93 protein-coding genes and 1 tRNA gene (1 of these 94 only partly in view) are annotated in these 115,343 nt (G+C 42.0%); 83 read left to right on the top strand and 11 right to left on the bottom strand.

All coding sequences use genetic code 11. The annotated features are described in order from the left end of the window. The 14 genes from lepA to thiI all read left to right on the top strand — a co-directional run. Positions 1 to 74 carry the end of a translation elongation factor 4 gene (lepA, locus tag BUB77_RS03135; RefSeq protein ID WP_073272781.1) on the top strand. It extends 1,735 nt beyond the left edge of the window, so 74 of the gene's 1,809 nt are visible here — the last part of the coding sequence; its start codon lies beyond the left edge, outside the window; the stop codon is at positions 72 to 74. A 313-nt stretch (positions 75 to 387) separates the two neighbouring features. Next, positions 388 to 1,095 carry a response regulator transcription factor gene (locus BUB77_RS03130; protein WP_139241089.1) on the top strand — a complete coding sequence of 236 codons (708 nt, stop codon included), beginning with the start codon at positions 388 to 390 and terminating at the stop codon, positions 1,093 to 1,095. A 125-nt stretch (positions 1,096 to 1,220) separates the two neighbouring features. After that, a complete protein-coding gene (locus BUB77_RS03125; protein ID WP_073272777.1) occupies positions 1,221 to 2,159 on the top strand; it encodes an ABC transporter ATP-binding protein in 939 nt (312 codons plus the stop codon). Continuing rightward, positions 2,134 to 2,913, top strand: coding sequence for an ABC transporter permease (locus BUB77_RS03120; protein ID WP_084123878.1), 780 nt, complete (start codon positions 2,134 to 2,136; stop codon positions 2,911 to 2,913). The genes BUB77_RS03125 and BUB77_RS03120 overlap by 26 nt, the downstream gene beginning before the upstream one ends. 18 nt (positions 2,914 to 2,931) lie before the next feature. Beyond that, positions 2,932 to 3,873 (top strand): sensor histidine kinase, encoded by a 942-nt coding sequence (locus BUB77_RS03115; RefSeq protein ID WP_073272773.1) that lies wholly within the window; start codon positions 2,932 to 2,934, stop codon positions 3,871 to 3,873. Positions 3,874 to 4,355: 482 nt separating this feature from the next. Further along, entirely contained in the window at positions 4,356 to 5,507 is a 1,152-nt protein-coding gene (gene hemW / locus BUB77_RS03105; protein WP_073272769.1) for a radical SAM family heme chaperone HemW, read from the top strand. 176 nt (positions 5,508 to 5,683) lie between these two features. Further along, on the top strand, positions 5,684 to 6,715 hold the full coding sequence (hrcA, locus tag BUB77_RS29335; RefSeq protein ID WP_139241088.1) for a heat-inducible transcriptional repressor HrcA: 1,032 nt from the start codon (positions 5,684 to 5,686) through the stop codon (positions 6,713 to 6,715). Positions 6,716 to 6,739: 24 nt separating this feature from the next. Then, on the top strand, positions 6,740 to 7,423 hold the full coding sequence (gene grpE / locus BUB77_RS29330) for a nucleotide exchange factor GrpE (RefSeq protein WP_139241087.1): 684 nt from the start codon (positions 6,740 to 6,742) through the stop codon (positions 7,421 to 7,423). Positions 7,424 to 7,528: 105 nt separating this feature from the next. Then, positions 7,529 to 9,394, top strand: coding sequence for a molecular chaperone DnaK (dnaK, locus tag BUB77_RS03095; RefSeq protein ID WP_073272767.1), 1,866 nt, complete (start codon positions 7,529 to 7,531; stop codon positions 9,392 to 9,394). A 180-nt stretch (positions 9,395 to 9,574) separates the two neighbouring features. Continuing rightward, on the top strand, positions 9,575 to 10,726 hold the full coding sequence (dnaJ, locus tag BUB77_RS03090; protein ID WP_073272765.1) for a molecular chaperone DnaJ: 1,152 nt from the start codon (positions 9,575 to 9,577) through the stop codon (positions 10,724 to 10,726). Positions 10,727 to 10,768: 42 nt separating this feature from the next. Further along, a complete protein-coding gene (gene prmA / locus BUB77_RS03085; protein WP_073272764.1) occupies positions 10,769 to 11,722 on the top strand; it encodes a 50S ribosomal protein L11 methyltransferase in 954 nt (317 codons plus the stop codon). A gap of 69 nt (positions 11,723 to 11,791) precedes the next feature. Further along, positions 11,792 to 12,538 (top strand): 16S rRNA (uracil(1498)-N(3))-methyltransferase, encoded by a 747-nt coding sequence (locus tag BUB77_RS03080; protein WP_073272762.1) that lies wholly within the window; start codon positions 11,792 to 11,794, stop codon positions 12,536 to 12,538. Positions 12,539 to 12,603: 65 nt separating this feature from the next. Next, positions 12,604 to 13,764, top strand: a complete 1,161-nt coding sequence (locus BUB77_RS03075; RefSeq protein ID WP_073272761.1) for a cysteine desulfurase family protein — start codon at positions 12,604 to 12,606, stop codon at positions 13,762 to 13,764. Positions 13,765 to 13,943: 179 nt separating this feature from the next. Further along, complete coding sequence (gene thiI / locus BUB77_RS03070) at positions 13,944 to 15,119, top strand: tRNA uracil 4-sulfurtransferase ThiI (RefSeq protein WP_073272760.1); 1,176 nt, start codon at positions 13,944 to 13,946, stop codon at positions 15,117 to 15,119. 383 nt (positions 15,120 to 15,502) lie between these two features. Here the strand turns inward: thiI and BUB77_RS03065 are convergent, their stop codons facing one another. Beyond that, positions 15,503 to 15,736: an HPr family phosphocarrier protein gene (locus tag BUB77_RS03065; protein WP_073272758.1), complete on the bottom strand. Its 234-nt coding sequence runs from the start codon at positions 15,734 to 15,736 to the stop codon at positions 15,503 to 15,505. Between the two features lie 193 nt (positions 15,737 to 15,929). Here BUB77_RS03065 and mtaB point away from each other — a divergent pair, with 193 nt between their 5' ends. From mtaB to BUB77_RS02995, 14 genes are all read left to right on the top strand, one after another. Beyond that, the gene (mtaB, locus tag BUB77_RS03060; protein ID WP_084123877.1) at positions 15,930 to 17,285 is read left to right on the top strand and encodes a tRNA (N(6)-L-threonylcarbamoyladenosine(37)-C(2))-methylthiotransferase MtaB; all 1,356 of its coding nucleotides are present in this window, start codon (positions 15,930 to 15,932) and stop codon (positions 17,283 to 17,285) included. A gap of 73 nt (positions 17,286 to 17,358) precedes the next feature. Beyond that, complete coding sequence (locus BUB77_RS03055; RefSeq protein ID WP_073272757.1) at positions 17,359 to 17,619, top strand: IreB family regulatory phosphoprotein; 261 nt, start codon at positions 17,359 to 17,361, stop codon at positions 17,617 to 17,619. Positions 17,620 to 17,713: 94 nt separating this feature from the next. After that, positions 17,714 to 18,160 (top strand): Holliday junction resolvase RuvX, encoded by a 447-nt coding sequence (gene ruvX, locus BUB77_RS03050; RefSeq protein ID WP_073272998.1) that lies wholly within the window; start codon positions 17,714 to 17,716, stop codon positions 18,158 to 18,160. A gap of 27 nt (positions 18,161 to 18,187) precedes the next feature. Continuing rightward, the gene (locus BUB77_RS03045; protein ID WP_073272756.1) at positions 18,188 to 18,463 is read left to right on the top strand and encodes a DUF1292 domain-containing protein; all 276 of its coding nucleotides are present in this window, start codon (positions 18,188 to 18,190) and stop codon (positions 18,461 to 18,463) included. Positions 18,464 to 18,619: 156 nt separating this feature from the next. Next, positions 18,620 to 19,081 (top strand): Fur family transcriptional regulator, encoded by a 462-nt coding sequence (locus tag BUB77_RS03040; RefSeq protein ID WP_073272755.1) that lies wholly within the window; start codon positions 18,620 to 18,622, stop codon positions 19,079 to 19,081. Between the two features lie 87 nt (positions 19,082 to 19,168). After that, positions 19,169 to 20,842: a ribonuclease J gene (locus BUB77_RS03035; protein ID WP_073272753.1), complete on the top strand. Its 1,674-nt coding sequence runs from the start codon at positions 19,169 to 19,171 to the stop codon at positions 20,840 to 20,842. A gap of 93 nt (positions 20,843 to 20,935) precedes the next feature. After that, positions 20,936 to 21,490 carry an endolytic transglycosylase MltG gene (locus BUB77_RS03030; RefSeq protein WP_073272751.1) on the top strand — a complete coding sequence of 185 codons (555 nt, stop codon included), beginning with the start codon at positions 20,936 to 20,938 and terminating at the stop codon, positions 21,488 to 21,490. 167 nt (positions 21,491 to 21,657) lie between these two features. Further along, positions 21,658 to 22,311: an O-methyltransferase gene (locus BUB77_RS03025; protein ID WP_073272749.1), complete on the top strand. Its 654-nt coding sequence runs from the start codon at positions 21,658 to 21,660 to the stop codon at positions 22,309 to 22,311. Between the two features lie 197 nt (positions 22,312 to 22,508). After that, a complete protein-coding gene (locus tag BUB77_RS03020; protein ID WP_330392480.1) occupies positions 22,509 to 23,753 on the top strand; it encodes a peptidase U32 family protein in 1,245 nt (414 codons plus the stop codon). 21 nt (positions 23,754 to 23,774) lie between these two features. Further along, the gene (locus tag BUB77_RS03015; RefSeq protein WP_073272747.1) at positions 23,775 to 24,953 is read left to right on the top strand and encodes an MFS transporter; all 1,179 of its coding nucleotides are present in this window, start codon (positions 23,775 to 23,777) and stop codon (positions 24,951 to 24,953) included. 980 nt (positions 24,954 to 25,933) lie between these two features. Beyond that, entirely contained in the window at positions 25,934 to 28,297 is a 2,364-nt protein-coding gene (locus BUB77_RS03010; RefSeq protein ID WP_073272745.1) for an S-layer homology domain-containing protein, read from the top strand. Between the two features lie 68 nt (positions 28,298 to 28,365). After that, complete coding sequence (locus BUB77_RS03005) at positions 28,366 to 30,033, top strand: RND family efflux transporter (RefSeq protein ID WP_170866565.1); 1,668 nt, start codon at positions 28,366 to 28,368, stop codon at positions 30,031 to 30,033. A gap of 8 nt (positions 30,034 to 30,041) precedes the next feature. Beyond that, on the top strand, positions 30,042 to 30,791 hold the full coding sequence (locus BUB77_RS03000) for an ABC transporter ATP-binding protein (RefSeq protein ID WP_073272742.1): 750 nt from the start codon (positions 30,042 to 30,044) through the stop codon (positions 30,789 to 30,791). Beyond that, complete coding sequence (locus tag BUB77_RS02995) at positions 30,769 to 31,947, top strand: ABC transporter permease (protein WP_073272740.1); 1,179 nt, start codon at positions 30,769 to 30,771, stop codon at positions 31,945 to 31,947. Before BUB77_RS03000 ends, BUB77_RS02995 begins: the two co-directional genes overlap by 23 nt. Before the next feature lie 211 nt (positions 31,948 to 32,158). Here BUB77_RS02995 and BUB77_RS02990 read toward each other — a convergent pair whose 3' ends face one another. Together BUB77_RS02990 and BUB77_RS02985 are read right to left on the bottom strand one after the other, a co-directional pair. Next, the gene (locus tag BUB77_RS02990) at positions 32,159 to 33,778 is read right to left on the bottom strand and encodes a response regulator transcription factor (RefSeq protein ID WP_084123875.1); all 1,620 of its coding nucleotides are present in this window, start codon (positions 33,776 to 33,778) and stop codon (positions 32,159 to 32,161) included. Positions 33,779 to 33,796: 18 nt separating this feature from the next. Continuing rightward, positions 33,797 to 35,536: a sensor histidine kinase gene (locus tag BUB77_RS02985; protein WP_242962347.1), complete on the bottom strand. Its 1,740-nt coding sequence runs from the start codon at positions 35,534 to 35,536 to the stop codon at positions 33,797 to 33,799. Positions 35,537 to 35,729: 193 nt separating this feature from the next. On the opposite strand from BUB77_RS02985, the gene BUB77_RS02980 reads away from it, so the two are divergent. The 20 genes from BUB77_RS02980 (at position 35,730) to BUB77_RS02885 (ending at position 58,759) form a co-directional block, all read left to right on the top strand. After that, positions 35,730 to 37,058, top strand: a complete 1,329-nt coding sequence (locus BUB77_RS02980) for an ABC transporter substrate-binding protein (RefSeq protein WP_073272736.1) — start codon at positions 35,730 to 35,732, stop codon at positions 37,056 to 37,058. A gap of 61 nt (positions 37,059 to 37,119) precedes the next feature. Then, positions 37,120 to 38,025 (top strand): carbohydrate ABC transporter permease, encoded by a 906-nt coding sequence (locus BUB77_RS02975; protein ID WP_073272734.1) that lies wholly within the window; start codon positions 37,120 to 37,122, stop codon positions 38,023 to 38,025. Then, a complete protein-coding gene (locus tag BUB77_RS02970; protein ID WP_073272733.1) occupies positions 38,022 to 38,858 on the top strand; it encodes a carbohydrate ABC transporter permease in 837 nt (278 codons plus the stop codon). The genes BUB77_RS02975 and BUB77_RS02970 overlap by 4 nt, the downstream gene beginning before the upstream one ends. Positions 38,859 to 38,873: 15 nt before the next feature. Beyond that, the gene (locus tag BUB77_RS02965) at positions 38,874 to 40,781 is read left to right on the top strand and encodes an ADP-ribosylglycohydrolase family protein (RefSeq protein ID WP_073272731.1); all 1,908 of its coding nucleotides are present in this window, start codon (positions 38,874 to 38,876) and stop codon (positions 40,779 to 40,781) included. A gap of 283 nt (positions 40,782 to 41,064) precedes the next feature. Further along, positions 41,065 to 41,868, top strand: coding sequence for an adenosylmethionine decarboxylase (gene speD / locus BUB77_RS02960; RefSeq protein ID WP_334293039.1), 804 nt, complete (start codon positions 41,065 to 41,067; stop codon positions 41,866 to 41,868). A gap of 60 nt (positions 41,869 to 41,928) precedes the next feature. Then, a complete protein-coding gene (locus tag BUB77_RS02955) occupies positions 41,929 to 43,383 on the top strand; it encodes an aminotransferase class I/II-fold pyridoxal phosphate-dependent enzyme (protein WP_073272726.1) in 1,455 nt (484 codons plus the stop codon). 2 nt (positions 43,384 to 43,385) lie between these two features. Beyond that, on the top strand, positions 43,386 to 44,237 hold the full coding sequence (gene speE, locus BUB77_RS02950) for a polyamine aminopropyltransferase (protein ID WP_073272725.1): 852 nt from the start codon (positions 43,386 to 43,388) through the stop codon (positions 44,235 to 44,237). A 224-nt stretch (positions 44,238 to 44,461) separates the two neighbouring features. After that, positions 44,462 to 45,694, top strand: coding sequence for a saccharopine dehydrogenase family protein (locus tag BUB77_RS02945; protein ID WP_073272723.1), 1,233 nt, complete (start codon positions 44,462 to 44,464; stop codon positions 45,692 to 45,694). Positions 45,695 to 45,708: 14 nt separating this feature from the next. Continuing rightward, the gene (gene nspC, locus BUB77_RS02940; protein WP_073272992.1) at positions 45,709 to 46,857 is read left to right on the top strand and encodes a carboxynorspermidine decarboxylase; all 1,149 of its coding nucleotides are present in this window, start codon (positions 45,709 to 45,711) and stop codon (positions 46,855 to 46,857) included. A gap of 820 nt (positions 46,858 to 47,677) precedes the next feature. Next, on the top strand, positions 47,678 to 49,012 hold the full coding sequence (locus BUB77_RS02935) for an amidohydrolase (protein ID WP_073272721.1): 1,335 nt from the start codon (positions 47,678 to 47,680) through the stop codon (positions 49,010 to 49,012). Continuing rightward, positions 49,002 to 49,523: an L-2-amino-thiazoline-4-carboxylic acid hydrolase gene (locus BUB77_RS02930; protein WP_073272718.1), complete on the top strand. Its 522-nt coding sequence runs from the start codon at positions 49,002 to 49,004 to the stop codon at positions 49,521 to 49,523. The genes BUB77_RS02935 and BUB77_RS02930 overlap by 11 nt, the downstream gene beginning before the upstream one ends. Continuing rightward, complete coding sequence (locus tag BUB77_RS02925; RefSeq protein WP_073272716.1) at positions 49,504 to 50,274, top strand: ABC transporter permease; 771 nt, start codon at positions 49,504 to 49,506, stop codon at positions 50,272 to 50,274. Before BUB77_RS02930 ends, BUB77_RS02925 begins: the two co-directional genes overlap by 20 nt. Before the next feature lie 162 nt (positions 50,275 to 50,436). After that, positions 50,437 to 51,507 (top strand): ABC transporter substrate-binding protein, encoded by a 1,071-nt coding sequence (locus BUB77_RS02920; protein WP_170866563.1) that lies wholly within the window; start codon positions 50,437 to 50,439, stop codon positions 51,505 to 51,507. Between the two features lie 15 nt (positions 51,508 to 51,522). Continuing rightward, a complete protein-coding gene (locus tag BUB77_RS02915; RefSeq protein WP_073272713.1) occupies positions 51,523 to 52,305 on the top strand; it encodes an ABC transporter ATP-binding protein in 783 nt (260 codons plus the stop codon). Positions 52,306 to 52,314: 9 nt separating this feature from the next. Then, positions 52,315 to 54,144, top strand: coding sequence for an FAD-dependent oxidoreductase (locus tag BUB77_RS02910; protein WP_073272711.1), 1,830 nt, complete (start codon positions 52,315 to 52,317; stop codon positions 54,142 to 54,144). Continuing rightward, positions 54,119 to 54,412 carry a 2Fe-2S iron-sulfur cluster-binding protein gene (locus BUB77_RS02905; protein ID WP_073272709.1) on the top strand — a complete coding sequence of 98 codons (294 nt, stop codon included), beginning with the start codon at positions 54,119 to 54,121 and terminating at the stop codon, positions 54,410 to 54,412. The genes BUB77_RS02910 and BUB77_RS02905 overlap by 26 nt, the downstream gene beginning before the upstream one ends. 517 nt (positions 54,413 to 54,929) lie before the next feature. Continuing rightward, positions 54,930 to 55,988: a sulfate ABC transporter substrate-binding protein gene (locus BUB77_RS02900; RefSeq protein ID WP_242962345.1), complete on the top strand. Its 1,059-nt coding sequence runs from the start codon at positions 54,930 to 54,932 to the stop codon at positions 55,986 to 55,988. Positions 55,989 to 56,036: 48 nt separating this feature from the next. After that, positions 56,037 to 56,882, top strand: coding sequence for a sulfate ABC transporter permease subunit CysT (cysT, locus tag BUB77_RS02895; protein WP_278277702.1), 846 nt, complete (start codon positions 56,037 to 56,039; stop codon positions 56,880 to 56,882). A gap of 5 nt (positions 56,883 to 56,887) precedes the next feature. Next, the gene (gene cysW, locus BUB77_RS02890) at positions 56,888 to 57,697 is read left to right on the top strand and encodes a sulfate ABC transporter permease subunit CysW (RefSeq protein WP_073272707.1); all 810 of its coding nucleotides are present in this window, start codon (positions 56,888 to 56,890) and stop codon (positions 57,695 to 57,697) included. A gap of 3 nt (positions 57,698 to 57,700) precedes the next feature. Next, positions 57,701 to 58,759, top strand: a complete 1,059-nt coding sequence (locus BUB77_RS02885; RefSeq protein ID WP_073272705.1) for a sulfate/molybdate ABC transporter ATP-binding protein — start codon at positions 57,701 to 57,703, stop codon at positions 58,757 to 58,759. Positions 58,760 to 58,801: 42 nt separating this feature from the next. On the opposite strand, the gene BUB77_RS02880 is transcribed toward BUB77_RS02885, so the two are convergent. Then, entirely contained in the window at positions 58,802 to 59,839 is a 1,038-nt protein-coding gene (locus tag BUB77_RS02880) for a LacI family DNA-binding transcriptional regulator (RefSeq protein WP_073272703.1), read from the bottom strand. A 246-nt stretch (positions 59,840 to 60,085) separates the two neighbouring features. On the opposite strand from BUB77_RS02880, the gene BUB77_RS02875 reads away from it, so the two are divergent. The 12 genes from BUB77_RS02875 to BUB77_RS02820 all read left to right on the top strand — a co-directional run bounded on the left by BUB77_RS02875 (position 60,086) and on the right by BUB77_RS02820 (position 76,999). Next, a complete protein-coding gene (locus BUB77_RS02875) occupies positions 60,086 to 61,915 on the top strand; it encodes an adenylyl-sulfate reductase subunit alpha (protein ID WP_084123874.1) in 1,830 nt (609 codons plus the stop codon). Further along, positions 61,905 to 62,219 (top strand): 4Fe-4S dicluster domain-containing protein, encoded by a 315-nt coding sequence (locus BUB77_RS02870; protein ID WP_073272702.1) that lies wholly within the window; start codon positions 61,905 to 61,907, stop codon positions 62,217 to 62,219. Before BUB77_RS02875 ends, BUB77_RS02870 begins: the two co-directional genes overlap by 11 nt. Positions 62,220 to 62,230: 11 nt before the next feature. Further along, a complete protein-coding gene (cysD, locus tag BUB77_RS02865) occupies positions 62,231 to 63,127 on the top strand; it encodes a sulfate adenylyltransferase subunit CysD (protein WP_073272700.1) in 897 nt (298 codons plus the stop codon). Further along, on the top strand, positions 63,127 to 64,764 hold the full coding sequence (locus BUB77_RS02860) for a sulfate adenylyltransferase subunit 1 (protein ID WP_073272698.1): 1,638 nt from the start codon (positions 63,127 to 63,129) through the stop codon (positions 64,762 to 64,764). The genes cysD and BUB77_RS02860 overlap by 1 nt, the downstream gene beginning before the upstream one ends. A 1-nt stretch (position 64,765) precedes the next feature. Further along, a complete protein-coding gene (locus BUB77_RS02855) occupies positions 64,766 to 65,626 on the top strand; it encodes a 4Fe-4S binding protein (protein WP_073272696.1) in 861 nt (286 codons plus the stop codon). Between the two features lie 118 nt (positions 65,627 to 65,744). Beyond that, positions 65,745 to 66,383: an RNA polymerase sporulation sigma factor SigK gene (sigK, locus tag BUB77_RS02850; protein ID WP_073272694.1), complete on the top strand. Its 639-nt coding sequence runs from the start codon at positions 65,745 to 65,747 to the stop codon at positions 66,381 to 66,383. A gap of 508 nt (positions 66,384 to 66,891) precedes the next feature. Next, the gene (locus BUB77_RS02845) at positions 66,892 to 68,217 is read left to right on the top strand and encodes a nucleotide sugar dehydrogenase (RefSeq protein ID WP_073272692.1); all 1,326 of its coding nucleotides are present in this window, start codon (positions 66,892 to 66,894) and stop codon (positions 68,215 to 68,217) included. 17 nt (positions 68,218 to 68,234) lie between these two features. After that, positions 68,235 to 71,507, top strand: a complete 3,273-nt coding sequence (locus tag BUB77_RS02840) for a polysaccharide deacetylase family protein (RefSeq protein ID WP_073272691.1) — start codon at positions 68,235 to 68,237, stop codon at positions 71,505 to 71,507. 59 nt (positions 71,508 to 71,566) lie between these two features. Continuing rightward, a complete protein-coding gene (locus BUB77_RS02835) occupies positions 71,567 to 73,414 on the top strand; it encodes a glycosyltransferase (protein ID WP_073272689.1) in 1,848 nt (615 codons plus the stop codon). Positions 73,415 to 73,463: 49 nt separating this feature from the next. Further along, on the top strand, positions 73,464 to 75,305 hold the full coding sequence (locus BUB77_RS02830; protein WP_073272687.1) for a polysaccharide deacetylase family protein: 1,842 nt from the start codon (positions 73,464 to 73,466) through the stop codon (positions 75,303 to 75,305). A gap of 46 nt (positions 75,306 to 75,351) precedes the next feature. Further along, positions 75,352 to 76,440 (top strand): glycoside hydrolase family 18 protein, encoded by a 1,089-nt coding sequence (locus tag BUB77_RS02825; RefSeq protein WP_073272685.1) that lies wholly within the window; start codon positions 75,352 to 75,354, stop codon positions 76,438 to 76,440. A gap of 118 nt (positions 76,441 to 76,558) precedes the next feature. After that, entirely contained in the window at positions 76,559 to 76,999 is a 441-nt protein-coding gene (locus tag BUB77_RS02820; protein ID WP_073272683.1) for a GtrA family protein, read from the top strand. Between the two features lie 41 nt (positions 77,000 to 77,040). On the opposite strand, the gene BUB77_RS02815 is transcribed toward BUB77_RS02820, so the two are convergent. Beyond that, positions 77,041 to 78,594, bottom strand: coding sequence for an ABC-F family ATP-binding cassette domain-containing protein (locus BUB77_RS02815; RefSeq protein WP_073272681.1), 1,554 nt, complete (start codon positions 78,592 to 78,594; stop codon positions 77,041 to 77,043). 363 nt (positions 78,595 to 78,957) lie between these two features. Between BUB77_RS02815 and BUB77_RS02810 the strand changes: the two genes are divergently transcribed. Beyond that, a complete protein-coding gene (locus BUB77_RS02810; protein ID WP_334293038.1) occupies positions 78,958 to 79,623 on the top strand; it encodes an HD domain-containing protein in 666 nt (221 codons plus the stop codon). Between the two features lie 60 nt (positions 79,624 to 79,683). Here BUB77_RS02810 and BUB77_RS02805 read toward each other — a convergent pair whose 3' ends face one another. Next, a complete protein-coding gene (locus BUB77_RS02805; protein ID WP_242962343.1) occupies positions 79,684 to 80,439 on the bottom strand; it encodes a DUF1835 domain-containing protein in 756 nt (251 codons plus the stop codon). A 644-nt stretch (positions 80,440 to 81,083) separates the two neighbouring features. Here BUB77_RS02805 and BUB77_RS02800 point away from each other — a divergent pair. The 13 genes from BUB77_RS02800 (at position 81,084) to BUB77_RS02740 (ending at position 98,793) form a co-directional block, all read left to right on the top strand. Continuing rightward, a complete protein-coding gene (locus tag BUB77_RS02800; RefSeq protein ID WP_073272984.1) occupies positions 81,084 to 82,796 on the top strand; it encodes a GspE/PulE family protein in 1,713 nt (570 codons plus the stop codon). A 62-nt stretch (positions 82,797 to 82,858) separates the two neighbouring features. Continuing rightward, complete coding sequence (locus BUB77_RS02795; RefSeq protein WP_073272680.1) at positions 82,859 to 83,914, top strand: type IV pilus twitching motility protein PilT; 1,056 nt, start codon at positions 82,859 to 82,861, stop codon at positions 83,912 to 83,914. Positions 83,915 to 83,935: 21 nt separating this feature from the next. Further along, positions 83,936 to 85,150 carry a type II secretion system F family protein gene (locus tag BUB77_RS02790; RefSeq protein ID WP_073272678.1) on the top strand — a complete coding sequence of 405 codons (1,215 nt, stop codon included), beginning with the start codon at positions 83,936 to 83,938 and terminating at the stop codon, positions 85,148 to 85,150. A gap of 16 nt (positions 85,151 to 85,166) precedes the next feature. Beyond that, positions 85,167 to 85,742: a type II secretion system protein gene (locus tag BUB77_RS02785; protein ID WP_073272676.1), complete on the top strand. Its 576-nt coding sequence runs from the start codon at positions 85,167 to 85,169 to the stop codon at positions 85,740 to 85,742. A 33-nt stretch (positions 85,743 to 85,775) separates the two neighbouring features. Then, positions 85,776 to 86,531 carry a prepilin peptidase gene (locus BUB77_RS02780; protein WP_073272674.1) on the top strand — a complete coding sequence of 252 codons (756 nt, stop codon included), beginning with the start codon at positions 85,776 to 85,778 and terminating at the stop codon, positions 86,529 to 86,531. A gap of 105 nt (positions 86,532 to 86,636) precedes the next feature. Continuing rightward, positions 86,637 to 88,280: a pilus assembly protein PilM gene (gene pilM, locus BUB77_RS02775; RefSeq protein ID WP_073272672.1), complete on the top strand. Its 1,644-nt coding sequence runs from the start codon at positions 86,637 to 86,639 to the stop codon at positions 88,278 to 88,280. 14 nt (positions 88,281 to 88,294) lie between these two features. Then, complete coding sequence (locus BUB77_RS02770) at positions 88,295 to 89,227, top strand: hypothetical protein (RefSeq protein WP_073272670.1); 933 nt, start codon at positions 88,295 to 88,297, stop codon at positions 89,225 to 89,227. Between the two features lie 49 nt (positions 89,228 to 89,276). Further along, positions 89,277 to 90,554 carry a type IV pilus modification PilV family protein gene (locus BUB77_RS02765; protein WP_073272669.1) on the top strand — a complete coding sequence of 426 codons (1,278 nt, stop codon included), beginning with the start codon at positions 89,277 to 89,279 and terminating at the stop codon, positions 90,552 to 90,554. 47 nt (positions 90,555 to 90,601) lie between these two features. After that, complete coding sequence (locus BUB77_RS02760; protein ID WP_073272667.1) at positions 90,602 to 92,974, top strand: hypothetical protein; 2,373 nt, start codon at positions 90,602 to 90,604, stop codon at positions 92,972 to 92,974. A 30-nt stretch (positions 92,975 to 93,004) separates the two neighbouring features. Further along, complete coding sequence (locus BUB77_RS02755; RefSeq protein WP_170866562.1) at positions 93,005 to 93,523, top strand: type II secretion system protein; 519 nt, start codon at positions 93,005 to 93,007, stop codon at positions 93,521 to 93,523. Positions 93,524 to 93,562: 39 nt separating this feature from the next. Beyond that, complete coding sequence (locus BUB77_RS02750; RefSeq protein WP_073272663.1) at positions 93,563 to 94,135, top strand: prepilin-type N-terminal cleavage/methylation domain-containing protein; 573 nt, start codon at positions 93,563 to 93,565, stop codon at positions 94,133 to 94,135. Positions 94,136 to 94,186: 51 nt separating this feature from the next. Continuing rightward, entirely contained in the window at positions 94,187 to 98,212 is a 4,026-nt protein-coding gene (locus tag BUB77_RS02745) for a DUF5057 domain-containing protein (RefSeq protein WP_073272661.1), read from the top strand. Positions 98,213 to 98,274: 62 nt separating this feature from the next. Next, positions 98,275 to 98,793 carry a CYTH domain-containing protein gene (locus BUB77_RS02740; RefSeq protein ID WP_073272659.1) on the top strand — a complete coding sequence of 173 codons (519 nt, stop codon included), beginning with the start codon at positions 98,275 to 98,277 and terminating at the stop codon, positions 98,791 to 98,793. On the opposite strand, the gene BUB77_RS02735 is transcribed toward BUB77_RS02740, so the two are convergent. Together BUB77_RS02735 and BUB77_RS02730 are read right to left on the bottom strand one after the other, a co-directional pair. Beyond that, positions 98,790 to 101,015, bottom strand: a complete 2,226-nt coding sequence (locus BUB77_RS02735) for a HAMP domain-containing sensor histidine kinase (RefSeq protein WP_073272658.1) — start codon at positions 101,013 to 101,015, stop codon at positions 98,790 to 98,792. The genes BUB77_RS02740 and BUB77_RS02735 overlap by 4 nt on opposite strands. A gap of 23 nt (positions 101,016 to 101,038) precedes the next feature. Beyond that, complete coding sequence (locus BUB77_RS02730; RefSeq protein ID WP_073272656.1) at positions 101,039 to 101,734, bottom strand: response regulator transcription factor; 696 nt, start codon at positions 101,732 to 101,734, stop codon at positions 101,039 to 101,041. A 254-nt stretch (positions 101,735 to 101,988) separates the two neighbouring features. Here BUB77_RS02730 and BUB77_RS02725 point away from each other — a divergent pair, with 254 nt between their 5' ends. The 3 genes from BUB77_RS02725 to BUB77_RS02715 all read left to right on the top strand — a co-directional run bounded on the left by BUB77_RS02725 (position 101,989) and on the right by BUB77_RS02715 (position 106,067). After that, complete coding sequence (locus BUB77_RS02725; protein ID WP_073272654.1) at positions 101,989 to 102,885, top strand: sulfide/dihydroorotate dehydrogenase-like FAD/NAD-binding protein; 897 nt, start codon at positions 101,989 to 101,991, stop codon at positions 102,883 to 102,885. A gap of 10 nt (positions 102,886 to 102,895) precedes the next feature. Continuing rightward, entirely contained in the window at positions 102,896 to 104,296 is a 1,401-nt protein-coding gene (gene gltA, locus BUB77_RS02720; protein ID WP_073272652.1) for an NADPH-dependent glutamate synthase, read from the top strand. 190 nt (positions 104,297 to 104,486) lie between these two features. Then, positions 104,487 to 106,067: a putative bifunctional diguanylate cyclase/phosphodiesterase gene (locus BUB77_RS02715; protein ID WP_073272650.1), complete on the top strand. Its 1,581-nt coding sequence runs from the start codon at positions 104,487 to 104,489 to the stop codon at positions 106,065 to 106,067. A 141-nt stretch (positions 106,068 to 106,208) separates the two neighbouring features. Here BUB77_RS02715 and BUB77_RS02710 read toward each other — a convergent pair whose 3' ends face one another. Beyond that, on the bottom strand, positions 106,209 to 107,783 hold the full coding sequence (locus BUB77_RS02710; protein ID WP_073272648.1) for a putative ABC exporter domain-containing protein: 1,575 nt from the start codon (positions 107,781 to 107,783) through the stop codon (positions 106,209 to 106,211). 9 nt (positions 107,784 to 107,792) lie between these two features. Further along, entirely contained in the window at positions 107,793 to 108,515 is a 723-nt protein-coding gene (locus BUB77_RS02705) for an ABC transporter ATP-binding protein (RefSeq protein WP_073272647.1), read from the bottom strand. Positions 108,516 to 108,865: 350 nt separating this feature from the next. On the opposite strand from BUB77_RS02705, the gene BUB77_RS02700 reads away from it, so the two are divergent. The 4 genes from BUB77_RS02700 to BUB77_RS02685 all read left to right on the top strand — a co-directional run bounded on the left by BUB77_RS02700 (position 108,866) and on the right by BUB77_RS02685 (position 112,515). Continuing rightward, positions 108,866 to 109,588, top strand: coding sequence for a lysoplasmalogenase family protein (locus BUB77_RS02700; protein ID WP_073272645.1), 723 nt, complete (start codon positions 108,866 to 108,868; stop codon positions 109,586 to 109,588). Positions 109,589 to 110,061: 473 nt separating this feature from the next. Further along, complete coding sequence (locus tag BUB77_RS02695; RefSeq protein ID WP_073272643.1) at positions 110,062 to 110,967, top strand: DUF5688 family protein; 906 nt, start codon at positions 110,062 to 110,064, stop codon at positions 110,965 to 110,967. A gap of 111 nt (positions 110,968 to 111,078) precedes the next feature. After that, complete coding sequence (locus tag BUB77_RS02690) at positions 111,079 to 111,789, top strand: DUF421 domain-containing protein (RefSeq protein WP_073272641.1); 711 nt, start codon at positions 111,079 to 111,081, stop codon at positions 111,787 to 111,789. A 159-nt stretch (positions 111,790 to 111,948) separates the two neighbouring features. Beyond that, complete coding sequence (locus BUB77_RS02685; protein WP_073272639.1) at positions 111,949 to 112,515, top strand: thymidine kinase; 567 nt, start codon at positions 111,949 to 111,951, stop codon at positions 112,513 to 112,515. A gap of 30 nt (positions 112,516 to 112,545) precedes the next feature. Here BUB77_RS02685 and BUB77_RS02680 read toward each other — a convergent pair. Further along, positions 112,546 to 112,618: transfer RNA gene (locus BUB77_RS02680), tRNA-Arg, on the bottom strand. 191 nt (positions 112,619 to 112,809) lie between these two features. Here BUB77_RS02680 and BUB77_RS02675 point away from each other — a divergent pair. Both BUB77_RS02675 and rluF read left to right on the top strand, forming a co-directional pair. Continuing rightward, positions 112,810 to 113,619, top strand: coding sequence for a hypothetical protein (locus tag BUB77_RS02675; RefSeq protein WP_139241085.1), 810 nt, complete (start codon positions 112,810 to 112,812; stop codon positions 113,617 to 113,619). 492 nt (positions 113,620 to 114,111) lie between these two features. After that, the coding region (gene rluF, locus BUB77_RS02670; protein ID WP_073272637.1) for a 23S rRNA pseudouridine(2604) synthase RluF at positions 114,112 to 115,343 on the top strand (1,232 nt) is incomplete at its 3' end.

Below are 115,343 nucleotides of genomic sequence, written 5' to 3'. Positions count from 1 at the left end.
GTATGCGTCAGGTAGGTAATGTTGAGATACCACAGAAGGCATTCATGAGTGTCCTGAAGTTAGATGAGGATTAGTGTGAAATAAAAAGCATTTCACATCCTGATTTATGGCAGTGCCGCATCTGCAAACAGATGTGGCATGCAATGGGAGCTGGATTGAAAAATGCAACGCATTTTTAATCTTTTTATTTAAGCAGTATCACAAACAAGCTTACGATATGCAATGGGAGCTGATGGCAGTTTCACTAGTAAACTTGCAAAATGCGTGGCTTTTAAAATGAAAACTCTTCTGCTGTGGCAAAGGCAGAGGAGTTTTTTTCAAGGATATTAAAATTTTTTATTAATATAGGCAATAGAAAAAACATCGGTTAACAGGGAGGAAAATATCTTGGAGGCTAACATACTGGTAGTGGAGGATGATGAGGATATCAACCTTATAGTCAGGCGGTATCTGGAGAAGGAAAATTATAAGACTGCCGGGGCATTTTCCGGGACGGAGGCCAGACTTTTGCTGTCTATGAATACCTATGACCTGATTATACTGGACCTTATGATACCGGGAATTACAGGGGAAAAGCTTATGGATGGAATACGCGGGCAGTCCAATGTGCCTGTTCTTATAATATCTGCAAAGAGTTCCCTGGAGGACAAGGTAGGAATGCTAAAGGCCGGAGCCGATGATTATATGACCAAGCCATTTGAAAGAGAAGAGGTCCTGGCCAGGGTGGAAGCCCTTCTCCGAAGGAGCAGGCTTTCAACAGCAACGGCAAATACGGCAGCAAACAGCCTGTCAAAGGCAGATTATGTGCTGAAGCAGCTTGTTCTGAAGCCTTCCTCACGGGAGGTGCTGGTGAAGGATAATCCCGTGGAATTGACGGCCTATGAATTCGATATTCTCTGTTTTTTAATGAAAAATCCCGACTGCGTTTATACCAAAGAGCAGCTGTACCAGGAAGTGTGGAATTCCGGATATTACGGTGAGGATAATACCATTAATGTGCATATCAGTAATATCCGCAAAAAAATAAAGGAATTTGATGATGAAAGCTATATTAAGACGGTCTGGGGCATTGGATTTAAGATTGATAATAAATAAGGAATGTCTCTTCTTTATACTTTCTTTAAGTTTGGTTAAGTACATCTTTAATCCTTTTTGTTAAGCTGTTATATGTAAGCCGGTATTAAGAAACGGCAATCATTACAAAGGGAAAGGAGATCAGGATGGCAGAAATTATTGCAGCAGCCGGAAACCTGTCAAAGGAGTACCAGAATACAAAGGCCTTAAGTAATATTAATTTTGGATTAAGGCGGGGAGATATCTACGGGCTGGTAGGAAAAAACGGTGCCGGTAAGACGACCTTGCTACGGATATTGACCGGCCAGGCGTTTCTAACAGCAGGAAGTATATCCTTATTCGGGGAAAGCTCAAAAGAGGGATTAAGTAAAGGAAGAAAAAGAATCGGTGCTATCATTGAAGAGCCCGGCTTTTATTCCTATATGACGGCAAGAGAGAATCTGGAGTATTACAGAATACAAAGGGGAATACCGGGCAAGCGGTGTGTCCAGGAGGCATTGGAGGAGGTTGGCCTGGTAGATACGGGGAATAAGAAGTTCCAGAATTTTTCGCTTGGGATGAAGCAAAGGCTTGGACTTGCCCTGGCTTTGATGAACAAACCGGAGATTTTGCTGCTGGATGAACCGATTAACGGGTTGGATCCCTTCGGAATTGTGGAAATAAGGAATCTCTTACTGAAGTTGAATAAAGAAAAGAAGATTACCATACTTATTTCCAGCCACATATTAACGGAATTGACGAATCTGGTTACCTGTTATGGCTTTATTGACAGGGGAGAACTGATAAAACAGTTGTCAGAAGAAGAACTGCTGAAGGAGTGCGGCAAATACCTGGAGGTTAAGGTTGATAAGGCGGAACGTATGGCTGCGCTGCTGGAAACAAAATTAGGCTGTCACGCTTATAAGGTGACCTCCGATTACAGCCTTCATATTTTTGAATATCTTAATCAGCCGGAGCTTATCAGCCAGATGGCTGTGGAAAACGGTATCGGATTAAGATCGATTGCCCCTAAAGAAATGAACCTGGAGGATTATTTTATGCAGTTGGTAGGAGGTAAAGATGATGAAGCAATATATGAAAAGTGAGTTTTACCGCATCTTCCACAAATCAAGCACCTATGTCTTTATAGGGGTTAGTTCGCTGCTGTTATTAAGCTCCAATGTGGTTCTGGCTGTGGTGAAGCATATGGATAAAAGCTTTCCCTATGCAACTACCCGGTATTCGATTGGAAACCTGTATTCAAGCTTTGCAGCTATTTACCTCTTGTGCATTATGATAGCTTCCATGATATTCGGCAACGAGTATGGCAATCATACTATGAAAAACAGCATTTCCTATGGTATTTCACGGGGGACTTTATACTTTGGAAAGCTTATGGCTGAAATTGTTTATGCCGTTATTGCATTTGTTATAATTTCCGGAATTCATATTGGAAGTGCCTGCCTGCTGCTGGAAAATTCGGGGCAGGTAAATATTAACCTGTTTTTAAAGACGGCAGCCTTATTTTTCCCTCTTTTAATCTTTGCCATATGTGCCAGCAATTGCTTTATCTTCCTGTTAGACAATATTGGGTCGGCAATTGCGGCAATTACGGGATTACTGGTAGCCTTACCGCTGATATCCAATCTGCTGGGGATGTGGTTTGAATTTTTCCGTAAGCTGTCTCAGATTTTACCCTGGAATCTGATAAATAACACACAAATTGACTTTAATAAAATGGATATTATACTTCAATGGCATGAGAAAACAGGCTATTATTACTGGCTGGCAGGCATTATACAGTCGGTATTGGTGATTCTGGCAGGTTATCTGATATTTTCAAAAAAAGAAATCAAGTAGACAGAAAGGGCGGCATACATGATTTATCTGGGTATAGGATTGTGTATCATAGGGATTATACCGGCTGTTTCGCTTTTCACACTGATACTGATACTGAAATCGGTTAATGGACAGATGGACGAAATTGAAAAGCAGCCGGAGGAGAACAGGCAGCTTAAGAATCCTGATACCAGTCATTGCATGGAGGAGCTTTTACGCCGCATAAACCGTATATACCAATCAAGGCAGCAGGAAAGAATCCGCCTGCAGCGAAGAGAAGAAGGAATTCGGAAAGAGATTGAAAATATCTCCCATGATTTAAGGACACCCCTGACTTCCATACTTGGCTATATTGAGCTGATGGAGGATGAGGACATTTCAGAAAAGGAAAAAGAGGAATATCTGAAAATCATCAAAAAAAGGGCCAGGGGACTTAAAAGCCTGATTGATAATTTTTATGATATTTCCAGGCTGGAAGGAAAAAATTATCCTATTACAATGGAAACAGTACCGGTTCAAAGCACCATCCGTGAGACGGTCCTTGGCTTTTACCGGGAATTCGAGGATAAGCATATTCAGGTAGCGGTTGAGCTGGAGGAAACAGAGTGCTTTATTGCTGCCGATAAGGTACAGCTTAACAGAATACTTACGAATCTGATACAAAATGCATTAAAATATTGTAATAAATTTTTTGAAATACAGCAGGAGTGTAAAGCAGGGACCTGTTATATCCAGTTCAGAAACGATCAGGAGGGTATGAAGGAAGAAGAGCTTAACCTGATTTTTGGCAGATTTTATACCAGGGATGCTACCAGGAGCAGAGGAAGTTCCGGCCTGGGACTTACTATTATAAAGCTGTTGGCCGAGAAGCAAAAGGCATCTGTCAAAGCCTGGCTGGAAGAAGAGGTGTTTGTCATTGAGCTGCAGTTTCCTGTTGATGATATCACCTCCGAAAAGCAGAAAACAGAGTATCCGGAATAATCCAGGCTGCTCTGTTTTCTGTTTTTCGTGGCTGTGTTACTTGCGGCTTGAGTGTCATAAAGAGCTTTTTAAATGCAAAATCCAAACCAATCCACTGGTCCTCTATCAGGGTATCCTTAATTCAGTTTCATACGTTTGCGGTGCTGATAAATCTTATGTACTGATAAATCTTATGATTGTTGTGAATCCATATACTTTCGTGTTATACTTACTTATTATAATTCTGTTTAAAGAAATGACAAGAAATACAACTGTCAGGGAATATAGCTGTTATCCGGCAGGAGCCGTGCTTTCTGCCGGATTTTATTAGAGGTAACAGATGATATATATATATAACATAAGACATAAGGCTTAAGACATAAGATTTAAGACATAAGACTTAATATATAAGACTTAAAATATACGACATATAAAGATTTATGCTGTCGGACAGACTTGACAGTATATACTGACAGCAAGGAAGAGTAAGGAGGTACTGTCTGTTGAATAATAAGAAAAATTTAGGTCTATATCTTCATATACCCTTTTGCGAAAGAAAATGCCTTTATTGCGATTTCCTTTCTGCGGCGGCTGATAAAGAGACCAAGGACAGGTATGTGAATGCCCTGATAAATGAAATTACCAGCTATAAGGAATGGGCACAGGACTATCTGGTTAAGACCATATTCCTGGGAGGAGGAACTCCCACAAGTCTTAGCGGGGAAAACATTCTAAGAATAATGGAAGCGGCAGGAAATACATTTTTTCTGGATTCGGACACAGAGATTACCATTGAAGCCAATCCGGGTACAGTTGACAGAGAGAAGCTTCTTGCTTTTAAGGAGGCAGGTATCAACCGTATCAGTATGGGGCTTCAGTCAGCGGATAACAGGGAGTTAAAGCTCCTTGGAAGAATCCATACCTATGAGACCTTTGCCGAAAACTACTGCCTTGCCAGAGAGCTTAAGTTTGACAACATCAATGTGGATTTAATGTCCTCCCTGCCGGGGCAAAGCCTTAAGGATTGGATGTCCACCTTAAAAAAGGTGGCGGATCTGGAACCGGAACACATATCCGCCTACAGTCTGATACTGGAGGAAGGAACTTACTTTTACCGTAAATACAGTTCCCTTCCTTTGGATGAAGAGCTGGACAGGCAGATGTATTGGGAAACGGAGCATTATTTGAAGGACAGGGGATACCGGCATTATGAAATTTCCAATTATGCCAGGGATGGAAGGGAATGCCGCCATAATAATTCCTATTGGATAAGGGAAAATTATCTCGGCCTGGGACTTGGAGCATCCTCTCTGATAGAAAATACAAGGTTTCGCAAGGAAGATAATCTGGAAGAATATATAAGGAACGCAGGTGACCATGCTCTGACGGATAAGGAGCAGGAAGTGCTTACGGTGAAGCAGCAGATGGAGGAATTTATGTTTCTTGGACTCCGGCTTACCCGGGGAATCAGCAAGGCAGCTTTTCAGCAGAGCTTTCATGTAACTCTTGAGAACATATATAAGGAAGAATTAGACCGCTCCATAAAGGAAGGGCTGCTACAGGAGAACGGTGACAGGCTCTGTCTGACAGACAAGGGAATTGATTTAAGCAATACGGTTATGGCAAGGTTTTTGCTGGACAGTGAAATTGGGTAAATACAGCCGCTGCCGCAAAGTAATTTCCTGAAAAAAACAGCAGAATCATGAATAAAATCCTTGAAAAAATTTGAAAATAGCACTTGACAAAAGAAAAGTTAAGTGCTATTTTATGTATAAAGATATTAGCACTCTACCTGAGTGAGTGCTAACAATCAAAGAGCAGGAGGGATTCAATGGAACTGGACGAAAGAAAATTGAAGATATTACAAGCTATTATCCGCAATTATCTGGAGACAGGAGAACCGGTGGGTTCAAGAACCATTTCAAAGTTCACCGATTTGAATCTCAGCTCAGCAACCATACGTAATGAGATGGCAGATTTAGAGGAATTAGGGTATATATTGCAGCCCCACACCTCTGCCGGACGTATCCCTTCAGATAAAGGCTACCGCTTATATGTAGATACGCTGCTGGAAGATAAGACCCACGAAGTTGAGGATATGAAGGAACTGATTCTGGAGAAAGCCGGTAAATTGGACCAACTGCTAAAGCAGGTGGCAAGACTTCTGGCAGATAATACAAATTACACCACATTGGTAACGAAGCCTCAGTACCGCAGTAAAAAAGTCAAGTTTATCCAGCTTACCGAGGTGGATACCACACATATTTTAGCTGTTATCCTCATAGAGGGTAATGTTATTAAAAATAAGATTATTGAAGTTACAGATTGTCTGGATAAAGAAATTATATTAAAGTTAAACATTGTATTTAACACTTTCCTTCAAGGACTGGACCTGGCAGAGATAACCATGTCCCTGATACAAAAGATGAAGGAACAGGCAGGAAACTATAACTGGCTGGTAAGTAATATATTGGATGCGGTGGCAGAAGCCATCAGTGAGGAAGAAGAAGTAGAAATCTATACCAGCGGTGCCACTAATATTTTAAAATACCCGGAATTAAGTAATGTAGACAAGGTAATGGAGCTGATTGATACACTGGAAGAAAAGGATCAGCTTTCGGAAATGATCAACAATACACTGGATCCTTCGGAGTCCGGTGAAATTCAGGTCTACATTGGCAGTGAAACTCCTATACAGGCTATGAAAGACTGTTCCGTGGTTACAGCAACCTATGAGATAGAAGAGGGCGTTTACGGAAAGATAGGCATTATTGGACCGAAGCGTATGGACTACGAAAGAGTTGTAAATATATTGCATACCCTAATGGGGCAATTGGACGATATATTTAAGAAAAAAACCTAACAGAAGGAAAGGTGGTTTAAGTAAGTGGAAGATAAAAAGAATTCAATGGATGAAACCGTAAAGGAAAAAGATATCAAAGCGGATCCAGAGGCAAGCACTGAGGAAACGAAAGAGGTCAGAGGAGATAAAACTCTTGATACCCCTCTCGAAGAATCTGATATAGAGATGGCAGAAGAAGAAAATTCCGAGGATGAGGATGCGGAAGATACACCGAAGGATGATCAGAAATCCGGCAAATCTTTCTTCCGTAAAGACAAAAAAGAGAAGAAGGATAAAAAAGACCTGAAAATAGAGGAATTAAATGACAGACTGATCCGTAACATGGCGGAATTTGATAATTTCAGAAAGCGCTCCGAAAGAGAAAAGACCCAGATGTTTGAAATCGGCGCAAGGGATATTATTGAGAAGATTCTCCCGGTTATCGATAATTTCGAGCGTGGCCTTGGTGCCATATCGGAAGAAGAAAGGGAAAGCGCTTTTGCACAGGGAATTGAAAAGATTTACAAGCAGATGTTCGCAGCCCTCTCCGATGCAGGATTAAAGCCTATTGATGCCGTTGGGAAGCCTTTTGATCCGAATTTCCATAATGCCGTGATGCATGCCGAAGATCCGGAGCAGGGAGAGAACCTGGTAGCGGAGGAATTCCAGAAGGGTTACACCTACAGAGACACCGTAGTAAGACATAGTATGGTTAAGGTCGTAAATTAAAGCAACAGCTTATTTAAGCGAATCCACACAGATTCACTTTCATAAATAGAAAGATTAATAAACATAATAAAAGCAAACACTTATTGATAGAAGGAGGAACAAATCATGGGTAAAATAATAGGAATCGATTTAGGTACCACAAACTCATGTGTTGCAGTAATGGAAGGCGGTAAACCCGTCGTTATCGCAAATACCGAAGGAGCAAGAACAACTCCCTCCGTAGTTGCTTTCACAAAAACAGGAGAAAGATTAGTTGGTGAGTCTGCAAAGCGTCAGGCTGTTACCAATTCAGATAAAACAATTTCTTCTATAAAGAGACATATGGGAACAGATTTCAAGGTTTCTATTGATGACAAGAAGTACACACCTCAGGAAATATCTGCTATGATTCTTCAGAAGTTAAAGGCAGATGCAGAAAGCTATTTAGGTGAGAAAGTAACAGAAGCCGTTATTACCGTACCTGCTTACTTTAACGATGCTCAGAGACAGGCAACAAAGGATGCAGGAAAAATTGCAGGACTTGATGTTAAGAGAATTATCAACGAGCCTACTGCAGCAGCCTTAGCTTATGGTCTTGATAACGAGCATGAGCAGAAAATCATGGTATATGACTTGGGCGGCGGTACCTTCGATGTATCCATCATTGAAATCGGTGATGGTGTAATCGAAGTATTGGCTACTTCCGGTGATAACAGATTAGGCGGTGATGATTTCGATGAAAGAATCACCAGATATATGATTGACGAATTCAAGAAAGCAGAAGGTGTTGACTTAAGCCTTGATAAGATGGCACTTCAGAGATTAAGAGAAGCTGCAGAAAAGGCGAAGAAGGAATTATCCTCTGCAACTACTACCAATATAAACCTGCCCTTTATTACAGCAACGGCAGAAGGCCCTAAGCATTTTGACCTGAACCTGACCAGAGCGAAATTTGATGAACTGACACATGACCTGGTAGAAAGAACTACCGTTCCTGTTCAGAACGCCTTAAGAGATGCCGGACTTACATCTTCCGAGCTTAAGAAGGTGCTCCTGGTAGGCGGTTCCACACGTATACCTGCCGTTCAGGATAAGGTTAGACAGTTAACAGGCCAGGAACCTTCCAAAACCTTAAATCCTGATGAATGTGTTGCTATCGGTGCTTCCATTCAGGGAGGTAAGTTAGCCGGAGATGCCGGTGCGGGAGATATCCTTCTCCTGGATGTAACTCCTCTGTCCTTAAGTATTGAGACAATGGGCGGTGTAGCTACCAGATTAATTGAGAGAAATACAACCATTCCTACCAAGAAGAGCCAGGTGTTCTCAACAGCCTCCGATAACCAGAGCGCAGTTGATATCAATATTGTACAGGGTGAAAGACAGTTTGCCAAAGACAACAAGAGCCTTGGACAATTCCGTCTGGATGGAATTCCCCCTGCAAGAAGAGGAATTCCTCAGATTGAAGTTACCTTTGATATTGATGCCAATGGTATCTTAAATGTATCCGCAAAGGACCTGGGAACAGGAAGAGAACAGCACATCACAATTACAGGCGGCTCCAATCTTTCTGATTCAGATATCGATAAGGCAGTGAAGGAAGCTGCTGAATATGAAGCACAGGATAAGAAGCGTAAGGAAGCCGTAGAAGTCAGAAATGACGCAGATTCCATGGTGTTCCAGACAGAAAAGGCATTGACCGAGGTCGGTGACAAGATTAATGCAGACGACAAGACAAAGGTTGAAGCTGACTTAAATCACTTAAAAGATTTAATCCAGAAATCCAATCCGGAAGTTATGTCTGATGGTGAAGTTGAGGATATCAAGGCTGCCAAGGAAAAATTAATGGAAAGCGCTCAGGCTTTATTTGCAAAACTGTATGAGCAGTCACAGGGAGGCCCGGCACCTGATATGTCAGGAGCACAGGATGGTGCACAAAATGCCGGAAACACTTACGGCGACGATGTAGTTGACGGTGACTACAAAGAAGTATAAATACAGTGATTAGATATTTGCTAAAGTTTTTGCTTGACGATTGTAGGATAATTCATTAAAATATGATTTGACTTGTCGAATCAGGTGAAAATGCAGATAAATTACAATAGGCAGTCGAAGGACTGCCTATTTCTCAATATAGAGAATAACGCTTTAAGGTTTTAGGAGGATGGACATAGTATGGCAGATAAACGTGATTATTACGAAGTGCTGGGGATTTCCAGGACTGCAACGGATGATGAAATAAAGAAAGCATACAGGCAGCTTGCAAAAAAATACCATCCCGATGCTAATCCGGGAGATAAAGAGGCAGAGGTTAAATTTAAAGAAGCCTCGGAAGCCTATGCTGTTTTAAGTGATGCCGATAAGAGAAGGCAGTACGACCAGTTCGGACACTCTGCCTTTGAAGGTGGTGCCGGCGGAGCAGGCGGATTTGATTTTAATAATATGGATATGGGAGATATCTTTGGGGATATCTTTGGTGATTTATTTGGCGGCGGCAGAAGCAGAAGAACCAGTAATGGACCTATGAAAGGACCCAATGTCCGTGCAGGTGTAAGAATTACCTTTGAAGAAGCGGTAACCGGAACGGATAAGGAGCTGGACCTGAACCTGAAAGAAGAATGTACTACCTGTCATGGAACCGGAGCAAAGCCCGGAACCAGTACGGAGACCTGTAAGAAGTGCGGCGGCAAGGGCCAGGTGGTATATACCCAGCAGTCTTTGTTCGGAATGGTTCGAAATGTACAGACCTGCCCCGATTGTAATGGAACAGGTAAGGTTATTAAGGATAAATGCAGCGTATGCTATGGAAGCGGATATGTAACCAGAAAGAAGAAGATACAGGTATCCATACCTGCCGGTATTGATAACGGCCAGAGCATCCGTATCAGAGAAAAGGGTGAGCCGGGTACTAACGGCGGAGAGCGGGGCGATTTATTGGTAGAGGTTACCGTATCCCGTCATCCGATATTCCAGAGACAGGAATACGATATCTTCTCAACAGCACCGATATCCTTTGCCAAGGCAGCTTTGGGCGGTGATGTTAAAATCAGTACCGTTGACGGAGATGTCCTCTACAACGTAAAGCCGGGAACACAGACCGATACCAAGGTAAGACTTCGCGGAAAGGGAATTCCAACACTGCGTAATAAGCAGGTCAGAGGTGACCATTATGTAACCCTTGTGGTTCAGGTCCCGATGAAACTTACCTCCGAGCAGAAGGAGCTTTTGCAAAAGCTGGAGGATTCCATGGAGGGAAAAGTGGAAGCAGAAAACCATGAGCCGGATAAGGAAAAAGGAAAGAGAAAACTTTTTGGAAAAGATAAATAATACTTCCCATAAGAGAACATTCAGGCAGTCAGGAGAAATGGTATGAAATGGGTAAAACTTACTCTTAAGACCTTAACAGAAGCGGTTGAACTGGTAAGTGATATGTTAATGGACTTAGGAATTGAGGGCATTGAGATCAAAGACAATGTACCGATAACCGAAAAAGAACGAAGAGAATTGTTTATAGATATCCTTCCGGAACTTGATACAGACAATAAGGAGGCTTTCATCAGCTTTTATCTGGAGGAAGAGGATAATAAGGAAGAGGTCATTCAGTCTGTGAAAGAGGGACTGAAAGAGCTGTCCCAATTTGTCGACACCGGCTCCGGTGAAATTGAAATATCCGAAACAGAGGATGTGGACTGGATCAACAACTGGAAAGCCTATTTTAAACCCTTTCGTTTAGATGATAACATTGTTATAAAGCCCACCTGGGAAGAGCTTACAGACAAAAAAGAAGGAGATATCGTAATCGAATTGGATCCGGGCACTTCCTTTGGCACCGGCTCCCATGAGACTACCAAGCTTTGCATTCTGGCTCTTAAGAAATACCTGACTCCCGGTATGCAGGTGCTGGATGTGGGGAGCGGCAGCGGTATCCTTTCCATCATTGCATCGAAGCTTGGAGCTGAAAAGGTTCTTGGAACGGATATTGACCCCCATGCTGTGGAGGCTTCCATAGAAAATAGGGGCGTGAATAAGATATCCGGGGAAAAGGCAGCCTTCTTAAGCGGAGATATCATGTCCGATGAGAGCTTAAAGGAAACCGTAGGAATGGAAAAATATGATATTGCCGTAGCCAATATTCTGGCAGATATCATAATTCCCCTGTCCGGAAAAATCGGTGTGCATTTAAAGCCCGGCGGGCTCTTTATCAGCTCCGGTATTATCAATACAAAGAAAGAGCGGGTTTTGGCTGCTGTAAAAGGAAATGGCTTTGACATATTGGCAGTGGAGGAAATGGGTGACTGGGTTTCTGTCATAGCGAGAAAGTAAGGGTTCAAAACCGGTATACGCCGATATAAATTTAGAAAGATCCTTTTTGAGGAAAGGTTATGATAGAAAATGCACCGTTTTTATATACAGAATAATCAAATACAAAATGGAAGTATCAATCTGACAGGAGAAGATGTCAACCATATAAAGAATGTCCTTCGGATGAAAACAGGAGAAAAGGCTGTCCTGTGCAACGGCGAAGGGAAAGATTATTATTGCAGTGTGCTTGAAATACGAAATGATATGGTGGTCTTTTCCATAGAAGAGGAAAAGGCTACCGGAACTGAACTGAGAGGAAAAATATTCCTCTTTCAAGGACTGCCCAAAAAAGATAAAATGGAATTAATCATACAGAAGGCCGTAGAGCTTGGCGTGTATGAGATTATACCGGTGATGACAAACAGAACGGTTGTTAGGCTGGAAGACGCCAAAAAAGAGCTGAAAAAGCTGGAGAGATGGCAGGCTATATCGGTCAGTGCCGCAAAACAGTCCGGAAGAGGTATTATACCAAGAGTCACAGAAGTTCACGGGTTTAAGAAAGCGCTGGAGTATGCAAAAGCTTTGGACGTGAAGCTGCTGCCTTATGAAAATGAAAGAGGGATTCCTTTCACAAGAGAGACCCTGGATAAAATAAATCCGACAGATAATGTCGGGGTTTTTATAGGTCCCGAAGGGGGCTTTGAGGAAAAAGAAGTACAGGAAGCAAAGCTTAATGGCTTTATTCCCATTACTCTGGGAAAAAGGATATTAAGAACGGAGACAGCCGGACTTACAGCACTTTCACTCTTAATGATGAAAATGGAAAGTGAAGAATAACGGCGTCTGCATAAGAAAACCTTTGCCTGTAATAGAAAACTTTGCCTGATGAAAAGAGGATAGAGATGGAAATTTATTTGGATAATGCTGCTACCACAAGACCCTATGATTCTGTTAGAAGAATCGTGTCGGAAACCCTGGATTCTGACTATGGGAATCCTTCTTCCATGCATGGAATGGGAGTGAAGGCTGAGAGGTATGTGAAAGAAGCAGCAGAAATCATAGCAAAGAATCTAAAGGCAGAACCCAAGGAGATAATTTTTACCTCCGGAGGAACGGAAAGCAACAATCTGGCAATTATAGGAACGGCACTGGCCCTGAAAAGAAAGGGAAACCACATTATCACAACTGTCATAGAGCATCCGTCAGTACATAACCCCCTGCTATTCCTGGAGGAGAACGGATACCGGGTAAGCTACATACCGGTAGATTCCCTGGGAAGAATAAAGGAAGAGGAATTGCTGGAAGCGGTATGTGAGGACACGATACTGGTTTCTCTTATGTATGTCAATAATGAAGTGGGTTCTGTTCTGCAGCTAAGTGAACTGAGCCGTAAAATCAAGGAAAAAAATCCTTCTGTTTATATACATGCAGATGCCATACAGGCCTTTGGTAAATACAGAATTTACCCGGCAAGGGAAGGAATAGACCTTCTGTCTGCCAGCGGACATAAAATACATGGGCCAAAAGGAGTTGGCTTTTTGTATGTAAACAGCAAGGTTAAGATAAAGCCCGTCCTCTTTGGAGGAGGGCAGCAAAAAGGAATGCGTTCCGGCACGGAAAATGTTCCCGGAATCGCAGGACTTGGACAGGCAGTGAAAGAATGCTTTTCGGATTTGGAAGAAAGAATCCGGAAGCTCTATGAGATAAAAGAGTACTTTATTTCCCAGGTAGGGGAGATAGAGGGGACCTCTGTGAATTGTATCGGAGAGAATATAAAGGATACGGCTCCTCATATTTTAAGTGTCAGCTTTGAAGGAATTAAGAGTGAGGTGCTGCTCCACGCTTTGGAGGATAAAGGGGTGTATGTTTCGGCAGGCTCAGCCTGTGCTTCCAATCATCCGGGACTTAGCGGGACCTTAAAGGCGGTGGGAATCCAAAAAGACCTTTTGGACTCCACTCTTCGGTTCAGCTTTTCAGGATTTACGACCAGAGAAGAAATCACCAGAACAGTCGAAATATTAAAGGAACTGGTTCCGGTTTTGCGTAAATACAGCAGGCGGTAGTATTTAAGAGGCGTAGCTGCAGAACTAATATTTGGCAAACTCAGATTAAAAATAACAGGTAAAATCATAGTAAGAATAACTGGTAACATCAGAGTAAAAATATACGTTTAACTCAGAATAAGAATATCCGATGCAACTGGAATAGGAATATCCAACAAGACCGGATAGAAAGAGGATTTATGTACAAAGCATTTTTGATAAAATATGCGGAAATTGGCATTAAAGGCAAGAACAGGTATCTGTTTGAAAATGCCTTAAGGGACCAGATTAAAAATGCCCTGAAAGAGCTCGGCAACTTTCTGGTAACCAAGGAGCAGGGGAGAATCTATGTAGAATGCCCGGATGATTATGACTATGAGGAAACGGTAGAGGCCCTTAAAAGAGTCTTTGGAATAGCATGGATATGCCCGGTCATGATAGTGGATACCATTGACTGGGAACAGCTGAAAACAGCTGTGGGTGACTATGTGGAAGAAAGATACCCTGACAGGAATTTTACCTTCAAGATGGAGGCTAAAAGAGCAGATAAGAACTACCCACTTACAACACCTGAGATGTGTGTGGACATGGGAGGTTATCTTTTGGACCGCTTTTCTGAGCTTAAGGTGGATGTTCATAATCCCCTGGTTCGTATTATGGTTGAAGTGAGAACACGCTCCTATGTTTATTCCGAGGTCATTCAGGGCCCTGGAGGAATGCCTGTAGGAACAAGCGGTAAAGCAATGCTTTTGCTTTCCGGAGGGATTGACAGTCCTGTTGCTGGATATATGGTTGCCAAAAGAGGAGTTGCCATAGATGCCGTATATTTCCATGCACCCCCCTATACCAGTGAACGGGCAAAGCAAAAGGTCGTGGACCTGGCAAAGCTTATATCACGCTATACAGGCCCTATAAAACTTCATGTTATTAACTTTACGGATATTCAGCTGTATATTTATGAAAAATGCCCTCATGAAGAGCTTACCATCATTATGAGGCGTTATATGATGCGGATTGCACAGGCCATAGCAGAGGAAGCAGGCTGCCTTGGACTGATAACCGGAGAGAGTATCGGACAGGTTGCCAGTCAGACCCTCCACAGTCTGGCATCTACCAATGAGGTCTGCACCATGCCGGTATACCGTCCGCTAATTGCCTTCGATAAGCAGGAAATAGTAGACATCTCGGAAAAAATCAATACCTATGAGACTTCTATTCTGCCTTTTGAGGATTGCTGTACCATATTTGTGGCAAAGCATCCTGTAACAAAGCCCAGCCTAAAGGTAATCCGCCATTCGGAAAGATCGTTGGAAGAAAAGATTGAAGAATTAACAAAGACAGCCCTGGAAACCGATGAGATAATAATGATTTATTAAAAGAATAAAAATTATAATAATTAAAGGAATATAATTTAAAGCAGTAAAATAGAAGTAATAAAATTGAAGCAATTGAAATTAATTCCATAGAAACTGAATTTATAAATTTTGAATTTGTAGATATTGGAGTTTCAGAAATTGGAGTTACAGAAATTGCAGCGATAGAAAAGAAGGACCGCCATACTTTAGGTAATCCGGATGGAAGAGGTTCCATGATTATCCCTTACACTGGAATTAAGACACCATATATGTTTTTTGACAGTGCAATTAGGAAGATCAGGGCCTTTTTCTATCCTTTGCAATTACCGCACAGCAGCCTCTGAAATGAAATAAAAAAGAGGATACAAATTACGTATCCCCATTAAGTAACCCTTGACCTTTCGTTATTCAACGATATAAGGATTTAAAATACTAAGAATCTTTTCTACGCTATCTTCGCTATGAATATTTAAATCGATGGGCTTGGATAAATCCAAACTGAAAATACCCATGATTGATTTTGCATCGATTACGTATCTACCAGATACTAAATCAAAATCAGAATCAAACTTTGTGACATCATTTACAAAGGATTTAACCTTATCAATTGAATTAAGAGAGATTTTAACAGTTTTCATTGTAACTCCTCCTTTATTATAGATTTTGCTAGGATAATCACCTATCTTTATTACACATATATACTACAATTTCGGGTTTTAAAAGTCAATATACAAAGTAAATAAAAAAAAGCATGGACGAGGGCAGATTGCACTAAGAACCAGAATATACAGGCCCTATGCTTCTCGATTTACAAGACAGGAAAGGATATGAATGGAAATTCAGATGAACAGGGATGATAAACTTAAGACAGCGGCTTTTCTTACACTGGGCTGTAAGGTGAATTCCTATGAGACAGAGGGAATAAAAAAGTTATTTGAAGAAGACGGCTTCCAGGTAGTTGAATTTCATGAAAAAGCAGATGTTTATGTGGTGAATACCTGTACCGTAACCAATATAGCAGACAGAAAATCACGCCAGATGCTGCATAAAGCCAGAAAAATGAATGAAGATGCTATTGTTATGGCAGTGGGCTGTTATGCCCAGGCAGCCGGGGAACAGCTGAAAGAAGACGAAGCAATTGATATAGTGGTCGGAAATAATAGAAAAAAAGATATTATAAAAATACTAAAAGCTTATATTGATGACAATACTATAGATAGTATCATAGATGTCTCAAAACCGCTTGCCTATGAAGAACTGGAAATTGCAGATATATCTGAGAAGACCAGAGCCTATATTAAAATACAGGATGGCTGTAATCAGTTTTGTTCCTACTGTATCATACCTTATGCCAGAGGAAGAGTCAGAAGCCGTGGCACAGAGTCAATAATGAAGGAAGCAAAACACCTGGTGGACAGGGGCTATAAAGAAATTGTCCTGACCGGAATTCACCTTTCTTCTTATGGCATCGATATTGACAATATCAGTATCAGTGAAAATCACCATCTTCTGGATTTGATAACAGAACTTGATGCCTTGGAAGGACTTGAAAGAATCAGGCTTGGGTCATTGGAGCCTAGGATTGTTACGGAAGACTTTGTAAAGGGACTGGCAGCTTTAAGAACCTTCTGCCCGCATTTTCATTTATCCTTACAAAGCGGCTGTGACAGGACCTTGGAGCGGATGAACCGGAAATATACCACAGGAGAGTACTATGAGAAATGCTGCCTGATTAGAAGATATTTTGAAAATCCGGCAATTACAACAGATGTTATCGTCGGCTTTCCGGGAGAGACGGAGGAGGAATTCCAGCAGACAAAGGAATTCTTACAAAAGATAGACTTTTCTCAAATGCATATATTTAAATTTTCTCCAAGAAAGGGCACTAAAGCTGCTCTTATGCCGGAGCAGGTAAAAGAAGAAATGAAAGCGGAGCGCAGCAATATACTCCTGTCTCTGGAAGAGGAGATGGCAAAGAACTACCGAAAGCTTTTTATTGGGAGAACAGAACGGCTCCTGGTGGAGGAAGAGGTCGAAATTGACGGTATAAAGTACCAGACCGGGCACAATGAAAGGTATTTAAAGCTGGCGGTGAAATCAGAGGAAAACCTGGCAAATAATATACTTTTCGTGGCAGTAAAGGAATTTCTTAACAAAGAAATGATGATTTGTGAAAGTATGGATTGAAATTTGTTCCGTTTTATATTAATATATAAGTAAATACATTGTGCGAAACAGTATCAGTAAAGGACGTGAAGTTATGCAGGAGATGAATAATACGCAGTTTTTTAAGGTTCAAAAAGAAAATGAGATATCCGTACGAGAGATTATTTCTACCGTATATACAGCCATGACGGAAAAGGGCTATAATCCGGTAAATCAAATAGTAGGATACATCATGTCCGGAGACCCTACCTACATAACCAATCATAAGGGTGCCAGGAGTTTGATTATGAAAGTAGAGCGTGATGAAATTCTGGAACAGTTACTAAACGACTATATTGACCGCAATCTGAAATAAATATCAGGGACCCTGTGCTTATTGGAGCAATAGGGGCATACTTTAAGCAGGAAGGATTATTATACCGTTTGTATGTATAATGAATTTTTACAATATGAGAATTATGGGATTGGATTACGGCTCTGTAACTGTAGGAGTTGCAATCAGCGATGAGCTGTTAATAACAGCACAAGGTATTGAAACGATTAACCGTAAACAGGAAAATAAATTAAGACAAACCTTAGCCAGAATAGAAGAATTGATTAAGGAATATAATGTCGAGCGTATTGTTTTGGGCTACCCGAAGAATATGAACAATACCATTGGAGAGCGTGCTGTGAAGTCGGAAGAGTTCAAAGTGATGCTTGAGAGAAGAACCGGCCTGACCGTAATACTCTGGGATGAAAGGCTTACCACAGTAGCAGCCAGCCAGACCTTAATACTTGGCAATGTAAGAAGAGAAGACAGAAAAGCTGTAGTTGATAAGCTTGCTGCCGTTTTGATACTTCAGGGTTATCTGAATTATCTTAGCAACAAAGCCAAGGTTAATCTGCCTGACTAGCATTTAAGGTACAATAGGAGCCATAGAATGGAAGAACAAAAAAATCAAGTGACCTTTATTACGGAAGATAATGAAGAAGTCATATTTCATGTCATTGAACAGACCAAATTGAATGGGTATACCTATTTATTGGTAACTGACTCACAGGGTGAGGGAGATGACGGTGTAGCATATATCTTAAAAGATATGTCTGCCGAGGGAGACGAAGCCTCCCTGTACACTATAGTAGAAGAAGATGAAGAATTGAATCTGATAGCAGATATCTTTGAAGAGCTGTTAGAGGATGTTGAATTCGAATCATAATTAACGGTATTATCATGCCTGGGGCTGATTTTTACCAGAAAAAAATGAATTAAAAAAGAATGTAATGAAAATGATATAAAGGTGCAAATATTTAGTTGGATTACAGGTTTTCAGTGATATTATTACTTATCGATGGAAGCGGAAAGGTGATTGGAAATGCCTGATAAAAAAGATCGGTTTAAAATGCTGTTAAAAGAAAAAGGCCTTAAGGTTACCACGCAGCGAGTTGATATATTGGAAGCTTTAGAATTGAGGCCGGATAAGCATTTAACAGCTGAAGAGATTTATGAAATCGTAAGAGAGAAAAATCCTGATATTGGATTAGCTACGGTATACAGAACAATTCAATTATTAGCTGAATTAAACCTTATTGATAAACTGAATTTAGGAGATGGCTTTGTCCGGTACGAAATCGGAAATATGGATGAGGAAAAGAAAGCTCATCACCACCATCACCTGATTTGTCTGGGCTGTGGCAATGTATTGACCTTCCAGGGCGATTTACTCGATACTCTGGAGAACCAGATACAAAAGACCATGGGCTTTGAGGTGGTTGATCATGAGGTTAAGATGTACGGTTATTGCAAAGACTGTGCTGCTGAAAGAAAAAAAGAATAATCCTGTTAAATCAAATCTGATTAAATACTCTGTGCACTTTAAATATAATGGACTTTATTACATAACTAACCATTGGAGGTGCATTGTTTGAAAGAAGAAAACACAAATAAAAAGGGAGTTAAGGTTATCCCTTTAGGCGGATTGGAACAGATAGGAATGAATATTACTGCCTTTGAATATGAGGACAGTATCATTGTAGTGGATTGTGGGTTGTCTTTTCCGGAAGATGAAATGCTTGGAATTGACCTGGTAATACCCGATGTAACCTATCTGAAAGAAAACATAAGTAAGGTAAAAGGGTTTGTAATAACCCATGGACATGAGGATCATATCGGATCCCTGCCCTATGTATTAAAAGAGGTAAACGTACCTATTTACGCAACAAAGCTTACTATTGGTATTATAGAAAATAAATTAAAAGAGCATAATCTGTTAAAATCCACAAAGAGAAAGGTTATAAAATATGGCCAGTCCATTAATCTGGGGTGCTTTCGTATAGAATTTATCCGTACGAACCACAGTATTGCGGATGCAGCTTCTCTTGCTATCTTTACTCCCGCCGGAATTATTGTTCATACCGGAGACTTTAAAGTGGATTATACCCCGGTATTTGGAAGTACCATTGATTTACCCCGTTTTGCCGAGCTTGGTAAAAAAGGTGTATTGGCTCTTTTGTGTGAAAGTACAAATGTGGAAAGACCAGGCTATACCATGTCAGAAAGGACGGTTGGTAAAACCTTTGACAATATCTTTGCGGAAAATAATAAAAACCGCATTATTGTAGCAACTTTTGCTTCTAACGTAGACCGTATTCAGCAGATTGTAAATTCTGCGGAGAAATACGGAAGAAAAGTAGTGGTTGAAGGAAGAAGCATGGTAAATATTATTGCAACTGCTACTGAGCTTGGCTACATCACGATGCCAAACAATATCATGATAGATATTGAGCAAATGAAGAGTTATCCTGATGAGAAGATTGTATTAATTACTACCGGAAGCCAGGGAGAAGTAATGGCTGCGCTTCCCAGAATGGCAGCGTCCATTCATAAGAAGGTGTCTATCAAACCGGGCGATACGGTAATATTCAGTTCAACCCCTATTCCGGGAAATGAGAAATCGGTATTTAAGGTAATCAATGAATTATCCATGAAGGGCGCTAAGGTAATCTTTCAGGATACCCATGTTTCCGGTCATGCCTGCCAGGAAGAAATTAAGCTTATTTATGCCCTTACCAAGCCCAAATATTCAATACCCATTCACGGTGAATACAGGCATCTGATTAAGCATAAGGAATTGGCCCAGAACATGGGAATACCGAAAGATAATATCTTTGTCATATCCTCCGGTGATGTATTGGAACTTTCCGAGGAGCACGCAGGTGTTATTGGTAAGGTACCGGCACAGGGAATCTTTGTAGATGGACTTGGAGTTGGGGATGTTGGAAATATTGTTCTTCGTGACAGGCAGCATTTGTCCGAGAATGGATTGCTGATTGTAGTAGTAACCCTTGAAAAGTATACAAATCAGGTGCTTTCGGGTCCTGACATTGTATCCAGAGGCTTTGTTTACGTAAGAGAATCTGAAAACCTCATGGATGAAGCCAGAAATGTTGTAAGTGATGCTTTGGAAAAATGCCTTAGCAAAAATACAACGGACTGGGGCAAGATGAAGAATGAAATCAAAGATTCCTTAAGTGATTACTTATGGAAGAAGACAAAACGTAATCCTATGATACTTCCCATCATTATGGAGGTTAACTAGGAAATCTTATAGCAGGTAAGCTGTTCCGTAAGGCCGTTTTTGCAGGGCAATTGACAGCTGGTTTACTTCTTAAGAATAAAGGAGACAGTTCGTATGGCGGTAAGATCAACCTCTTCACGTGTTGCTTTGAAGGTAATAAGCACCATATTGAAGATTCTCTTGAACATTTTATTTTATACCATCGTAATCATACTCTTGGTTAAAATAAGTGGTATGGCACATGATTTTGGGTATCAGGTATTTGGAAAGGTAACGGCTTCAGAGGCTCCCGGTCATGATTCTACCATAGAGATCAAAAAAGGGGAATCCACAATGAATATCGCCAGCAAGCTGGAGGTAAACGGTATTATCGTTAACAAGTATTCCTTTTTCATAAAAGCAAAGCTTAAAAAATATAATCTGATGCCCGGAACCTATAAATTAAATACTTCTATGACCTACGATGAAATCTTTAATGTGCTGTCAGTACCAAGCTCTGATGAAAAAGCAGAGGGCACGGACGGGAAAGAAAGCTCCCAGGGCACGGAAAGTACCAAGAGCTCAGGCGGTACAAAAGATTCAAAGGGAACAAAAGATTCGAAGGGAACAAAAGATTCGAGCGGAACAAAATCTACTACCGAATCAAAAGACAAGGGCGCAGGGCAGTAAATTACAATAAGAAATAAAAAGCTGTAAGCGGAAGAATGGAACAACGGTACAATGATTTACCGGAAGGTTCCATAAAACAAAGAATGATTATAAGAGGCTGTCTTTATTTATGATTCTGAATCATTGATGAAGAACAGCCTCTCGTCAGGTAAAGGATTGGAGTACTTATGATAGTTGATGAACGGATAACCGCATATATTAATTCCTTAAGCATTGAATTGCCCCTCTATCTCAGTACCTTGGAAAAAGAGGCGGTAAAAGAAGAAGTACCCATTATAAAAAAGGAAACGCAATCCCTGTTACGGTTTTTATTGGCTATGAAAAAGCCGGCTCATATTCTGGAAGTCGGCACGGCCGTAGGTTTTTCCGCCCTGTTTATGAGCGAGTGCATGCCAAAAACCTGTGATATCACTACCATAGAGAAAGTGGAAATGCGCCTGGTAAAAGCCAGGGTAAACTTAAAAAATACAGATAAAGCGGATAAAATACGTCTGCTGGAGGGGGATGCTCTTGTTGTCTTAAAGGAGCTGGCAGAGAAGGAAGGGGAGCGCTATGATTTCATTTTTATGGACGCTGCCAAAGCCCAGTATATGAATTACCTTCCGGAAGTATTACGCTTATTGGCACCGGAAGGTTTGCTGGCAACCGATAATGTTTTACAGGATGGTACCGTTGCCCAGTCAAGATACGGCATAACAAGAAGGGACAGGACCATCCATACGAGAATGAGAGAATACCTGTACACCCTGACCCATTCGGAGCAGTTGGTAACAACAGTACTTTCGGTAGGAGATGGGGTTACATTAAGTATAAAACAATAGTAGATATAAGCTGATGGCTGTATAAATGAAATTAAAATTTTTACCTCTTTCAGGAATAAATTGCATATATTTCAGCCTTTTTATTATAACTATTTAATACATAAAGAGGGAAAAGTGAAAATTCAGCTTATATAAGTATTGAAGATATGAAACATGAATTTAAATAAGCCTGCAGATAGAAAGGTAAGGATAAACATATGTTAATGGAGGATTTAGGCTATAAAAAACCGGAATTGCTGATTCCGGCAAGCAATTTAGAGGTATTAAAGATAGCAGTGCTTTATGGCGCGGATGCAATATATATCGGAGGAGAAATGTACGGGCTTCGTGCCAAGGCAAAGAATTTCTCAAAGGAAGATATGGAAGAAGGCATCGTATTTGCCCATGCTCATGGTAAGAAGGTATATGTAACTGCCAACATCACCGCCCATAATGAGGATTTGGAAGGAATCAGAAAGTATTTTGAAGAGCTGAAGGAAATGAAGCCGGATGCTGTAATCATATCTGACCCCGGGGTATTTGAGATGGCCAAAGAAATAGCACCGGATTTGGAGCTTCATATCAGTACCCAGGCCAATAATGTCAATTATGCCACCTACCGTTTCTGGCACCGTCTGGGAGCAAAGCGTGTTGTATCAGCCAGAGAATTGTCTTTGGAAGAAATAAAGGGTATCCGTGATAACATACCGGAGGACCTGGAGATAGAAACCTTTATTCATGGTGCTATGTGTATGGCACATTCAGGAAGGTGTCTGCTGAGTAATTATTTTACCGGAAGAGATGCCAACAGGGGAGCCTGTACCCATCCCTGCCGTTGGAAATACTATCTGGTAGAAGAGACCAGGCCCGGTGAGTACCTGCCGGTAGAAGAGAATGAGAGAGGCACTTATATTTTTAACTCGAAGGATTTATGCATGATAGAATATATTCCTCAGTTAATTGATGCTGGAATTGACAGCTTTAAGGTGGAGGGCAGGATGAAGACGGCTCTGTATGTTGCATCCGTGGCCAGGACTTATCGCAGGGCAATTGATGATTTCTTTGAGAATCCGGCTCTTTATGAAAAGAACATCCTTTATTACAAGGAAGAAATTTCAAAGTGTACCTACCGTCAGTTTACCACCGGATTTTTCTTTGGTAAGCCGGATGCCGATGCCCAGATTTACGATAATAACACCTATATCAAGGAGTATACCTATCTTGGAATTATAGGAGCGAAGAACGGGGAGGGTTATTACCGTCTGGAGCAAAGAAACAAATTCTCAGTAGGTGATGAAATTGAAGTCATGAAACCGGATGGAAGGAATCTGATGCTTACGGTAAAGGGCATCCGTGATGAAGAAGGCAATGAAATGGAAAGCTGTCCTCATCCCAAGCAGGTGATCTTCGTGAATTTGGGTGAGGGACTTGAGGAGAACGATATTCTTAGAAGAAAAGAATAAGCAGGCATAGGGGGGAGAATAATGAAACCGAACTATAACAGAACCATACATGCTTGTTTCATCGGTTATATTGTACAAGCTATCGTAAACAATTTTGTACCGCTGCTTTTTATTACATTGCAGACAAGCTATTCTATCTCATTAAGCCAGATAACCTTACTGGTAACTTTTAACTTTGGACTGCAGCTGTTAGTGGACCTGTTGTCGGCGGGGTTTATTGATAAAATCGGATACCGTGTGTCTGCTGTGGCAGCCCATGTTTTATCGGCAGCAGGGCTTATTTTATTAACGGTACTGCCGGAAATGTTATCGGATCCCTTTACCGGTCTTTTAATTGCAGTTATGGTATATGCGGCAGGAGGCGGGCTTCTGGAAGTTTTAATAAGTCCTATTGTTGTAGCATGTCCTACGGATAATAAAGAAAAGGCCATGAGTATTCTTCATTCCTTTTATTGCTGGGGACAGGTAGGAGTGGTGCTTCTTTCGACCTTGTTTTTTCGCCTTGCCGGTATCGAACATTGGAAGATACTTGCTTTGCTGTGGGCACTTATTCCGGTGTTCAATGGAATACTCTTTTTAAAGGTTCCCATTGCTCCTTTAATTTCTGAGGAAAGTGAAGGATTAAAATTAAAAGAGCTGATAGGAAATAAAATGTTTTGGCTCTTCATGCTTCTTATGGTATGTGCCGGTGCCAGTGAACAGGCAGTAAGCCAGTGGGCTTCCGCTTTTGCAGAAAGGGGACTCGGTATAAGTAAGACCATGGGTGACCTGGCAGGCCCCATGATGTTTGCTGTCATGATGGGAACATCAAGATTATTTTACGGGAAATACGGAGAAAAAATAAATCTGAAAAGGTTTATGCTATTTAGCAGTATCCTTTGTATCGTATCCTATCTGGTAATTTCCCTGTCACCGTTTCCGGTACTTGGACTGATTGGCTGCGGTCTTTGCGGGTTATCAGTGGGCATCCTTTGGCCCGGTACCTTTAGTATGGCAGCACTGTCAATCCGAAGAGGTGGAACTGCCATGTTTGCCTTTCTTGCCCTTGCAGGAGATTTAGGCTGCTCTGCCGGACCGACACTGGTGGGGAGCGTGTCCTCCAATTTTGACAATAATTTAAAAGTGGGAATACTTGCTGCAATTATATTTCCGATATTTTTAATTGTTGGGCTTTTGCCAAAAAACAGAGTAACTTCTTAAAGAGATTTTGAGTTGCTGATTTATATCAGATTTAAAATATAAAATAAGCCCCATAGCTTTTCTTTGATATTTTGATTGAAAGGTATGCTGTTGTTTAGATGGGATAACCAAGAAATACAGGTGGTTATAACGTTAGCGGCAGTGTATTTTTCTTCAATATGAAAAGGGAAGTTATGGGGCTTTTTTGAGCAGATAAGTATGATCCAGATGCCAGATTGCCATGTTTAATGAGCTAGGGCAGATTTCTTACGGAAATCTGCCCTAAATTTTAAAAATAATTAATAAATGATAATATAATAATCCAGTATAATTTAGAATTAAACAGGTTCATTATGGATATGAATGGCTCTCATCAGGCCTTCCATATGTTCATTAGCAAAGTAAGTATAACAACCGTGGTTCATAAATTTACCAATTTTACTATTGACAAAATAACTGCTAGCAGATAATATAATATCAAAATGATATCATATTAATATTAAAAATCAACATGATTGATCAAGTTAAAAATTATAACTTTCAACTAAATATTAGAAATATTAAAGCTCTAATTTAATATTAACGAGGAGTTATAAAATGTAAATAATCAAAGACTAAATAACATTGAAGAAAAAGGAATTAAACCCTTTAGCGGTGGAATAGCGCTATTCCAGGTGCTAATTGGCGTTGAAATGTAGTATTAATAATATACTAACCCCATATAATTCAACTTAATCCGCTGCAATTATTAAATGTTCTCATCAAATCTTTTGCAATTCTTTAGAGAATTATAATTTATAAGTAAGGATTTGTTAATGACTAAACCTAAATTATATGGTAAAATATTCATGTTTTTTATAAAGGGTTAGATTAATAGTTGCTATATTAAAAATAGAACAACTGCTGTATTATAGCAGTCCTATGGAAGATATAAGTGTGGAAATTAAGAATATGGCAGCTGTAAATTTTTACTATAAAATACATTACAAGGAGATATGAGAGTGAAAAAGAAAATGCTTTCTTTCGTCATGGCAGTTATACTATCGGTGATGACAATGACAACGGTAACGAAGGGGGAGACAATTACTGCACCTGATGCAGATAAAAAAGTGGAGAATGCAGCTGGTTTTAAGTATGAATCAGGAAATGGTGACATTTCTCTTAAAGTAATGGAGATGCTGAAAGTAATTGCAAAAGATAAAAAGGGAAATTGGGGAGAAGAAAAAAAAGTAACCCGTGAAGAATTTGCTAAAATGTTAGTTCAGGTATCAAATTATTCAGGGAAAGTAAGCGGTAATGCCAGTGCAAGAATCTTTACCGATGTTTCTCCCAGCGGTCAATATTCCGGATATATCAAGCTGGCCGTAAATAAGGGGTTAATGAGTGGCTATCTGGGAGGAAAGTTTAAACCTCGCCAGGCTGTAACGCTGGAGGAAGCTGTAAATGGTGCCATTTTACTGCTTGGATACAGTAATACGGATTTCGAAGGCAACATTGCAGATGCAAAATACGGGCTTTATTTGGATAAGGGGCTAAATAAAAAGCTTAGTTTAAAAAGAAATGATACTTTAAGCAGAAAAGATTGCAAGAACTTATTTTACAATCTTTTACGTACTAAGAACAAAGAAAATACCTTATACGGAGAAGCATTCGGATTTGCCCTGGATTCAAAGGGAGAGATTGATTATGACAAAAAAGTGAATGATTCCTTAAAAGGTCCCTTTTTTGTAGCTTCAAATTGGGAAAATTCAATACCCTTTAAATTAAGTACGGCAAAGTTATATAAAAACAAGATAAGCTGTAAGAAAGCTGATTTTAATACAGGTGATATTCTCTATTATTCTACCGACTTAAAAACCGTATGGGCTTTTGATGCCGACAGTGATATCGGTTATAAGACTCTTCTTGATAGTACAAAGAAAGGTCCCTTTTTATATGGAAGCAATTGGAAAGAAAAACTTCCTTTTAGTATAGCAAGTGCTAAAATATATAAAAATGACAAGCTGGCCAAGGTGGTTGAGATTGGCAGTTCCGATGTCATATATTATTCCAAAGAAGCTAAGACTGTCTGGGCATATGATGAAAACGGAAATATGGATTATTTAAGTACTTTGAATAAATACAAAAAAGGCCCTTACATAGCAAAGGACAGCTTTATTAACAGCCTGCCAAAGAATGTGAAGAACGGCAAGGTCTATAAAAACGGTGAGCTGAGCAGCATTGGAAAAATAGCAGACTATGATGTGGTTTATTATTCGGAAGAACTGAAAACCGTATGGGCTTATGACAATAAGGTCTATGGAGTTTATGAGAGTGCAAAGCCCAACAAGGTGGCGCCTACTGAGATTGTTGTAGCAGGAAGTACCTATGCCATTGGCAGCCAGGCTGTAGGGTATGACTTATCCGCCCAGGGTAACATCAGGGAAGGAATGCGTGTTGTGCTGCTTATGGGCGATGACGGAACTGTGGCAGGTATTATGTCTTCCCAGACACTTGAGCCTGTTCTGGCGGGGTATGTGTTAAAGGTCGGAAAGCATGTATCCAAAGACAGTAAGGATAAATCCAATTTAAACGGTTATGTCCGTATAGTAGATACCAACGGCAACGAACAGGAATATGACACAACACTTACAAACATTTATGAGGGTGATACGGTAGAGGTAAAATACATATCAGGGGAAGCAGTAGTATCCAAAACATCAGCCCCACTAATCAGGGGAGAGGTAAACAGTGAAGCAACTCTTGTTAATAATATTGTCATTTCCCCCAGTGCCAGAATTATCGATGTTGTAAAGGGCAACTACATTAAGGTAAATGTAAAAAGACTGGCAGATATAGAATTAACAGGCCAGAATCTTATATACTGCGGCTATAATAAAGCCGGTGAAATTACGGATATGATATTGTCCGATGCAACCGGAGACCTTTTTCAGTATGGTATCCTGTTAACTTCCTACATAACAGAGGAGAAGGGATTCGATCCGGATTTAGGTGAGTATACCCGGAAAATAGGTAATTACACCTATGACATCAACGGAACCCAACAAACCTACACTACCGAGGGGGTCAGCTTTGGTGAAGCGACGGGACCAAAAGGGTTTTTAATTAAGGATAATCAAATAAAAGCTTTTAAAGGCTTGAATCAGATTAAAGTTTCCGCTATTGAAAAAAATCAGGTTCGGGGAGGAGAGGCATCTTATCCCATTTCAGATAAAGTGGCCGTATATGTTTGCAGTGACAAAAAGTATTATCTCACCAAGCTTTCCGATATCTCTAACCTGAATGAATATTACGTGGATGCCTATATTGATAAGATGAATCTAGAAGGCGGCGTAATCAGGGTTATTGTAGCAACAAAGAAATAAATTGCCGGAAGACAGGTTGAAAAATGAATTATCCAATCATGAAATGGGTATTCAGGAAAGAGGATAATATGGCTAAAAAGGAAATAAACGGTGAGAAGCAAAAGAAAAAATTAAATCTTAAAAATATAAGGTGGAAAAAAGTAATTAAATATTGTGTTATACTTGCTATCATTGCAGTTGTTGCAATAAAGGCCGTAGGGTTTTTTAGGCCTGCCGGCAAGGTAGCTCAGGCACCTGTGCAAACGGCAGGGGTAACAAAGGGAAATATAGAGAGTTTGCTGAGCGGTAAGGGAACCATAGAACCTTTGGATAAGTATGAAGTAAATGCCCTGGTAAAGGGTGAGGTCCTTGCAGCTCCTTTCGAAGAAGGTGATTCGGTAAAGAAGGGAGATATCCTATATCAAGTAAGTACCAAAGATGTTAAAAATGGTATTGAAACCTCCTCCTTATCCCTTAAAAAAGCGCAAAAGAACTATGAAGATTCCCTGACAAAACTGGGAGATTTAAAAGGAACTGCCAAAATAGCGGGCTATGTAAAGAAGCTGTATGTGAAGCAGGGAGATAGCATACAGGCAGGCGGCAACATTGCGGATATCTATGACACTGATTATATGTACCTTGATGTACCTTTCCTTTCTTCCCTGGCAAAGGATAGCCTCATCGGAAAACAGGCATACATTCAGATGGATACTACCATGGAGAAATTAAAGGGCCAGGTTACGGCAGTTAACGACATGGGAGAAAGCCTTTCTGGAAATATATCAGTAAAAAAGGTAACTATAAAGGTTAAAAATCCCGGCGGATTAACAGCAGGAGCGACAGCTTTGGCAAGCATCGGTAAGGAGCAATGTGCCGGTGACGGTACCTTTCGTGCAGGTATGGAGCAGACCATAACAGCCGAAGGTTCGGGTAAGATAAATACGCTGAATCTGACAGAAGGTAAGTATATGAAGAAAGGAAGTGTAATCTACACCCTTTCTTCCAAGGAAACGGACAGTGCAATTGAAGACAGCAAGATAGCACTGAAGGAGGCAAAGCTGGCACTTAAAAACCAGGAAAATCAGCTGGACAATTACAGTATCAAATCTCCTATTTCCGGGCAGGTGATTCTGAAAAATAAGAAAAAAGGTGATACGATAGATCCGTCAGCCGACACTACAAAGGGTGCATTGGCCATTGTCTATGATTTATCGGCTATGACTTTCCGTATGAATGTTGATGAGCTTCAGATCAGAAATATTTCAGTAGGCCAAAAGGTCAGGATAACAGCAGATGCCCTTCCGGGTGAAGTGATAGAAGGAAAGGTAGAGAAAATCGGTTTAAACAGCACTACTACCAATGGAGTAAGTACTTATCCGGTTACGATCCGGATAGATAAGACCGGAAAACTTCTTCCGGGAATGAATGTTACCGGGAAAATTATAACAGCAAAAGCCGATAATGCCCTGCTGGTACCTGCTGGTGCAATCATGCGTGATAATATAGTCTATATAAAATCAAAACAGGATAAGGCCAAGAAGAATGAAAAAGAGAAGGCTGCCAGCGCTGATGGTGTACCGGATGGTTTCCGTGAGGCTGAAGTCGAGGTTGGAATCAGTGACGGAGCAAATGTAGAAATCAAGTCAGGACTGAAGGAAGGCGATGAGGTATATGTTCCATATGCAGATACCAGTGGAATCGGTATGGGTGGCGGAGGTTACAGCAGCAGTGATGGAGTAACTGTGACGACAGAGTAGGAGGAGACATGGATACAGCGCCTTTAATTGAAATGATAGATATACATAAGGTATATAATATGGGTGATACGGTAGTCAATGCCAATGATGGTATCAACCTACAGATAAATCAGGGAGAATTTGTAGCAATTGTCGGAAAATCCGGCAGCGGCAAGTCAACACTCATGAATATTATCGGAGCATTGGATACTCCCACCAGTGGTAAATACATCCTGGAAGGACAGGATGTCAGTAAAATGAAGGGAGATTATCTGGCCCAAATACGTAATAAAATGATTGGATTTGTATTCCAGCAATACAACCTGCTTCCGAAGCAAAACCTCATGGAGAATGTTTCACTTCCCCTTTTATATGCAGGAATGGGTGAGGGAAAGCGAAAGAAAAGAGCCTTGGAGGTTCTGGAAAAGGTAGGGATAGGTGATAAATGGAGAAATCTTCCCAATCAGTTATCGGGCGGACAGCAGCAGAGGGTATCCATAGCCAGAGCACTGGCGGGGAATCCTTCCCTTATTCTGGCTGATGAGCCTACCGGAGCCCTGGACTCCCGTACCAGCAGAGAAGTATTGGATTTGTTAAAGGATCTGAACCAGGAAGGAAATACCATTATTCTGATTACCCATGATAACTCCATTGCAGCAGAGGCAAAAAGAGTCATCCGGATAATGGATGGTAAGATTACTTTTGACGGACCGGTTGAAAAATACAAAGACTTTGTAAAGGAAAGTGAGGAAGAGCATGAATCCGATACAGGTATTTAAACTATCCTGGAGCAGTATCATAAGCAATAAAATGCGCTCCTTCCTCACGATGTTAGGCATGATTATCGGTGTTGCTTCCGTTATTATTATGGTAAGCCTTATGCAGGGTATGACAAGGGAAATGAAATCCTCCTTTGGATCAATGGGTGTAAATAATGTTACGGTTTCTCTCATTGGCCGAAATGGAGATGTGATAATTACAGAAAAAGACATGTATGATTATGCAAAAAAGCATAAGGATACCGTTAGGGCGGTAATTCCTAATGTTTCCCTTCAGACTACCATAAAAGGCAATGCTGATAAATTGGAGGGTGTTAACATTACTGGCGTGGATGAAAACTATGCCAAGCTAAATGACAAGAAGGTGGAAAAGGGAAGCTTCATCAATTATATGGATGTGGCTGACCTTCAAAAGACCTGTGTTATTGGCAGCTACATTGACTTAAAGGTCTTTAAACAGAAGGCTAAGATAGGGGATATTCTTAAAATTAATGGTGAATCTTATACCATAAAAGGGATACTGAAAGAAACTGCCGATAATGTAGAATGGTCCGATGATAATTGCGTTTATATTCCCTACACAACAGCAGCCAGGCAGGCCAATATCGGAAGTATCACCAGCTATTTCCTTATGGCAAAGGATACTAACGTGGTAGCAAAGGTCACCTCAGATATTAATGACTATCTCTTTAAAGTTTATCATGACAAAAAGTTCTATTCTGCAACGAATCTTATTGATATGCTAAAGGAGATTAACATGCAGCTTGGAATGATGACAGCCCTTCTTGCAGGAATTGCCGGAATCTCCCTTTTGGTTGCCGGAATTGGAATTATGAATATCATGCTGGTGTCCGTAACGGAAAGAACCAGAGAGATAGGTATCAGGAAATCCCTTGGAGCAAAGAAAAGGGATATCATGAGGCAGTTCGTTATGGAAGCCGGATTGACAAGCGGTATCGGCGGAATGGCTGGAATTCTTTTAGGAGCTTTTGCGAGTATCCAGATTGGAAAGGCCATCGGCTATAATGCAACGCCCTCCCTTAACGTTATCCTGATATCCTTTGGAATATCAGCAGGTATCGGTATCCTGTTCGGATATCTGCCGGCGAATAAGGCCGCAAAGCTTAATCCCATTGAAGCCTTAAGAAGTGAATAAAATAATAGAGTACTTAAGATGTGCAGTATCCGGAGCTGTTTTGGCAGGTTTTGGATACTGCTTTTTACTTTCTGAGACTTTATTTATTATTTTCTTTTATTTTTTATTATTACATGTGGAATATAATATAGCATTAAATAAACAAAAAGGTATATCAGTATTGAAAGGGTGGATTAAAGTCTGTATTATAAAAGAAATATATAAATATCAGCTAATTGCAAATATATTTGGAAGGCGCTATACCATATCTTTTTTTAAAGCACTTGCTAAAGTAGAGAGGATCGGAAAAACCGGACATCTGGGCTACAGTTTGAAGATTGGAGTAGCCCTGTTCCAGAAAATATTTGGCTTTTTGAAGCTTTTGTTCCTGGATATACTTAATGAGAAAGTTGCCGGTTTCCCTGTGGAACTGCCGGCTTAAATAATTTTCATTCAAATATAATTGTGCAGCCAGCCATTTTACGGACAGGGAAGGATTAGCAGTATTCTGTTCAATCAGCTCCATGGTTTTTTGCACCAGGCTTTTACCGGAAGATATTTTATGGGTACGGTTATAATCCAGCATGATTTCATAAAAATTTATAACAAAAGCAGCTCTCTCTGCTGGTGTTGTAAGCTCAGAAATTTCATTTATGGGGTCATAATATTTATGGAAGATATCCCTTAAAGGAGTCTTGTTTTCCTGCATGAACATAATTCCTGTCATTATAAAATCAATACTGATAATATTACAGTACTCTAATGAGGGTACATTTATGGGGAGTCCGCATACGGCATCCGTGACATAAGTTTTTAATTCGTCAAAGGCATTATTTCTTAGATATTTTAATACAGTTGATCTCATTTTATCAAAATCGATGGATATGGGGAGGGTATAGGACATAAAACTTTCATATGAGATTATTCCCATATCCATAATACCCTGGGTATATTTTTGAAGGTATTTGGTTTCGTAGTAGCATCTGTATATATTTTGATAGCCTGTATACCGGCGGCTATAGAATAGTGTCACCGGAAGATTTAATTCAAACAGAAGAGAATCCTTAAGGTTCTGACAGATAACTTCCCCATTGGGAATGACAGAGCTGTCCTGCTCGTTATAACCAAGAAGAATATTAATCCTGTAGGCAGGGTCGCTGAAAACAGCATAGTTTTTATAGTAGCAGAGAGCGTTTTCTACGCAGTTGATTATGGTATCAATTAAAGCCGTAAAATGCTGCCGGGCTGTTGACTGGATATCCAGGTTGTTGATATGGATGGAAATCATCCCGAATTTATCAGCCTGAATTGGTATTTTATAAAAACTGAAATTTTCTGCTATCTGCTCTTCTGAAAGAGGCTGGCAGCCGGAGACCAGCCAGTTCAAATACTTGTCCCTAATCATCTTTTCACTTAAGCCGGCTTTATTTTCAAGGGTATAGACATATTGGGACTGCTCCTCGCTGGTCTGGAAAAATGATAGGAGTTCTTTTATGAGAGCCTTTAATTTATCTTTTTCAACAGGCTTTAAAAGGTAATGGTATACCCCCATATTAAGTGCCTGCTGGGCACAGCCAAAGCTGTCATTTATGGTTAATAAAATATATTGGGTATGGGGGCATACTAGTTTGGCTTTCTCCACAAACTGCAAGCCATTCATATTGGGCATGTTAATATCGGTAATCACTACATGGGGGGATTGCTCTTTCATGTGGGTAAGAGCCTCTTTTCCGTCCTTCGCCCATCCCGTTACTTCAAAGCCCAGGGAACCCCAGTCCAGAATATTCTTAAGTCTTTTGATTACCAGAGGGTCATCATCTACAAACATTATTTTATACATATAAATAACCATACCTTTCTCACGCTAATTTCAAAGCATTTTAGGAAAGGTCAATGTTATGACGGTTCCTGTTTCTTTTGGCATAATTGTAAGTCCATAGGCTTCACCAAATTTAAGCCGGATACGTTCATTAATATTGGACAGCCCAAAGTGTTTTGGTATGGATACTTCCGAGGGGATAAATATCTGTTCCAAGGTCTTTTGCGGGATGCCCTGTCCATTGTCTTCTATGGTGATAACAATATCATCCTTCTCATTTACATGGAAACTTACGCCAATGCACCCATTGTATTCACAGTTTGAAAATCCATGAATCACAGAGTTTTCTACAATGGGTTGAAGAAGGAATTTCAATATTTTATAATCCTTCACTGTATCTTCTGCCTGTATATCATAAGTAAAAAGTCCGGGCTTTTTAATCAGCTGTATTTCAAGATAATCCTTTACAATCTGTATTTCTTCTTTTATTGTGATGATATTGCGTCCTTTGCTTAATATGAAACGGTAATACCTGCCAAGATGATGAATCATATTAACGGCTGTGGAATTTTCGCCGGCCTCTATCAAGGTAGTGATGTTATCCAGGCAGTTATACAAAAAATGGGGATTTATCTGGGATTGCAAAAGGCGCAGTTCATATTCCCGTTTATTGTTTTGTTCGGTATAAATTTGCTGGGTCAGCTGTTTGATGTTTTGCACCATTTTCTGAAATTGCCTGGCTAACAGGCCTATTTCATCCGATGAGTTCAATTCAATGGAGATATCCAGAGAACCTTCTCCGACTTTACCAGCAAAGGAGGTTAATTTCTGCAGGGGCCATACAAGGCTTTCTGCCAAAAAACGGGCTAGAAAAAAGGTGGTAATCAAGACCAGCACACCTATAATTAACAGAATCCGAACAAGCTCTAAAGCATTCTGGTAAATGGATTTATAAGGAATCAGGCAGATGACATGATATCCGGTCTCACCGACAGGAACGGATACGGCCATCTTTTTTTCCCTTTCATATACCAGTTCCCTGGAGGCAGTTTTACTTTCTCCAATCAAATGCAGCATGTCGGAGCTGATAGTTTTTCCGGGCAGAGAGCGGTTTTTGGCAGATATAATCTTTCCGCTGCCATCTGTAATCAGAAATTCTTCCTCCTGTGAATCGGATATATTGCTGTAAGACTGGTAGAAAAGAGATTCTTTTATATTAAAGGACAGAATTCCCAGGCAGTTGCCGGTTTTGATATCAATTAAGGTTTTGGAGATATTATAAGCACTTTTAACACTTTTATCTGTTGCCGGACGGATGAGTATCTGGCCGCCCATTGAGGTAATATAATGATATTCCTTTTGCATGTAATTATCAGGAGCATAAGAAACCTTGTCGGTTTTTATATCATAGATTCTATTGTCAAAAGTTTGGACATAACCGCTTGAAATCAGGTTTTCAATATCCATGATATTATAAACGGAGGTATGCATGGCACTGTAAAACAGATAGCTGCCATAGGTATCCTTTGTATAGTCGGCACGGATAGATTCCTGAAGAGTGGAGCTGGTTGAAAAAGCCTTTATATTGTACGTGGTATTGCTGATGATAAGCTCTGCCTGTTTGCCCACAAGGGTACATTTGTCAATGGCGTTTTGTATGGTTTCCTTTCTGCTGCTTCTCGCAATGACAGAAACGGACACTGTCAGTATAAGCAGAATGGATAAGACGATGAGGGGGATAAAAACAGTTAGTATTTTTTGCTTCAGATTTAATTTGTTCCAAAAGCTCAACAGAAATCACCTCTTCCTTTGTCTGATGTGTCAAAATATTCGCGTGGTGTAGTATTATTATAGTAATTATGAAGAAAAAAAGAAAGAAAAACAATCAATGTGTTGCCTTTTTTCCATGTCAGGTATGAAAATTCCATTTTCTATTGGGGAAATGTTTTATAGAATGTAATCATCACAAAAGGAGGTAAGGTATATGAAACTTATGAAAAAAATGATGGCCTGTATGCTTATTTTAACCATGGCAGCAAATTTTACCGCATGTCAGAGTAAGGTTAAGGAAGGGGAGAAACAGGGGACCAAGGCAGAGAAGGTCAAACTGAACATGCTTTTTAATGACACGGATGAGAATGTTCAAAAAGAGATGGAGTATGTAATGAAGCATCTTCCGGAAGTTTTACCCGATGTGGAGGTGGAGCTGGATATGAGTCCGGGAGATGCCCAGACATATGAAACAAAGGTCAGGACAATGATTGCTGCCGGCGGAGAAGAACTGGATGTTTGGTGGGAAAGAGGCGGCAGCTGGGCAGCTCCTATCTTAAAATCAGACAGTGCCCTTGCCTTGGATGACTATCTTAACGGCAGCGGTTACTGGGACAAGGTAATTCCTTCTGCCAAGCTCCCGGCGGCAGACGGACATATTTATGCGGTACCCTTTGAGGATATTGCGTATGAAATCATGTTATACAATAAGGGAATATTTGAAAAGTATAACCTTCAGGTACCAAAAACAGCAAGTGAACTGAAGAAAGTAGTGGAAGTACTGGCAGGAACAGAGTATGTACCCATAGCGGTAGGCGCAAAGGACGGCTGGTGTGCAGCAATGATGGTAGAGGGATTTGCTTACTCCGTTGATCCTCAGATTACAAAGAAGATTGTGGAGGGCACTGCAAAATTTACCGATGAACCCTACCGTAAAGCAGCCGGATTTATGAAGGAGCTGTTGGATATGGGAGCTTTTTCGGATAATGTTGCTTTAACGGGAATTGATGAAGCCTTGCCGATGTTTGAGAGCGGAAAAGCTGCTATGATGGCAAATGGGTCCTGGGCAGTAGCATCCGGTGCCGATAAGATGGGAGATGACTTTGGATATTTTTATTATCCCGTTCTGGATGACAGCAAGTTGGATTCCTATGGTAAAAATGTTGCTGGCGGCGTAAAGCAGAATTCAGGTATGATGGCATATGCCGGCACAAAGCACCCGAAAGAAGCAGCGGCACTTTGCCAGGCAGTATCGGAACTTCGCTGCCGTTACGTTTATGAAGAAAAAGGAAATCCCTTTACGGTATATAATCCGGATAAAATGGGCTGGAAAAAAGCAGTAGAATTTGCAGAACCTGTTGCACAGCTTGCAGCAGACATGCAGAAATTTGGCTTTGTCTACGGCCTGGTACAGGATGTGATGCCAACGGCTGCAGGCACTTCTGAGGTTATGCAGGATACCAGCATGTTCATGACAAATACACCGGAATATACGGTAGATAATTACCTGGCTGATATGGATAAGGCTGTACTGGAACAATAGTTTTAAAATCACCGCCGCCCTGAAAGGCGGCGGAAATTGACTGGCCTGGAGAGGATGAAACATGAAAAAAGTATTGGAAAATAAATGGTACATAGCCTTACTATGTGCCCCGGCGCTTATCTTATTTGCTGTATTTGTCATCTATCCCTTATGCAACATTGTAATCATGTCATTTCAAAATACGGATGGGCTCTCGCCTGCAGTTTTTGCGAGACTTGACAATTATAAAAGGATATTAAAGGACAGGGCCTTTCTAAAAGCGAACTGGTCTTCCCTGGGATTAAGTGCTTTGGCGGTGCTTTGCAATGCTGTATTGGGTATTGGTGTAGCCATACTTTTATGCACTTTAGGAAAAAGAACGCAAAAAGTCTTAAGAAGTGCTTTTTTAATCCCATTGGTCCTTTCCATTTCTGTCATTTCCCAGCTCTGGCTGACAGTTTATCATGCTGATTGGGGATTATTAAACAGCTTCCTTGAAAATGCTGGCCTTGGCTTTTTAAAGCACCAATGGCTCAGTAATCCCAAAACCGCTATGATATGCATTGCCATTGTAGGCATGTGGTGGTCCTTTGGCATGGATTTATTATTGGCCTATTCCGGAATCAAATCCATTCCGGAAAGCTATTACGAGGCGGCTCAGATAGATGGAGCCAATTTCCTGCACGTTACAAAAAGCATTACACTTCCCTTGTTAAAGGATGTGGCGAAGGTATGTTTTATCATATCTGCAACAGGAGGACTTTATACCTTTCCGCAGGTCTTTATTATGACAGGAGGCGGGCCGGGAGATATGACCCAGACTGTTATGATGTACATGTACAGACAGGCCTTTTCTAACCAGCGGTATGGTGTGGCCGCAGCGGTAGCAGTCCTGGCGATTGCGGAAACCTTTATACTGATAACTGTAATTAACAAGGTATTTGGGGAACGGAAAGAGAAAAAAAGAAAGGAAGTGATATCCCTGTGAGAATACAGAATAAGTGGATAAGGGGCCTCATTACAGTTATATTTATCATTTTTGCATTCACTTCCGTGTATCCATTGTTTTGGATGTTCATTAATTCCTTTAAAGATACCGATGTCATAATGACAGGAGATTCCTTCCGGTTACCGGAGGTCTGGAAATACCGGAATTATACCGACGCCATATTTGAGAGGCAGATTCCTAAGTTTTTTCTGAACAGTGTAGTGGTAACTGCCTGTACTCTGGTACTTACCATCATAGTATCCACGATGCTGGCCTATGCTTTAACCAGAATGCGTTGGAAGCTTTCAGGAAAAATCAATAATCTTATAATGCTCGGAATTTTACTGCCCTCCCAAATTGTTATCGTACCAATCTTTATCATGCTTCGCCAGATGCATTTAATTAACAATCCGGTTTCCCTGATACTTACCATATCAGCTTTTAATATTGCAATGTCCACTATTATGGCTTCCAGTTTTATGAAAGGAATTCCCTTTGAAATGGAAGAAGCGGCCGTAATGGACGGAGCGGGTCTGTTCACGATCCTTTTTCGTATCATAATGCCTTTAATAAAACCGGCAATAGCAAGTATGAGCATTAATATCTTTATTAACAGCTGGAATGAATTTATCTATGCATTGGTTCTTATAACAGGGGAGAAATACCGAACCCTTCCCATTGCACTAATGAATTATTCTTCCGGCAAATATGGAACAGATTATGGCGGAATGTTTGCGGCAATGGTAATAACAAGCATTCTTCCCATTCTCCTCTTTTTATTTTTCAGTAATGAGGTAGAAAAGACATTATCGGCAGGCGCAATCTTAAAATAGGAAAGGAGGTAGAAAATGCCTATTACATATGGGACTTATCTTGATAAGGTATATGGAGGATGGTTCGGAAAATGCCTTGGAGGAGCGGCAGGAGCACCTGTTGAAGGGATAAAAGAAATAATAGATATAAAAGATTTTAAAGAAATCATGAATACGGAGCTTCCCAATGATGATTTGGATCTGCAGCTTCTATGGCTTGAGGTGCTGCAGAAAAAAGGACCTGGCATAAAGGGAGAAGACCTGGCAGATGCCTGGTATCATCAGTGCTGGTATCCGTTCAGTGAATATGGTTATTTCTTAAAGAACTATGAAAGGGGTATTAAGCCGCCCCTTTCCGGGAGCTTTAACAATTCGTTTTTTTATGAAGGGATGGGCTGCCCTATCCGTTCTGAAATATGGGGATTTATATCACCGGGAAAGCCGGATAGGGCAGCAGAGTATGCCGCTATGGATGCCAGGCTGGACCACGGAGAAAATGCTGTCTTTGGAGAGGTGTTTTTAGCGGTAATAGAAAGTATGGCGTTTTATGAACAGGATTTAAGAAGCTTAATAGAAGAAGGATTGCGAAGAATTCCTTTCGGCTCAAAGCTTTACCGCTGCATCCAAATGGTAGTAAGCTGCTATGATACAAAGCTTTCCTATTTAGAAACCAGAGAAAAAATTCTGACGTATTTTGGACATCCTGATTTTACGAATTGTATTCAAAATATTGGATTTATAGTACTTGCCCTTCTATACGGGGATAGGAATATGGAAAAAACAATCCAGATAGCATTAAGCTGCGGATATGATACCGATTGTACCTGTGCGTCGGCAGCAGCGGTATTGGGGGTCATTTTAGGATACAGTAATATTGAGGACAGGCTGCTAAATCTGGTACAGGATAAACTTGTTATTGGAATTGACGTGAAACGAAAGGATAACAGGATAAAGACCCTTGCAGAAGAGACAGTACAAATTGGCCTTTCCATACAAGCCCAAAAAGAAGCAGGAGTTATCACAAGTATCCCGGATAAGGTGTCTCTTATTAGCTGGGAGGCTCCAGGAGACATAGAGATAAAGGTTGGATATGAGGAAATACCTGCTGTCTCGGCAGGCGGTGAATGCTATTTCACCATTCAGGTAACAAATCATAGGACTGCGGATTGGAAAGGTAAATTGCAGTTGGATAATCTGCCCTCCGGCTGGAAGGCGGACCTTATAAGTGCGGACATTACGGTAGAGGCGGATAAAAACATTATACTGCATAATAGAATAGCATTAGATGCTGAATACAATAGAATAAAAGATAAAAACATTATTGATATTAAATTAACGGAAAAAGGGAAGGAAGAAAGCAAAATCATCCAGTTTGGCATATGCGGTATGCTTCCGGTAAAAATACATGGTATTTTTACCGAGCAGCTTAAAAAGCAGGCAAATCCGGCTCACCCTTCCCCGCATCCTGAGGGCTGTGTATTGCCTTCAGTTGAGTGCATGTGTAATAATGAGGTCAGCCTTACCAGGGAATATCTGGAGGAAAATCTGCTGTTGGAGGAAGAATATCCATATATGGATATTCTTCATGCCCCGGAAGATAAACTTGATTTTGACAGGAAATACTCTGCGGAAGGGCCAGTGTGCTATTACTGCTCCTTTGATATCTGGTCCGATGAAAAAAGGAAGGTATGGTTGGTAGTTGGGAATAGTGACGGATTCAAAATATGGCTGGATAAAGAACTGGTATTGGAAAAAGATGAAATGCGTTACTGGACTCCCAATAATAATTCTGAAATAATAGAATTAAAGGAAGGCAGGAACAGATTTGTTCTGAAATTGCTGCGAAGAGGAAAGTATATGGATTTTTCTGTTGGCTTTCGGAAATTTGAAGGGAAGCATTATCATACGCAGAAGTGGATTACCGACCTGACTTTTTTACGGTAAATATTCTATTTTGTAGCTTATGGGGAAAAGGCAGGAGAATTTGATAGCAGGGTAGTTAAGAAAAGCAGTTCCACAGGGATTATGGTGGAGCTGCTTTTTCCCATAGCAGAGGGGAGGAAGCGGCAGAAAAAATCACAGGAATATCCTCTGCAAACCTGCCGTTTTCTTCCTTTTTTTATTTACATTTTTTTTAGAAAGCCTTATAGAAAATCACATTGATTTTTATACACAAACATGCTACAATGTAAGCCGATTATGTAATAGAAAGGTTGTGATGTTAGGGTTGGAGAAAAAGCTGACATTGTATGGCTTTAACAACCTCACAAAAACACTTAGCTTCAACATCTATGATGTTTGCTATGCAAAAAGTGAGAGAGAGCAAAAGGATTATATTGCTTACATTGATGAACAGTATAATTCCGAAAGATTAACAAAAATCTTATGTGATGTAACAGAGATGATTGGAGCTCATATATTGAATATCTCAAAGCAGGATTATGATCCGCAGGGTGCTTCTGTAAATATTTTAATTGCAGAGGGAGACCTTTCCGTGGAGCATATTGACGAATCCTGCAACCAGGGGAAATACACCGAGCATTTAAGAGAGACAGTGCATGGGCATCTGGATAAAAGTCATGTTACAGTGCATACTTTTCCGGAGTATCATCCTGATAACTCCATATCCACTTTTCGTGTAGATATTGATGTGTCTACCTGCGGCGAAATATCACCGCTGAACGCGCTGGATTATCTGATAGGGAGTTTCGACTCGGATATTATTACCATTGATTACAGAGTCAGAGGCTTTACCAGAGATGTTGAAGGCAAAAAATATTATATCGATCATGATATAACTTCCATACAGGATTATATCGATGATGTGACACTGACCAAATATGATGCCATTGATGTGAATGTATACCAGTCAAATATTTTTCACACCAAGATGCTCATTAAAGAAATAGAACTGCAGAATTATCTGTTCAATCTGGATGTGTATGAGTTGCCGCCAAAGCAAAGGCTTGAAATTACCAGCAACCTGCGCAAAGAGATGATAGAGATATTCAGCGGTATGAATATATATTAGTGGAGAGGAGGGAAGTCGGGTAAATACATCCCAACTGGGTAAATACTTTCCGACGAAATAATGAACTTACTCCTTCAGCAAAAAGCGCCTATTTTTGAGGCGCTTAAGAAGCATAAAGGGAACAGGGTAGTACCCTTTGACGTTCCCGGCCATAAAGGCGGAAGAGGTAACAAGGAGCTCACGGAATTCTTAGGTGAGAACTGTATGAAGGTGGATGTAAATTCTATGAAGCCTTTGGACAACCTTTGCCATCCTACTTCCGTTATCCGCGAAGCAGAGCAGATTGCAGCCGATGCTTTTGGGGCGGAGGCCGCCTTTTTTATTGTAAACGGAACGACTGCAGCAGTACAGGGCATGATCATGTCTGTCTGTAAGGCAGGGGACAAGGTCATCATGCCAAGAAATGTCCACCGCAGTGCGATTAATGCACTGGTAGTCTGCGGAGCAGTACCCGTATATGTTAATCCCGGCGTCAATAAGGACCTTGGAATCCCTCTGGGCATGTCCCTTGAAGAGGTAAAGAAGGCAATCCTTGCGAATCCGGAAGCAAAAGCAATCCTTGTGAATAATCCTACCTACTACGGCGTATGCTCTGACCTCAGGGGGATTGTATCCTTTGCCCATGAGCACAATGTAAAGGTGCTGGTGGACGAAGCCCACGGAACACATTTTTACTTTGGAGAAAATATGCCCGTATCTGCCATGGCAGCAGGTGCGGATATGGCGGCTGTCAGCATGCATAAGACAGGCGGTTCCCTGACCCAAAGCTCATTTCTGCTGTGCGGGGAAGGAGTGAATCCTCACCATGTAAGACAGGTGCTAAACCTGACCCAGACCACCAGCGGCTCCTATCTTTTACTGGTATCTCTTGATATCGCCAGAAAGAACCTGAGCCTTAACGGAAAAGAGCTTTTTGCAAAAACCGTGGAATATGCGGATTATGCCAGAAGTGAAATCAATAAGCTTGGAGGCTATTATGCCTTTGGAAATGAGCTGATTGACTATGATTGCATCTTTGACTTTGACCCCACAAAGCTCTCTGTCCACACCAGAGAGGTAGGACTGGCGGGGATTGAAGTTTACGACCTGTTAAGAGATGAATACGGAATCCAGATTGAGTTTGGAGATATCAGCAATTTTCTTGCCATTATCTCAGCCGGGGACAGAGCCATGGAAATTGAACGTTTGATTGCTTCCTTATCTGAGATTAAGAGGCTTTACGGTAAGGCTGACAATTCCGGAATGTTTGACCATGAATATATTAATCCGGAGGTAGTTGTTGCACCTCAGCAGGCTTTTTACAGTGAAAAACAATCCCTTCCGATAAAACAATCCGTCGGCCATATATGCGGAGAGTTTGTTATGTGCTATCCGCCGGGGATTCCCATTCTGGCACCCGGAGAGAGGATTACGGAGGATATCGTTAATTATATACTTTATGCCAAAGAAAAGGGCTGTCTTTTGACCGGTACAGAGGATATGGCAGTTAACAATATCAATATCGTGGAGGTGTAGGAATGGAATTATGGTATACGGAAAACCATACGGAGGAAGCACGTTTCTCCATTAAGATTGACAAGCAGCTGGTAAGCCTGCAAAGTGATTTCCAGAGGATTGATATTTTTGAATCGGGAGAATTCGGACGGATTCTTACTCTTGACGGCTATCTGATGGTTACGGAAAAGGATGAATTTATCTACCATGATATGATTACCCATGTGCCCATGGCAGTAAACCCTTCCATCAGCAAGGTGCTGGTAATCGGTGCCGGTGACGGCGGAACTATAAGAGAGCTTCTTCGCTATCCGAATATAGAGCATATTGATATGGTGGAAATAGACGAAGAGGTAGTAAGGGTATGCAAGGAATTCCTGCCTCAAACGGCCTGCGGACTTTCTGACCCGAAGGTTCATCTGTACTTTGAAGACGGACTTCGGTATGTCAGAGGAAAAGTGGGGGAATATGACCTGATACTTGTGGATTCCACGGACCCCTTTGGTCCGGGAGAAGGGTTATTTACAAAGGAATTCTATGGTAACTGCTATAGGGCTCTAAAGGAAGACGGAATCCTGGTGAACCAGCATGAGAGCATGTATTATTCCTCTTATGCGGCCTCTATGACAAGGGCTCATAAACGGATCCAGGATACTTTTCCGATTGCCAGGGTCTATCAGGCTCATATACCGACTTACCCTTCAGGACACTGGTTATTCGGCTTCGCTTCCAAAAAATATGACCCAATTAAGGATTTAAAGGCGGAAGCCTGGAATAAATTAGGGCTTAAAACCAGATATTATAATACAGAGCTGCATTTGGGTTCCTTTGCCATCCCCAATTATATCAAAGAACAGTTGGAAGAATTGGTGTAAAAAGCTGATAAGTAAAAAGCTGATAAGTAAAGCTGATTAAGTAAAAAGCTGATAAGTAAAAAACTGATAAGTACAAAGCTAATAAGTAAAAAGCTGATAAATAAAGCTAATAAATAAAAGCAGATAAATTAATAACTTAATACTCATAAGCAGATAAAATAAATTCTAAGTGAACGTAAAATAATACAATAACAGTCAGCCAAGAACACAAAGGAGGTCTTACTATGTCAAAAGCATTAATCATCGGTGCCGGAGGAGTTGCCGGAGTAGTAATTCATAAATGCTGCCAGAATCCTGAGGTATTTACGGAAATTTTAATAGCAAGCAGAACTGTTTCCAAATGCGATGCTTACAAGGAAAATGTAGAAAAAGAGCAGGGAAGCAATCCACTTTACGGAAAGGATACCTTTACGAAAATCAGTACTGCCAGGGTGGATGCCGATAATACGGAAGAGCTGATAGAATTAATTAACGGTTTTCAGCCGGATATTGTAATTAATGTTGCACTGCCTTACCAGGATCTTACCATTATGGACGCCTGCCTTGCAACAAAAACCGATTATCTGGACACAGCTAATTATGAGCCCCTTGATACCGCTAAATTTGAGTATAAGTGGCAGTGGGCTTACAGAGAGAAGTTTGAAAAAGCCGGAATCACGGCAGTTCTTGGCAGTGGCTTTGATCCCGGTGTAACAGGCGTGTTCTCAGCCTACGCCATGAAGCATGAATTTGATGAAATCCATCAGATAGATATCCTGGATGCAAATGCAGGGGATCACGGATACCCCTTTGCCACCAACTTTAATCCGGAAATTAATATCCGTGAGGTAACGGCTAACGGAAGTTATTTTGAAAACGGCAGCTTCATTGAGACAGAGCCTATGTCTATTAAGAGGGTATATGATTTCCCCGTAATCGGCGAAAAAGATATGTATCTGCTGCATCATGAGGAAATGGAATCCCTTGCGCTTAATATCAAGGGTATCAGGAAAATCCGCTTCTTTATGACCTTTTCCGAAAGATACCTTACACACTTAAGAGTACTGGAAAATGTGGGTATGACCTCTATTGAACCGATTGAATTTGAAGGGAAACAGATTGTGCCTTTACAGTTTTTAAAAGCCGTTCTTCCGGACCCTGCTTCCTTAGGACCAAGGACCAAGGGAAAAACCAATATCGGCTGTATCTTCCAGGGCATAAAGGATGGCAAGGAAAAGAAATATTATTTATACAATGTCTGCGACCATGAGGAATGCTACAAAGAAGTAGGTTCCCAGGCAATTTCCTATACTACTGGTGTGCCTGCCATGATTGGTGCCATGATGGTATTAAAAGGATTATGGAAGAAGCCCGGTGTATATAACGTGGAGGAATTTGATCCCGACCCTTTCATGGAGGAATTGAACCGCTGCGGACTTCCCTGGAAGGAATCCTTTGCGCCAAAGCTAGTGGACTAATGGAGGAGAAGAAAATGAAAGGTGTGATAAACTTTGATCCGAAGAGCTTAAAGACACCGGTTTACATTATGGACGAGTCTCTTCTGAAAAAAAATCTTGAAACGTTAAAATACGTTATTGATAAAACAGGCTGTAAGATATTACTTGCCCAAAAGGCCTTTTCCATGTTCTCCGTGTATCCCCTTATCGGAAAGTTTCTGCAGGGTACCACTGCCAGTTCCCTTTATGAGGCAAAGCTTGGCAGAGAAGAAATGGAAGGGGAGGTTCATATTTTCTCTCCGGCTTACAAAGAGGAGGAAATGGGAGAAATCCTGTCCCTCTGTGACCATATCGTTTTTAATTCCTTTTCCCAGTGGGGAAGATATAAGGACATGGTGAAGGAGAGCAGCAGAAACATTTCCTGCGGTATCCGTATCAATCCGGAATATTCGGAGATTGATACGGATCTGTATAACCCCTGCTTTAACGGCTCCCGCATGGGAGTAACTCTGGACCAGTTTAAGCCTGAGGAGTTAGAGGAGATTGACGGCTTGCATTTTCATACCATGTGTGAACAGAATTCCGATGTGCTAAAACGCACTTTGGAAGTAGTGGATAAGAAATTCGGACAGTATATGGCTGGTATGAAATGGGTGAATTTCGGAGGCGGCCATCACATTACCAGGGCAGATTATAACCTTGATACCCTGATTGAATGTATACTCTTTATCAAGAATAAATATCAGGTTGAGGTGTATCTGGAACCGGGGGAGGCAGTAGCATTGAATACGGGCTTCCTGGCTGCAAGGGTTCTGGATACCCTGCACAATGGCATGGATCTGGCCATACTGGATACCTCCGCGGCCTGCCATATGCCCGATGTTCTGGAGATGCCTTACAGACCGGAGGTAATCGGTGCCGGAAAACCGGGAGAGTATGCTTATACATACCGCCTGGGAGGACCTACCTGCTTATCCGGTGATATCATTGGGGACTACTCCTTTCAGGAACCTCTAAAACCGGGAGATGTCCTGGTGTTCTGTGATATGGGGCATTATACCATGGTTAAGAACAATACCTTTAACGGTATGGGGCTGCCTTCAATAGCCCTTTGGAGCCAGGAAAAGGGAACACAGATTATAAAAGAATTCGGTTATGAAGATTTTAAAATGAGATTATCATGAGTGTTACAGTTCAGCCTTCCTTGGATTTAAGTCTTTGGGAACGGACGCTGGTTTCTGATTCCATTCATTCATTTTCTGGTTCGCGGTTCCAATTCCACTAAAATGACTGAACGGAACAAGAAACCATCTGTACTTTACCTTAAAATTTCCGAGAATAAATGTTCAAGGCTAAATTGTAATTCATGAGGTAATAATATTTATTAGTGTAATGGGACTGCCTATTTTGTGACGGTCCATATTATTTTCTTTTGGGCATGGGAGCTCTTTTTCACTTTTTTACTTACTATTTGAGAACGTTCGCAAGCAAACTTGCAGTATTATACATGAGTGTTGATTATCAATTCTTCTTTTCTGTTATATAAATTCTTAAATTTCAGTCAAAAAAAAAATAAATCCTGTTATGATAAACAGTTTTCCTATTATAGAATCTGCTTCAGGTGTCAAAAATTAACCACAGCTTCCGTTTATGTATATTTGGAGTACTAAAATGCAGCAGCAAAACGATTTTTGCGGAACTAAGTGTATTTTTATACTTCAAATATACATTTAATAAACATGATGCATGGCATTTTGACCGCCGAATCAAATTTAGAACTTAAAGCAAACAACCTGATAACCAACATGGATTGCTGGCTTTAACAAGTAATATCTGTATATTTAAAGTGAAAAATGTATAATAATACTGTCTTATTTCATGAAATATCTGTATATCTATACAAAATGTCAATTTATAATTGACATTGTCGAAAAACATGATAGAATAAACCTAACCAAAAATCATATAAAACATATGTGAATAGTATGAAATAGGAGGCATTCCATGGACAGCATTGAATTACGCATTATTCATACAATTGATGAGAACAGGGAAAAGATTATTGAATTTGCAAGAGATGTATATTCCCATCCGGAGCTTGGATACAAGGAATTCCGCACTTCTGCAAAAGTAAAGGAAATCCTTGAGGGAATCTGTGAAAGAACAGAAGACAAGCTGGCAGTTACCGGCGTGAAAGGCTACCTGAAAAAGGAAGAGCAGGAGATTAACCTGGCATTGATAGGGGAACTGGATGCTGTGGTATCTCCCTATCATCCTTATGCAGATAAGGAGACCGGAGCCTGTCATGCCTGCGGCCATCATGCACAATTGGCAGGAATTATCGGCGCTGCCATTGCCCTGTCTGATGAAAGGGTAAAGGCTGCTCTTGACGGCAATGTTACCTTTTTTGCCGTTCCGGCAGAAGAATACGGAGAAATTGAATTTAAGCAGGGATTAAAGGCTCAGGGAATTATCCGCTATGGTGGAGGAAAGAGTGAGCTGATACGTATCGGGGCCTTTGAAGACGTGGACATTTCCGTGGTTCACCACATTACCAGTGATCCGGTTGACATCACAGTAGGAGGTGCCAAATCCAACGGCTTTGTGTCAAAGCTTATCCGGTATACCGGAAGGGACAGCCATGCTGCCGCAGCACCCCACAAGGGGATTAATGCTTTAAATGCCGCAAGTCTTGGACTCAGTGCCTTAGCTTACCACCGGGAGACCTTTCAGGACAGTGATTCTGTCAGAATACATCCCATCATAACAAAAGGTGGCTCCCTGGTGAATGTGGTTCCTGGTGAAACTGTTGTGGAAACACTGGTGCGGGCAAGAACCATTGAAGCAATCGAAGATGCGGCTGCAAAAACCGACAGAAGCTTTTCATCCGGCGCCTATGCTTTAGGGGCGAAGATAGAGATAGAGACAGCTCCCGGTTACCTTCCGGTCATCCCTCTTCCGGCCGATGAGGATATGTTTGAGGCAGCAAAGGGCATATTGCCGGAGGGAAGGGTTATAAAGGTGCCGGAAAGTGCTTTTATGACAGCTTCCACAGACGTAGGGGATTTGACCCATATACAGCCGGTATTGCAATTTCAGACCGGAGGGGCGGAGGGAGAGCTTCACTCCGATAAATTCCGGGTATTTGATGAAGAATTGTCCTATATCAATACGGCAAAGATAATGGCGCTTACAGCCTATAAATTATTGAAGGACGGAGCAGCTAAGGCAAGAAAAATGAAACAGGATTATCAGCCGAGGTTTTCACGGGAAGAATATATCGCCTATATGGACCGGTTGGAAAATACATTTGAAAGGGATTTTGCAGATGAGCGATGAAAGGATTGAAAGAAAAGAAGCAGTTGAGGCAGTAAGAGTAGCTTCCAGGCATTTTGCAGACCTTTATTTCTATTTTGTTAAGGCTCTGGTAGAAGATCTGGGAGAGGAAAAAGCAAAGGAAATCGTACAAAAGGTGCTTTTTGAACGCTCCATCGAGAGAGCAAAGCGAATGGAGGATAAGGCAGAAAAACTGGAAAAGGAAAAGGTGCCGGAAAATATCTTTTGCCTTACGGATGTACCTTTTCTTGGATGGGTTAAGGAGCTTGGTGTGAATCACTGTCCCTATGGGGAGGCGTGGCTGAGCAGGTACCAGGAGCATCCCTGGTTCCGTGAATTTGCAGCATTTTACTGCGATGTGACGGATACTTCCGTAGCCGAGCTGTTCACCAGGAGCTATTCTCATAAACTGACGAAGAATGTAGTTCTTGGGGATGAAAGCTGTGAGAGAATCTATTACAAGGATGAAAAAGTAGCATCGGGAGAATATACCTATGGGAAAAAAGAAGATTGATAAGCCGATACTGGCCGGACAGATAGTACTGATTATTGCCTTATTTGCAGCAATGGAATACACGGTATCAAAGGGAATCATAAACGGACTTTTCCTGGCCTCTCCCTCCCAGATGGCAAAGGAGCTGGTTAAGATGATAGAGCAGAAACTCATCTTAAAGCACACGCTGGCCACTCTTTGGGAATTTGCCGCCGGCTATCTGTTATCCGTTGTAACGGGAATACTCACCGGCGTGCTGTTTGTGGCATTTCCCAGGCTGAACCGCTTTTTGTCTCCTTTTCTGTCAGCCCTTATGGCAATACCAAAGGTTGCAATTTTTCCTTTACTGATTATCTGGTTTGGAATCGGCTTTACCAATAAGGTGGTTATGATATTTTTATTCTGTTATTTTACCATATTTGTAAATACCAGAAGCGGAGCGGAACAGACCTCCGATAACCATATCAAGGTGGCAAGGATATTTAAGGCAAGCAAGGCTCAGACCATTTGGAAGGTGCTGCTTCCCTCCGCTATACCAACGATATTCGCAGGGCTTAAGGTCACGGCAGCCACAGGCATTACAGGTGTTATATTTGCAGAAATGCAGGCTTCCCAGGAGGGGTTGGGCTATCTGCTAAAGGACGCTTCCTCCCTTTACAACACACCGAGAATTTTCGTTGTAATTATCTGGGTAACAATTCTTTCGGTTATACTGGTTGAGATTGTGGGTCTGATTGAAAAGAACCTGTTCATGAAATGGGCAAAGAGGTAATTTAAGAAGAGAAACTTAGGAAAAACTCAAAGGAATTCTCAAATACACTCAATAAGTGTAAGGTTGAAAGAAAATAGAAGAATGAAAGGTGCCATGTTGATTCTTTCAACCGTTTATAATGGCAGTACCGTAACAAGCATGCGGTATATAACGGGTATAATTATGAAAAAAATGAAAAAATTCACAGCTCTTGCGTTAACAGTTATTCTGGCTCTGGGAGCTCTTACTGCCTGCGGCAGCACTGGCAATTCCGGTAATGAAAAAGATGCATCTGTCACACCTAGCGCAGCTGCAGAAGCGGAAAGCACAAAAGAGCCGACGGCTGAAGCTGCGGCAGATCCCACCGAAGCTGCAACACAGGACCTGGTACATGTCCGCTTCAGCGCCTTTAACGGTATTACCAGTGCAGGCCTGCGCTATGGTTTGGAAAAAGGTATTTTTAAAAAGGCCGGCGTTGACCTGGAACTTGTTGAGGTGGATGATAAAATCGCTGCCCTTGCCTCCAATTCCACCGATATGGCAGATGTGAATACTTCCCAGGCAATCGTTGCCGCTCACTCGGGAGCTGCTTTTAAATTAGTTTCCTCTATGTTCCGTACCAAGGGTGCATTTCATCTGATTGCAAATCCTTCCATTAAATCCATTGCAGACTTAAAAGGCAAAAAAATTGGAATTGCTATCAAAGGCTCAGGGTTGGAGCTTACGGTACTGGAAATCCTGGACCAGAATGGCATTAAACCGGGAGATGTGACATTGATAGCAAACGGTGCTTATCAGCAGGCCTATGCAAGCCTTGTTGCCGGACAGGTAGATGCTACGGTTATTCATGAACCCTTTGTAACAATCGGCGAAAAGGAAGGAAAAGCAAAGCTTCTGGCCTTGGGCTGGGATTATGTGCCGGATCTTAATACCGGTGTTATCGTCGCAGGTGATAAGATAATTTCTGAAAATCCCGATGCTGTGAAAAAGGTAATCCAGGGCTATGTTGATTCCTATAATTATGCGAAAGAAAACTGGGAGGATTATATCAAGTGGAGCGCCAAGTATCTGAATCTGGATGAAGAGGTGGTCAGAAGCGCTTATGAAAGAGAAGATGTAATCTGGAAGAATGATCCGAACATTGACCTGGATTCCATTAATAAAACACAGGAACTTCAGAAAAAATGGGGCTTCCAGGATGAGGTATTTGACGTGACACCTTATGTAGATTTGAGTTTTCTTCCCAACAAATAAACAGGAGATGAAAAAATGTCCCGGATTGAGATAAAAGGTTTAAATATGGTATATCAGGGAGCGGATAAGACGGAAGCACTTACGGATATTAATCTTACCGTTGAGGAAGGGGAATTTGTAACCATACTCGGCCCCAGCGGCTGCGGGAAAAGCACTCTCCTTGAGATTGTGGCAGGCCTGATAAAGCAGACCTCCGGAACAATCTCCCTGGACGGTAAGCTGCTGGACGGTCCCAGTGATGATATTGGTGTCGTTTTTCAGGATTCTTCCTTAATGCCCTGGCGGACCATTCGGAAAAACATTGAATTCGGACTTGAGATAAAGAAAACACCCAGGGCAGAGATACGAAAGCTTGTAGACAAATACATAAATATAGTGGGTCTCAATGGCTTTGAAAACAAGTATCCCCATCAGCTTTCCGGTGGTATGAGACAGCGTGCCGGTCTGGCCAGAACATTGATCAATAACCCGGCAGTGCTGCTTATGGATGAACCTCTGGGAGCAGTTGACCATCTGACCAGACTTACAATTCAGGACGAAATTGCAGCCTTATGGAAAAAGGAAAACAAGACCGTTATCTTCATTACCCATGATGTTTCGGAAGCGGTGTATTTAGGAACAAGGGTAGTGCTTCTGTCTCCCAGGCCTGGAAGAGTAAAGCAGATATTCGAGGTACCCTATAATGGCAGCAGGAGCAGGAAGGATAAAGAGGTTCTGGATACTATTGATAAGATATATAGGGAAATCAATTCGGATGTGCCTGTAAAACCGGAAGAGAAAATTGAGTACAGAATATAGGAGGTAGGCATGAGTTTGGCAGACAAAGTAGTTAGCTGCGATGTCCTGGTAATCGGAGGTGCGGGTGCGGCAGTCATGAGCGCCGTATCTGCTGCCAGGGAAGGGGCAAAGGTGGTACTGGTTTCCAAAGGAAAGGTCGGAAAAAGCGGTAATACCATAATGATTGGCGGCGGATTCTCCATTGACGGTGAAAGTGCCAGTAAGGACTGCGGCCTTACGGAGGCAGGTCAGGCTGTTAATAAGGAAAGCCTGTACAGGAAGCTGGTTGCAAGCTCCTTTTATATAGGGAATCAGGAAATTGAAAAGCAATACGTGGAAAAAGGAGGCGAGGGGGTAAGAGAATGCTTATCCTGGGCGAAAAATGCGGGACAGAAGTTCCTGTTCGTACCGGGAGGAGCTGCCTGGATGACCTCCGGCCGTTCCTTTGGAAGAGCTGTAAAGCAGGGGCTGGACGAAAACAAGGATATCTTAAGGTTTGAAGATATAGTTATATCGGACATCCTTCTTTCTAATGGAAAAGCCTGCGGTGCCATTGGCTTTCACATTTATACGGGAGAAATTATTGAATTTCTGGCAAAGTCCGTTGTCCTGGCAACCGGAGGTTTTCAGCCCTTTTCCTTAAAGAATACTATAAGCGACATGACCGGTGACGGTATTGCAATGGCGGTAAGAGCCGGTGCAAGAGCAGTGGATATGGAATTCCTGCTCTTTATACCGACCATTACGGAGCCTTCCTTTGCAAGAGGCTCTATCATTCCCTATCTCTTAACTATTCCGGCAATCAATGAGAAGCTTCCAAGGGTTACGGATTTGGACGGAGAGGAGCTTGTGATTCCGGAGGAATTTGACAGCATTTCAAGAGGAAACAAGGTATTTAAGATAATATACTCCTACTATTGGGGGAAGGGTATTTTCGACAAGATAAATATCTATGGCAATAACCTGTACTATGATTTTAGTGAGTATACGGAGGAGGAAATCTATCAATTTTTCGAGCGGTTTGCCCAGAGGGAAGCGGTCTGGCATCCCGAAGGAAAATACAACGGTATCCTGATCAGGGACCTGGCTGATTATATCATAGCACATGATAAGAAATTAAAGGTTGGTCTGGGAAATGAATACAGTATGGGCGGTATTTCGGTAAAAGAAGACTTTACTACCGGAGTGGAAGGCCTTTATGCTGCCGGCGAGGTGACAGGAGGAACCTTTGGAGCCTTCCGCAGCGGTGACGGTCTGGTGGAAATGCTCGCTCAGGGAGTTACGGCAGGAAAGAATGCGGCACTCTATGCCTCTGCTAATGCTGCAAAGAAGCCGGATAATGAAGAAGAACTTCTTGGAGAACTGCTTGCACCCTTTCACAGGGAGGGCGGGATCAGCCCCTCCGTAATCCATAAAAGGCTGGAAAAAATTGCAGATGAAGGCTTTCATTTCTTTCGTGAAAAAGAGGGACTGGCAAAAGCCCTTAAGGATATTGAGGAGCTGGAAAAGAGCGCAGCGGAAGCTGGCCTGCAGACGAAGGAGAGGAAGTATAATCTGGAATGGTACCAGTATGTAACGGCAAGGAATCTTTTGTTCTGTACCCATGCGGGAATCCATGCGGCGGAGGAAAGAAAGGAAAGCCGGGGATGTCATATGCGTACCGACTATCCGGAGGTCAATAACAAGGAGTATCTTTATAATTTCTATACATCCATCAGGGACGGCAAACTGGCATTTACCTCTGAGAGGCCAAAGGATACCTTTACCCCTCTGCCGGAGAGGAATGCGGCATCCGTACCGGAATTTATACTGGAGCAGCTGGGAGGTAAGGCAGTTGAAAATCTTAATAGCAAGAAGTGACAGGGAAGAATTTGAAGAATACCAGGTAGAGGTAAAGTCCGGTGAGACTACTGTCATGGATATCCTGGATGATATCTATGAGAATCTTGACCACACTTTGGCATATTATAAGCACAGTACCTGTAACCAGGGAATTTGCGGAAGGTGCGCGGTGAAGCTAAACGGCAGAACGGTTTTAGCCTGTATGGAGAAGGTGGACAGTTCCCAGGACACAATAACCATAGAGCCGAAAAATGGAAAAGTAGTAAGGGACCTTGTGACGGAGTAAAAACATGGTACAGTCTTGCGGCAGAATATAATACTGTGTAATACTTTAAAATGTAGTTTTTAATAGTTTCTTTTATTAATTTTTTAATAAATACCAAAGCCATATCTTAGTTATACTTTTCTGTTTCATATTCTATATATAAATGCTGGGCATATCATTTCCTTGATATGCTCAGTATTTATGACCATTTCTATTTATTCAAGTTGAATCAATAAATCTATTAAAATATAAAATCCTTCCCCTGCATAACCAAGCAATGCCGAGGCATATTACGCAAACGATTGCTTAATTTTACATTGCACCCCCCAGACTAATAGAGTAATATTACATAGTAAACTTATAGATATAATATGAATTGAGGTGGAGCATTTATTATGCTGAACAAAACGATGTTTATCACAGCATATTTTCGATGTTGTATCATTTCGGTCATCGCACACCGAAGGGAAAGCGGTGACAGTATTCTGAACCATATTTCAAACAATCCAGTATAAAATTATGAGGGGGAGTTCTATTTATGAAATGCACATTTCTTACGTTAAGAAAGACAATGGTGTTTGCAATTGTTCTGGTTTTAATTACAAGCTTTTTGGGCGGCTGCTCTGGTAAAGCAGCTTTAAAGGCAGGAGGGAAAGCTTCTTCTGCAGAAGTGACTATCACCAATGTTTCCTACGACCCTACACGGGAGCTTTATGAACAGTACAACAAGCTTTTTCAATCCTACTGGGAGAAGGAAAAGGGTCAGAAGGTAGAGATTGTCCAGTCCCACGGCGGTTCCGGCAAGCAGGCACGTTCGGTGCTGGAAGGCAATGAAGCCGATGTGGTAACCTTAGCCCTGGAGGGAGATGTTGATGAAATACGTAAGGCCGGCCTGATAGAAGAAGGCTGGGTGAAGGAATTTCCAAAGAACAGTGCTCCCTATACCTCTACGATTGTATTTTTAGTCCGCAAAGGCAATCCCAAAAACCTAAAGGATTGGGATGACATCGTAAAGTCCGGCGTAGAAATTATCACACCCGACCCAAAGAGTTCCGGCGGGGCAAGGTGGAATTTTCTCGCAGCTTGGGCTTATGCCAACAGGAAATTTGCCGGTGACGAAGACAAAACCAAGGATTTTATGAAAGCCCTGTATTCTAATGTATCTGTATTGGATTCCGGTGCCCGGGGAGCTACCACTACCTTTGTGGAGAACGGGCAGGGGGATGTATTGCTGGCTTGGGAAAATGAAGCCTTCCTTTCTCTAAAGGAGCACCCGGATGATTTTGAGATTATAACGCCGTCCCTAAGCATTCTTGCACAGCCGTCCGTGGCGGTGGTGGATACCAATGTCAAAAAACACGGTACGGAAGAGGTTTCCAAAGCTTATCTTGAATACCTTTACTCAGAGGAGGCCCAGCGGCTGGAAGGACAAAATTATTACCGTCCGTCCAATCCTGATATTTTGAAGGAATTCAGCGGTACTTTTGATCTGAACATCGAACTGGTCAACATTGACGATGATTTCGGAGGATGGGCAAAAGCGTCGGAAAAATTCTTTGCAGATGGTGCCATATTTGATCAGATATATCAGAAATAAGGCTTGCTGCAGCTCGTTGCATAAAATCCAAATAGGGGGGATTAACACTTGTTTCATCTTATAAAATCTGGAAATAGAAAGAATAACGTGATACCGGGCTTTGGACTCTCCATGGGAATTACACTGACCATGCTAAGCCTGATTGTACTGCTTCCGTTGTTTTCGGTGCTTCTTGCCCTTTCAGGCTCCAATTTCGGGGACTTTTGGCGGGTTGTTACCGACAGGCAGACGGTAGCAACCTATAAAGTGAGCCTTTCCTGCGCGGCGGCAGCTACTACGGTAAATGTGATATTTGGAATTCTCCTTGCGTGGATACTGACCCGTTATACATTCCCGTTTCGGAGGATTTTAGACGGACTGATTGAGCTGCCTTTTGCCTTGCCCACTGCGGTTGCCGGTATTTCACTGACCACCCTGTACTCGGATAAGGGATGGATTGGCAGCTGGTTTGATAAAATCGGCATTAAAATCTCCTATACTCCTGCCGGTATCGTAATTGCCATGATATTTATAGGGATTCCTTTTGTGGTTCGCTCCATCCAGCCGGTACTTGAAAAGCTGGATCCGCAGTACGAGGAAGCAGCCCTGGCCCTGGGAGCCAGTCGTACCCGTATCTTTTTTAAGGTGGTATTTCCGGAAATCCTGCCTGCTGCCCTTACGGGGTTTGGATTGGCTTTTGCCCGCTGTATCGGTGAATACGGCAGCGTGGTGTTCATAGCCGGAAATATTCCTTATAAAACCCAGATTACACCTTTGATTATCATGAATAAGCTGGAGCAGTTCAATTATGCGGCTGCCACATCCATTGCCCTGGTAATGGTGGTTTTTGCCTTTCTCCTGTTGTTTGGCATCAACCTGCTTCAGGCTGGAATTAATAAGATTGCGAGGGGGTAACTATATTGAAGCAGCATAAAGTCAAGGTAATACTTATTCTTCTGGGCGCCATGTTTTTGATTGTCATGCTTGTTTTACCGCTTGCCACAGTGCTGGTCTATGCCTTAAGACAGGGTATTGCGGCCTTTTCGGAAGCGGTGACCGATGAGTATGCGGTTAAGGCGCTGAAGCTGACACTGTTCACAACCGGAATTACGGTCATAGTCAATACCATATTTGGAGTATTTGCAGCCTGGGCCATTGCCAAGTTTAATTTCAGGGGCAAACAGATCCTCACTACGTTAATTGACATTCCATTTTCCATCTCCCCTATTATTGCAGGGTTGGTGTTTATTCTCGTATTCGGGCGGATTGGATGGGCTTACCCCCTTTTGGAGACCTGGAATATGAAAATTGTCTTTGCCGTGCCAGGTATCGTATTGGCTACTATTTTTGTTACCTTTCCCTTTGTATCCCGTGAGCTGATTCCATTGATGGAGGCACAGGGAAGTGAGGAGGAGGAAGCAGCTGCCCTCATGGGGGCAAAGGGACTGCGTATTTTTTTTAAGGTTACTCTGCCCCATATTAAATGGGGACTGCTATATGGAGTGATTCTCTGTACCGCCCGCAGCCTGGGAGAATTTGGTGCAGTTTCGGTGGTATCGGGGCATTTGCGGGGAAAGACCAATACACTTCCTCTCCATGTGGAAATTCTGTTCAATGAATTCAAGCTCACAGCCGCCTTTGCCGTTTCCTCTATTTTGGTGGTAATTGCAATCATAATACTTATTTTGCGTAACATCGTGGAATACCGCGTCAAGAGAGAGGAGAGATAAGTTATGTATGTAGAACTCCGGAACATTAACAAAAGATTCGGCAGCTTTCAGGCGGCGGATAATGTCAGCTTTTCCATTGAAAAAGGAAAGCTGATAGGGCTACTTGGACCCTCCGGCAGCGGTAAAACTACGATTTTACGTATGATTGCCGGATTGGAAACACCGGATGGCGGAGACATTATCATTGACGGGCAGCGGGTGAATAACCTTTCTGCCAGCAGCAGGGGAATCGGCTTTGTGTTTCAGAGCTATGCCCTGTTTCGTTATATGACGGTATTTGATAACATTGCTTTTGGGCTTGAGGTGCAGAAGAAAGACAAAGCCTTCATTCGGGAGCGGGTAAATGAATTGATAAAGCTGGTAGGCTTGGAAGGACTGGAAAGGCGCCGGCCTCATCAGCTTTCCGGCGGACAAAAGCAACGGGTGGCCTTTGCCCGTGCTCTGGCACCAAATCCTCATTTATTGCTGCTTGACGAGCCCTTTGCTGCTATTGATGCAAAAATTCGCAAGGAATTGCGTACCTGGTTAAGGGATACGATCAATAAGGTGGGCATCACAAGTATTTTTGTTACCCATGACCAGGAAGAAGCAGTGGAGGTCGCAGACGAAATTATTATCACCAACAGCGGCAGGATTGAACAAATCGGAACACCCATAGATATTTATAAAAATCCTGCCACCCCCTTTGCTGCCAAATTCATAGGAGAATCTACGGTAATTGAAAATTATGGCCGGCTTCATGGCTTTGAAATGGATGAAAGCTACATAAAAGCCATAATCAGGCCGGAATTTGTGCGTGTTACCAAGATGGACCGGGAGGTGTATCCCCATGCTTCAGAGAGGGGGATAGTGGAAGCGGTTTTCTTTCGGGGTAATATGCTGGAATTACGGCTTGCTGTGGGAGAATTAAAATTCATCACGTACCATTCTCTGGAAGACGATGTGATTGCCGTGGGGGAAGAGGTCAGTATTTTAATTTACCGGCTGTATCTTTATAATGACAATCAGGTGCGGCTGGTGGAAAATATGGCATTCAAATCCGGCAGTACTTTCACAATCTGATCCGGACAAAAGGAAGGGAGCTTCATTTTGCAACAGCTCCCTTTATATGTATGCTCCGGCATTTAAATTTGCAACGCTTTCACGGATTGCCAGCTTGTTGGGCAAAAAGATTTGCATAGGCAGTCTGTGCCGCTTATGGATTCTGTTAAGCAGAGTCTGTACTGCAATATTTCCCATTTCAACGATTGGCATCCCCACGGTGGTCAGCATGGGGGAAACATAGCCGGAAAGTTCAATATTATCCATGCTGATAATGGAAAGCTGTTCCGGTACTTTTATTTTTGACTCCGTAAAGCGGCGCAGAGCAGCAATAGCAGCAATGTCGGTTGCACAGAAAATGGCGGTGGGAAGAGGCTTTGCTGTGTTAAGCAGATAGTCGGCACCCTGGTAACCGCCGGCTCCGTTTTGAGGGCAATTGCTTACAAGGCCCGGGGAAAATGCCAGTCCATGCTCGCGAAGGGTATCAAGATATGCCTGGTACCTCACCTCGCCGGAGATCTCTCCGATATAGCCGATTCTCCGGTGACCGTAAGCAATCAAATGCTTCATTGCAATTTGAGTCGCCTCATATCCGTTGCAGATGACCTGGTCACAGCTGGCAGAAATGATATTACGGCCCACATAGACGAGATTTTTATAGCGCTTTTCCAAAAAGTCCATATAATTTTTGTTAACCCGCCCAAGAATAATAGCACCATCCGCTTTGAAAGAACTTGTTTCTTCCGGTATGGAGTTCGGCTTCATGTCAAAAACCGAATAAGAAAACCGTACGGGATATCCCTGTTCCATTGCCTGCTGCTCAATGACTCTTGCGAGCTGGGCAAAAAACGGATCATCCTCCAAGGTCCTGGTTCTGCCCAAAATACAGGCTAAGGCACCGTCTGATGATTTCTGCTCCTTTATTTTTCCGCACTTTAACTCTTTGGCATTTAAATTAGGGGTATAACCTGTTTCCTTGATAATTGACCAAACCCGGTCCCGTACCTCCTTCCGGGCAAAGCTGTCATCCGGGGAGTTGATAATCCGTGATACGGTAGAAACAGATACCCCGGCCAGTGCCGCTACTTCTTTTAATGTCATACCGGAATCTCCTCACAGAAATAATATTAAATATATATGTTTAATATGATATGATATCCTGGAATAAATTTCAAGTGAAAATTTGTAAAACGTTTGCGTAGATTCAGCCTTGATTTTAGGCACCTTTTAGCAGCCTTTTAAATGCTTTCTTGTGTAACGTTTGCGTAATCGGCTCTGGATTTTCAGAAATATACCATATAGAATTAGTAATAGCATATTAAATAAATATATAAAGTAGGTGATTGCATGGAGCTGCAACTAAAAGCACTTACCACGGACTTTCTGATTATAGGTGGTGGTACGGCGGGGTGTTACGCGGCCTTGACTTTTGCGGAAGTGTCCGGCGGGAATGTACTGATTGCAGAAAAAGCGAATATAAAACGCAGCGGCTGCCTGGCCGCCGGAGTCAATGCTATTAATGCCTATATAGTGCCGGGAAAGACTCCGGAGGATTATGTAGATTATGCACGCAGGGATGCGGAGGACATCGTCCGTGATGATTTGCTGCGGACTATGGCAGAGGGCCTGAACCGAACAGCTGCCAAAATGGAGCGTTTGGGGCTGACTATCCTGAAGGATGAACAGGGGCAGTATGTTACACGGGGAAACCGCAATATAAAAATAAACGGAGAGAATATCAAGCCCATTCTAGCCGGTGCCGTTGCCTCCTGTCCGCAGATTACCGTATTGAACAGGGTAAATGTGTTTGACTATATCATAAAGCAGGGACGGATTCAGGGTGCTTACGCCATTGCTGTGGATGAGCCGGTTTTATATGTAATATCGGCAAAGGCTGTACTCTGTGCCACAGGTGGTGCGTCCGGATTATATAGGCCCAACCATCCCGGATTTTCCCGTCATAAAATGTGGTACCCGCCCTTTAATACAGGTGCGGGGTATGCAATGGGCATCCGTGGCGGTGCAGAAATGACTACCCTTGAAATGCGCTTTATAGCCCTTCGGTGCAAGGATACCATTGCTCCCACCGGGACATTGGCCCAGGGGGTGGGGGCAAGGCAGATCAATGCCCTAGGTGAAGTATATGAGCAAAAATATGGAATTACCACCTCCCAAAGGGTATATGGTACGGTGACGGAGAACCTGGAAGGACGGGGTCCATGCTATCTGCGAACGGCAGGCATTACCAAAACCCAGGAGGAGGATTTGCAGAAAGCCTATCTTAATATGGCGCCCGGTCAAACTCTTCGCTGGATTGAAAGCAGGCAGACACCCGGCAGAAAAAATGTGGAAATCGAGGGTACCGAGCCCTATATAGTCGGCGGGCATACCGCCAGTGGTTACTGGGTGGATGTGAACAGAGAGACCACCATCAGAGGGTTATATGCGGCGGGAGATGTTGCCGGGGGCTGTCCCCAGAAATATGTGACAGGGGCCTTTGCAGAGGGTGAAATTGCAGCAAAGTCGGCAGCCGGCTATATAAGGTGTGAAAGTGAAGCATTTTCGCAGTCCATAATCAATGGCAATACCGCAGATAAATCCGAGGGACATAACGGGAGCAAATGTGAAGATAGAACATTTTCACAGTCCACTATCAATGGCAATACCACAGACAGGTTTGAGGTAAGCAACGGGAGTGGGAGTGAAATAACTCCACCAGATATGGAAGAGGCTTGTAATAAGAAACGCCGGCTGGAGGGCTTTTTAAACTCCACGCAGGCCCCCTGCACTACGGATGAATTGGAGGAAGCCATGCAGGCTGTCATGGATGAGTATGCAGGCGGAATTGGCTCTAATTACCGCTTTTCAGAAAAGTCTCTTGTTATAGCTGAAGACAGAATCCGTAAGCTGGAACAGCAATCCGGCCTTTTGGGAGCATCAGGGATGCAGGAGCTGGTCTACATATTAGAACTGCAGGAACGTCTTACACTCTGCAGATCGGTAATAGCCCATCTGGCTGCCCGTAAAGAAACCCGCTGGCATAGCTTTGCCGAGTATACGGATTATCCCGATAGCAGTGATAAATGGAAGCTGTATGTAAATTCCAGGCTGGAGGATGGGAAGCTGAATATGATTTTCCGGCCATTGGTGCAGGAGGGAGGAAAATATGAGCATTGAGATTTCCAAGGAGATTTGTATTGGATGCGGTCAGTGCGCGCAAATCTGTCCGGGCACCCTGATAAGGCTGGGGGATACCGGTAAGGCATTCATTTCCCATGCAGAGCGTTGCTGGGGCTGTGCCTCCTGTGTCAAGGAATGCCCGGTGCAGGCAATTGCCATGTTCCTGGGAGAGGATGCGGGAGGCCTGGGGGGAAGACTTACTGTCCGCAGGGAAAATACCCTGCTGCATTGGATAATCACGATGCCTGACGGAGAAAAACAAATCATTACCTTAGACAGCCGTGATGCAAATAAATATTAGGAGTGAAGCATATGCCACTAACACATTTAGATAAACTGGAGGCTGAGGCCATCTACATTTTCCGGGAAGTAGCCGCCGAGTGCGAGCGTCCGGTCATGCTGTATTCCATTGGAAAGGATTCATCCGTCATGCTCCATCTGGCCATGAAGGCTTTTTACCCCGAAAAACCACCCTTTCCTTTTCTGCATATCGATACAAGCTGGAAGTTTCGTGAAATGATTGAATTCCGGGACAGAAAGGCAAAAGAGCTGGGGATTCAGATGCTGGTCTGCCGCAATGAAGATGCCATTGCCAGGGGGGTTAATCCCTTTGATTACGGTGCGGCCTACACCGACATTATGAAAACACAGGCCCTGAAAGAAGCACTGACGAAATACCAATTTACGGCAGCCTTTGGAGGAGGGCGGCGTGATGAGGAGAAATCCCGTGCAAAAGAGAGGATTTTTTCCTTCCGGAATGAACATCACGCATGGGACCCCAAAAACCAACGGCCGGAAATGTGGAAGCTATACAACACCCGGATGAACAAGGGTGAAAGTATGAGGGTGTTCCCTATTTCCAACTGGACGGAAAAAGATATCTGGCAATATATCCGCCGGGAAAATATAGACATTGTCCCCCTGTATTTTGCCGCTGAACGCCCGGTGGTATACCGGGACGATAATATTATTATGGTGGATGATGACAGGATGCACCTGGAGCCGGGGGAGACTCCGGAGCTTAAGAAAATCCGCTTCCGTACCCTGGGCTGCTATCCTCTGACCGGCGGAGTGGAGTCGGAGGCAGATACCCTGGATGAGGTGATAGCCGAGACACTTTCCGCCGTGACCTCGGAGCGTACCAGCAGGGTAATTGATAAGGAAGCGGCAGGAAGTATGGAACGGCGGAAACGGGAGGGATACTTTTAATGAGCAATGCAGAAAACGGGTTATTAAAGTTTATCACCTGCGGCAGTGTGGACGATGGAAAATCCACGCTGATCGGTCATATTTTATACGATTCCAAGCTTTTGTATGCCGACCAGGAACAGGCACTGCTGCTGGACAGTCAGGTCGGGAGCCGTGGCGGAGCAATTGATTATTCCCTGCTGCTGGACGGATTGATGGCCGAACGTGAGCAGGGAATCACAATAGATGTGGCGTACCGTTATTTTACCACCGAACAGCGGAGCTTTATTGTAGCGGATACTCCCGGCCATGAGGAGTATACCCGGAATATGGCAGTAGGGGCTTCCTTTGCCGACCTGGCGGTGATTTTAGTGGATGCTTCCCTGGGAGTTCTGAAGCAGACCCGCCGTCATGCCCGCATCTGTGCACTGATGGGTATCCGGTATTTTGTATTTGCTGTAAACAAAATGGATTTAATCAAATATAATCAAAAAACCTTTGCTGCAATTTCAGAAGATATCGGAAGGCTTCAGGCAGAGCTGGGACTGCAGGATACCGTTATAATTCCTGTTTCCGCCACCGAGGGAGACAATGTCACAGTGCATTCCGGTAAGATGCCCTGGTATCAGGGCAGCACTCTTTTAGCACATTTGGAAACAGTGGATATTTCCGGAAGCCTGCCGGAAGCCGGTTTTTATATGCCCGTACAGAGGGTCTGCCGCCCCGACCGCAGTTTCCGCGGCTTTCAGGGGCAGATTGAAGCAGGAAGGGTCAGTACCGGTGACAGGATTACTGTTCTGCCCAGCGGTGAAATTGCGGTAGTCAAATCAATTCATCTTGGAAACAAGGAAGTAGACAAGGGGGAACTGGGGCAGCCTGTAACCATTCAGCTGGACAGGGAAGTGGATATTTCAAGGGGATGTGTGCTGGCATGGGAGGCGGAATTAAAAATTGCAAATTCCTTTTCTGCCACCCTGTTATGGATGGATGAACAAGAACTGATTCCCGGCAAGGAGTACTGGGTTAAGCTGGGAACTAAACTGCTGCCCGCCATTGTCACGGATATCCGCCATAAGGTGGATGTAAACAATGGTATGCTGCTTCCTGCCGATTCCCTTTCAAAAAATGAAATTGCCCGGTGCGGGATTGTACTCTCCGAGCAGGCGGTGCTGGATGAATTTTGTTTACACAAAACCCTGGGGGAACTGATTTTAATAGACCGGGTGAGTCATGTTACGGCAGCTTGCGGTATCCTTGAGAGTGTCGGTGAGCAGAAGCCGGATGATGTTTTCCTTAGGGAGGATTCCATGAAACTGAAAGTCAACCTTTTTGACCAGTTTTATTACCATCCTGATATCCATACCATTCTGCGGCACAGTCCGTCACCGGTCACCTATGAAAAAGGGGATGAACTGCCCCTGAATGGTGAGGGGTATCAATATCCGGGGGATTTTGACCTGGCGGCGGATTCCGTTGTTGCCAATATACGCAACGGCATATTTAAAGGCTTTGGCTCACGTGAATCCAGGTATCCCCTCCTTGACAGATACGGAAATGAACTGGAGGCAGGCCAGCCCCCGGCCTTCGGAAAATACCATAAGATTCCGGTATGGGAAAATAATGAAAATAATGCAGAATTTCAGGAAAGAGGTGACTGATATGGCAGTTAATTACAAAGCCCTGAAGGATGAAGGATTTATGCGCCAGGTACAACAGGACAATTTCTCCCTGCGGCTGAAGGTGGTGGGCGGAAACTTAAGTTCAGAACAGCTTTTAACAATTTCTGAAATAAGCAAAAAGTATGGAGACGGGCATGTGCACCTTACCTCCCGCCAGAGCGTGGAAATTCCCTTTATCAAGCTGGAGGATGTGGAGGCAGTTAAGAAGGAACTGGAGGCAGGAGGCGTAAATACAAGCGTGTGCGGTCCTCATGTCCGCACGGTCACGGCCTGCCAGGGCAGCAGGGTCTGTCCTTCAGGCTGCATTGACACCTATGCCCTGGCCCTTGAAGTTTCTGACAGGTATTTTGGCAGAGTTCTGCCTCACAAATTCAAAATAGGAATAACCGGCTGCAGGAACAACTGTCTTAAGGCCGAAGAAAACGACTTTGGTGTCAAAGGCGGTCTTACAGTTGAATGGATTCCCAATGCCTGTACTCTCTGCGGTGTGTGCATTAAGGCCTGCCGGGAAGGCGCTTTAACACAGAGCGGCAGCGAAATTTTGCGCGATGTGGATAAATGCAGCAATTGCGGTAGGTGTGCCAAGGTCTGTCCCTTTCATGCCTGGAAGGGCAATCCGGGATATCTTCTTACTTTTGGCGGGACTTTTGGAAACATGATTGCCAAAGGAGAGCAGTTTATACCAATTATTCGCGATAAAGAAACGCTCTTTCGTGTGGCTGATACGGCTTTGGCATTTTTTGAGAAGCATGCCAGACCGGGCGAGCGCTTTCGTGGGGCAATCAACAGAGTGGGCTGGGACAGCTTCAAGTCGGAAATAGAGGCAGCGTACAAGGGCTGAATCAGGGGAAAAGGCATAAGGAATAAATAATTACAAAAATCTTTTATTAGGAAAGGCACTTAAGTAAGGCACAGGGCATAAATTAATAATAAACCCCAATCGTTGAGGTGCTTTTAGAGTGAAATCTTTTCCAAAGCCACTGAGCGCCAAGGAAGAAACGGAAATCCTGTGCCAATGCATGGAAGGCAGCAAAGAAGCAAGGGATATCCTCATTGAACGTAATCTCCGCCTGGTAGCGCATATTGTTAAGAAATACAATACGGCGGATAGAGAAATAGATGATTTAATATCCATTGGCACAATTGGTTTGATAAAAGCAATCGACACCTTTGACCCGGATAAAGGAATACGGCTAGCCACCTATGCCTCAAGGTGTATTGATAATGAACTGCTTATGATGTTAAGAAGCGGAAAAAGACAGGCAAAGGAAGTGTACCTCTATGAACCCATTGGTTCTGACAAGGAGGGGCATGAGATTAATCTTTTGGATATCATAGAAAGCTCGGAATCCGATATCATAGAAGATATAGAACTGCAGGGGAATGTTAAAAGGCTTTATGAACTGGTCAATAAGGTTCTGAGTAAAAGGGAAAAGCAGATTATCGAAATGCGTTACGGCCTTAATGCACAGGAAGAAGTAACACAGCGTGAAATAGCAAGTAAAATTGGGATTTCAAGGTCCTATGTATCAAGAATCGAGAAAAAGGCATTAAAAAAATTACGGGAGAATTTTGAGAAGGAATTCAGGGATATCTGATATTGAGCGGGAATTATAAAAGAGGCTGCTGCAAATAACTTAACTTACAGAAGGAGCAATTTGATTTCTCTGTAATGCACTGTCTGAAAGACCTGTTACCAGATTTATATGTGTAAACCGAACAATTTTTGTCCGATTAACATATGCAGATCTGATGATGTGTCCTGAAGCCGGTGTGTGAAGGGAAAACAAATTGCTCCTTCTGTATTTAAGGCAGGATGCAACAGTCTTATTTATTTCATAAAATTAACAGTTGTTTAGAATATGTTCAGTGCACAGCTCTATAATAAGTTCTGGAATAAGATAATAATAATTATTATTCTAAAGCAGGATGAATTGACAGATATCTTGAGGTTTTATTTCTATAATAGACAAAAAAATCTAAAATAAATAATAATAATTACTATCCTTACAATGATTGACAAAATACGATTTATACTGTATAGTAACAGCTAGGTACAAAGTACTATTGACGTATGGAAAAATATGTTGCAGAGGAATGTGTAAAATGATAAAAAGTCTGACAGAGAAGATAAATGATTTATCAATTAAGGTTGCTGTTGTAGGGCTTGGATATGTTGGAATGCCTATTGCAGTGGCCTTTTCTAAAAAAATCCCTACCATTGGTTTTGACATTAATGAAAAGAAAATAGAAGATTACCGGAAGGGGCTGGATACGACCGGAGAAGTTGGAAAGGAAGAGCTGAAAGATTGCCCGGCTGAATTTACGGCAGAGGAAGCGAAGCTGAAAGAGGCAGATTTTATCATTGTTGCCGTTCCTACACCGGTTAATGATGATAAAACACCTGATTTGACTCCTATAACAGATGCCTGTGAAATCATCGGAAGAAATCTGAAGCAGGGAAGTATTATAGTATTTGAATCTACCGTATATCCCGGAGTGACAGAGGAAATATGCGTACCGGTTCTGGAGCAGTATTCGGGACTTCACTGCGGAGTGGATTTCAGGATTGGCTATTCGCCTGAACGGATTAACCCGGGAGATAAGGAACACAGGTTAACCAATATTGTAAAGATCGTATCCGGCATGGACTATGAGACAACGGAGCTGATTGCCGGAGTATACGAAATGATAATAGATGCCGGTGTATTTAAGACAAGCAGTATTAAAGTGGCGGAGGCTGCCAAGCTGGTAGAAAATGCACAACGGGATATTAATATAGCATTTTTAAATGAAATAGCCATGGCATTTGAAAGAATGGGCATCTCTACGGGAGAGGTTTTAACTGCCATGGGAACAAAATGGAATGCCCTTAAGTTTACACCGGGCCTGGTGGGAGGCCATTGTATTGGCGTTGACCCTTACTATTTTATCAGCAGGGCAGAACGCTTTGGCTACCATTCCCAGATTATAACGGCAGGCAGAAGAATTAATGACGGCATGGGAAGCTTTGTGGCTGATGTCACTGTCAAAAAGCTGATTCAGGCTGATAAATTGATTAAAAACACAAAGATTTATGTCATGGGGATAACCTTCAAAGAAAACTGTCCCGATATACGCAACACCAAGGTCATGGATATCGTAAACAGGCTTTCGGAGTATCAGGCTGATATTTCCGTTACCGATCCGGCGGCGGACAGGAATGAGGTCTTAAGCCATTATCTGTGTAAGCTGGTTGAGCTGGAAGAAGTAAAAGAGGCGGATTGCCTGATTTTTGCAGTTGCCCATAAGGAATTCAGGAAGCTGACTGTCAATGACCTTGACAAGATGTTTAAAAACATGGCAAATGATAAAAAGGTAATCATAGATATAAAGGGAATGTTTGACAAACAGGAACTGGAGAGCAGGGGCTATACATACTGGAGCTTATAAAACAACAGGGGTGGTTTATGAAAATAAAAAGGAAAAACTGGATTATCATTATTATCCTGATACTGTGTGCCAGTATCGGGTGCGCCGGTATACTTGTCTTTAAGCTGAAGAATAAAGAAAAGGCTCAACCGGTGGATAAAAGGTTTGATGCTTCCGAAGATATACAGCAGGCATTATTAAAATTAAAAAAGGATGCAAAGAAATCAGAGACCATTACCGGTGTTCAGACCACGGAAAAAGTAATGGCCCTGAATTTTAAAGGTCTTGGCAATACGGCGAGCAGCAGTAAAATCCTTGAATTATTGGAGCAATATAGCATAAAGGGCACCTTCTTTCTTCCGGGTATCCAGGCTGCGGAGGATTCCGCTATCGTAAAGAAAATGGTAAAGGACGGTCACAGGGTAGAAAGCAATACACTGACCGGAAAGAAAAACCTGGAGAAGGAAAGTCAGAAAGAGTTGGTAACAGATTTTTGCAGAACCAATAATATCCTGAAAGAGATAACGGGAAAGGTACCGGAGCTGTTAATGTGCAATTCCACGGAATATACGGACAATGTATTGCAGGCGGCTTATGCTTCCGGCAATGAAAGGGTTGTAACCGGCACCCTCTACTTAAGCTATCAAAGCTTTAAAAATTATGAACAGGTCCTGGATTATGTAAAAGCCCTGGATTATGGAACAATATTGACGGTTAAGCTGGATGGTCCTTTGGAAAAGGATGAATATTCCAACAGTAAAAAGAACGAAAAACCGGCGGTGGACAAGCAGGCCGGGGTAAGTACCGAAGAGCAGGATAACAGCCTGTCCCAGGAGGAGAAGTTAATCCAGGTAGTCGGCTGGCTTTTAAAAGCACTTAGCGAGACAAAAGCGGAAACCGTTTTTACGGCAGATATCAATAACTATAAGGACGGAGATTTTGCGAAGGACTTTCAGTCATACCGTGAGAAGAACAAAGGAAAGCTGGCGGAGGTTTATACCAGAATTGCAACAGATGAAAATCTGCTTTCTTTTTCCTTCCGAGGGATTGGAAACGAAGAAAAGTTAAAGGAAATACTAAGATTTTTAAAAGAGAATCATTTAAAGGCTACCTTTTTTGTAACCGGGGACGACCTTTTGAATTACGGAAATGAAATCAGAATAATCCTTGAGCAGGGGCATCAAATCGGTAACGGCGGCCTGACGGGGAAGGATGTTACCCAAAGGGGTTTCAATGAGGTCTGCTTTGAGATCTATAAATGCGATAAGATACTAAAAGATAATTATGGAATTTCGACGGATATTTTTATGCCGGTGTACGGCAAATATAACGATACGGTAAGAGAGGCTGCTTCCGCACTGGGATATAAGCTTGTCTCTTACAGCAAGAACCCCATAACCGATAATACCATGTCCTTACAGGATATCATGAAATATTATAAAAATGGTTTTAAGAACGGGGATATCATATTCTTTTGGCTGAATGGCCATGATGATTTGCTGCAGGCAGTATCAGGAACCTACAAGCTGGCAGAAAAGCAGAATTACCGGTTCACCAGTGTGAAGACTCTGTTTGCAAAGCATTCAATAATGGTTGTAAAGAATAGTGATCCTGCAAAGACCTCAGGCAGCAAAGGCAATGCAAATAACGGAAAGACAAACTCTGAGGGTAATGGGGACAGTGACAAGGCGAAGGCTATGCTAAAACAGCTCCGGGCGGCAAACAAGGGAAAGCTGGCAGCGGAAGTGAAGGCTGTCTATACTACGGAAAAAGCCTTAAGCTATACCTTCACCGGTATCAGCAATACCAAGGTCCTGAAGGATGTATTAAATAAGCTTGATAAGCTTGGAGCAAAAGGAACTTTCTTTGTTACGGAAGAAGAAACCAGGAAATACGGCAATGAGATAAAAAAGATAGCCGATGCCGGGCATGAGATTGAAATCTGTCTGAATCCTTCAAAGGGAGAGGATTTTAATACGGTAGGCATGAGTATTCTGTCTGTACGGAATGCGGTGGAAAAAATCTGCGGTCAGAAGCCGGCACTGGTACGCTGCCCTTATGTCATTGATATGCCTAAGGGAATGCGGGAGGCTATTTCCAGTACGGGATGCACTATTCTTTGGCAGGATGTTAATTTTGTAAACTCGGCCATTGGTAAGCAGGGAACCTTTGAGGAGGTAGTAAGCCGCATATACAATGATGGAAATATCAGTGCCAAAAGAGGAGAAATCGTTTACTTCCGCCTCGATTATTATGAAAACCCGGAATTAATCGGAAAGCTTCTCCTGGACTTTACGGACAGAAGAGTTAATACGGTCGCATACCAGGAAAAGGGAAAGGCTGCTGCCGCCTATCAGATAAAACCTTTAAAGGAACTGCTTTACAGCAAGGAGGTTTATAGGTATCCGGTTGCGCCGGGCAGTGTGCTGGCGGACTTACAAAACCGTATATATGCAGGACATCTGAACAACCTCAGCGAGGAGGCTGTGCTCGATACCTTAAGTAAGAGATATATAGGAAACCCGGACATTGTATCAAGCGCCCTGCCCGGATTTACAACGGAAGAATTGGAAGGGTTAAATAAGACGGGTACCTTTACGAAGGATAAGGTTCTATTCCTGACCTTTGATGACTGGGGTTCAGATAAGCCGATTAATCAGCTGCTGTATGTCCTTCAGAAATACAATGTTAAAGGAAACTTTTTTATCCGGACCAATTATTTGGAGTCCAATCCGAATCTTCTCCGTGCAATTGCAGAAGACGGCCATGATGTAGGAAGCCATACGAATCAGCATCTTCCCTTTGCTGACTCCAATACAAAGCTGGATGAAGATGATATTAATGGAGAATATACCTCTATCACCGAGAAAGAGGCAGCAGAAAGAAAGCTGGATTTACAGCTTTCCTATAAAAAATTAGTATCTGTCATCGGTGATGTACAGATTAATGGAAAATCTGCACTGACTACAATATTCAGGCCTCCGACACTGGCTATGAGTAAGAGGGGGATGGAAACTATTCTGGATACGGGATTTTCCCATATTGTCAGCGGTGATTTCGACCCACATGACTATGCGGCAAAGGATGCAAAAGAACTGGCTGATAAAATACTTAACGGCATAGAGGACGAAGATGGTTCTGTACGGACTCTTCAAAACGGCAGTGTAATTGTCATGCATATGTCCGATGACAGCAGTACACCGAACAACAGGAATGATATAACTGCCGAAGCTCTGGATATGGTTATTCCAAAGCTTTTAGAGAGGGGCTACAGCTTTGCCAGATTGAGCCGGTATCTTACGGAGGAATAATACCATCCGGCGGAATTCCGCCTGGCAGCAAATAAGCAGCAGATGAGGATAACGATTGTATGAGATTATTGAAAGGTAAAGATAAGGACGTAAAGAACATTCTTTTACGGGAAAAGGAAGACAGGAGACTGCTTTCCAATGTGCCTGACAAAACCAGGACCCGTACCAATACGGACAGGCGGGGCAATGGCTATGTCAATGAGACTACCCAGAATGTAAATGACTTTATTGAGAATAAACAGGCGGGAATCCGGTATCAGGTTAACTATGAGGTGGAAATCACCTGTATAAAAAATAAGAAAAAGTCAAAAATTATCTGCCGGGGCATTGATATTTCTATGACAGGGATTCTCTTACGGCTGGAGGATAAAGCTATTTTAACGGCAATACAGGAAGCGGACAGCCTCCTGATCAAGTTTGAAATCCTTCCGGGTACCATGCCGGAAGGAATGGAAATGAAGGTTAAAATGCCGGCTAAAATAGCCAGGGTACAGGAGTTTGAAGACGGTATTTACTGCGGTATGGAGTTCCATGAGGGCCTGTCGGTCTATTCCGGAAAGAAAAAGAACCGATACATCCTGATGATATCAAGCTTTCTGATGTTTGTTATTGTTGCTTTCATTGCCTTGATGAGGGCGGAAAGCATCATCTATTTTAAATTTAATAAATGGCTTTATCTATACAGTATTGTAACGGCTGCCTTTCTGCTGAGTAAATATTTTTTCGGATTTATGTACCGGGAAGTTCCAGTTGATGTGAATTACACTCCCGGGGTAAGTATATTGATACCCTGCTTTAATGAAGAGGAATGGATTCAAAAGACCATATTAAGCTGTATCAACCAGGATTACCCCATTGATAAGCTGGAGGTAATCGTAATAGATGACTGTTCCTCGGACAGGTCCGTAGAAAAAATAAAAGAAATCATAGAGAAGCTGAAGCAGGAAGACGGAAAATTTGAAATCAGCAGCCGTATAAAGTATATTGTACAGGAAAAGAATTCCGGTAAAAGAGAGGCTCTTGCCAAAGGAGCCATGGAGGCCAAGCATGATTTGATAGTTTTTGTAGATTCGGACAGCTTTTTAAATCCCTTTGCCCTCCGGTATCTGGTGGCGCCTTTTAAAGACCCTAAAATAGGAGGGGTGGCAGGGAGAACGGATGTAGCTAATACCTATACCAACATTCTGACGAAGATGCAATCGGTACGTTATTACATAGCTTTTCGTATCATGAAGGCATCCGAAAGCTATTTTGATACGGTTACCTGTTTATCCGGCCCCCTTGCCTGCTACCGGAAGGAAATTGTCCTAAAGCATAAGGAGGAATGGCTGAACCAAAGATTTCTGAGGCAAAAAGCCACCTTCGGTGATGACAGGGCCATGACGAACATTGTTTTAAAGGAATACCGGACGGTCTATCAGGATTCGGCAATCTGTTCTACCATAGTGCCAAATCAGTATAAGGTTTTTTTAAAGCAGCAGATGCGCTGGAAACGTTCCTGGCTCAGGGAATCCCTGCTTGCCGGCAAGTTTATGTGGAAAAAGGAGCCCTTTGCAGCCTTGACCTTTTATATCGGCCTGCTGGTGCCCATTCTGGCTCCCATCGTCGTTACCTATAACTTATTTTATGTCCCTCTTGTTCACCGGGTATTTCCCAAAACCTTTATAGTCGGTATTCTGCTAATGGCTTTTCTCATGAGCGTGGCACAGTTGTTCTTACGAAAGAGTACCACCTGGCTGTTCGGTATGGTATTCTGTCTGTTCTATGAAGCAGTCCTGCTGTGGCAGATGCCGGTTGCATGGTTTACTTTTTGGAAATCCACCTGGGGAACACGAATGACCCCAAGTGACGTAAAGGAACAGAAAAAGAAAGAGGAAAGAAGACAGAGGCGGTTAAGCGGAGGATAATGAAACGTGTGCAGTACTGCAAAGTTGAATAAATGGTGGTGAATTTGATATGAAGAAAAAACGCCTTGACAAGGATAAGAGGAAAATAATCAGAAGCATACTGGAAGCAGTACTGTTAATTATTTTAGCGGTGGTGGTAATAAGGGCTTTATTTACCATGAAAAGCTACCAGCCCTATAAGGAATCAAAGGTGGAGCTTGGAAGCAATCAGGAGGACGGGTTTATAGCTGTTTCCTATATTGCGGTGGACCGTGAGGGAACCTCCAGCATGATAAGCGTAAGCAGGCTTGAGGAACAGTTAAAGGCCCTGTATGATAACGGCTATGTAACGATTACCCAGCAGGATGTACTGGACTATTATCAAAAGGGGAAAGCCTTACCCAGGAAGGCCCTGTTTCTGATGTTTGAAGACGGGCGCAGGGATACGGCCATCTTTGCCCAGAAGATAATGGAAAAGTATAATTTTAAAGGGACCATGCTAAGCTATGGAGATAAATTCGGCAGCAGGGATTTTAAATTCCTTACACCGAAGGATTTGCTGAACCTGGATGACAGCAGCTTTTGGGAGCTTGGCACCAACGGATACCGGCTTTCCTATATTAATGTCTTTGACCGCTATAACAACTATCTGGGGGAACTGAACTCTTTGGAATATGTAAAGGTAAGAAAATACCTGGGGCGGAATTACAACCAGTATCTTATGGATTTTATCCGGGATGCCTATGGTATACCGAAAGAAAGCTATGAGGAAATGAAGGAGCGTATCAGCGGTGATTACCGCCTGGTGGATACAATCTATACCAAGAAGCTGAAAAATGTGCCGGAGGTCTATGTACTGATGCATTCCAACACAGGCAGCTTTGCTAACAACGATAAAGTAAGTGAAATAAATGAGGAATGGATAAAGAAGCTTTTTGCCATGAACTTTAACCGGGAAGGTTACTCCTATAATACAACGGAGAGCAGTCTTTATGATCTTACAAGAATGCAGCCCCAGCCGTACTGGTACCCCAATCATCTGCTTATGCGGATAAAGGACGATACAAAAGCAGAGCTACAATTTGTCAATGGGGAGGAAAAAAGGAGGAAGAACTGGGAGACGGTAAAGGGAGCTGCTGAATTTAAGGCCTCCGATATTATCCTGACCTCCGAGTCCCAGGGCAACGGTCTGCTTCGTCTAAAGGATAGCAAGGATTATAAGAATCTGAATATTTCCGTAACCTTAACAGGAAATAAGCTGGGCTCCCAGGCAGTTTACTTAAGAGCGGATGAAAAGCTTAGCAGATATACCGCTGTCAGGCTGCAGAATAATTATCTCCTTGTAGAGGAAAACGGTAAAAACCTTCTGAAGCTCAATCTGGATGAATTTGACGGCAAGTCGGTTCAATCCCTTGAGGAAAACGAACAGGAAGCACTAAAAGAGGAATACAAGGTATATAAGGATGGAAGCAGTGCCTTTGGGACCAAGACAAGTATGGAGGAGCAGAAAAATCCGGATAACAAAGAGGCAAAGAGTGTCCGCCAAGGAGCAGAGCCTTATCTTCCGGATATCCAGATTAATGAAGCCGGAAACAGGAAGGTCGATATCATATTGGAAGGAAACAGCCTTACGGTTAAGATAGACGGCAGAACAGCAGCAGAAAAGATAGCAGTCGGAAACACGCAGCCGGGATATGTTTACCTGGAATCAGCCTGGGGGGAATATGGCTACAGCCAGCGCAATATTGCGGATGATGTTTACGACGGTGTATTCCATGAGCTTGTAATCTGGAATAATGAGAAACAGAATACAGCATTATACGATAACCGTTTAAAGGGTATGGATAAAACACAATATGAGATTAAAAATAAATGGAATCACCTTATAAATTGGTTTATTAAAGCGCTCTGATGTGTTAAAATAGTTCAAAGATCGGATATTCAGGAAAGAGGATGGAATGAAAAAGAAACTGCTTCCTATTGCACTTATAATGATAGCAGTACTTATGACAGCCTGCAGTACCAGGGATAGCAAGGAACAAAAGGATAAGGGGCAAAATCCGGTAAGCTCCGGGGAAAATACCGGCCCTGCGGATGATAATTCTGACGCAGCCTCTAAAGGACAGAAGGAGAGGGAGATATCCGGGTGGATTGTTTATTGGGATTCGGATATTTTGACCGAACTTTCTGACAGGGGTAAAAATATCGGAACACTGTGTTATTTCGCTTCCTATTTTAAGGAGGATCATTCACTTTTTCTTCCGGAGGAAGTGAAAGATACTTATAGCAAGGTGAAGCAGAAATACGGCAAGGAACGGTTTAAAAGCTATCTGACCTTTGTCAATGACATCAGAATGAATGACGGTACCTCAAAGCTGAAGGATACGGAGCTTTTGTATCAGCTGCTGGAGACAAAAAACAGCAGGGACAAGCATATTGCAGATATTCTATCCATGGCAGGGGAGGACAGCTATGACGGCATCGAAATCGATTATGAAGCGATCCGTGAGGATAAGACGCTCTGGCATTATTTTACCCAATTTGCAGAGGAGCTGTATCAGCAGGCATCAAAAAAAGGTCTGAAGGTAAGAATACTCCTTGAGCCCAATGCACCGGTGGATGAGGCAGCCTTTCCCAAAGGACCGGAATATGTTATAATGTGCTATAATTTATTTGGCTACGGGACCCAGCCGGGACCTAAGGCGGACAAGCCCTTTTTAGAAGAGATGGTACAGAAGATGAAGGGCTTTCATAATGTGAATTTTGCCTTAGCAACAGGAGGCTTTGACTTTGAGGAGGGCGGAGCTGTCAAACAGCTGACGGAAGAGGAAGCCATTTTAATAAAAAAGGATTATGGCGCAGAAACACAGAGGGATGACGGAAGCCGATGTGTTGTATTTTCCTATACTGATAAGGCGGGAAAAAACCATGAGGTGTGGTATGCGGATAAAGCTACTATCGATTATTGGTTACAGCTACTTGAGAATAATGGGGAATATAAGGTATCCCTTTGGCGGTTGGGCGGAAATGTGACAGTGGAACCCTGAATATAAACAGAAAAAGAAAATTAGAAAGATAAGGGTGCCACATGCGGAATCTTTCACTCATTTTATAGTTGTGGCTGTATCGCAGATAAGCCTGCGATATCCCAAGAGGATAAATAGGATGAAACAAATTGACATGCGCAGCATGGCTGATAAATTAATAAACCGGGAGACCATTGTCTATGTCATTGCCGGAGGCATGACGACGGCAGTTAATATGGCCACCTATTATGTGCTATGCTACTGGGCCATGATGAATCATCTCATTGCCAATATTATAGCCTGGGTGATTGCTGTAACCTTTGCCTATTTTATAAATGCAGGCTGGGTATTTCGGGATAAGAGAACTGCAGTAAAGGAAGAGCTGTACAAGATGATGAAATTTTTCCTTGCAAGGCTTTTTTCCCTTGGAGTGGAGGAAGGCGGCTTATTTCTTTTTGTTAGTCTCCTTATGTGGAACAACATGGCTGTAAAGGCAGGACTGGCTGTAATCGTTATTATAATTAATTATGTTTTCAGTAAGTTTTATATCTTTAACAGTACAAAAAAAACGACTGAGTGATAGGAATCGAAAAAGGCGGTTGAACAACCGCCTTACTTTTTTTATATTCTGGTAGACCAGCTGGAGCAATCCCATACCTTGGTTGCAAAGTCTTCGTAAAATTCAGGTTCATGGCAGATAAGAAGAATACTACCGCCATATTCCATAAGAGCACGTTTTAATTCATCCTTGGCATCGGCATCCAGATGGTTGGTAGGCTCATCCAGTAATAAAATATTGGTTTCCCTGTTAATCAGCTTGCATAAGCGTACTTTGGCCTGCTCACCGCCGCTTAAGACCCTTACCTGGCTTTCGATGTGCTTTGTGGTAAGGCCGCATTTTGCCAGGGCAGAACGTACCTCATACTGGGAATAGGAGGGGAATTCACGCCATATTTCTTCAATACAGGTATTGTTCTTGGCGCCGCTCATTTCCTGCTCAAAATATCCCTTAAACAGGTAATCGCCTAAAGCGACCTTGCCCTCAATAGGAGGAATAAGGCCGATGATGCTCTTAAGCAAGGTGGTCTTGCCGATACCATTGGCTCCCTTTAATACGATTTTGTCCCCGCGTTCCATGGTAAGTGTCAGTGGCTTAGACAGAGGCTCGTCATAACCAATTACAAGATGCTCTGTCTGAAAAATGAATCTTCCCGAGGCTCTTGCTTCTTTGAAGTAAAATTCTGGCTTGGGCTTTTCCCTGGCAAGTTCAATGACCTCCATTTTATCCAGCTTCTTTTGCCTGGACATCGCCATATTTCTGGTGGAAACCCTTGCCTTGTTTCTGGCAACAAAGTCCTGCAGCTCGTTTATTTCCTGCTGCTGTCTTTTGTAGGCACTTTCTAACTGGGCTTTCTTTACCTCATAAACCTCTGTAAATTTATCATAATCTCCCACATAGCGTGTCAGATCTGCATTTTCCATATGATAGATAATATTTATTACACTATTCAGGAAAGGGATATCGTGGGAGATAAGGATAAAGGCATTGTCATAGTCAATCAGATAGCGTTTCAGCCATTCGATATGCACCGTATCCAGGTAATTGGTAGGCTCATCCAACAATAGAATGTCCGGCTTTTCTAATAACAGCTTTCCCAGAAGTACCTTGGTACGCTGTCCGCCGCTAAGCTCTGTCACATCCAGATCAAGGCCAAGGGCATCAAGACCTAAGGCGTGACTGATTTCATCCACCTTTGTATCTATAATATAAAAATTATTATTATCAAGAGCTTCCTGTATGGTACCAAACTCCTCCATAATACCCATAAGGGTATCGGGATCTGCATCAGCCATTTGATTGCATAAATCATTCATTTTCTTCTCCAGTTCAAAGAGATAGGAAAAAGCAGATTTTAAGACCTCCCTGATAGTCATTCCTTTCTCCAAAACGGAGTGCTGATCAAGATATCCCACCCTGACATTCTTGGCCCATTGTATGGTTCCTTCATCCGGCATCAGTTTTCCGGTGACAACGTTCATGAAAGTGGATTTACCCTCTCCGTTGGCACCTACCAATCCGATATGTTCCCCCTTTAAAAGGCGGAAAGATACGTTATTAAAAATAGCTCTGTCACCAAAGCCATGGGTGAGATTTTCTACATTTAAAATACTCATAAGTACTCCTTGCAAATTTCTTTCTGATTTCTTAAAAGGCACTTAATAAATTATACATATTTTTTTAATATTTTCAAGTGAAATGTAAAGGGTAATCAGAAAGAAAATTGTAAAAATTCGCTTAAAAAGGCACTTTTCGTGAGAAGTGAACCGTCAGCAGAATTTAATTTTATGGAATTCTTTTCATTTTTGTGAATATCTGCTACAATAATAGCTGCATAAGCTGAAAAAATTTACATAGAATTTACGCTATGAAAGCATGTTATTGTTATAATGGCTTTACTTTGCAGGCTTAAATTTAACAATCAGAAAAGCCTTACAGGGAAAATAATAACAGGAAGACAGAATGGCTTCCAGGAGGTAATAGATTTGATAACCTATAGTGAAATTAAGAAGATCCCCCAGATAAAAACATATATACAAAAGGCAGATGAGGCTCTGGGTGCTTTAGGCTATACCGAGCACAGCTTTGCCCATGTAGGTCTGGTGGCAGAAAAAGTGAAGTATATACTTACGACCATGGGATATCCCCAAAGAACCGTAGAGCTGGCGCAGATAGCTGCTTATATGCATGATATCGGCAATGTGATAAACCGTGTGGACCATGCCCAGAGCGGGGCAGTTATGGCATTTCGTATTTTGGACAGACAGGGCGTGGATGCTGAGGACATTGCAGTGATTATATCCGCAATCGGAAATCATGATGAAAGCACTGCCTTTCCGGTAAATGAAGTGGCGGCAGCACTTATACTGGCAGATAAATCAGATGTTCGTTACACCAGGGTGAGAAACCGTGATCTGCCCAGCTTTGATATCCATGACAGAGTGAATTATGCAGTAAAAAAGGCCGAGACTGTTATAAATGAAGAAAAAAACAAGATAACCTTAAATCTTACCATTGATACAGAGTTTTCTTCCGTAATGGACTATTTTGAAATATTCCTGGAGCGTATGGTTTTATGTAAAAAAGCCGCCCAGAAGCTGAATTTAAGATTCCAGCTTGTTATAAATGAGCAAAAGGTGTTATAAGTGAAAAGCAGCCGTAGGGAAAGCAGGGGCAGAAGTAATGTTGGTGTTCTTTTGGCATTGTTACAGAGGCTCATAGAGTTTTTCTGACGTACTAACCAACTGTCCATTCAGTATGGCCCGCAAAGGTGCATTCTCTCTTTGAAGCTCCTGCCAGTGAGATGCACAAATTTGTCTATATACGGGAAGCACAGGTCTTTGAAAGGCAAGATACCGATGCCATTCTTCGGGAGCCACTTCACCCCAGCCACTTTTCTGCACGATATTTCCGTTTTCTTCAGCTTCCCATTCCGGGAGCTTGACAATAGAAACCTGTCCGCCGACCTTCCACTGATTCAACTGCTCCAGGAACCAATAAAATCCACACATTTCATCAGGCTGATTGCTGTACCAGATTCGAAAGGATTCTCCTGTTGCTGCACGTTCCTGAACCGTTTTCAAATCTTTATTTACCCTTTTAAGTATTTCCTGAGCCGCCTGACATCCCTCGTCACTCGGATAAACACTGTATAAGTGCTCCAACGTCTGCTTCCGCTTGATACCGGGCTGCTTCTCCGAAATATCTCCTATGCTCAGCGCCAAATTAAATCCATAGATGTCTGCCGGATTTCCACCCAAGGGAGTAGCGCGCTCCCACGCCAAGCGTGCCTTTTCCTCTGCTTCTCGCCTGGCAGCTTCGACTTCCTCTTTGGTTGGTTTGCTTCCATCTGCGTGACTCACGATAACGCCAATACTCCCACCTTGATATTTCCCCTCACCATAGTGCATTGCCATTTTAAGGCTTCCGCAAGCACTATCGCTGAATACGATCTCAATCATAATAATTATTCTCCAAGTCTCAGATTTACCTATCCATAAGATTATATAAAAACCTTTGGTCAACAACTGCTCGATTGATTCCAGTTTGCTATCGTACTTAATTTTACCATATAAACCCATGCATTACAATTTTACTTCCGTTTCTTTGCAAAGAGTATTTTGATATCAATATGAATTTATTTGGTGAAAAATAATGTTATAAAAAAGAAGGATATAAGGGGAAAGCTTACTCCAGAATAGAATCAGGGAATAACTGAAAATAAATGGAGAATTTTATCTGGTAGCTATTGACAAATTTTACTAATATTGGGTATAATGGGACAGGACTAAAGTCCTAGAGCAAGGTAGAGATTATGATGTTGGCATATAACTGAATTGTTCATATTAAAACGTCGACATTAAACTGAATTGTATATTTTAAAATATTGATGTTAAACTGAATTCCGCCTGAATTCAGTTTAAAAATTACTCACACAAGTAAATAAATTACAAATAATGCATAATATTTTCACGAATGCTTTAAGCGGAAAGAACTCTTAATAAATTGTACATAGAATATCTGCTGCCTTGCATGACTTATGGTATTGAAGAATGTAAAAAATAAATACGAATTTATAAAGGTGGAAAAGGATTTGTTGAATACAATGACACAGGTTATAGGGAGAAAAAAGAAGCGGTTGGGAGACCTTCTGGTGGACGCGGGAGTTCTTACGGAACGACAGCTTTCAGAAGCACTGATAAAACAAAAAGAGAAGCAGCAAAAACTGGGTATGACTCTAATAGACATGGGAATTACCACGGAAGAGCAGATTGCCAATGCTCTTCGGCGGCAGATGAATCTGGAGATGGTCACCCTTTCAGAAATTATTATTCCGGAGGAGATTATCGCACTGGTGGATGAATCGGTATTGCGAAAATATTCTCTGATTCCCTTTGCCTTCAGCAAAAGCAATCCGGGCATCTTACGGGTCGCTATGGCGGACCCTCTGGACATTATTGCTGTTGATGATATCTCCATCGTTACAAATTATCAGGTTGAACCGGTAATAACCACCCATAAGGATATTGCAGCAGCGATTGACCGTTATTATGGCAATGCAGAGGCTATGAAAGTGGCAGAGAGATATACCAGAGAACGCCAGGAACAGTACGCCTCCAAAGAAAAAGACGAGAATGTGCAAAGCGATGAAGTGAACAATGCGCCCATCGTACAGCTGGTAACGAAGATTATTGAACAGGCTGTTAGGCAGAGAGCCAGTGATATACATATAGAAGCATTGAGCAAGCAGGTAAGAATACGCTACCGGGTCGACGGCGTTTTAAAGGAAGTTATGTGCTATGAGGCAGAATTATTGCCGGCCATCATAGCAAGAATTAAAATAATCGGCGGAATGGATATTTCGGAGAAAAGAAAACCCCAGGACGGGCGTATTACCCACATTGTGGACCGAAGGGAATACGATATCCGTGTTTCCGTCCTTCCGACAGTATTTGGCGAAAAGGCTGTTATGCGTCTGGCCTCAAAAGAGGGGCTGACAAAGGATAAGAGAGAATTGGGCTTTTCGGATGAAGAGCGAAAGAGATTTGAAAGGATATTTGAAAATCCCCATGGAATGATTTTAGTTACCGGGCCGACGGGAAGCGGTAAATCAACAACTCTGTATACAGCTCTTAGCGGGCTGAATGTGGAAGGGGTCAATATTGTCACAGTGGAGGACCCGGTAGAGGCAAATATCAACGGCGTAAACCAGGTTCAGGTCAACCCCAAGGCAGAGCTGACCTTTGCGGCTGCCTTACGTTCCATACTAAGGCAGGATCCGGATATCATCATGATTGGAGAAATCCGTGACAGCGAGACCGCAGAAATTGCAGTAAAGGCTTCCATAACCGGACACTTGGTGGTCAGTACCCTGCATACCAACAGTGCAGCCAGTACTATAACCCGGCTTGTGGACATGGGGGTAGAGCCTTATCTGATTGCCGATTCCACCGTAGGGGTCATTGCACAGCGCCTGGTAAGAAGACTTTGTCCGAAATGCAAGATACGACGGCCTGCCACACCCCTGGAGAGGGATTTGCTTGGAATCCCCCGTGATAAGGAGCAGCTGATTTTTGAGGCAAATCCGGAAGGCTGCAATCATTGCAATCATACCGGATTTTATGGGCGTATTGGTGTATATGAGATTATGCCTGTTTCACAGGAATTAAAGGAAGCCATCAGCAGAAGGGCAGGTGCGGAAGAGATTAAGCAGATTGCCTTGAGAGAAGGGATGCATACTCTGCGGATGAGTGCTACCAAATATGTTCTGGATGGAACTACGGACATAGAAGAAATGAAGAAGGTATCTTTTGAATAATAATCAGAAGCCCGGCAGGGACATGCAGGTAAGCCATAAGAGTTAGGGTAGGGTACAGAAGGATGATTACAATAAAAGAGCTGCTGACCATAGCAAAGGAAAAAGGGGCATCGGATTTACATATAACAGTCGGAATCGCACCGAAGGTAAGGATTAACGGAGAATTGACCGACCTGGATTTTAATAAACTGTTACCGGAGGATACGGCGGCATTGGTGCTGTCCGTTCTGGCGGAGCATTTTCAAAATGTTCTCGGAGAAAAGGGGGAGGTGGATTTCTCCTACTCCATCCCGGGACTGGGCCGGTACCGTGTTAACGTATTTAAACAAAGAGGTTCTTATGCAATGGTTATGCGTCTGGTTGGAACGGTAATTCCTCAGGCAAATGAATTGGGAGTACCGGAATCTGTTATAGAGCTTACCAGGAAGAAAAGGGGTCTGGTATTGGTTACCGGGCCGACAGGAAGTGGTAAATCCACCACCCTGGCATCCCTGATTGATATTATTAACCAAACCTACAATACCCATGTTATTACACTGGAAGACCCTATTGAATACCTTCACAATCATAAGAAGGCGGTTGTAAACCAAAGAGAAATCGGACTGGATACCAATTCCTATGCCAATGCCCTGAGGGCGGCTCTGAGAGAAGACCCGGATGTGATATTAGTGGGAGAAATGAGGGACCTGGATACCATAGCAACAGCCATTACGGCAACGGAAACCGGTCACCTTGTCCTGTCCACCCTTCATACCATCGGTGCAGCCTCAACCATTGACCGTGTGATTGACGTCTTTCCACCCCACCAACAGCAGCAGATACGCATACAGCTGGCTTCCGTTCTGGAGTCAGTCATTTCCCAGCAGCTGATTCCGACTGCTGACGGTAAGGGTAGAGTAGCAGCTTATGAGGTCATGCATGCAACACCTGCAATCAGGAATCTAATCCGGGAGGCAAAGACCCACCAGATTCCATCCATTATTCAGACCAGCAAAAAAAACGGAATGCAGACCATGGATGATGCTATTTATGACTTGTATTTAAAGGGGAAGATTAGTGCGGACAAAGCAATACACTTTGCCCAGGAGCCTGCCGCCCTGGACAGAAAATTATTCTGATGGCAGAGGGGAGGGATTGAATTGGCGAGTTTTAGCTATGTAATCATAGATCAGAGAGGCAAAGAAAAACGGGGAGCCATAGAGGGGGACAGTGAAGAAAAGGTGAAATCTGCTTTAAAGGCAGAGGGATTGATACCGCTGTCCGTAAAGGAACAGAGTCTCTTAACAAGGGATTTGAACCTCGATATCGGCGGAAGGGTAAAACCAAGGGATTTAAGTGTATTCTGCAGACAGTTTGCCAGTGTTCTGTCGGCAGGTGTCACCATAATCAGTGCACTGCAAATGCTTGGTGACCAGACGGAAAAGAAGCGCATGAAAACTGCAATCCGGGAAATACAAGCCTCCGTGGAAAAAGGAGAGACCCTGGCTAATTCAATGGGAAGGCAGCCAAAGATATTTCCACCCCTGCTGGTAAATATGGTAGAAGCAGGGGAAGCTTCCGGCAGCCTTGAAATTACCTTTGAGCGTATGGCCCTTCATTTTGAAAAGGATTCCAAACTAAAGGGACTGATAAAACAGGCTATGATTTACCCTATGGTTATCTGCATTGTTGCAATTGGGGCAATCAGTATTATGATGACGGTAGTAGTGCCGAATTTCATTGCCATGTTTGAGGATATGGATACCCAGTTACCTGCAATTACCCAGTTTGTGGTCCGTATAAGCAGCTTTATGGTCAGGAAATGGTGGCTGCTGGCCATTCTCATTGCATTGGCAGCAGGAGGAATTATGGCTTTAAGGAAAAATCCGTCCAGCGCAGAAGTTTTGGGAAAGCTTGCCTTAAGGACTCCACTGTTTGGCAGCCTCATTATCAAATCCTCTTCTTCCGGTCTGGCAAGAACCCTTAGTACCATGATAACGGCAGGAATTCCCTTAATTGACGCGCTGCAGATTACTGCCAGAACCATGGATAATATCATTGTTAAGAAATGTCTGATGAATGCCAGCGAGGAGGTGGCCCGAGGGGTTCCGCTGTCAAAGCCTCTGGAGTATTCTAAAATTTTTCCTCCTATGGTCTACCATATGATAAGCATCGGAGAAGAAACTGGCAATATGGAGAGTATGCTGGACCGTGTGGCAGATTATTATGACGAGGAAGTGGAAGCTGCCACAAAGGCGCTGACAACAATATTGGAGCCGCTGATTATTGTAATAATGGCTCTGGTTGTGGGGGTAATTATTATGGCAATCATGTCACCGATGATGAGCTTGTACAGCAGCATAGATAAAGCATAGGGGAGAATTTGTTTAAATGTGGCTGTTGCCAATAACGCCATTTTTAATAAATATTTTATTGAAGGAGAAAGCAGATATGGAAAAGGTAAACAGGATGATTCCGGTTCAGGAAACAGAAGAAAAGGAGAAGAATAAGGGATTTTCATTGGTGGAGTTAATTGTTGTAATTGCAATTATGGCAATTCTGGTAGGGATAGTTGGAACGCAGGTATTGCCGTATATGGAAAAATCCAGAAAAGCAAAAGACATGCAGGTTGTAAGTGCGGTGTGTACTGCAGCAGTGACTGCATTTTCAGAACATGCCGGTGAATTAGGTGATGCAGCAATTACATATACATATTCAAATGCTAATGACCCAGCAGAAACAGCAGTAGGAAGTATTACCTCAGAACTTAAAACCTTACTTGGCGTTGCTGATGGGACGAAACTGTTTCCCGGATATTTTGGAGGGTCTACAGCTACCAAACTTGATTCCAAAGTTGGAAAAACAGCAGATGCCGTAGAGATTAAGTATGATACAGCTACAGGAGTTGTATCGGTTCAGTTGAAAAGTGGAGGAAATGACATTCTTGACCCTGTTAAATCAAAATAATAATTAATTATTCTGAAAGGACCCAATCATACCATGAACGTATTCCTATACATAATCATCTTTATATACGGTATCCTGATTGGCAGCTTTTTAAATGTCTGCATCTATCGGATACCCGGAAATGAGAATATCGTTACCACCCGTTCCCACTGTATGAGCTGCGGGTATCAGTTGAAATGGTATGATTTGGTTCCTTTCTTCAGTTATATTTTTCTCGGCGGCAGGTGCAGAAAATGTAAGACACACCTGTCCCTGCAGTATCCCCTGGTAGAACTTTTGAATGGGCTGCTCTATTGCATTATTTTCCTGGTAAATGGGTTTAACCCAATCAGTGTAATCTATTGCCTTATGACCTCTGCCTTGCTGGTATTGAGTGTAATTGACTTTCGGACCTTTGAGATACCCTTTGGCATTAATCTCTTTATAGGTATCCTGGGCTTACTCCGCGTGGGCTTGGATGGGGCAAACTGGACTGATTACCTTTGGGGCTTTGGCTCTGTCAGTGCTTTTTTGCTGCTGTTGTTTTTTCTAACAAAGGGCAGGGGAATCGGCGGTGGAGATATTAAATTAATGGCGGCGGCAGGCCTGGTCCTGGGGTGGAAGCTGAATTTGCTGGCATTTTTTTGGGGCTGTTTACTGGGCTCCATTCTGCACTTCACCCGGATGAAGATTAGCCATGCAGATAGTTTACTGGCATTTGGGCCTTATCTGGCGATGGGGATATTTACAAGTATGCTCTTTGGTGAAACTTTTATTGAGTGGTATCTTCATATTTGTATGTTAAAGTAGTGTCTTATTTTTTTATTGCAGTGTGTAGAAATGTGAAATTGCGTTAGATTCTATGTACTGCTATAAAAAGATAAATGATTATGTAACAAAAAGGGAGAAGGGTAAATGGCCAAAAGAGTATTAAGTATTGACATTGGAGTAATTCATACAAGGGTCTGCGAAATAGATTACGGTAAGAAGACGCCCCATCTATATAAATGTATTACATTCCCTACGCCGGAAAATGCCATTGAGGACGGTTACATCAGAGATAAGCAGGCTTTGGCGGCAGTTCTGCGAAAAGAGCTGGAGGCAGCTGCTATGAAGCTGACCGATGTGGTATTTACGATATCCTCCGGCAGAATTGCCAACCGTGAAGTAATTATTCCCCTGGTAAAGGAACGGTTAATCCAGCCTGTTGTGGAGGCAGGAGCGCAGGAATATTTTCCGGTGGATTTATCAGAGTATATTATCTCCTATAGTATTCTGGAGCGAATCAATACGAAAGAAACCAGAAGATTTAAATTATTATTGCTGGCAGCACCCAATAATCTGATTAAGAACTATTACAGCTTTGCAGAGGTGATGCATTTTACCATCCTTGCCATAGATTATACCGGTAACAGCAGTTTTCAATTATTAAAGAGGCAGGCGGATGAAAGCATCCGCTGTATTATTCAAATCAATGAGCAGAGCACGCTGCTGCATGTAATTGATCATGGTACCCTTTTACTCCAAAGGACAATACCCTATGGCACCAATACTGTTATAGAAGCCGTTTTGGAAAGTAAATCCGCCGGGCAGGAAAAGGAAGAGGAAAGTATCGAAGAGTTATATAAAAATAAGCCTGACAATTTACAAGCTGATTCATTTCTGGAAGCGGCTGTGACTGTTGAAGGGCTGGCTGGACAGAATCCTGACAGTCCCTTTGAAAATGGGGAAGTGATTACAGATGCACTGCAGTATTTAATAAGTAATGTAATCAGAGTATTGGATTATTATAATTCCAAATTTCCTGAAAAAAGGATAGAAAAAATCCATATCACAGGCCAGGGTAGTAAATTAAAAGGGATTTCACCATTGTTCCAACGTGAGACCGGTTATGAAGTCCAGATACTGGACCGGTTCCTGGCGGTTATCTTTCATAAAGGCATGAATCGGGAGGATATCGACCAAAGAGCCTATATGTCCGCAATCGGTGCGGTGTTAAAACCCATTGGTTTTGTATCCAAGGATATGAAGGAAAAAGAAGCAAAAAAGAGCAATCTTGGCATTTTACTGCTGACAGTGATTGCATCCCTTCTTATTTCAGTTGTATTAATAACTGTTTCCGCCATAAGTCTGCAGAGTTCAAAAGCGGAAAAGAGGGAGCTGGAAGCACAGATAAAGACGCTGACTCCTGTTGAAGGGGTATTTACAGAATATTCGTCAGCTCTGAAGGATTACAAGAGCATTGCAGACCTGTACTCGCTGACAGTCTCAAAAAATGAGCAGTTAAATAAACTGATAGCTGAACTGGAAGAGAAACTGCCTTCCTCTGCGGTGGTGTCTGCAATGGCAGTTACCGAAACCGGACTTAGTATGAATATCACGACAAACAATAAGATAAGTGCAGCAAAGCTGTATCTGCAGTTGAGCCATATTGACGGACTATGTGATATTTCCATTGCATCCATAGCGGAATCGGAAGATGATAATGGGATAAAAATGGTCACCTTTGCTGTGAACTGCCAATACAGCAGTGAGGCAGAAGCAGCAAAGGCACCGTAAGCAGGGGGATTAACATGAAATTAGAGTTAAAACTAACACAAAGAGATAAAAAGCTTCTGCTTGTAGCGGCATCCCTTGTACTATTTGCGGTTTCCTATTTTCTTATTTACCAAAGGAATGTAAATGCAGCACAGGAAATGAAGGTTTCCAATGAGGTGTTAAAATCAAAGGTTCAGGAACTGACACTTATGCAGGCTCAGAAGGGGGATAAGAAGGAGGAAACCGAAAGACTCCGCAGGAAAACGGAGGATATGGAAGCCAGGTTTCCTGTTAATTTAAGCACTGCAGATATTATTTTAATACTGGATGACATGGAAGCTGAAGCGGGAATGCAGATATCTTCCGCTGCTTTTACTGAACACCAGATTTTTTATACAGGTACTGCTTCCGGTGACGGGGCGGCATTAAGTTCACAAAGAACAGATACAGATATAACAGCAAATACAGCAGCCAGTACTTCTGCAGGTACGACAGCAAATACTACGGCAGGTACAGCAGCGGATACAACGGCAAATACAACAACGGATAAAACAGCAAATACAAAAACAGGTACAACAACGGGCACAACGGCAAATAAAACAGCAGATACAACGGTAAATGCATCAGCTGGTACAACAGCGGATACAACAATCCATGTCAATAGGGCGGATTCAGAGAATGCCGCTGTGAGCAATAAATTTACCGGTATGAAGTCGACGGTATCCATTTCTTTTAAAACAACCTATGAAGGCTTAAAAAAGACTATTGATTTTGTCCATGAAAGTTCCCGCAGGATGACCATTGGAGAACTGAATACTACCTATGACACAGCCACAGGTAATCTGACAGGAAGCATGACAATTAATATGTACATGCTAACCGGCTCCGGTGTTGAAAAGACCTATGAACCCCCTGCTATGGATGACATTAAGACGGGGCGGGACAATATTTTCGGAACGCTGAAATAGTATGCTATTGACATAGGTGGAAGCCAAAGGCGGAAAGGGGGACGTTCAGTTGAAGCAATGGAACAGGAAGAAAAAGAATCAGGGATTTTCATTGGTAGAACTCCTTGCCAGCATTGTGATACTTGCCATTATAACAGTTCCCCTTCTTAGCTATTTTGTATCCGCCTCCGTGTATAATGCCAGGGCAAAAGCAGTACAGGATGCGGTAGCACTGTCTCAGAGTATCATAGAAAGGTGTAAGGATAAATCTCTTGAGGACATTGCCAGGAGCTTTCATTCGGAGAATGGAGAGTTTTTATCAAAATTTGACCTGGTACCCGTAGATATGCTGGGAAGGGACCAAAGCCGCATAAAGGAAGTGGATGCAAGTGGCGCTGCGCTAGCAGGAACCGGGAGCTACGATATGGTGAGTGGTACTTTTAAGAATTCCGATAATGGTCTGCTGTATTATGCTATCAGGAATATTCAGGATGACGGCAAGGCTTATGATGCCCTCATTACCCTCGATACTAACATCCTTTCCGGTAAAACCTACTATGATACGAATGTAAATAAGCCACTGTACCAGATTAAGGCAATACAGGCTCCCCAGAATATCATAGGAGTGGAGACCACACAGGATGCCCGGGCTGTGATTTTGATGAGTGATCTAAACAGAAATTATTGTGAGGAGGAAAATGCTGCTCATGCCGGGGACAGCGGCTGGAGCTACAAGATTCCGGTTAACGGAGCGGCGATTCAGACTGCCTTATGCAGGGATATTTATATTAAGATAGAGCCCTATGAGGTCAGACCTTCTGAATACAGCACCAGTCAGGCAAAGGTGAAGCTTTACTATAAATACTACTCTCCGGGGATAGAGGGGTGCCCCCAGGCCCCGGACAGTGCCCTGGAGGCGGAGCCCCCTTTATATCAGGAAACGGTCTCCCTGGAGGATATGAAAAATGTCTATGTGTTCTTTCAAAGGAAGAAAGGAGTGGAGCAGATTGTACTGGATATTGATCCGGCAGTTGGAGTGTTTTTCAGGAGAAATATCAATCTTTACCTGCTGTGCCAGGCGGAAGATGCATCAAGCAATCTTGCTGCGGCCTTTGATGCCAGTATTAACCCCGTCGGTACCTCCTATTTGAAAGTGGATAAGGTATACTCCAATGCCGGTAAAGTTTCCAAAAACAACGACGGCAGCGATGTTAAAGAGGGAAGCGGTTATATTTCAAGTAAAGCCGCCCTTCGGATGATGGACGTTAAAGTTGATATCTACAAGGCAGGAGAACTTCTGGAGCCTGATTTTTTGTATGCATCCATTCGTTCGGCCAAGGGAGAATAGCCCCTTTAGGAAACAATAAGCTGCCAGATAACAGAGAGGAGCCGGTTATGGAAATACGGAGGAAAAATAACAGAGGTTCGGCATTATTACTTGTTATTATTGCAGTCTGCTTTATTGCAATACTGGGTTCACTGATTCTGTCCCTTACTATGACAAATATTCAAATGAAGCATATTGATTACCAGGCAAAGGAAAATTTCTATGAAACAGAAGCCGTGCTGGAGGAATTACATGCCGGACTGGAAGAGCTTTCATCGGACTGCCTGTATCAGGCCTATAATTATATCCTGCTTCATTATTCGGACATTACACAGGACACGAACAGTTCCGTAAAGAGTGAATTCGACAGTCATTATATCAGCCAGCTGGTAACGGCCCTATGCGGACAAGCCTATGCTCCGGCCTCGGTTACAGCCTATTATTATAAGCCGGAGGTGCTGAAGGGCTTCCTTAATTCCTCCAGAAACCCGGATGACACAATCCTCTATGGAAATACCGAGACTTCTACAAACACATTGAAGATTAAGCTGGATATTTCGGACCCGGACAAGGTGAATTCTGTTACCTTGCAGAAGGTTAAGATAAGCTTTGAAAACAGTAAGGGCTATGAAACCCGAATTACGACGGATATCTGTTTGACGGCTCCTAATCTGAACTTTAGTTCCGCCAGCATCTATCCGGAATTTACTAAGTATGCCCTGATAGCAGACCGGCAATTGCTGGTGGATGGCGGAACAGGAATCAGTATCGACGGGAATTTGTATGCGGGAGCCGAAGGAGTGAAGGTAAGTGCTGCCAATGTTACCATGCCGAATCCAAATGACCCCGCCGGATATAATCTGAAAATCAACGGAGATACCCTGATTACCAGAGGAAATCTCATAGTGGATCATTTTGCAAAGCTGTTCATCGGAGACAGGGCTGCCGGAAAAAGGATGAATGTATGGGCGGAGAATATTGCCACCACCGGTAATGAAGGGAGCGCCCAAAGGGCATATCTCAATATTTACGGTAATTGTAAGGTGGCAGACGATCTTATGCTTGGTGCGGAAAATAGTGATGTAACAATAGGAGGCAGCTACTATGGCTACAATTACAATAAGACCAATCAGAAAGTGGATGACAGTGAAATTCACAGCCTCGTAAACTCTAATTACAGCAGTGCCATTTTAATAAACGGACGCAGCTCTTCCCTGGACATGTCCGGGCTGGCAAGCCTTACCGTTGCCGGAAGGGCATTTGTCTCCAGAAGAAACCAGGCGGGAGCCACCGTGGCAGATGATATTATGACAGGGGAATCCATTTCCGTAAAAAGTGACCAGCTGGCTTATCTGGTTCCCGATGAGTACCTCTGGTGGGGACATAACCCGGTCATGGGATCAGAACTTGGCAAGCTGCCGGAAGGGCAAAAGGCAGTGCTCGTTCCTGCCGGAGCATTAGCGGATTTGCTGACGAACAGGCAGTACGTGGAATACCATTATCTTATGGGAGGTACCGTCCCCATGGTCTATTACTACCTGGAATTCAAGGACCAGGCTGCTGCCAACAAGTATTTCAGGGAATATTATCATAATTCGGAGAATAAAGAAAAGCTTGATGTTAATTCCGGAAGTTACTTATATGGAAATGGCATCAAATTAAGCGGAGCTCTCCTTCTGGCTGCCAATGGCCTTGTGACCGGAGAGGACGGAAAGCTGGCATTAGCAGGAGGAGTCCTATCCGACCCAGATTCTCCTGACCCTTCCTTATTAAGTGACGCAATCCGGACAGCCAGGGAGTATAAATCCAGACAGCTGTGCCTGGTGGCTGCTTCTTCCGGAGGAAATACAGGAGATTTCAGACTGGATAAAACCACCAGCCCCTTATTTAAGGCTATTATCAGCCAGGAGGGCAGCCAGTCCGTTATCGAGAAGGAAACATCGGAGGATAGTACGGCGTTGTCCAATGGATTTGTGAAGGACAACGGCAGTTACTATAAGAAGATACCGATTGATATGGGCGGAGACGGCTTTGCGGAGTATTCTGTTTATATAATCCGTAATGAAAGGGGTATTACCACCGACGATATCATAAGAGCTGCTGCCAGTGAGCTTAGTAATGGAATTATCATTACGACCGGTGATTTAACGGTAAAAGCGAATTATAAAGGAATGATCATATCCGGCGGAAGGATTCTTCTGTCAAACAGCGGGGTTCAAATCACATCCGCTCCGGAAATGGTCCAGAGCATCCTTTCTTACGCCCTTGAAAAGGAGAAGACGGAAGCTTCAGCCGGAGGATGGCATGGTATGGCCACCCGGCAATTTACCCATTACTTTACCGATTATGCCGGTAACGGCTATGGCAGCGGTAAAAATATTGATGAGATAAAGATAGCAGAATATATTACCTATGAAAACTGGAAGAAGAATGAAAGATGAGTACCATATCCAATGGGAGGGAGTGGGGCAATGAAAGACAGCCGGGGTATCACATTAGTGGAACTTATTATTGTAATAGCAATCCTTTCCCTGGCCGCGGCAATGAGCTTTGGCGGCTTACGCTATATCAAATATGGAAATGCAAAACAATGTGCTTATGAGCTGAATGCTGCTCTGGACAGAATCCGGCTGGAGAATATGAGCAGGGCAGAAAAGACTTATTTGTATATATACCGGTATGGGGATTCCTATTACATGACAGAAAGTACCTCCGAGCCAACGGCAGCACTCCTTGGAGATTCCGGTGTTCTGCTCGGTAACAGGCAGCTTGGAATTTCCTGGAAGACAAGTACAGAGCCGGCATCCGAGCAGGAAGTAGAAGATTTCCCTTCCGGAAGGTATATGAAAGTCAGTTTTGAAAAAAGTACAGGAGAATTAAGCGGCAATGGAACAGATTATTATAAATACATACTTATAAAGGACCGGGATGGAACAGTCCGCTATACCATCCGGTTAATCCAGGCATCCGGGAAGCATTTTGTAAAGTAAGGGTGCAGTCTTACAGGAAAACAGGCAGGTGGCAGTCTTATGAAAAAGTGTAACAACCGGGGGATTTCTCTTATCGAGCTGATAATAGGCATGGCAATTACTTCTATCATAATTGCCGCAATAATTTTATTTATGTCGGCCGGAAGCCGGGGCTATCAGGCAGCTCAATGTGAAATATCCCTCCAGACGGAAGCGCAGACAACCATGAACCGGATACGGGACTGTGTACTGGAGGGTAATAACATACGGTATGACAGCACAAATGCTGTGCTTACCATTTATCATAGTAGCGGGAATGGGGCTGCTGCAGCGGATACAATGGAAATCATATGGTTTAACGGCAGTGACCATAACCTGTATCTGTATCGGACCACAGCCGGGGAGAAGAATTCTGTGCTGGCGGATATAAGCCGCGGAAGCGTTACAGAAGACAATCTGATGGGGGAATATGTGAAAGACTTTTGGATATTACCGGAGGATGGCTTTACCTATGACGGGACTGGAGCTTCCGGCACAACTCTTACGGTTGGCCTGCAGCTGGAATATAAGGGCAGAGAATATAAGCTGGAGGAAGACATGAAGTTACGGAACCGAATCGTCAATATTCCCTGAACCGGCAGGATTCCTGCTCTTAAGCAATAAAAGTGCAATGGAGGTAAAGCTATGAAAAGAAGGACATTCAGGAAAAGAAAACAACTGTTCCTTGCTGTACTGACCTTCCTGGTAATCGGTTGTGTTCTCGCGGGGATTCATGAGCTGGTTTCTGCGGAAACTGCAAAGACCGGAGAAACTATTTTACCGCCTGCCAAGGATGGAGTAAGTGAGCTTGGGACCGGGCAGAATCCTTTGTTTATCTTAGAAATAGTTCCAAATAAAAGCTTTTCTGAAATCGGATATTGGATTCCCGGATGCGAGCCGGTGGATATGGATAAGCTGTCCCTTGACGAGCTGGCATCTACATACCAATCTAGACAGTTTTCAGATTGCAGCTTTATTACGGAAAAAAAATATGAATTTGAACTTTCCCCGGAGGAATTGGCTTCCGGTGCAGGTCAGTGGAAATTCTTTGATAATATAAGAGGTTACTTTCAGAAGGTATCCGACGGAAGCGGAACGATTAAGCAGGAAAAGAAGGGGACAGAGTATATCTATACCTATGTTGGAGAGGGGAAGGGCCAGTATATCTGGGTGCCGGGGTATGATTACAATGCTCCGACGGATCACACTGCCGATAAGGTCTGGTTCAGTGTAAAGCAGTATTCCAGAAGAAGGATGCTGTATGTCCATAAAAATACATTCTTAAAGGAAGCGGTGAGAGTTCCGGAAAGCAGAATCAGCGGCTATAAAACCGTAGTAATAACCGTCGATCCGGCAGATTTGGCTAATTCGGCAAACCTTGAATTAATCCGGAAGGCGGATATTATTTATATCAATGGAAAAAGCCATGACAGCGGAATGGTCAGTATATGGAATAAATTTAATAAAGAGGGTGAGACCCTGGACAACCCTCCCGCCAATTACAAAGGAGAGAATGACCTGACCTGGGATGCAGTAATGGCTATCTTTAACAGGATGGTATCCCAAAACAGAGCTTCCATTATATTGGATATAACCTCTGTTTATCTTTCGGGGCCTTCAGATAACAATGTCCATAAGCTCTGTATCATGCTGCTTCAGATGGGACCTGCTAATTTTAACCGCCTTCTGGTGGCTACGGGTAAAATAAAAACAACAACGGTAAACGGCAGAGTTACGGGTTATTACGCCGGAAAGGGCGGAAATGAGAAAATAACCCAGTGGGATCAGAATACCTTTCCGGATAACGGGGAAAAGACAAAGTACGGTGACCTGGTATTAAAGAATCCTTATATGACGGCAAGTAATATCACTGTCGGCGAGGGCGTTTATACCTATAATGGAGATATGAGCTTACTGGAGAATCTTAGTGAAAAGAATATCCGTGAGATTGGGGTAACGAAAGAGGCCTTTGACTTTTACGAATACTGGGATAAGTATGAAAAAGAAAATGCCGACCCTGACAGTGCCAGGAGGACGTCTCTTACCCCGGCAGAAGCTATCTTTTTCCTGCTGCACCAGAAATTTGACTGGGCGGATAAGAAGGAATTAAACATATTGGAGCTGGAGCCTTATGACAGCTTTATTTACGGCTCCTCCGGCTGGGAGAGCAGATACCGAAAATTCTTTCCGTCTTTTATGGGGGAAACAGAGGATATTCATGTTACTACCATGACCACCTATGATTATATCGGTAAGATGGAAGACATCAATTCCAGATATGATATGATTCTTCTTGGCTTAAATACCGGATACAAGGACATAACAAAGTACAACGATACCAATTTAAAGGGTAAGATTTATCTGTCCTTGGGAGACAGGGTAAATACAGACAACAGTATCCGCTATTCCGGCAATGATCTGACAAAGAGAAAATTGGAGCAGCTGAAAAATTTTATGCAGTCCGGTAAACCGGTTATGCTTGCCAGCGGTTTTTATACGGATGGAACTCGGAGCAAAGTATCGGAATATGTGGACAAGGCTACCTATGTATATGACCTTGCCGATGTTGTGAAGCAGCCGGGAATTACGGTAAATACAGAACAGGAACAGACAGATTACCGGGCCATGTATAAGGAAAGGGTCTTTTACGAGGATAATTTTAACAGCTACATTCTGGAAAGAAAATTATCGGACAATTCCTGCAGTCTGGAATTTGCCGATAAAAATGATGCTTCTGTGTATCCGGTGCCCTATAGCTATACGACCAAAGGAGACGGCAGTATATCCGCGGTACAGTACAACAGCAGCAATACGTTAAAATTCAAATTTAAAATAAAGGGCACGGCAGCTAATTATGCTGTAAAGCTGTATATAGACAATAATGGTGACGGAAAGTATAACGGCTCCCTGGATACACCTACCGATGCCAAACCAGAGGTTATCAGCAGCCTGGCTGTCAAGGACGAAGGCAACAGGAGTGTCAGCGTAAACTCCTTAAAACCGAATACCTGGTATACCCTTACCAGGCATCTGGATGCTTCCTATCAGGGAATTATTCCCTGGAAGCTGGAGGTAAATGCAGCCGCTAATGATTCCATACGGGCCAGTGAGATTAACTATACGGTCATTAAGCAAACCAGTGAAGCAAATAAGGTAAAGCTGAAGGTATTGCAGGTGGTTATTGATGCAGGCACCGGAGATCAGCCGACCAACCTCAATATGGAGACTGACTCAAGGTTCCGGAAATACTTGAATTCTGTTGCGGAGTACAAGGTCAATATAACCTTTATGAGTAACTCCACCTTTCTGAGATTATACCGGAACTGTACCGGGGAGGCTCAGCCGGGAAAATATGATTTCCTGAAGGATTATGATATGCTGATTCTGGGCTTCCGGGATTGCTGCAGCTATACCCATAATAAATATGCAAACCAGAATATACAGGACTTCATAAAACAGGGAAGGAGCGTTATTTTCAGCCATGATGTTATCTGGGATAAGGATGCGGGGCAAGAGCGCCTGTATAACGATGTACTCAGAAAGATCATGTCCCAGGACCGCTTTCATTTTACAACAGGAGTCCGTGAGAGCAGTCAGCCGGTCTATTACGATGATTCGGCCAATAAACTGGTATTAAATCCCATAAAAATATACGACAACGGAGCAAATTTAACCGGCGGAACGGATAAATACTGGAAATTCTACACGGATAACAGTAATAAGCTGTATTGGAGGAGCGGTAATGACTTTTATTATGACAGGAATAAAGCTGCAGGGAACAAAAACTGGGGGAATCTTTCCTTTATGGAAACTACCAGGATATCCGTTGCCAATAGGGGGCAGATTACCCAGTACCCCTTTAAAATCAATGATACCATATCGATTTCTGCTACCCATACCCAGTATTACCAGCTGGATTTGGAAGAGGATGACATGGTAGTCTGGTATAATCTGTCGGATAACAGAAGCAAATTAAACGGAGGAAATAATGACGGCTTTTATTCCTCCCGGGAAAATGATTCACGGAATAATTACTATATTTATAATAAAGGAAATATAACCTATACCGGTTTGGGACATACGGTTAATCTGACCGATGATGAAATTAAATTATTTATCAACACCATGATAAGTTCCTACCGTGCCGGAACAGCAAAACCAAAGCTTGTGGTTACCAATGAGGATGTCTATACGGTGGATGCAGGTGAGCAGTATCTATTTATAAATTCGGACACGGATACCATTACAACGACGGATACCAGCCAGGTAAAAACGGTTAAATTCCGGGTGGAAGAAGAAAGTGTGGTCAATACCAGTGACAGAGAATATTATGTTTCCTATTATGCATTCCTGCCAGATCCGTCTGACAGCACGAAAACAATCCGTACAGAGCTGAACCCACAGGCCGACAGCAGTTCTTCCGGTGTCCTTCCTACAAGGAATAAGGATACCAATGGTATCTGTACGGTTATAGCGGGAAAGGGTACGAAATTGAATTCGGACAATGAATTTGCCATTGATGTCCCGTTAAAATATTTTAATGGGGAAGGAAAGCTGCTCCTTGAATTGGAGTTGACCTCTTTGGGGAAAAATGAAGATAATAATCTGATTGTGCAAAACAGTGTTACAAAATTGACCTTGATTACAAAACCATATTTTGATTTGGATTAGTTGATTAAAAGTAGTATAATGTGGTAAAGTACACACTAATGGATAAAAGAGGTATTCATAGAATGGAAACAGAAAGAAAATTTTTACTTGGTAAACTGCCGGAAGATCTTTCAGCCTATAAGAAAAAAGAGATTGAACAGGGATATCTTTGTACAAATCCTGTTATACGGATACGCAAAAGTAATGAAGATTACTATATGACCTATAAAGCAAGAGTAAAAAATATGGCTGCCAGCACAGTGGCATTAGTCTGTGAGGAGGCAGAGTTTCCTTTGACGAGGGAAGCATATTATCATTTACGGGAAAAGGTGGATATGCGCCTTATCACAAAGACCCGCTATCTGATTCCTCTTTCTGACGGACTGATGGCAGAATTGGACATCTTTGAAGGAGAATTGAAGGGGCTGGTATTTGCTGAGGTAGAATTTAAGTCAGAGGAGGAAGCAAAAGCTTTTAAGTTACCGGACTGGTTTTCGGAAGAAGTAACCTTTGATGACAGATATAAGAATAACGTGCTTGCCATGACAGTAAATCTGGAGGAATTAAATCTGAATTTAAAGAAAAAGGAAAGTGCCTCTTAAGGTAAGAGGTCACTTTCCTTAGCTATTCTGGTCTCATTGGTATAGCTGTTAAGCTTGTTGAATTTTAAAATAGCCTTAAACAGATCACCGTCTAATTCAATATCAAAGGTTCCCTCCTGGATGGCGGCAAGACTCTTGGCAATGGACAGGCCCAAGCCGCTTCCCTCCGTATTTCTGGAAAGGTCACCTCTTACAAAACGCTCCATCAGCTCTTCCGAACTGATATTAAGCTTGGCGGCTGAAATATTATTTACGGAAACCACCGCCATATCATCCTCGGCAAAGATATTGATATAAGTCCTGGTGCCTCCCAAGGCGTACTTTACGACGTTGGAGAAAATATTTTCAATGATACGGTAGGTACTTCTGCCGTCGGCCATAATATAAAGAGGCTCCTGGGACACCGTAAGCACAGGCTCAATCTTATGGATATTGAACTTGTCTTCGAATTCACCCAGGGACTGCCTTACAAGCTCCACCAGGTTCAAGCACTCAAGGTTCAGTACCAGGGTACCGGAGGATGCCTTTGAGGCTTCTACAAGATCCTCTATCAATGTCTTAAGACGCCAGGTCTTTCCTGACAGCACCTCCAGATAACCCTGAGCAGTTTCATTACTAAGGTTTTCCTTTTTCAATAAATCCACATAGTTGATAATGGAGGTCAGAGGTGTTTTAATGTCGTGGGAGACATTGGCAATCAGCTCGGTTTTTAATCGCTCACTTTTGACCTTTTCATCAACTGCGGCAGAAAAGCCTTCACTGATATTGTTAATATCAAGGGCAAGCGAAAGAGAAGGTTCATGCATTTTTTCAACCGGTATCTTATGGTTTAGGTTACCATCCGCCAGTTTTTTTGTCTCATGGCTGATGATTTTAAAATCAATGACCTGTTTTAATATCACATAGAACAGAATCAGGTAACCCAGGATAATAATAAATAGGAAAAGCTGTATACGGTAGGGAACAGAAGCATACCGGTAAATCAGAAAGCCGGCAGCTTCAATGACAGAAAAAAGAAGGAGAAGTCCGGCAAAGCGGAAGGTAATGCTTCTTTCTGCAAAAAATCCCTTTATAAAGTCCTTAAGCTTAAGTCCAAAGGCATGAAGGTAGGAATTTGAAATCAGGACATTTTTTTTCACTCTGCGGACCAGACTCAGGAAGCCAAACATACAGAATGGATACAGGATAGAATATCCGATTCCAAGCAGTATGGAGTAATCAAAGTTATAATCCTGATACAGGTATTTGCACAGCCGTACAGCAATGGTGTAGAACAGGGCAATGCCGCCGGCTATCAGGATAAGGCCGGATTCGGTCTTCAGCCTGTCAAACCCCATGATAATAATCTGGTCGGAATCCTTCGAATGTCCGGTAAAAAATACGGTAAGTATTAAAAAAACAAGAAGCATGACAAAGGATAAGGGAACCGGGTGCAGGGAATTGGAATAGTTACGGTAGAGCACATTAAAATGGTGGTACATGGTTCCAAATTCATCAGCGGTATTGGGAAAATTATTTACAATTGTGGTGCAGATGATATAATCGCCCCTGTTGGTTTCCGTATTGTCCACTCCGTTTATGACGTTTCCTTTAATATAGTCAATTACCCAGCTTAGATTTTCATCATTCATATACTGGTAGTTGCGATTTACATTGGTGGCATATTTTTCAGTCTCTGTGTTAATGATAAGATAGGCATTATTGGTCAGCTTAACATGCTCTAAATATTCTTTCAGAGTCATTTTATTTTTGCTTTTCTCATTGGCCTTAGAAACCTTGTTTTCAAGAGCGGCAGAGGCGTAAACGGAGCCGGTATTAATATTTTTTACATAATACAGAAAATTGCTGTTGGTCTGATTTAAGATGGCATTGTAGTAGTCAAACTTTTCCTTCTCACTGCTGGCATCAGCATTTTTACTATGGGTCTTAGGGTTATCCACTTCTTTTTCAAACAGGGAGGAAATATCAGAAGAAGAGGAGTCGAAGCCGATACTGCCGGAGTAACCCTTTTCTCTGTAATCAACGTATACGGCTACTCTTTCAACGTATTTTAAAAATTTACTTTGGAATTCAGAGGTTTCCTTAAAATCTCTGGTATTTGTGGTGTAGGAATCAAGATAATTAAAAATATGATAAGTCCCTATTGCCAGGGTCAGACCGGACAGAAAGAGAGCTATATGTATCAGTATTTTTATATACATTGAGCCTTTGATTCTATTCATAAGAACACTGCCTTTCCAAAAAGCTAATATTTCTCAACCTTATAACCAATCCCCCAGGCTACCTTCAGGTATTTGGGGTCCTTCGGATTAATTTCAATCTTCTCTCTGATATGCCTGATATGGACAGCGACAATATTGTCCGCACCATAAGAAGGCTCGTTCCAGATCAGTTCATAGATTTCGTTGATGGAAAAGACCCGGCCTTTATTCTTGACCAATAATTTTAAAAGGTTATATTCAATGGGAGTAAGCTTTATCAGTTCACCGTCTACATAAACCTCTTTTCTGTCATCATTTACAACGAGTCCCCCGGAGGAATAGATATTCTGTTCCTCGGATACAATGCTGCCAAGCTTGGTATATCTTCTCAGAGCGGATTTTACCCTTGCAATCAGCTCCAGCGGATTAAAAGGCTTCGTTATATAATCATCGGCTCCCACATTCAGTCCAAGGACCTTGTCGCTGTCTTCTGACTTGGCAGTCAGTAATATAATAGGAAGAGTACTGTTATTCTCCCTTAATTTCATGGTTACACGGATACCGTCCATTTCCGGCATCATAATATCTAAAAGGACAAGATGCACTTCTGTGGATTCAATTTCATCCAAAGCTTCTTTTCCGTTATAAGCCTTAATAATATTATAGCCTTCCGCACTTAAATATATCTGAATTGCGTCTACAATTTCTTTATCATCATCACAAACTAATATCGTGTACATAGTATACCTCCGAAAATATTGTATTCCATAAGGTCATTATATCTTATTTTGTGTAAAACATCCAGTATTTATAAATGGAAAGGGGAATAAATGAGGTGCAGTCAAATAAAAGGGTGGATTTTTTGAAAGAGATATTTTATAATGTTATCCATTGAAAGAACCAACTGCGTAAAAAATTTATAATTATGCAAAATGTTTGGACAATAAAGTAAGAAAGACATTTGCTGTACCGAAACTGGCAGGAGGAATAAATAATGTATAAAATATTGAAAAAAGAAACCCTCGCACCCAATATTTATCTAATGGATATTGAGGCACACAGGGTTGCAAAATCGTGTTATCCGGGACAATTTGTCATAGTTAAAATGGATGAGAAGGGAGAACGCATTCCGCTTACCATCTGTGATTATGACAGGGAAAAGGGCAGTGTGACCATTGTATTTCAGGCACTTGGTTCATCCACAAAACGCATGGCAGCCTTTGAAGCAGGTGAAGAATTTAAGGATTTTGCCGGACCCTTGGGAAATAAATCAGAGCTAATTGATGAGCCCGTTGAGGAGCTTCATAAGAAGAACATTTTATTTGTGGCAGGGGGCGTGGGAACCGCACCGGTGTATCCCCAGGTGAAATGGATGAAGGAACAGGGGCATGATGTGGATTGCGTCATTGGAGCCAGGAACAAGGACCTTATTATTCTGGAAGAGGAAATGAAAAAGGTCGCAAAAAATGTCTATGTGGCAACGGATGACGGTTCCTATGGCTTTAAGGGAAATGTAAATGACTGCATAAAGGACCTTGTAAACAACCAGGGAAAGCATTATGACCAGGTGATAGCCATCGGACCTGTGATTATGATGAAATTCGTCTGTATCCTTACAAAAGAGCTTGGAATTCCTACCATTGTAAGTATGAACCCCATTATGGTGGATGGAACCGGAATGTGCGGAGCCTGCAGATTGACAGTTGGCGGCAAGGTAAAGTTTGCCTGCGTGGATGGACCGGAATTCGACGGACATCTGGTGGATTTTGACGAGTCCATGAAAAGGCAGCAGATGTATAAGACAGCAGAAGGCAGAGCTGTTTTGAAGGAAAAAGAAGGAGCGACCCACAAAGGTGGCGGCTGCGGCTGCAGCGACCCGGCGGACAGATAGGAGTTAAAAAATGGATGTATTAAAAAAAGTACCTGTCAGAGAACAGGACCCGGAAGTTAGAGCACATAACTTTGAAGAAGTTTGTTTAGGATATAATACAGAAGAAGCACAGCTTGAAGCACAAAGATGCTTAAAGTGCAAAAATGCAAGATGTATCGAAGGATGTCCCGTTAACATTGATATCCCGGGCTTTATAAGAGAGATAGAAAAAGGCGATCCCAGCAGTGCCTATAAGGTACTCAGCAACTATTCAGCCCTTCCTGCTGTTTGCGGAAGAGTATGTCCCCAGGAATCCCAGTGTGAGGAAAGGTGTATCAGAGGGATAAAGGGAGAGCCTGTTTCCATCGGAAAATTAGAGCGCTATGCAGCGGATTGGGCAAGAGAAAATGGAGTTAAACCTGATATGCCGTCAGAAAAGAAAGGCAAAAAGGTAGCGGTAATCGGTTCCGGTCCTGCCGGCTTGACCTGTGCGGGAGACCTGGCAAAGCTTGGCTATGACGTAACAATTTTTGAAGCGCTTCATGAACCCGGAGGTGTATTGGTATATGGTATACCGGAGTTTCGTCTTCCCAAGGAAAGCGTGGTTAAGAGTGAAATTGAGAATGTAAAGGCTCTTGGTGTTAAAATAGAAACCAATGTGGTAATCGGAAAATCCGTTACAATCGATGAACTGATGGAAGAGGAAGGCTATGAAGCTGTTTTTATCGGTTCAGGAGCAGGACTTCCGAAATTTATGGGTATTCCGGGAGAGAATGCAAACGGAGTATTCTCTGCCAATGAATATCTGACAAGAAACAACCTGATGAAAGCCTTTGATGCCACTTATGATACTCCCATTGCAGCAGGACAGACGGTGGCAGTAGTCGGAGGCGGAAATGTGGCAATGGATGCTGCCAGGACAGCGTTAAGGCTTGGCGCAAAGGTTTATGTGGTTTACAGAAGAAGTGAAGAGGAGCTTCCCGCCAGAACGGAAGAAGTTCATCATGCCAAAGAGGAAGGTATTATCTTCAAGCTGCTGACGAATCCCACGGAAATCCTTGTAGATGAAAACGGATGGGTCAAAGGCATGAAATGCGAGGAAATGGAGCTTTTAGAGCCGGATGCCTCCGGAAGAAGAAGGCCGGTGCCCAAGAAGGATTCGGAATTTGAACTCCCGGTGGATACAGTAATCATGTCACTTGGAACCAGTCCTAATCCCCTTATATCCTCCACAACAGAGGGACTTGATATCAATAAATATAATTGTATCGTTGCCGATGAGGAAACCGGAAAGACTACAAAAGAAGGAGTCTTTGCAGGCGGAGATGCGGTGATTGGTGCCGCTACGGTTATCCTTGCCATGGGAGCGGGTAAAAAGGCAGCCAAGGCAATTGATGAGTATCTAAATAATAAGACAGAGAAGAGTCTGTAAGTTAGGCAGAAGCATTACCTGAAAATACCAGTCCGGATATTGCCTGCAGGACAGGTGGAAAAACACCCCAAAGGCAGGCCGGACTGTGCAATAAGTAAAAAATGATTGCTAAATCAACGATTTATTGGTATAATATGTTGTAAAACAGGCTCTGTATAAAAGGAGAGTCCAAGAAAATTGGGGTACGATAATGTTAAATGCTATGATTAATCTTGAGTCACAGGGGGGAGATAAGAAGTATATTATACCATATCTTACGGGAAATATATTTTTTATTGTGGCAGGCATAGGAATACTTCTCCTAATCGTATTGCTTATCCTCCATAATAGAAAGAGTAGGGCTTTTAAAGCTTTAACAGGACAGAAGGAAGAGCTGGCAGAAGACTATCAAACGTTGGAAAACTCCTATGAAGAAGCTGTAAATACCAGAAATCAGTATCAGTTAAAGAATGAAGAACTTAAAAAGAGTAATGAAAAGCTTAAAAAGACAGCCTATACGGATCTACTGACCCAGCTTCCCAACCGCTATGCGTTAACGGAGCTTGTGGATAATGTCATGCTGACCCTTCGGAACGAAGAAGTAGTGGCCCTTATGTATATCGATGTGGATGATTTCAAACAGATTACAGATAATCTCGGCCACTCATACGGGGATGAACTGCTGATTGATATTACTCACAGGTTAAAACAGTCCATTGATGAGAATGACTACCTCTCTAGACTGGGAAGTGATGAATTTGTCATTCTGACACAGAATTTTACCGATATCGGTGAATATGAAGCAAAGATAAAAAAGATTCTAAAAGTGTTTGAATATCCCTTTGTGCTATCCTTAAAAGAATATTTTGTCACGGTCAGTATCGGCATCGCCATGGCACCAAAGGATGGGAAAACTACCCAGGTGCTCCTGAAAAGTGCGGATACAGCCATGTATTCTGCCAAGATGACCGGTAAAAATACCTTTGCCTATTTCAAAACCGACATGAATGACAGGATTATGGAGAAGATACAAAACCAGGCGGAGCTAAGGCGTGCAATCGAGAAGAAGGAATTTGTCGTTTACTACCAGCCCCAGATTGACTTAAAGACTGGCAAGATTACAGGCTTTGAGGCTTTAGTTAGATGGGAGCATGCAGAAAAAGGCGTTTTAAAACCCTCCCAGTTTATAAAGCTGTCAGAGGAAACCGGTCTGATTGTGCCTATTGGCCTGATGGTTATGGAAGAAGCACTGCAGCAGCTTAAAGGATGGCAGGATAAAGGCTATAAGGACCTTACCATGAGCATTAATACATCCGTCAGGCAGCTAAAGGATAATGACTTTTATCAGAAGGTAAAGGAAATCATAGAGCGTATAGGAGTGAATCCTGCGAACATAGAATTGGAAATAACAGAGTCCTCCGCTCTGCAGGAAAGCGAACATGCCAGACATGTGATTGAAGCGTTGAATGAGCTGGGAATATCCTTTGCACTGGATGATTTCGGAACGGGCTATTCCTCCATGAATTATTTAAAATTATATCCCATCAGTAACATTAAGATGGATAAGAGCTTTTTGGATACCTTGTTTACGGATGATTTTAATAAGAGTATAATTGAGTCCACCATTGCACTGGTACAGAGCATGAACCTGACAGTAACAGCAGAAGGTATCGAAAGCTGTGAACAGGAGGACTTCTTAAAGAGTGCAAGATGCAATAAGGCACAAGGCTACTTATACAGTGAGGCATTGCCGTCAGAGCAGGCGGATGCTTATCTTATAAGCAACAGATAATCAAAAGGTCATAAGTAAGAACAACACTGACTTCTGAATAAAACTTTGTTATCAATCATAAATTTAATGTAATTTAAGGGCTGAATTCTGTACCATGCAGGATTCAGCCCTTTTAGCGGTGCGTCCGGCGGACATATATTCTCAATTCTTTTTTTGAAGGGTCAGGATGTCACTATTGTGAAGGACTCCTCTGCTAAGATAAAAAAACAGGAGGGATAAGAAAGCCTCCCACAGGCTTAAGGCGAACAGGCCCCAGGCAAGCTTTCCAGCCATATAAAATGCAAAGGCAGCAATCACACCGGGTAGCATCACAAATATGATAAAGAGCAGGTAAATGATAAGTAAAAACCCCTGACTGATTACATCTTTGAAAATACGCTGTGACAGTAAATTGGCTGAAACCAGGAATATTGAGAATACACTGCGGCAAAGGGCACAGAGCAGTACGGTAACAGGATTCCAGTTCGTAAACAGCAATGGAAGCAGAAACATAAATAAGCTTTCCAGGATATGCTTTGCAATAATCTCACCATTGCTCCAAATGATTTTCTTAAAAGGAGATTCCGGTATCAGGTAAATATAATGGCTGTACAGTTCTTTCATTCCTCTGCCGGTACCAATGAAGAAGCTTTGAAGATACATGGATATGACAAGGAGTAAAACCGGACTGATATCGCCTTTACTAAAGAAAGCCGCTATATTAGCACCTGCTATCATTAAAAAGGAGCTGCCGTCAAGGAGAAAGAACCGGTTGCTTCTTGAGGACTCTAAAAGATGCTTATAAAAAATGGCTTTGGAGCCCAGGCCTTCAAGGGTTCTTTTTCCTTTTCTTATTTTTTTGTGAGTATTCGATATGGCATTGATATCACCTTCATTTATAGCTCTTTTCTTTTCGAAGGCAGTTTCTGTGGCAACCAAAACATCCTCATAATAATCTGAATGATATAAAATGATTACAGCCAGAAAGAGTACACCGGTAAGGAGAGTCAAAAGCAAGCTAAATCCCATTTCTCTGATATTTCCTGATAAATAATTTCTCAGGCTTTCCGTTATCCAGCCGGCAACAGGAAGAAATTTAAGAGCTCCCTTTTCAACAGAGGAAAGCAGGGCAAGCTTTAAATCACCGCTTCTTTGGAAGTTATTCAGGAAAAATAACAGCAATAAAAGAAAGGGCAGAAGAGCGATTACTTTGATAAGCTGTTTAATCGTTTCCTTCTGATTGGAGAGGATGTAAATAGCCAGTGACATGAATTCAAATAAAAGGAGAGACAGTACATAGCCCCCAAAGAAAAGAAGTAAATCCAGCGTATTAAGTCCAAGAGAAACGAAAGTGCTTCCCTGGAGTAAAAGAAAAATTCCGCCCAGCAGGCTTTTTCCGGCTTGGGAGCAAATACCGTAAGCCAATATATGCTTGGGATTTACAGGAGCACAAAATAGCAGGTTAACGTCACTCATATCAAAGAAGCTGCTTCCGGAGGAAAGCCCCTTTGAAACAGCACTGTAATAAAAGATAATGAGATAAAAGGCAAAAAAGACAAAAAGCCATTGAATATTTTCGGAACTGGCTTGTCTGGGCGGTGAAGAAAATGAATAAAACAGGGAATAGGCAAGGAATACAATAGCCAAAAGATAAAGTATAACCATGGCCGGCTTGTTGAGAAGCTGTCTAAACTTATTTTTAATGATTCTTGACATCAGATACAAGATGCTGTTCATGATTACCTCCTAATTTTTTGAATTGTCCCCTGTGGCATCAGAGCCCTCCGTAATGGCGAAATAGATAGATTCCAAACTGCTTTTACTGTCAAGGTCTTTTCTTTTCCTGCTCTCTATGATACTTCCATTTTTCATAATGTAGGTAGTGTCCCAGGCTTCTTCCATAGTCTCGATCATGTGAGTACTGATGATAACGGAGCTTCTGCTATCCCGTAAAGAAATTATTAATTGCTTGAGCTCCCGGATGGCATGGGGATCCAACCCCACAAAGGGCTCATCAAAGATAACAGCCTTGGGGCGGGGCAAAAGTGCACAGCAGATGCTGACCTTCTGCTGCATACCTTTAGAAAGCTCCTGTCCAAGCTTCTCTTTTTTGTCCGTTAATTCGAAGCGGGTCATAAGCTCCTTCCCATATTCCTCCCAGTCCTTCAGCCGGTAAGCTCTGGCGATGAACTGCAGGTGCTCCTCAACGGTCAGCATGGGATACATGGCAGGCAATTCAGGTATGTAACCTAACTGCCTTTTAGCCTCTAAGCTATGATTGTCATAGCCATCGATTATAATGGAGCCTTCAAAGCGCAGTAATCCGCAGATACATTTTATCAAAGTGGATTTACCGGCTCCATTTGCACCAAGTAAAACAGTTATCTCACCATCCCCTGCCTCCAGGTTTACGTCGTTATTGGCAAGGGTATTACCATATCTTTTTGTAACATATTTAACCTGAATCATAAAGACTCCTTTCGCGAATATCAAATCCTATATTTTATATGTTTCAATATATAATTGGAAACCTTTAAATAGGCTGGGTGCATATGGAATTATTATACATTAAATAAATAGATAAGTATACTGATAAGCTGTATTTTTAATTCTTTTCGTGGACAGATAACAGGTTATGCAATATAATAACTCTGGAAATGTTAGAGTTATCTTAAGTGATGTTAACGTATATGAAAAGTCAGTGACGACTGCGTTCTATCTAATACCAGTGCAATTGCAGAAGGGTGAGAGATAGCCCATAGTATAGAGGCAGTAAGAAAGAAGGTCGTATTAGTGCTGTAATACGAGGAGGTAAGTTTATGTTTGCAAAAAATAAATGGGGAGTCTTTGCTTTTATCATCATTGAATTGCTGCTTTATTCCATATTTATGATGGGGGATATTTCAGGACATCCGTCTTCTGGCACTGTGACTATGCTGAAATTTTTGTGTATCATTTTATGCAATATCTTCGCTTTGGCGTGTGCTGTAGAGTTTAGGCAGAGAGATAATTATATCCTGCTGGGTGCTTTGTTTTTTACCGGAATATCGGATTACTTTCTTTTGTTTACGGAGAAATTTACCTTTGGGATGATAACCTTTTGCATAGTGCAGATGCTTTATTTGCTGCGTATTTGGTTTTTGGAAGAAAGCCGGCAGGGAAGAAGAGTACTTGGCAGAATACTTGCCAGTATACTTTTGTGGGCGGTAATATTACTTATACTTTATAAGCTTAAAGTAACGGTCAATCTACTATTAACGGTATCTGTTTTCTATTTTATTTCCATCCTGCAGAATGTCATCACAGGGATTAAAAATGCAGTTCGCAGACCAGGCTGGAAAAATCTTATATTTGCGGCAGGTATGTTTTTATTCATACTCTGTGATATTAATGTTGGAATTTATAATATGAGCGGATTTATTGCTATTGAAAATGCAGCCTTTCAAAAATTATACAATTTTTCGGAAGTAGCAATGTGGATGTTTTATCTTCCGGCACAGGTATGCATTGCAGTAAGCGGTAAAGTTGGACAAAATGTATAAAATCAGCAAAGTATTTTGTTACATCTGATTTTGGATTTTAATTGAAATATTTGCTATAAACTGTTATTATGTTTATGTGATGGTATATTAATAGGTTTAATAGTTACTTAACTGCTTAGTTGTTTAACTGTTAAAGCGTTAAGTTATTTAGCTGTTTAGCAGTTACCTGCTCACCTTCTTATAATGCAAGGAAACTAAGTTTTCTTATTGATTTTATGTTTTTGGACTGTCCTGAAGGCTTCTAAGTATTGATTCTGGTGTTTTAGTCAATTTATTTCTTTATGGTATTACCCCATGTTACAATCCCAATATAAAACTATCAATAATTCTATTTTGTCTATGAAGTTGAAGCTGATTTTAGGTGTGAAAACTTCATTAGTCTTTTTGTAATTCATTTTTATTCTGATTTTATCTATTCTAAAAATTATTCTATTAAATTATTCCAAAACAATTAAATAACAAAGGAGATGTATATGCTGGATAAGTTTTATGAAGTAAATGATTTTACCGCATTTAACAAGCAGGTAAAACACAGGTTAGAAAAAAGCATGGGGGATGAATATGATATACTTCTGCATACCGTGACGAAGAATAATGGTGGCAGAAGTGAGGGAATCATAATAAGAAAAAAAGATGGATACTTTGCTCATAACCTTTATCTGGAAGGGTTATATAAAAAGTATATAAAGGGCATGCCGATGGAAGATGCAGTAAAAGAACTGGAGAAGGCTTATTATGAAGCTTTCAGTAATAAAGCAGAAAATACAATTGATCTCAATAGTTATGAGCAGATAAAAGATAATATATTTTACCGAATAGTAAACTATGAAAGAAACAAAGAAATATTATCAGAAATTCCCTATCTTCCGTTTCTGGACCTTGCCGTCACCTTTCATTGTCTGGTTCAAAATAAGAGCGAAAATCTCTCTTCCATTCATATAACCTACAGGCATCTTATAATGTGGGGGATTAATGTAAAAACAGTAACAGAGCAGGCAATGGAGAATACGCCAAGGATATTTCCGGCAAAGATAAATACCCTGGAAGAGGTCATTGGAGAGATAGCTTTTGAGACAGCTTTTCCAGGATTTCAGCCCATGTATGTCATTACCAATGCTATAGGAATTAATGGAGCCGGCTGCTTATTATACAAGGGTGTGATAAAGCAGGTGGCTGAAATTGCAGGAGGAGATTTTTATATACTTCCAAGCAGTATCCATGAAATCATAGCCATAAAAGATAGTGGTTTTATTAATAAGGAGGAGCTTGCCAGTATGGTAAAAGAGGTAAATACATCTCAGGTAGCAGAGGAGGATTACTTATCTGACAGTGTCTACTATTATTGTATAGAGGAAAAAAGGATTATCAAGATTCAGTAAAATATGAAATGATATAAATTATCTAAATGTATTTTATTGAGCAGTGTTTTCATAATTTCCATACATTTGTACATCCTATTAGTTGAATTAATCCCAAGGAGGAATAAATCTATGGAATTTGTGAAAATTACCGTCTTATCAGCAGGCTCACTGATCGTAATGTTTGTATTAACAAAGATTATGGGTGACCGTGAAATGTCAGAGCTTAGTATGTTTGATTATATAACCAGTATTACCATAGGCTCTATTGCAGCGGAAATGGCTACTTCACTGGAGGATGACTACAGAAGACCACTTCTTGCTATGGCGGTTTATGCTGTTATATGCATTGGAATATCCTTTGCGACCTGTAAATCCATTCGATTACGAAGATTATTTGAAGGCCATTCCCTTATTCTCTATCAAAATGGAAAGATTTATGAAAAGAATATGCTGAAGGCTAAAATAGATGTGGATGAATTTCTTTCTTTGTGCAGAGTATGCGGTTATTTTGACTTAAGTGAGGTACACACCGCCATATTAGAATCAAACGGCAAATTAAGCATTCTCCCCATGGTTAAGAACAGGCCGGTTACACCGGAGGATATGAATTTGAATCCCACCCAGTCCTTCCCTATGGCAAATGTCATCATGGACGGTAAAATATTACAAGCCAACCTGCAATGGGCAGGGAAAAACGAAGCCTGGCTGGAGAAACAGATGCATGCCCAGGGAATTAAAGATATCAAAGAAGTTATGCTGGCAACCTGCGATAGCAGTGACGGTCAGTTAAATATTTATGTAAAGGTTCAGAATGCTTCCAAGAATGATATGTTTTTGTAAAATCTGAGAACTCAGCCATTTGGTTATAGTTACTCAATCCTCGTTATCAAGTCCGCTTTCGTTATCAAGTCCGCTTGCATTATTATATTGTGGCAGATATAATAGTTTAGGAGTAAAGAACAAAATCTTCATTTATTACAATGGTTAAGCGGAGGAAGAATGTCAAAATTATATTTTAAATACGGCTGTATGAACAGCAGTAAATCGGCCAATTTGCTGATGATTAAGCACAATTATGAAGAGCAGGGATTCAGGGTCCTGTTAATAAAGCCCCGCGTAGATGACAGAGATGGCGAGTCAATTATAAAATCAAGAGTAGGAATTCAAAGCGATTGTATTACACTTGACGAGACCAGCTCTGTCTATTCCTGTTTTGATATAGAAAAAATAGATGTGGTTATGGTAGATGAAGCACAGTTTTTAAGTGAGAACCAGGTTAATGAACTGTACCAGATATCCTTTAAGGTACCGGTCATGTGCTTTGGATTGCTTATAGACTTTAGCCAGCACCTGTTTCCCGGAAGCAAAAGGCTGGTGGAACTGGCAGAGAGCATCCAGGAAATTAAAACTGTATGTAAATGCGGTAAAAAGGCAACAATCAATGCCAGATTTGACCAGTATGGAAGGGTAGTAACGGAGGGAGAACAGATAGATATTGGAGGAAATGAGAAATATCGGGCACTCTGTAAGGAATGCTATGAGGAATTAAAGGCTTCCTACAAATAAATTGTAATACTAAAAAATGGCAACAAAAAATGCACCTAAAGGGACTCGAACCCCCGACACGAAGCTTCGGAAGCTTCTGCTCTATCCACTGAGCTATAGATGCATAAACACATTTTACAATAAATTTTCCATTTGTTCAAGTAATTTTTTAAATTTTTCGAAAAATATAAAAAATGCCATAAAGTGCCATAAATTATTACGGAATTATTAAATATGTTACAGAAAATAAAATAAACGTATTGCAAAATCCTTTAATGTCTGTTATTATATATCATAGTTGATATGTACTATTGATTGGGATTGATTAAAGGAGATAACATGAAACTTAGATATAAAAAGATAATTGCTATGGTTACTGTATGCACAATGGGAATTGGAATGGTCACATTTTCAATCTCCAGACAAGGACAGGATAAATCTACTGCAGTAGAAAGAGAGGCACAAAACCTAAACGCATCCTATGACACAGAAGAGAGTGCGAAAACAGCTGATAAACCCAATGCAAAAGCGGCAGTATCTGCGGCATCTTTATTACCTACGGATACACCAGCTTCGGATTCTGAAGCAAGAGATGAAGCCAGTTTACTTTCTGCAGAAAAAAATCCTTTAGAGAAAAATACAAATAAGGAAATCGATACTCTTATTACTAAATATCTGAATGCAAAGTTAAGCGGAAAGATTGAAAAGTTTGAAGATTTGGTAGATAATACACAGCTTTTAGATATAAAGGACATTAGCAGAAAGACTAAATATATTGATAAGTATGAAAATGTAGAAAGCTATATTAAAAAGGGATTGGAAGAAGGCTCCTATGTTGTTTATGTATGTTATAATCTTAAGTTAGCCAGCATTGACACTCCAGCACCTGGAATGAATGAATATTATATTAAAACAAATAAAGATGGAAAGTTTTATGTTTACCTAGGAGAGGGCGATAGCAAAACGGATGAATTTCTTTCAAAGCTTTGTGATTCCTCTGATGTTGAAGACTTAATCTATAAGGTAAATGATAAATTAAAAACAGCTCTTAAAAAGGATGCTTCTTTGTCTGAGTTCTATACCAAATTGGAAGATTCTGCAAAGAATGTTTCTATGAATGAATAGTAAAAACATTTTAATTTATATCTGTAGTTATTACAGCGATACTTTGGAATAATGATGTTTATTTTCCAAAGCTTCGCTGTTTTTTTGCTATAAATATTGGCTTTTCTTGTATGTAAGTATTGGCTTTTCTTGTATGTAAGTATTGACCTTTCTTATTCGTAAGATGCTTGTACTTTTTTTCATTGGCTGTTATAATAAGTAAACATAGATTTTTTAGTATAGTGTAGTAAGTGTTATAATATTAGTAAGTGCGTAAGTAAGTTCTTTAATGGTGTAATATAGGGTGTTAGTATAGTAACGTGCTGTTACAATAATAGCAGGGTTTAGTTTTATTTAATTTTATTGTGTGGGTTGTTCACATAGATATGACGAATGCTGCAATACTAACAAGTTTTAATTTTGTTATTTGGGTATTACAAGTTTAGAAATATTAAGTGCTATTAAAATATCAGAATATTTTGATAGTAATATGAAAACCGGATAGGAGCCAAGATGGCGAAAAGAACGAAGAAATTATTACAAATAGATGAAACGACAGCAGGTGGTGATGGCGTAAGGCTTAACCGCTATTTGAGTGATTCAGGAGCCTGTTCCAGACGAGAAGCCGACAGACTTATAGAAGAAGGACATGTAACAGTAGATGGAGTACGGGCTGGTCTTGGTATGAAGATAACAGATGGACAGACAGTGCTCCTTGATGGTATGCCTGTGAAAAGGGAAGAAAAACTGGTCTTTATAGCTCTTAATAAGCCAAAAGGAATCGTATGTACAACGGATAAACGGGAGAAGGACAATATTATTGATTTTCTGAAGTTCGATAAAAGAATATATCCTGTCGGCAGGCTGGATAAAGATTCCGAGGGCTTAATTTTACTGACGAATGATGGCAGTATCGTGAATAAAATCCTGCGTGCTGGCAATTATCATGAAAAGGAATATGTAGTTACTGTAGATAAGCCTCTTACAGCAGAATTTTTAAATGGAATGGAAGCAGGGGTTCCCATACTTGATACAGTTACAAGGCCTTGTAAAATAAAAGCTCTTGATAAGTACACCTTCCAGATAATACTTACTCAGGGACTTAACCGTCAGATAAGACGGATGTGTGAATATTTCGACTATAAGGTACTGACATTAAAGCGGATTCGAATCATGAATATCCCTCTTGGACATTTACAGACAGGCGGATACCGAAATGTGACGGATAAGGAGATAGCGGGACTTACAGAAGCTATCAAGGATTCTGTTAATGAAGCAGTAGTAGATGTGAAATATATTGAAAGTATGCCTGCCAGAAAAGATAATAAAGGAAAGCAGGGAATAAGTTACAGGAATGAACCTGGGAATGGTAGAGTAAAATCAGTAAAGCTCAAAGAAAAAAATAGAGAATTGGTAGCAAAAGAAAGCAAATATAAAAAAGCAAGCTCAGTGGGTAGGCAGAAATCTACTAGTAGACAGGAATTTGTAGATAAACAGGAATCAACGGATAAGCTGAAATTTGAAGATAGGCAGAAGTCAGCGAATGAGCGGAAGTTTGCAGATAAACAGAAATCAACTAATGCGTCGAAGTTTGCGGATAAACGGAAATCATCGAATGGGCAGAAATTTGCAGATAAACAGAGAATTGCAAATGATCAGAAGTTTACAGACAAACAGAAATCAGCGGATGAGAAGAAGTTTGCGGATAAACAAAAATCAGCGAGTGGACAGAAGTTTTCAGTTAA

Source organism: Anaerocolumna jejuensis DSM 15929 (genome assembly GCF_900142215.1).
Lineage (GTDB): Bacteria > Bacillota > Clostridia > Lachnospirales > Lachnospiraceae > Anaerocolumna > Anaerocolumna jejuensis.
Note: the sequence above shows the minus strand (reverse complement) of the source record. Positions and strands in the feature narration are given on the sequence as shown.

Coding starts and splice junctions, on each gene's coding strand:
- BUB77_RS02835 (WP_073272689.1), top strand. CDS start 71,567: ATGAGATTATTGAAAGGTAAAGATAAGGACGTAAAGAACATTCTTTTA.
- BUB77_RS03000 (WP_073272742.1), top strand. CDS start 30,042: ATGGATACAGCGCCTTTAATTGAAATGATAGATATACATAAGGTATAT.
- ruvX (WP_073272998.1), top strand. CDS start 17,714: ATGAGAATTATGGGATTGGATTACGGCTCTGTAACTGTAGGAGTTGCA.
- BUB77_RS02730 (WP_073272656.1), bottom strand. CDS start 101,734: ATGTACACGATATTAGTTTGTGATGATGATAAAGAAATTGTAGACGCA.
- nspC (WP_073272992.1), top strand. CDS start 45,709: ATGAAAGGTGTGATAAACTTTGATCCGAAGAGCTTAAAGACACCGGTT.
- BUB77_RS02875 (WP_084123874.1), top strand. CDS start 60,086: ATGGAGCTGCAACTAAAAGCACTTACCACGGACTTTCTGATTATAGGT.
- BUB77_RS02915 (WP_073272713.1), top strand. CDS start 51,523: ATGTCCCGGATTGAGATAAAAGGTTTAAATATGGTATATCAGGGAGCG.
- cysD (WP_073272700.1), top strand. CDS start 62,231: ATGCCACTAACACATTTAGATAAACTGGAGGCTGAGGCCATCTACATT.
- BUB77_RS02770 (WP_073272670.1), top strand. CDS start 88,295: ATGAAATTAGAGTTAAAACTAACACAAAGAGATAAAAAGCTTCTGCTT.
- BUB77_RS02685 (WP_073272639.1), top strand. CDS start 111,949: ATGTCAAAATTATATTTTAAATACGGCTGTATGAACAGCAGTAAATCG.
- BUB77_RS02955 (WP_073272726.1), top strand. CDS start 41,929: ATGAACTTACTCCTTCAGCAAAAAGCGCCTATTTTTGAGGCGCTTAAG.
- BUB77_RS03115 (WP_073272773.1), top strand. CDS start 2,932: ATGATTTATCTGGGTATAGGATTGTGTATCATAGGGATTATACCGGCT.
- pilM (WP_073272672.1), top strand. CDS start 86,637: ATGGCCAAAAGAGTATTAAGTATTGACATTGGAGTAATTCATACAAGG.
- gltA (WP_073272652.1), top strand. CDS start 102,896: ATGGATGTATTAAAAAAAGTACCTGTCAGAGAACAGGACCCGGAAGTT.
- BUB77_RS02705 (WP_073272647.1), bottom strand. CDS start 108,515: ATGATTCAGGTTAAATATGTTACAAAAAGATATGGTAATACCCTTGCC.
- BUB77_RS03075 (WP_073272761.1), top strand. CDS start 12,604: ATGGAAATTTATTTGGATAATGCTGCTACCACAAGACCCTATGATTCT.
- BUB77_RS02825 (WP_073272685.1), top strand. CDS start 75,352: ATGAAAAAGAAACTGCTTCCTATTGCACTTATAATGATAGCAGTACTT.
- BUB77_RS03125 (WP_073272777.1), top strand. CDS start 1,221: ATGGCAGAAATTATTGCAGCAGCCGGAAACCTGTCAAAGGAGTACCAG.
- BUB77_RS03065 (WP_073272758.1), bottom strand. CDS start 15,736: ATGAAAACTGTTAAAATCTCTCTTAATTCAATTGATAAGGTTAAATCC.
- dnaJ (WP_073272765.1), top strand. CDS start 9,575: ATGGCAGATAAACGTGATTATTACGAAGTGCTGGGGATTTCCAGGACT.
- BUB77_RS02980 (WP_073272736.1), top strand. CDS start 35,730: ATGAAACTTATGAAAAAAATGATGGCCTGTATGCTTATTTTAACCATG.
- BUB77_RS02745 (WP_073272661.1), top strand. CDS start 94,187: ATGAAAAGAAGGACATTCAGGAAAAGAAAACAACTGTTCCTTGCTGTA.
- BUB77_RS02885 (WP_073272705.1), top strand. CDS start 57,701: ATGTATGTAGAACTCCGGAACATTAACAAAAGATTCGGCAGCTTTCAG.
- BUB77_RS03005 (WP_170866565.1), top strand. CDS start 28,366: ATGGCTAAAAAGGAAATAAACGGTGAGAAGCAAAAGAAAAAATTAAAT.
- BUB77_RS02910 (WP_073272711.1), top strand. CDS start 52,315: ATGAGTTTGGCAGACAAAGTAGTTAGCTGCGATGTCCTGGTAATCGGA.
- BUB77_RS03030 (WP_073272751.1), top strand. CDS start 20,936: ATGGCGGTAAGATCAACCTCTTCACGTGTTGCTTTGAAGGTAATAAGC.
- BUB77_RS02840 (WP_073272691.1), top strand. CDS start 68,235: ATGAAAATAAAAAGGAAAAACTGGATTATCATTATTATCCTGATACTG.
- BUB77_RS02990 (WP_084123875.1), bottom strand. CDS start 33,778: ATGGTTATTTATATGTATAAAATAATGTTTGTAGATGATGACCCTCTG.
- BUB77_RS02935 (WP_073272721.1), top strand. CDS start 47,678: ATGGACAGCATTGAATTACGCATTATTCATACAATTGATGAGAACAGG.
- BUB77_RS02925 (WP_073272716.1), top strand. CDS start 49,504: ATGGGAAAAAAGAAGATTGATAAGCCGATACTGGCCGGACAGATAGTA.
- BUB77_RS03040 (WP_073272755.1), top strand. CDS start 18,620: ATGCCTGATAAAAAAGATCGGTTTAAAATGCTGTTAAAAGAAAAAGGC.
- BUB77_RS03045 (WP_073272756.1), top strand. CDS start 18,188: ATGGAAGAACAAAAAAATCAAGTGACCTTTATTACGGAAGATAATGAA.
- BUB77_RS03080 (WP_073272762.1), top strand. CDS start 11,792: ATGCACCGTTTTTATATACAGAATAATCAAATACAAAATGGAAGTATC.
- BUB77_RS02880 (WP_073272703.1), bottom strand. CDS start 59,839: ATGACATTAAAAGAAGTAGCGGCACTGGCCGGGGTATCTGTTTCTACC.
- BUB77_RS02780 (WP_073272674.1), top strand. CDS start 85,776: ATGAACGTATTCCTATACATAATCATCTTTATATACGGTATCCTGATT.
- BUB77_RS03020 (WP_330392480.1), top strand. CDS start 22,509: ATGTTAATGGAGGATTTAGGCTATAAAAAACCGGAATTGCTGATTCCG.
- BUB77_RS03120 (WP_084123878.1), top strand. CDS start 2,134: ATGATGAAGCAATATATGAAAAGTGAGTTTTACCGCATCTTCCACAAA.
- BUB77_RS02735 (WP_073272658.1), bottom strand. CDS start 101,015: ATGAATAGAATCAAAGGCTCAATGTATATAAAAATACTGATACATATA.
- BUB77_RS02760 (WP_073272667.1), top strand. CDS start 90,602: ATGGAAATACGGAGGAAAAATAACAGAGGTTCGGCATTATTACTTGTT.
- hrcA (WP_139241088.1), top strand. CDS start 5,684: ATGGAACTGGACGAAAGAAAATTGAAGATATTACAAGCTATTATCCGC.
- BUB77_RS02725 (WP_073272654.1), top strand. CDS start 101,989: ATGTATAAAATATTGAAAAAAGAAACCCTCGCACCCAATATTTATCTA.
- BUB77_RS03015 (WP_073272747.1), top strand. CDS start 23,775: ATGAAACCGAACTATAACAGAACCATACATGCTTGTTTCATCGGTTAT.
- BUB77_RS02700 (WP_073272645.1), top strand. CDS start 108,866: ATGTTTGCAAAAAATAAATGGGGAGTCTTTGCTTTTATCATCATTGAA.
- BUB77_RS02695 (WP_073272643.1), top strand. CDS start 110,062: ATGCTGGATAAGTTTTATGAAGTAAATGATTTTACCGCATTTAACAAG.
- BUB77_RS02860 (WP_073272698.1), top strand. CDS start 63,127: ATGAGCAATGCAGAAAACGGGTTATTAAAGTTTATCACCTGCGGCAGT.
- BUB77_RS02945 (WP_073272723.1), top strand. CDS start 44,462: ATGTCAAAAGCATTAATCATCGGTGCCGGAGGAGTTGCCGGAGTAGTA.
- BUB77_RS02815 (WP_073272681.1), bottom strand. CDS start 78,594: ATGAGTATTTTAAATGTAGAAAATCTCACCCATGGCTTTGGTGACAGA.
- BUB77_RS02785 (WP_073272676.1), top strand. CDS start 85,167: ATGTGGCTGTTGCCAATAACGCCATTTTTAATAAATATTTTATTGAAG.
- dnaK (WP_073272767.1), top strand. CDS start 7,529: ATGGGTAAAATAATAGGAATCGATTTAGGTACCACAAACTCATGTGTT.
- BUB77_RS02755 (WP_170866562.1), top strand. CDS start 93,005: ATGAAAGACAGCCGGGGTATCACATTAGTGGAACTTATTATTGTAATA.
- BUB77_RS02740 (WP_073272659.1), top strand. CDS start 98,275: ATGGAAACAGAAAGAAAATTTTTACTTGGTAAACTGCCGGAAGATCTT.
- speE (WP_073272725.1), top strand. CDS start 43,386: ATGGAATTATGGTATACGGAAAACCATACGGAGGAAGCACGTTTCTCC.
- BUB77_RS02870 (WP_073272702.1), top strand. CDS start 61,905: ATGAGCATTGAGATTTCCAAGGAGATTTGTATTGGATGCGGTCAGTGC.
- mtaB (WP_084123877.1), top strand. CDS start 15,930: ATGGAAATTCAGATGAACAGGGATGATAAACTTAAGACAGCGGCTTTT.
- BUB77_RS02715 (WP_073272650.1), top strand. CDS start 104,487: ATGTTAAATGCTATGATTAATCTTGAGTCACAGGGGGGAGATAAGAAG.
- BUB77_RS02965 (WP_073272731.1), top strand. CDS start 38,874: ATGCCTATTACATATGGGACTTATCTTGATAAGGTATATGGAGGATGG.
- BUB77_RS02920 (WP_170866563.1), top strand. CDS start 50,437: ATGAAAAAAATGAAAAAATTCACAGCTCTTGCGTTAACAGTTATTCTG.
- BUB77_RS02800 (WP_073272984.1), top strand. CDS start 81,084: ATGACACAGGTTATAGGGAGAAAAAAGAAGCGGTTGGGAGACCTTCTG.
- BUB77_RS02750 (WP_073272663.1), top strand. CDS start 93,563: ATGAAAAAGTGTAACAACCGGGGGATTTCTCTTATCGAGCTGATAATA.
- BUB77_RS02690 (WP_073272641.1), top strand. CDS start 111,079: ATGGAATTTGTGAAAATTACCGTCTTATCAGCAGGCTCACTGATCGTA.
- BUB77_RS02795 (WP_073272680.1), top strand. CDS start 82,859: ATGATTACAATAAAAGAGCTGCTGACCATAGCAAAGGAAAAAGGGGCA.
- BUB77_RS02805 (WP_242962343.1), bottom strand. CDS start 80,439: ATGATTGAGATCGTATTCAGCGATAGTGCTTGCGGAAGCCTTAAAATG.
- thiI (WP_073272760.1), top strand. CDS start 13,944: ATGTACAAAGCATTTTTGATAAAATATGCGGAAATTGGCATTAAAGGC.
- BUB77_RS02830 (WP_073272687.1), top strand. CDS start 73,464: ATGAAGAAAAAACGCCTTGACAAGGATAAGAGGAAAATAATCAGAAGC.
- BUB77_RS02855 (WP_073272696.1), top strand. CDS start 64,766: ATGGCAGTTAATTACAAAGCCCTGAAGGATGAAGGATTTATGCGCCAG.
- BUB77_RS02710 (WP_073272648.1), bottom strand. CDS start 107,783: ATGAACAGCATCTTGTATCTGATGTCAAGAATCATTAAAAATAAGTTT.
- BUB77_RS02820 (WP_073272683.1), top strand. CDS start 76,559: ATGAAACAAATTGACATGCGCAGCATGGCTGATAAATTAATAAACCGG.
- BUB77_RS02995 (WP_073272740.1), top strand. CDS start 30,769: ATGAATCCGATACAGGTATTTAAACTATCCTGGAGCAGTATCATAAGC.
- prmA (WP_073272764.1), top strand. CDS start 10,769: ATGAAATGGGTAAAACTTACTCTTAAGACCTTAACAGAAGCGGTTGAA.
- BUB77_RS03025 (WP_073272749.1), top strand. CDS start 21,658: ATGATAGTTGATGAACGGATAACCGCATATATTAATTCCTTAAGCATT.
- BUB77_RS02975 (WP_073272734.1), top strand. CDS start 37,120: ATGAAAAAAGTATTGGAAAATAAATGGTACATAGCCTTACTATGTGCC.
- BUB77_RS03055 (WP_073272757.1), top strand. CDS start 17,359: ATGCAGGAGATGAATAATACGCAGTTTTTTAAGGTTCAAAAAGAAAAT.
- BUB77_RS02845 (WP_073272692.1), top strand. CDS start 66,892: ATGATAAAAAGTCTGACAGAGAAGATAAATGATTTATCAATTAAGGTT.
- BUB77_RS02930 (WP_073272718.1), top strand. CDS start 49,002: ATGAGCGATGAAAGGATTGAAAGAAAAGAAGCAGTTGAGGCAGTAAGA.
- BUB77_RS02900 (WP_242962345.1), top strand. CDS start 54,930: ATGAAATGCACATTTCTTACGTTAAGAAAGACAATGGTGTTTGCAATT.